Here is a 110,413-nt window from a genome sequence, read left to right on the forward strand (position 1 = left end):
GCTCCAAGTAAAGTGACAAAGTGCCTGAACTATTTCCAGTAAAGAACCAATATCAAATTAATGAAAAAGTGTTAAATTTAATATGGATAGGTGTTTTATATATGTCTCATTTGGCTAGGTCAGTTCAATTATCTTCGCATAATTGTTTGGGTTTATATTTGGAATACTTTTGTCTCAGTATCTTTCTTCCGATTATTTATCTAGTTTTAACTGTAAATGTAAATCAGTTAATTGATTTTCACTTACTTCACTTGGAGCATTTGTCATAAGACAGCTCGCACTCGCTGTTTTAGGGAATGCAATTGTATCACGAAGATTGGTGCGACCAGATAACAACATAATTAAGCGATCTAATCCGATTGCAATTCCGCCATGTGGTGGTGTGCCATATTCAAAAGCTTCTAACAAGAAACCGAATTGTGCATACGCCTCTTCCTTCGTAAATCCTAATAAGCTAAACATTTTCTCTTGAATGTCTTTTTCAAATATACGCAAGGAGCCTCCCCCAAGCTCATAGCCATTCAGCACAATATCATATGCTTGTGCTTTCACCGCTTTAGGATTCGTCTCCAGCAATTCTAAATCAGTTCTTTGGGGCATTGTAAATGGATGATGTGCTGCATAAAAACGGCCTTCTTCTTCGTCATATTCAAATAATGGCCAATCTGTAACCCAAAGGAAGTTAAACTTGCTCTGATCAATTAAATCTAGCTCTTTCGCTAATTTTAAACGTAACGCTCCTAATGCATCGGCAACAACGTTCTTTTTATCAGCAACGAATAATAATAGGTCACCAGCTTCTATTGATAAAGCTTGCTCTAATCCTTTTTGCTCTGTTTCGGAAATAAACTTAGAGATAGGTCCTTTTAATCCATCTTCTTCTACTTTTAACCAAGCAAGACCTTTTGCTCCATATACTTTTACAAACTCTGTTAATGCATCAATATCTTTACGAGAATACTTACTGCCAGCATTTTTTACATTAATTGCCTTTACTTGGCCACCTGTTTCAACTGCTGAAGCAAAAACCTTAAAGCTTGAGTCTTTTACAATTTCAGAAAGATCTACTAATTCCATTTCGAAACGAGTATCTGGTTTGTCTGATCCATATCTACTCATTGCTTCATCATATGGCATTCTTGGCATTGGTAAAGGAACGTCTATTCCTTTTACTTCTTTCATGATTTTTGCCATCATTTTTTCCATCATGCTCATGATGTCCTCTTGACTCATAAAGCTTGTTTCGATATCAAGCTGTGTAAATTCCGGTTGTCGATCTGCACGAAGGTCTTCATCGCGGAAACAACGAGCGATTTGATAGTATCTCTCTACGCCACCAACCATTAATAATTGCTTGAAAATTTGCGGTGACTGAGGTAGTGCGTAAAATTCACCTGGATGCACACGGCTTGGTACCAAATAATCCCTTGCCCCTTCAGGCGTGCTTTTCGTTAAAATTGGTGTTTCGATATCTAGGAATCCTTCACTATCAAGATAATCTCTCATCACTTTTGTTACTTGATGACGCATTTTCAATGTTTCAAACATAACAGGTCTTCTAACATCTAAATAACGATATTTTAAGCGTACATCTTCTGCAACATCTGTTTGATCAGAAATAACAAAAGGAGGAGTTTTCGCTTCATTTATGATTTTAATTTCATCTGCAATTATTTCGATTTTTCCTGTTTGAATGTTTTCATTGACTGTACCTTCTTGACGTGCAACTACTTTACCTTTTATATCAAGAACAAATTCATTTCTTACCTTATCAGCGATTTCGATTGCAGCTTTATTAATTTCTGGATTAAACACTACCTGTACTATACCAGTACGATCACGTAAATCAATAAATATTAGTCCGCCAAGGTCTCGTCTCTTTTGTACCCAACCCTTTAAAACAATACTTTCACCAATCGATTTTTCTGTTACTTCTCCACAAAAATATGTTCTTCCAAACATGAAGTATCCTCCCTATTGTCAACAATTGTATATGCCCTTTTTAATATTCCTACTGAGTCATTCATATGTTTTATTTTTAACTGTTTTCCATTGAAAACAGCCCTAAGATATGCTTAAAATGCTTCAAAATCCTTTAATGCATTTACAAGCTCCGTTAAATCTATTTCCTTTTGTTTTCCTGTTTCTAACTGCTTTAAGTTAATTTTGTTGTTTTGTAGTTCATTTTCTCCTAAAACAGCTACATATTTAGCATGGAGACGATCAGCAGCTTTAAATTGAGCTTTTACTTTCCTGTCAAGATAATCTCTTTCAGCAGAGAAGCCAGCTTGTCTAAGCTCATTTACTAATCCTACCGTATAATCCATTGCTTCTTCACCTAATGAAACTAAATAGCAATCCACTTTCTTTTCAATAGGTAATTTAATTTTTTCAGCTTCAAGGGCTGCAAGTAGTCTTTCTAAGCTCATTGCAAAGCCAATACCAGGAGCTTCTGGACCGCCTAGCTCTTGTGTTAAGCCATTGTATCTGCCGCCACCACATAACGTAGTAATCGCCCCGAATCCTTCTGCTTCACTCATTATTTCAAAAGCAGTATGGTTGTAATAGTCTAGACCTCTTACAAGGTTTGAATCTACTACAAAAGGAATATTTAAAGCTGCTAAATATTTTTGCACTTTTTCAAAATATGCCTTTGATTCTTCATTTAAATAATCTAATATCGAAGGAGCAGATTGCATTAACGGATGGGTATGATCTTTTTTGCAATCTAAGATTCTCATTGGGTTTTTTTCTAATCTTGTTTGACAATCATGACAGAATTCCTCAATGCTCGGTTTAAAGTGGGCCATTAATGCTTCACGATGAGCTTGTCTGCTTTCTTTATCACCTAAGCTGTTAACAACAACTTTTAGCTTCGATAACCCCATTGTTTGATAAACGGAAAAAGCAAGTGCTATAACTTCTGCGTCAATTGCAGGATCTTTACTTCCAATTGCCTCCACACCAAATTGAACAAATTGACGAAAGCGTCCAGCTTGTGGTCTTTCATAACGGAACATTTGTCCTAAATAAAAAAGCTTAATTGGCTGGGAAGCATATCCATGCATTTTATTCTCAACAAATGAACGAACAACCGCTGCTGTTCCTTCAGGTCTTAATGTTAGGCTTCTTTTTCCTCGATCCTCAAACGTATACATTTCCTTTGTAACAATATCTGTTGTGTCCCCAACGCTTCGTAAAAATAACTCTGTATGTTCAAATATAGGAGTACGGATTTCACTGTATTGATATCGATCACAAAGCTGTTTAATTTTTTCTTCAACATATTGCCACTTTTCTACAGTACCTGGCAAAATATCTTGGGTTCCTCTTGGAATATTAATATGCATTTTATGTATCCTCCCTGCTATTAAAAAGCGCCTATGTCTGCGCTGTATTCGTATAATTTCAAATAAAAAAATCTCGTCCCTTGCATCCATCTGAATACAAGGGACGAGATTTTTCCCGTGGTACCACCCTAATTGAAGATTTTCTTAAATCTTCCACTTTGCAGTTAACGCCTGCTCACGTTTCTACCTACTTTATGAAGCAAAATATTTTCAGAAGAAAGCCTCCCAGAGTGTTCTTTCTCTATGGCATCATGTAGAAATGCTTGCAGCCTAATGGACATTTCCTCTCTGTTCATGTGTTTCATAGATACTTTTCTCGATCAATGGCTTTACTAGATTATTTATTATTATCTCATTAATAATAAATAGGAACGATTATATTGTCAATAGGGTACAAACATGATTTTCCTACAGTTTATAATTTCCCTAATTGTTTCTTTAGTTTTTTTACTTCACCTAATGAAAGACCAAATTCAGATGCAAGTTCAACTGCATTAGAAGAATTTCCTTCTCTTTTTATGAAATCGTGAAAATCTACACCTAGTAATTTGGAATCAATTTCACTAACTGATAAACTTTTTTCGCCAAATCTCATGCATTTCACCCTTTTTTCTGTTATTTTTTTATAGTATTACCATGAGTAGCTAAAAAATATCATCAAAAATAAGTTTCTTGTCTAAATTTGATTAGAAAAAAGAAGAATATCTTAAAGGAATCTATATTCTAAATGAAGAATCCTATTTAAGTGCAAATTTATTCTAGTCATCATTAGACGATTTATGGAAGGAGTGCAGCTTGTTTGAAGAATATGAAATGGATGCTATTCCTTTTAGTCAGCATCTTCTTCATTCCTACACATCAACTTGTATCAGCAGAAAATCAATTAACCGTTCAAGCGAATACGGTGGTAAATGTTAGAGAAAATCCCGGGCTTGATCAAACCGTAATTGGAAAAATGGAGATAGGAAAAGCGTATCCCTTATTAAAAGAAGAAAAGGATTGGATAGAAATTCAATATACTTCTAGTTCTACTGGATGGGTTGCTGCTTATTTAGTAACAAAAAATGGTCAGAACACTGATAATGGAACAATAGAAACGGAACAGTCCAATTCTATTTCAACGAAAGCGACCATCACAGAAAATGGTCTCCGCTTACGAAAAGGACCTGGTACGAATTACCAAGTCATTACAACTTTAGGAAAAGGGATTGAGGTTACTGTTCTTTCCACTAGTGGAGATTGGTATCAAATCAAAACAAGTTTAGGATCTGGCTGGGTACATAATGATTATCTTCAATTTGGAAAGTCCGAAAGCCAATCAAGTACAATTGAGGAGACGGAAGATTCTAATCTGCAATCAGCGACTGTTATAGAGGATCAAGTTAATCTTCGCAGTAATCCATCTACAAACGCTGATATCATTGGCAAAATCAGTATAGACACTGTAATTACCATTATAGAAGAAGAAACGGAATGGGCAAAAATTCAATACTCTGGTAATATTGGCTGGGTACATAAAGACCTGTTAGAAAGTGGTGATATCGAAAGCAGAAAAGGACAAAAAACAGATAAAACGATTAAGCTTCTTTATGACAGAACAAATATTAGAAGTGATGCAACCGTAAATTCAAAGGTTTTACTTATTGCAGATAGCGGTGCAACCTTTCAAACCGTAGAAGTACTGGATGATTGGTATAAAATTAAGCTTTCAAACGGTGAATTCGGATATATTGCAGAATGGATTGTAGAAGACATCGCAACAGAAAGCGAAGATGCTAATGAAGGAAATTCTACTGATTTAAAAGGAAAGACCATTGTTTTAGACCCTGGTCATGGAGGAAAAGATAGCGGCACAATTGGGGTAATAGGTACATTAGAAAAGGATTTAAATCTTCGTACAGCTAAATTGCTTGCCAATAAACTAGAAGCTTCTGGCGCAAACGTAATCCTTACCAGAAAAGATGATATATTTATATCACTGCAAAGCAGGGTCGATATTAGTCATTTCTATCATGCCGATGCTTTTATCAGCCTTCATTATGATAGTATTAATGATAGCTCTGTTAATGGTGTCACTAGCTATTACTATACATCTAATCAGAAAAAACTTGCTACTAGCTTACATAAAAGTATTATTGATGCAACAAATCGAAAGGACAGAGGTGTTAGAAAAAATGAGTATGTTGTTCTAAAGCAAAATAGACAAGCAGCATCTCTATTAGAATTAGGCTATTTAAGTAATCCTGCTGAGGAACAAACTATGCTTTCTAGCAAATATCAAGAAACCATTTCTACGGCTATTTATCATGGTTTGGAGAATTATTTTAGTTATTAAGTTATGAAAAGGAAAAAACTTAACATAAGCAAAAAAGAACTTTCAAAGGAACAAATTCTTTGAAAGTTCTTTTTTATTTTCTTTTTTAGTAGTAGGATTATTTACTATCCAATATCAGTGTTACAGGTCCGTCATTGACTAGATGTACATCCATCATGGCACCAAATATGCCTGTTTCGACGGTTAGGCCGTGATTACGTAAAAGCATATTAAATTGGTCATATAGCTCTTTTGCCTGATCTGGTTTTGCTGCATTCATAAAATTGGGCCTTCTCCCTTTACGAGTATCTCCATAAAGGGTAAACTGAGAAATCGAAAGAATCGAGCCTTGTCTATCCAAAATACTTTCATTCATCTTCTCGTTTTCATCCTCAAATACGCGAAGATGGGCAATTTTATCTGCAAGATATTTCGCATCCTCTAGCACATCGCTATGTGTTATGCCAACTAGAAGAACAAAGCCTTTCTCTATAGATCCAACTACTTTTCCATCTACTTCTACCATTGCTTCTTTTGACCTTTGCAATACGACACGCATATCATTACTCCTTAGTTCATTATTCTTCGAACAGAATAGACATCTGGAATTTGTTTGATACGATCCACTACTTTATGAAGATGATTAACATTTAAAATCATTATGCTCATATTAATCGTAGCGACTTTGTTACGGTCAGATTTGCCAGATACTGCCGATATATTAGTTTTTGATTCATTTACTGCCTGTAGAACTTCGTTTAATAAACCTCTTCGATCATAGCCGCTTATTTCAATTTCGACATTATATTCTTTTCGATTATTTAAATTCGTTTCCCATTCAACTGGGATTAATCGAGCTTTTGCATCCTCTGTATCAATATTCGTACAATCCGCTCGATGGACTGAAACTCCTCGTCCTTTTGTAATGAATCCAACTATTTCATCACCAGGAACTGGGTTACAGCAGCGAGATAGACGGATTAATAAATTATCAATTCCAGTAACTCGAACACCTGAAGCGCTTTTTTTATTATTAGGGAATGACTTCAATTCCGCAACAGCATTTGTAATGGTAGATATTTGTTCTGCATCTCTCTTTTTACGCCATTTTTCTGTTAATCTATTTGCTACTTGGAGTGCAGTTATTCCATTATAGCCAACAGCTGCATACATATCATCTTCCGTCATAAAATTAAATTTCTCAATAACAATCTTTACATTTTCTGGTGTAAGAATTTCCTTAATATCAAACTCCATATTACGGATTTCTTTTTCAACTTGTTCCTTGCCTTTTTCAATATTCTCTTCGCGCCGTTGTTTTTTGAAAAATTGTCTAATTTTATTCTTTGCTTGGGAAGTCTGGGCTATTTTTAACCAATCCTGACTTGGTCCATAAGAATGTTTACTTGTATGAATTTCAATTATATCGCCTGTTTTCAACTTATAATCGAGGGTTACCATCTTTCCGTTCACTTTAGCACCAATGGTTTTATTCCCTATCTCTGAATGGATTCGGTATGCAAAGTCAATAGGTACAGAACCAGAAGGTAACTCAAATACATCTCCTTTTGGTGTAAAGACAAATACCATATCAGAAAATAAATCAATTTTCAGACTTTCCATAAACTCTTCCGCATTGACGATATCATCTTGGAATTCTAGTATTTCTCTAAACCAAGTTAATTTTTCTTCAAGAGAAGATCCTTCATTTACCGACTTTCCTTCTTTATATGCCCAATGTGCAGCAATCCCATATTCTGCAATTCGATGCATATCTTGTGTACGAATTTGTACTTCTAATGGGTCACCTTTTGGGCCGATTACAGTTGTGTGTAAGGACTGGTACATATTAGCCTTAGGCATTGCAATATAGTCTTTAAAACGACCTGGCATTGGCTTCCATCTTGTATGAATAATGCCTAAAATCGCATAGCAGTCTTTAATACTATTGACAACAATTCGAACTGCTAATAAATCATAAATTTCATTAAATTGTTTATTCTGAATAACCATTTTGCGATAAATGCTATATATATGCTTTGGTCTACCTGAAATATCAGCCAGAATATTTACTTCCTTCGTTCCTTCACGAATTTCAGTGATTACCTCATCTAAGTATTGTTCTCTTTCCGCTCTTTTTTTCTTCATCAAGTTTACAATACGATAATATTGCTGTGGATTCATATAACGTAATGCTGTATCCTCTAGTTCCCATTTAATAGTAGAAATTCCTAGACGATGTGCAAGTGGGGCAAAAATTTCCAATGTTTCATTTGAGATGCGGCGCTGTTTTTCAGCCGGTAAATGCTTCAGTGTTCTCATATTATGAAGTCTATCTGCAAGTTTAATTAAGATGACACGAATATCTTGCGCCATAGCTACGAACATTTTACGATGATTTTCTGCTTGCTGTTCTTCATGAGATTTATATTTAATTTTCCCGAGTTTCGTTACACCGTCAACGAGCATGGCCACTTCACTGTTAAATGCTTTAGTTATATCTTCTAAAGTAATTTCAGAATCTTCAACAACGTCATGGAGAAAACCTGCTGCAACTGTTGCTGGATCCATTTCTAAATCAGCCAAAATGCCTGCAACTTGGATTGGATGAATGATATATGGTTCCCCAGATTTTCTATATTGTTCACGATGAGCATCTCTTGCATATTCATAAGCCTTTTCAATAAAAGCTACGTGCTCCTCGTTTAAATATCCTCTAGTCTTATCGATGACTTGTTCGGCGGTTAATACTTGATCATTCGCCATGTAATCACCTTTCATATCACAATTATATTATTATATTTAAACATTCTTTCTATTTCACTATTTTTAAGCTAAGCACATTAAAAAGAATAAAATTTATTTTAGAATGATTATTACTATTATCGAAAAAAAAAGGAAGATTGTAAAGGGATTGGAAGTAAATTTTATACAGAAACATAGAAAAATGTCGAATGAAGGCGATTTCTATAAAAAACTAGTGAATTTTCTTCCTTTTTTCCGTTTTAAATTAATTTCTTTTTATAATATATTTGTTGCAATAAGTGCACCGTCTAAAATTCATGTTTGATTGCTTTGGTCTAGCTCAAGCCTAACTTAGCTTCTGGGAAGCCAAACCCTTATCTTAGTCCCAATAATATGTCTACATATAGTCGGCTGGTCCCTTATGCTTAAAAATATCCACAAGAAAAAACTTAGGAAACTGCCTTAGTTTATGAAAAAGAGCGCTCTTAATTAGCGCTCCCTCAAAATATTTAAGCTAAAACAATCCTTCTATGGATTAATATTCCATTAATGTTAAAACATCGTATCCATCTAAATTTTTACGTCCTTCAAGATAAGATAATTCAATTAAAAATGCAATACCAGCTACAATGCCACCTAGCTCTTCTACTAATTTAATTGTTGCTTCAATTGTTCCACCTGTTGCTAATAAATCGTCTGTAATTAGGACACGCTGACCTGGTTTAATAGCATCCTTATGGATTGTTAATACGTCTTTACCGTACTCTAATCCATATTCTACTTTAATTGTTTCTCTTGGCAATTTTCCTTCTTTTCGCACTGGTGCAAAACCCACTCCAAGGGAATATGCAACTGGACAGCCAATGATAAACCCTCTAGCCTCTGGTCCTACAACTATATCAATTTCTTTTTCTTTCGCATACGCTACAATTTGATCTGTTGCATATCTATATGCTTCGCCATTATCCATTAATGTTGTAATATCCTTGAATCTGATCCCTTCTTTTGGCCAATCTTCAACGATCGTAACAAATTGTTTTAAATCCATTCTTTTACTTCCTCCTCATTATTAACGGATTTTATTAGAATAAGATCAAACCAATTTTTTAGTTGCTCATAAGATGAATAAATTAATTCATTTTCTAGCTCAAATTGCGCTTGCTTTTGTTGAAATGAGATCGACTCTGATAAATCTCTTTTCGGTACATTCTTATTCAATGAAATAAATCCATCCTTCATTGTAACAAAATTTAGTTCAAAAAACACCTTTGACATAAAATCTACCGTTTCTTTGCTCCAACCTTTCCTTCTAGCAAGCTCGCCACCAAATTTATCAAGGTGAAACATTCCCTGTTTTGCCAAAAATGCATAGAACCATTTGAAATGGTCACGAGTTGGCATTGTACTAAAAAAATCACTTTGTTGTTTATAAAAAACGGCATAGATTCTTTCAGGTTGATTGTTAGCAAGCAATGTTTTTAACATATCCAAATTTGGAGGATAATCTGCAAGGACGATAGACTTATCCATCGAAACAAGTAAGGCAGCATCCTCTATCGTTTCAATTACCTGGTAGGAGACTCGCAGTTCCATCCCTTTTGGAACAGAATCTTGATGGAAAAAGATCCAGAGAGCATCCATAGGAACTGTTTCATATAAATGATCCATTTTCCTTAAACTTCTATAGTCAAACAACTGCCAGTGAGAAACCTCCATATCTTGTATAAAGATTTGTGGTTTTTTACGATTATTCCATTCATTTATTGAAAGCTCACCAAGAACAGATACCTTCGCACTTGGTGAAATATGATCACATAGCTCTCCAATTCCAAATCCTATTCCATCTAAATCAAATTCGTCTTGCTTTAAGATAATCTTTAAATGGTTTTGATTGGAGCCTATTTTCCTCATATTCTCTATTTCTAGGTCATGAAAAGTCATTTTCGGCTTGGGATTATCTACTCCAAACGGAGCAAGCATTTGCATATCTTCGATTGATTTGATGGAAATCTCTTTTAGAGAAAAGCTTCCATCCACCTTTGTTAGTGGAACGAGATTGTCTTTCGTTAGTTGTTCAAAGGCTAATTTATTTAAGTTACTTCTCAGCACTTCTACATCATCTATTTTTAATGACATTCCTGCTGCCATAGGATGTCCACCAAAATGAGGAAGAATATCTCTGCATGTGGATAAATTATGATACAAATCAAAGCCTTCTATACTCCTAGCAGAACCTTTAGCAATTCCCTTTTCATAATCAAAGCTTAATACAATCGTTGGACGGTAAAATTTCTCCACTAATCTGGAAGCAACGATTCCGACCACACCAGGATTCCAGCCATCTTTTCCAACAATAAGAACATTATTTTCTGTTAAAGGATAATATTGTTCAACTTGAGCGATAGCTTCCTCTGTTATTTGATTAACAATTGCTTGTCTCTCTTTATTTGTTTCTTCCATTTCTAGTGCAAGTTCTTTGGCTAAGCCGGGATCTTCTGTTAGCAATAGCTCTACAGCAGGATCTGCACTACCAAGTCTACCAATTGCATTTATTCGTGGCGCTAGCATAAACCCGATTGTTTCTTCATTAATGGAATTTTTCTCCACATTCATTTGACGATATAAAGCATTTAAGCCAATATTATCTGTTTCTTGTAAGGCTTTTATCCCTTTTTTGGCAAGGAGACGATTCTCACCAGTCAAAGAAACAAGATCGGCAATTGTTCCTATTGCAGCAAATGGCAATAAAGGAAGGGGAGCATGGCCAAGTAGTGCATGGGATAACTTGAAGGAAACACCAACCCCTGCTAAATCACGAAAAGGATACTTGCTACCCTCTATTTTCGGATGTATGATTGCAAGAGCCTCTGGCAAAATCGGACCTGGCTCATGGTGATCTGTAATGATTAGATCTATCTCTAATTCTTTTGCCACTTCTGCTTCATGAACAGCAGCAATACCTGTATCAACCGTGATAATTAATTGCACTCCAATGCTTTTTGCATAACGAAAAGCACCTTCGTTTGGTCCATAGCCTTCTGTAAATCGGTTTGGAATATAAAATTCTACATTAGCACCAAGACTCTCTAATGTTTTCATCATGACTGTTGTACTGGTTACCCCATATAGTGATAGGTAAAATTTTGATACAATCTCCACTTTTTCCCCCACTTCACACCGTACGTGAGAGTTTCCCCTCATACGGCGTTCCATCGAGAATGTTCAAAGCTATTTTAATCTACATAACTTAACAGAATTCACTTTTTCACAAAATTAGTTATATAAGTCCGTTTATATCGTTATTTCATCAAGTTCCATTTTCTTACGTAAGGTGTTCAATTTATTTAAACTTTGTTTATTAGGTATAAGTTGAATGTATCTAGAGATTGTTTCTTCATCAACAGCATGTAATAAAATGTGAATTTCCCTATCTATTAAACAGAGGTTTTTGTATTCATCAGTTCCTCCCATAGTTCTTGGGATAATATGATGACAATGTATCGAGTACGGATTAAGTTCATTTCCTGTAACTCTACATTTACCTCTTTGTCCACTAAATAAAGCAATTCTATTGTCGTTATACTCCACACTTCTGTTTCTAACTGGATTTTCCATGAGAAATCTCATTGTTGATATATTAACTGTAGTTAGATTCTTGTGTATTTCTAAGCGACCTTCTTTAGTATACGCATTTACGATGTTCCTTTTCATCATTGGACTTTTGTGCTTTATAAATCCAATAGGTAGAAAAGGGTCGGTTGAGACAAATCGCATTTGCTTGCTGATTCCGTATTCTTTTCTGATGAATTCAGATGATATGTGACCTGTCTTTTTGACCCGTCTTTTCATACGGTGGTCTTTAAGACATGCATTAACTTCATATGCTATGTTGCCCATATCTTGGGATATCATTGTTGCAATACGGAAGTATTGATGAAGCCCTATGACGGTTGAGTTGTATAATGCTACCTTTCGCTGTTGGTCATTAGTTCCACTATCATATCTAATTCCATTAATAAGTTCTTTTAGATTGTCTTTGGTTCTTTGTTTCGCTTTATCACACATTTGACTTTTGACAATCCATCTGCTTCCTTTTGGAATAAGTTTCATTTTAAAGCCAAGGAATTCTGAATAATCCTTTTTGAGATTTACTATTTTGGATTTCTCTTCGCTTATTTCTAGGTCAAGTCTATCCTTTAACCATTTCTGTGTAGCTATAAAAAGCCTCTTAGCATGGTTAGGGTTATTACAGAATACTTTGAAGTCATCCGCATATCGAACAATGTAACATTCTTTAAGCTTTGTTTTTCTCAGAGTTCTGTATTTGTATCCTTTATCAGCGTGTCCATCCTTTTTCTTATGATATTGTAATAAGTTCTTTTTGGTACGGATGTTTTCCCACTGACTTTCAATCCACATATCAAGTTCGTTAAGAACTATATTTGATAGTAACGGAGATAGGATACCACCTTGAGGTGTGCCTTTTGGATTTTCAATTATTTCCCCATTCGGTAGCTTGATTTTAGCTTTAAGCATTTTGGAAATTATGCATAGTAAATTTTTATCTCTTATTCCTAGTGTCCACATTTGTTTAAGAAGCTTCACATGAGATACATTATCGAAAAAACCTTTAATGTCTATATCAATCACATAGGACATTTTGGATTTCTGCATTAGCCTATAACTTTGTGCTATTGCGTTTTCAACTGACCTATTTGGTCTGAATCCATGACTTCTATCTGAGAATTTTGCTTCAACAATCGGTTCTAGGACTTGTAATATACATTGTTGGATTACTCTATCCCATATGGCTGGTATTCCTAGTGGTCTAGTTTCACCGTTTGGCTTTGGTATTTCAACTCTTCTTACTGCTTTAGGTTTGTAGTCTCTTAGCTTATTCCTTACATAGCCTATAAATTGTTCCTCTGTAAGTTTTGCAATGTCGGTAATCTTACGACCATCGACACCAGCCGTTTTACTCCCTATGTTTTTCTTGATGTTACGATACGCTAATTTATTGTTTTCAGATGAACTAATGATACCCATTAAATTCTTGAACATACTACCAGATTTACTTTGTTCATGTAGCATGTCAAACGTATCTTGCATTCTGTAGTATTCGGCATTTCTTAGCTTGGACTTTTTAACATTTTGTACGATTCGTGAATTTGCCACAGCCATCAACCCCTTTCTCAAGTGGTGATTCTATTAGTCATACTCGAATCTGTGTAAATGTTATGCATTTATTAGCCTTTGAATTTCCCGACTAGAGCCTATCCCTCCACCACTTGTTATCATGGTTTCAAAGGTACTATGACTCCACTCTCACGAAGATAAATCAGTTTTAGTAGGGGCAATGCCTCTTTATTTACTGAACTGCTTCAAAGGTAGGTTAATACCTCCACATTCTTCGCTTTCCACGTTCCGATTCCTCTATCCTTACATATATCCTTAGGTTTCTCCTATGGTCCTGTATGCTAGAGCTTGCCTGTAACAAGCTATGGGCTTTCATAACGCCAGATTCTTACTTACCCACACATACGATGGCACTGCCACCTGTTGCATTTCTACAACATCTACGTCTAGACCCGTACATTCAGAGATTCGTCAGTGCTTATGCAGCACATTCTAACCATAGATTTTTATGGACTCCCGGCATATAGGATACACCATCCACCTCTGGACAGCTTTCGTGTTAGTTATGACCTAACTTACGATATCTCTCTGCCGACTTTACCGAGCTTCATACCCTTCTATTTAACCTTAGAAAAGGCATGTCGGAGTATCAGAGTAGGCATTTCAAGGCGTTACCCTATCATTCTACCTATCAAGAAATCAGTTCTCCTAGGGATATTAAGCGACTCCCTAGTGCCTAACCTTTTCCGTTAGGAACGTGTCGCACCCGCGTCATAATCACCAAAGATTAAAATTGATTCCTTATTAGCGATTGCTTTTCGTATTCTTTCCACCGCTATGTCCATTCCTAATAACAAAAACGGGTCATGAAATTCATTATTATCATCATATAAAAATGCTTTTGCCTCTTGTGTTGTATGATATCCTCTTCTTAATAATAGAGAGGCAACAATTGGGGATATTTTTAATTCTTCTGCTAATACAGATGCTTTTTCTTTATTTGGGATTTCTTCTTGTATCCATCTTTTTTTAGAACGTAACATTCAATCACCTCAATCTAACTATTATACAAGTTAAAAGAAGTGGTTTCAATCTAAGATCAATGGAAAAAGCCTTACGCTATTTTTAAAAAAAATTCACCTTTTGCAAAGATTTATGAATAGGGGGTAATATTTGTTTATCCTATAAAAAGATGCCTATACAGAAAAGAATGATAGTAATAAACAAAGCATCTTCTCTGCAAGGCATCTAGTTTTTATTTTGAATCTATGGGAGCATCAAAATTTTTATTTTTACTATTGTTTTTTTCTTCCCGTTCTCTTTTTTCTTTCTCTAATTGTTTAACACGTCTTTGCAATGAATAAATACGAATCATTCCAGCTGATCCAATAATTAGACCGCCAAGAAGAACAGAAATTAAAATAACTAAAATAAGCGGCCATTGCCCTACCCCAAATAAATAATTAACAGATACTGAATCTACATTAATAACTGCGAATACTGCAACGATTAATGCAAAGATAATTCCAAACAACATATTCCATTGAATTTTCACTTTCTTCCTCCGTTTTTCATACTTTCTATCCTTATTATTTCCTAATTTCCTATTTCTCACTAAATTAAACGAAAAATGGCCTGCCTCCAATTAATTTAGGGGACAGGCATCTATTAAAATTATTACACTTGTGGCTCATCAGAAATTGGACGTTTTTCCTTATACGTAACTAAGACACCTTTTCTCTTCAATTCCTTCTTCTTCCACACATACCATAGCTGTGATGCAATAAAGATAGAAGAATATGCACCACCAATTAAACCAATTAATAAAGCTAGTGAGAAGTTTGTTATTGCATTGCTACCAAATAGTAATAGAGCAACTACACAAATGACAACTGTTAATACTGTATTTATCGAGCGAGCAAATGTCTGTCTAATACTCGTATTAATAATATCTTTTATTTCTTGCGATGTTTTAATGCGCTTCTTCTTCGCTAGATTTTCTCTTATACGGTCAAAGGTAACAATTGTATCATTAATAGAATAACCTACAATGGTCAACACAGCTGCAATAAAGGTAATATCTACTTCCAGTCGCGTAATACTAAAGATTACTAAAATAAAGAATGCATCATGAAGAAGTGCTATTACAGCAGCCAATGCCATATAAATTTCAAAGCGAATCGTTACATAAAGAATAATCCCAATAGAAGAAAAAACAATTGCATAAATAGCATTTTTAGCAAGTTCTTTTCCAACTGTTGGAGAAACACTGCTTACATTTGGATCATGACCATACTTATTTTCAAATTCTGCTTTAATTGTATTAATTTTATCTTGGCTTAAATCACCTTTAATACGAATAGCAGCTACATTTTGCTCATCACCTGAAATAATAATATCATCTGCTTTTACATTCAGCGTGTCCAATTGATCCTCAATTTCAGCAGTTGTTAATGCTTTGTCTGCCATTACTTCTATACGTGATCCACTTGCAAAATCAATTCCAAGGTTAAGCTTGAATATAAACATAATGACAAGCCCTGCAACAATTAAAATACTTGAAATAGTAAAAAATACATTTTTATATTTCACAAAATCTAGGCGATCGAATTTTGTTGGCAAGGTTAATGTATCATAATTTTCATTTATGTGTTTTACATCTTTCTTGTTTACGCCAAACCAGGTAATCTTTTTATCAAAAGCCTTACTCTTAACAAGTAAACCAAGCAATAAACGCGAGCCGTAGACTGCAGAAACAAAGCTCATTAAAATACTGACAATTAACAATGTCGCAAACCCTTTAACAGAGCTTGTCCCATAAACAAATAGAATGATAGCTGCAAGCATAGTTGTTAAATTGGCATCAACTACGGTTGAAGTTGAATTTTTATTTCCAGCCTGAACAGCAGCTCTTAGTGACTTTCCTACTCTTAATTCATCCTTAATTCTTTCATAAGTAATGATGTTTGCATCTACTGCCATACCAACCCCGAGAATAAGTGCTGCAATACCTGGAAGTGTTAGTACACCATTCATTAAGTCCAGGACGAGCAGATTTAAATAAACATAAATAGATAGTGTAATAACAGCCACTAATCCTGGTAGACGATAGTATAAAAGCATAAATAAAAATACGATTCCTACACCAATTATACCCGCTTTTACTGTATCTTTTAATGCCTGATCTCCAAACTGAGCGCCAACACTAGTGGAATATTCCTCAGTCAATTTTACTGGTAAAGCTCCTGCATTTAATAATTCCGCTAATCGAGTAGCCTCATCCACTGTAAAATTACCAGTGATAGAAACCGTATCGGAATTAATGACTTCACTTACCATTGGTGCTGATAAATATTTAGGCTCTTCCTTTGCTGCCTCTTCACTATAAGAATCTCCATCTTCAAAATCTAACCAGATTACCAATGGACTACCTAAAACAGATTCAGTTACTTCTTTAAACTTATTTGCATCTTTAAGCTTTAAAGAAACACTAGGTTTGCCATACTGATCAAATTCTTGGGCAGCTCCACCTTGCACTAGATCAGAGCCATCCAGTAATTTCTTATCTTGAATATCTCTAAATGTTAAATTTGCTTCTGTTGAAAGCATTTCTCTAGCTTCATTTTGATCTGTAATTCCTGCTAGCTGTACTCTTATTCGGTCATTGCCTTCAATTTGGATAACTGGTTCACTAACTCCTAAAACGTTAATCCTTTTATCCAAAGCTTGGGCCGTGCTTTTTAATGCCGATTCATCAATTTTCCCTTTTCCCTTTTCCAGTGGCTCTACTTTATATAGCACTTCAAAGCCACCTTGCAGGTCTAATCCTAGCTTAATCTCACCTAAAATCTTATTGGTTGTTCCTCCCATTAATCCTGCCGCCAAAACAATGATTAATAAAAAAGCAACAATTCTACTGCGTTTAACCATTATGTATTAATCCTCCTCATGTAATACAAAGCAGAAACTTCCCCACTTATGGCCATACTTTACCGTTGGTTGGCCAAACTAAATGATGTCATCTTTTTAATATGAACCTTTCAATCGGCTGTTATTCTATTTTCTAGATGTCTCACTTCTTTCAAGTAACTTAATAATAGCAAGTACTTCAAATTATTTAGAATAAACTCATTATGGAACAGTTTATCATGACTGTCAATTTGTATAAGAAAAATATACTAGTAAAATTATTCTACCTGTCACATAAATTTAACGCCTTTTTGTTCATCCCTATTCTTTCCTTTCTAAATCCTTTAAAAATAGCTCCAAAAGAAGTTAAGAGGAAGCTTTTGATTATTCCTTCGACAGAAGCTTTCTTTATTTCAATAATTCTTTTTTCTCTTCTTCTGATAAGACAGAAAGCAAATCTGTTGTTTTGAATGCCTCGATAGTAGCATAGTTCATGAAGTTTGCTACCTTAACATTAAGTATATCCTGCACTAATTCTGCGATTCTAATAGCTTCAGAGGGCTTTTTCCATTTTTTCTTTGTCAAAAACACCCACAGCTCGTCTTCCTTAATGGTGTCATAACCAAGTAAATGAAACTCTTCTATTTTACTATTTAATGCAGGCTTTACTTGTGAACGATACTGGTCATATATATGTGTTGACGACATTCCAATCCACTCCATTACAGTCATTTTATGTTTAATCTATAATCATGAGCAATCTCTGTTACCAAAGCAACAATATTTTGAAAACAACCCTTTATAAAATAGCTTCTTTGCAATCAACACGTTTACTTTTAAAAAACCTTGTCATGCTTTGTCCACATTGTTGCATATAGATAATTGTATAGTATTATTCGCTATTTGAGAAGGCAGGGAATAAAATGTCTAAGTTTTTAAAAGGAACAATGATTTTACTTATAGCTGGATTTATTACCAGAGTATTAGGATTTATAAATCGAATTGTGATTGCACGGTTTATTGGAGATGATGGGGTTGGGCTTTATATGATGGTATATCCAACAATGATTTTAGTTGTTACCATCACTCAACTTGGACTACCTGTTGCCATCTCTAAAAATGTGGCAGAAGCGGAAGCGGAGGGTAATTTACGTAAAGTAAAGAGCATATTAATTGTTTCATTAAGTACAACCCTAGGCTTAACTCTCCTATTTACACCAGCTTTATTTCTTTTGGCTCCTTATCTTTCTCAAACATTGTTTACAGATGAACGGACACTTTTGCCGCTTCTTGCGATTACGCCAATCATACCCATTATTGCTGTTTCCTCTGTATTAAGAGGATATTTTCAAGGAAGACAAAACATGAAGCCTGCAGCAACCTCGCAAGTAATTGAACAAGTCATTCGTATTGCATTGATTGCCACCTTAACAAAAGCGTTTTTACCACTTGGTGTTGAATATGCTGCAGCTGGCGCAATGTTAGCATCTGTTCTTGGTGAACTAGCTTCCTTGTTTTATTTACTAGCATCCTTTAAATGGAGAAAAACATTCCATTTACGGAAAAGGTTCTTTCAATACGTACATAATGGGAAAAGTACTTTTCAAGAGCTAATGACTATTGCATTACCGACTACAGGGAGCAGAATGGTTGGAAGCATCGCTTGGTTTATTGAACCAATTGTTGTTGCTCACAGCTTATCTATAGCAGGTCTCTCTGCTGTAAATGCAACAAAACAGTATGGGGTATTAACTGGATTTGCGCTTCCACTCTTGATGCTGCCATCCTTCTTTACTCAATCCTTATCAACTTCTCTTGTTCCTGCAATTAGTGAAGCCAAAGCAAGTAATCAATTAAAGCTAATTGAGCATTTATTACAGCAAGCACTTAAATTTACCTTTATGACGGGTGGCCTAGCCATTATTGTGCTCTATGTATTAGCAGAGCCTTTAATGACCATTATGTATGGAAGTACAAGAGGAACCTCTTTCATTCAATTAATGGCACCTTTTTTTATTCTCAATTATTATCAAGGACCTCTCCAAGCAGCTTTGCAAGCCTTGAATTTTGCCAGAGCAGCAATGATTAATAGTTTTATTGGCGCCGGTGTAAAAACAGGGTTGATTTTGCTTCTTGCAAGTAGGCCAGAATTCGGAATATACGGTGTAGCCATTGCGTTAATTGTGGGGTTTGTTTTAGTAACAATGCTCCATTTTGCAACAATCTTAAAGACAATTAGCTTTTCTATAATTGTCAAAGATTATCTGAAAATGCTACTTAGTATTTCCTTAACGGCATATTTAGGAACCTTTTTAGTCAAGACTATTTCATTTTCTTCTATCTTATTGCAATTAATTAGTATTACAAGCATCATATGTATTTTTTATGTAATATTGCTTTTCCTTTTCCGTTTAATGACCAAAAAAGATTTAGCAAAAATCCCATGGTTTGGCCGCTTTTTCTCTTAAATATTTATTTTACTAGCAATCAGCAGATGTTGAAAAACATTCCACTGATTGCTTTTGCTATCTTGTAAACGATTATCAGAATGTTTTTTAATGATCCATTAAATCAATATAAAATTCCCCATCTTGGTAGCTGCAAAATGATATGTTTTTAATATTGGTATAGCCTTTTTCTTTTAATTGCTGCCTAAGCCATAAATTTGTTTTGCCTATTTTTGTTAAATTACTTTCTTGAATGATCCCATCCATAATGAGTGGGATGGTAATAGATAGTTTATTTTTTTCTTTTTCAAATACAGATAATTTTCCTGATGTTTCCAATATCGCAAATTCTACATCTGCAATATTGCGGATGTTTTTTTCTCTCAGCTGAATTAATAAATCATCATAATTATATCGCTGACTTTTCATTGCTGTTTCATCAATTTCGCCATTTTTGATGATAAAGGTTGGTTCTCCTTCAATAAAATCGCGCATTTTTTTGCTTTTCAAGGATAAGAATGCTAGTAACACTTGAATGGATAAAAGAATAAACATTGGCAATAAAGTTGGCAATAGAGGATCCTGATAATCTTCTATTGCGACAACAGCTATTTCAGCAATCATGATGAAAACAACTAAATCTAATATACTTAATTCTCCTATTTCCCTTTTTCCCATTAAGCGAAAAATAAGAACGATAAGCACATATATCAAAATCGTTCTAAACAAAATGATCAAATATTGTTCCACATTATCTCCTCCGATCAAATATGTTCCCTATTTAATCTGCACCATACAGAAAAAATAATACGAGAAAGAACACGTTGACACATCACCAAACACTGAAAAACTGCTATCTAAATAGGGATAATCTGAAGGTGATTCTTTCATTTTGCACATCTTAATCAGAAAAATACGATTTCAACTATTTTTTTATTCTATTTTTACTTGTACTGAATATGCTTGTACTAGAATACTTTTATAGAAGATTTAAGATGGGGTGGAAAGGAGAGGTTTACAATCGAAGAGAGTAAGCATGTTGGCAGTTCTGTTTTATACGGATTAATTGCCATTTTCATTATGTTAATAACGAGTAGTTTATTCTTTTCCTTATTATTAAGATTTACATCTATTCAAGAATCATCTCTGCAATATATTATTACTGCTGTATCGTTTATTACTTTGTTTGCAGGTGGTTTTATTTCAGGTGGGAAAGGGAAAGAAAAAGGCTGGTTTCTAGGCGGTCTTACAGGGCTAATCTATTCTACCATCATTTTTTTATTTTCCTTTTTAGGATCTGATCAGCTATTTACGATGGAGCAAACAATTTATCATGTATGTTATACGCTTATTTGTATGATGGGTGGAATTTTGGGTGTAAATCTTTCAAAAAATAATTAATAACACACTTAAAAATGTATATTTACCGCAACTAAAAAAATAAAAAGTGCAATCTTATTGGTAAGACTGCACTTTTTGCTCTTATTCTTCTACTTTGTCTAAAGTTGGGCTTGCAACTGTTGCGGAAGATTCTACAACTTCACGAATTGCATTGCGATCAAAAGTTAAGCGTGAACCATCTTTTGATTTTAATACAATTGTCCCCTCATCAATTGCATCGATTGTAGCATGCATGCCGCCAATCGTGACAATCTTATCCCCTTTTTTCAAGCTACTCTGCATATCGCGTACAGATCTTTGACGCTTTTGCTGTGGACGAATTAGCAAGAAATAGAATAATACAAACATTAAAATAAACGGTAATAAACTTGCAAGTTGTGCCATTTATATTTCCCCTCCTTTCAAGTTCTTCTATTAAAAGTTTTTAGCGTTCGGTTTATTAAATCCATAACGTTCGAAAAACTCTTCTTTGAAATCTCCTAAACGGTCATTTCTGATCGCATCTCGGACATTCTCCATTAAGTTTAACAGAAAATATAGATTATGGTAAGATGTAAGCCTTATTCCGAATGTTTCGTCACATCGAATAAGATGACGAATATACGCACGACTGTAATTTTTACAAGTATAGCAATCGCATTCTGGATCTAAAGGTCCAAAATCTCTTGCATATTTAGCGTTTTTAACGACTAGTCGTCCTTCGCTTGTCATCACTGTTCCATTTCTTGCGATTCTTGTCGGCAATACACAGTCAAACATATCAATCCCACGAATAGCACCCTCAATTAAAGAATCTGGTGAACCTACTCCCATTAAATATCGTGGCTTATTATCTGGCATTAGAGGGGTTGTAAACTCAAGTACACGATTCATAACGTCTTTTGGTTCACCAACCGATAATCCACCTACTGCATACCCAGGTAAGTCTAATGAAACAAGGTCCCTTGCACTTTGCTTGCGAAGTTCCTCATATTCTCCACCTTGAATTATGCCGAATAATCCTTGATCTTCTGGACGATTATGTGCCTTTAAGCAACGCTCTGCCCATCGGGAAGTTCGTTCCACCGATTTCTTCATATATTCATATTCCGCAGGATAAGGAGGACATTCATCAAATGCCATCATAATATCTGACCCTAAAGCATTTTGTATTTCCATTGCTTTTTCAGGAGAAAGGAATAATTTGTCCCCATTTAAATGATTTCTAAAGTGCACGCCTTCTTCTTCAATTTTGCGGAAATCACTTAAACTAAAGACTTGAAACCCACCAGAATCCGTTAAGATCGCCTTATCCCAATTCATGAATTTATGAAGACCACCAGCTTCTTTCACGATTTCATGTCCTGGTCTTAGCCATAAATGGTAGGTATTACTTAAAATGATATTTGCTCCCATTGATTTTAAATCTTCTGGAGCCATCGTCTTCACGGTTGCTAACGTTCCAACCGGCATAAAAGCAGGTGTCTCAAAAGAACCGTGTGGTGTATGTACTATGCCCAATCTAGCACCTGTTTGCTTACATGTTTTTATGAATTCATAACGTATTGCTGTCAAATTATTTTCTCCTTTATATAAAGTGAAACTTCCATCGATTCATCAACTTCCTATCGTTTTTTACATAATGATATTTATTAAACAAACTTATAGAATCAACTATATATTCTAATGAATATCACTGCGAAACTCAAGTAATTCGTGAACCTATCTTCCTTTATCTAACGTATAAACATAGCATCGCCAAAACTAAAGAATCGATATCTTTCTTTTACTGCCGTTTCATAAGCATGAAGTACATTTTCTCTTCCAGCTAGTGCACTAACTAACATTATCAAAGTTGATTTAGGTAAATGAAAATTCGTAATCATTCCATCAATTCCTTTAAACTCATAGCCAGGATAAATAAAGATACTTGTCCATCCACTGCTTTCTACAAATTTTCCGTTATTTGCGGATGCAATTGTTTCAAGTGTTCGAGTAGACGTTGTCCCAACGGAAATAATCCGCCCACCTTCTGCACGTACTTTATTTAATAATGATGCCGTTTCTCCATTAATTTGATAAAATTCGGCGTGCATTTCATGCTTATCTACTTCTTCTACATTAACAGGACGGAAGGTACCAAGACCAACATGAAGAGTAATAAATGCAATATGTACTCCCTTTTCTTTCAAAGCATCCAATAAATCAGTTGTAAAATGTAGTCCAGCTGTCGGAGCAGCCGCAGAGCCTCTTTCTTTTGCATAAACTGTTTGATAACGATCTTGATCGTCTAATTTTTCTTTAATATATGGCGGCAACGGCATCTCACCAAGTTGATCTAGAATCTCATAAAAAATCCCTTCATACTGAAAATCGAGAATCCGACCTCCGTGCTCTAATTCTTTTACACACACAGCTTTTAATTTACCGTCTCCAAAGGTAATAATCGTACCTTCTTTTACCCTTTTAGCAGGCTTGACAAGTGTTTCCCATTTGTCTTCCTCTTGTTGCTTTAATAAAAGCACCTCGATATGTGCTCCAGTATCTTCTTTCTCGCCATGTAATCTTGCTGGCAATACTCTTGTATCATTTAATACTAGACAATCACCAGGATTGATATACTCATAAATATCCTTAAATTTGCGATGCTCTAATTCACCAGTATCTTTATTTACAACCATTAATCGACTACTTGTGCGATCCTCTAAAGGAGTTTGTGCGATTAATTCTTCTGGTAAATGAAAATCAAATAAATCTACTTTCATGTCTGTCACCTATTCTTTCTTTCATGCAATTAAAATCTTAACGAAATTTTCCTATAAAATAAAAAACGAGCGATAAAACAATACTAATTACAATGCAAGTTGTAATCGGAAAATAAAAAGTCGAATGTTCTTTTTTTATTAGAATGTCACCAGGAAGCTTTCCAATAGGGACAAATTGCATGATAAGCCCGATCAGAAATACAATTATGCCGATGATCATTATATATTTGGAAATTTCATTCATCATTCTCTTCCTTTATATCATTTGTTTTATTTTATAGATTGGCTGTTTTCGTAAAGTTTGTTGCGATTACCCGCAGCCGGAATACACTTCGATTGAGGCCACTGAAAAAGTGTATTACCTGGTGAATCGGTAGTTACCAAACCATTCTAACTTAGTGTAGGCTTTTGTTTTCCGAGGCTTACCGCTCGCTTTCCGTGGGGCTAAGCTTAAGCCTCTCAGCTTTCGCCTCCGGGGTCTCAGACTGTCTCGCTAATCCCACAGGAGTCTTCGTGTATTCCGGCTGCTCCATTTTACCAACTAATTCTTTTTTCCTATTGAAAAAACAACAATCCTTTAGAAAACAGCCTATAGATTAGAAAATTTATTCAGGTTTAATATTTAAATGATCATAAACAAGATGTGTAACACTTCTCCCTCTAGGAGTTCGTTGCAAGAAACCAATCTGAAGCAAATATGGTTCATAAACATCTTCAATTGTATGAGCTTCTTCTCCAATAGTTGCTGCAATCGTTTCTAATCCGACTGGTCCACCCTTAAATTTATGAATCATTCCTAGTAATAATTTATGGTCAATATGATCTAACCCTAAACGGTCAACCTGTAAAAGTTCAAGTGAATTGTCCGCCAAATCTTTAGTAATCATCCCATCTCCCTTTACTTGGGCAAAATCACGTACTCTTCGTAAAAGGCGATTGGCTATTCGGGGAGTCCCTCTCGAACGTCTTGCTATTTCCCATGCAGCAAGTTCTTCCATCCCAATTTGTAGAACATCAGCTGTTCTCACAACAATATCTTTGAGCTGTTCTATTTCATAATATTCTAGTCTAGATAAAACTCCAAACCGATCTCTTAACGGTGCAGAAACAGAACCAGCTCTTGTTGTTGCACCAACGAGAGTGAAAGGGGGCAAATCAAGCCGAACAGATCGAGCACTAGGTCCTTTCCCAATAACAATATCTAAACAATAATCTTCCATCGCTGGATATAAAACTTCTTCTATTGCACGTGGCAACCGATGAATCTCATCTATAAACAGCACATCCCCGGGCTCTAACGCAGTTAATATTGCTGCCAAATCACCAGGCCTTTCAATCGCTGGACCTGCAGTTGTTCTAATATTAACTCCCATCTCATTAGCAATAATCGTCGCAAGCGTAGTTTTCCCAAGTCCTGGTGGTCCATATAATAAAACATGGTCCAGTGCTTCTTCTCTAAATTTAGCAGCCTCAATAAACACCTTTAAATTTTCTTTTACTTTATCTTGACCAATATACTCATGTAATTGAATAGGACGCAGACTTTTTTCAAACGATAAATCCTGCGTATCTGCTTCACTTGAAATGATTCGATCATCCATACCATTCACTCCCTTCCATAAGTCCTCAAGTAAATCTACGTATTTACTACTATTCTTTATTCAATCTATTGATTTCCCCTATGGAAAAACAAGAATCTTAAAAAAGCTAACATCTTATCTTTTTAACAGAAGCTTTAATGCCAGCTTGATATATCCATCTGTTGTTAACTGCTCCTTTTTTAAATGAGGAGAAATTTTCTTCACCTCTTTTTCTGAATATCCAAGAGCTGTTAACGCTAGAATTGCCTCATCCATTGCTGAATCACTTTCTACTTTGGCTAATTGCTTATCTACTGTAAATAAATCTGGGGAGGAATCTTGCATAAAATCAGCTAATTTCCCTTTTAAGTCCAGAATCATCTGTCTTGCCGTTTTCTTTCCAACGCCTGGAAATTTCACAAGAAACGCTTCATCTTCTGCTTCTATTGCAGATATAACCTGACTTGGTTCTCCAGATGCAAGAATAGCCAATGCTCCTTTGGGCCCAATTCCAGAAACATTTAGAAGCTTTGTAAATAAGGCTTTTTCATCTTGTGAACGAAAACCATATAAACTAATATTATCTTCTCTAACATAATGGTAGGTAAATACTGTAATCTTGTTACCCGAAAAGGCTGAAAATGAAAATGGATTAGGTGTTTTAATCTGATAACCAATTTCATTATTTTCGATTACGATATATTCGGGTCCAACAAATTCTACATTTCCTTTTATATATTCATACAAATTAAATTCTCTCCCTTATAAAGAACAATTCCATTAGTTGGGGTCTCACTTCCCATTAAGTGGGGGATAAATCCTAAAGCTTATTTTATCATACTATTTTATTGAACTGCTATTATAGATGATTTTCATAATATTCTTTTTTTAAAAAAAAACAGTGATCAGAATGGCACTATTTTCTGTGCTTCTTCTGTTCACTGGGGGTGATTTTCTTAATTCGTCGTTTCGATTGTTGTTAAATTTTTAAAGGTTTCAAGTACTTTTACATATCGATCCCTTGATTTAATCGGAATTCCTTTTTGTAGGTCTTCCTGCTGCTTTGATTCCAGTTTTTTTAGATCAATTTGGAAAAAAGACTGAATAATGTTTTCCTGAGCAGGTTTTCCATTATAAATGGTTAAAATCCCCTCGTCATTAATGCCAAAATATCCATTAGCCTTTAATAGTGGAGATATATCGTCGATTTCTTGTTTAAATACAAGCTCTTTACTTGTCATATCTACCAACTGCCATTTATCGTACTTTGACCAGAAATCTTCCATCGACCATACTGTTTCTTCTACCACTTCTTCGCTCACTTCTCCATCTAAATAAATCCTTTTCAACACCACTTCCAATTTCTTAGGATTTTCATTCAAAGAATGTGTGCTTCCACTCTTTCCATAAACTTGTCCAGTTGATGAAATGATTGTTATAAAACTGACAAGAAGAACAGCTGAAAATAAAAGGAATCTGGTTTTCATTATAACCACCTCTTCACATTACTCAAAACAGCTTCGTTATTTCCAAGGAAATAGGGTACTGTCAATCTAAAGTCTAGGTTTGAAATAACCTAACTCTCTATTATTCTCACCATAAATAATTTTTTCATTCCAAATTCATAGCAATCTTATTTTAATGTTCTATTTATCTGTTCAGCTTGATGTTTTATATTTTTGATTGTTAAACGAATTCCCTCCGAAAATGGTACAAGAGAATGCCATTTCAGATCCATTTGTGCCTTCGTTGTTGATATTCTACTTTTCTCCCCTTCTTCTAACGAATGAAGTACATCTTCTTTTATAGAAGAATGAATAATGGAGACAACTTCCTTCATAGAATATATTTCCTTAGGACAAATATTATATACTTGATTCTCTCCATTATTTAAACTTGAGATAATTGCTTGAATGGCATCACTTATGTAAAGAAAGTGCTTCTTCTGTTCTCCATCATCAAATACGATAGGTGGACGATTTTCAATCACTTTTTTAATCGTTGATTCTATCATACTCTCTGTATTCATATGTTTGGAACTTGCTCCATAAATTATGGGAAAGCGTAAAATTGTAAAAGAAAGACCGTAAAGAGTGTGGTAGTTTTGTATATATTTCTCCTCAATCTTCTTAGAAAGCCCTCCAAAAAGTACAGGTTGCAAAAGCTTTTCTTCCGTTATAGCTCCTTCTATGTCCCCATAAACAGCAATCGTGGAGGGGAAGATGATTTTATGTACTTTTGCTTGCACACATGCTTCGAGCACTTCAATCGTACAAGCAATATTCTCTTCTGACTGTTCAAATGAATCCTTCATGCTGTTGGATGTTATGGCCTTGTTAGATAGATGGATAACGCAATCTACCTGGTTCTCCATCAGTATGTCGGCTAATTCCATCCCGTTTAAGAAAGTGTATACATCATTATGTACTAGAGTTGAAATTTCACTATGTTTCTGTTGCTTTCCAGCTACTATACAATAAACATTATTCTTTGAAAGTTGTTCCTTTAGAGCAGTTGCCATTTCACTCTCTTGTCCACCTGTAATTAACACTCTCACTTTGAATCCCTCCGCACTTTTTGCCTCTATGAAAAAACCGATTAATAAGTTCTTTATAACGAATAATTATTTCATTATAAAGCATAACTCTTTTCATTCGTAATATCAACAAATAAATTCATTATATAGAACAGTTTTATAAATATACACTTTTAACTTCTTAAAAAATGTCTTTTAAATCCATTATTTGTGATAAATCAAACCAATCAATTCGTTTCCAATAAAGAACATATGATAAAAAACTAACTTCGAATGGGGCGAACCTTTTCGAAGTTAGTTTTTTATTATCTGTTTTCTTTTGTCGGATTTAAGCGATTAAAGATATTTTCTATATTATTGTTAATCGTTTGCTGCGGTTGACCATTTTTTATTGAACGATTTATATCCTCAATGCTCGTAAATATTCCTCTATCTGTCACTACAGAAATATCTTTTCCATTTAAAGAATCATTTAACTTATCTTTTACTTTTGCTTTTGTCTGATCAACAATTTTCGTATCGTCTACTTCAAGTGCAACCAAAACGTTTTCTCCATAAACAATTGAATGTGCATTTTTTACATTATCCATTTTAGCAGCTGCATTTGATACCTTTTCAGCTAACTCTGTATCATATGAAACGCGATTATCTTGATTATCGTTATTTCTATTCTCCCTCGTAGTATTTTTATTGTTAACATTTTGGACACCAACACCATTTTTATTATCTTCATCCCCAAAGGTATGGTCCATCATTTCTGTAATTGGTCCGTCATTGTCTGTTGTAAAACTGTTATTATTGTTTACATCATGTTGTTCATTGGAGTAATATCCAATCGGTCTAGCATTATTGAGACGATTTTGATCTGCGGTTTGGTCATCGTTCACACCACAGCCAGCCAAGCCAAAAGTTACCGTTAAAAGAACTGGAGCAACTAACTTATTTTTATTCACAGTAATATTCTCCCCTTTATTTAAATCTAGAGCAAGACGTTGCTCTTTTTTATCTTCTGCTCTTCGGAGAGAATCATACTGTAAAGTCTAGCCATTATAGAATTGCCCGATTATATATCTACAATTTGTCTTAGCTTTTGGTAAAATTTCTTTCTTTTTTCATACTGATCTGTTGTTAAGTCAAGCACTTGTTTTAATAAAAAGTCATTTGAAAGATGTTTGTTTCTGATTATTCTATTCCATTCTCTAAGAATATCTGTTGGATACATTAAAGCGATTAAAAACCATTCCTCTTTGAATAACTGAGAATATCCACTCATCTTTTGTAATTGTTGGAGGGACCAACCTATATTCGGCAAAATCCGATTAGCAAACTGCAAATAATCGCCCACTCTTGGACCAATACTAATTAAATCAAAATCAATTAGATATAGTTTATTATTAATGTCACGCATAAAATTATGGTGGGCTACATCCCCATGCAATATAACATTTGATTTTGAATGAAGATATTCATTATGCTCTTGTATATAAAGAAAGGAAATATTAGCCCATTCGAAAATTTCCTCCACGATTTCCATTTTCAAATAATGCTCTATTATTGACTTATTACTTCGAAATTCCACTAACCGTTGTTCTAATTTTTTCATTAAAAGAAAGGAAGGCAAAATATATTTATAAATTTCTACAAGACGTTCTGTAACTGTATAATAGTGTTCTAATAATTGAAGGGCTTCCCTTCTATTGCCTTTACTACTATATGTAAAGGAATCTTTATGAGGAGAAATGTATTCAATCATACCAAACACCATCTCATCTATAATGATCGGTTCATCATCGAACACATAAAATTGGTACGTATGTGTGAAGCCCTCCTGTTTTAGCGCTCTTGTAAAAGCCTCTTGAATTTTTAATTTTTGATAGCTATTATATCCTTTTAAAATCATCCAAAATTGATTGGTTTTAACTAAGTATACCTCATTCCTAATTCTGCTTATTTCTAAAATCTTAGCAGGAATTTTTTTTTCTAATAAAGAAAGGAGACGATAATAAAAAGTATCGTCCCCTCTATGATAAAAATCATAAATCACTGCTTTCGTCCTCTTGGTATCTTGGCATTCCAAATGGAGTCCCTTGATTAACGCCATAAGGATTCATATATGGCGGCTGCCCTATAGTAGGATTATACGGAGGGGTAAATACTGGTGCATTGCCTCCAGGTCCATAAACTGGCGGGACCATTTCTTGTGCAACTGGCTGCCCAATACTTGCTTCATAAGATGGAGAATCTCCAACTGGACTATTATTTTCTACCTGATAAGGCATTGGTGTATTCCCGCCCATACCTTGAGGATAAGGAGATTGCATCATTGGTCCCATTTCTGGGCTAAATCCTTGCGCCATTGGCGCCATTCCCATTCCTGGTGCATATCCTCCTACCATCGGTCTCATTTCTGGACCGAATCCTTGTTGCATTGCTGGCATTCCCATTCCTGGTGCATATCCTCCTGCCATCGGCCCCATTTCCGGGCTAAATCCTTGTGGCATTGCTGGCATTCCCATTCCTGGTGCATATCCTCCTGCCATCGGCCCCATTTCCGGGCTAAATCCTTGTGGCATTGCTGGCATTCCCATTCCTGGTGCATATCCTCCTGCCATCGGTCCCATTTCTGGGCTAAATCCTTGTGGCATTGCTGGCATTCCCATTCCTGGTGCATATCCTCCTGCCAACGGTCCCATTTCTGGGCTAAATCCTTGTGGCATCGGCGCCATTCCCATTCCTGGTGCACCTCCTGCCATCGGTCCCATTTCTGGGCTGAATCCTTGCGGCATTGGCGCCATTCCCATTCCTGGTGCATAACCTTGCCCCATTCCCTCTAATTGAAAACCTTCGCTTGCTGGAAACGCTGATTGTTGCGGGAATGATGGAGCACCACATCCACAATCCTCCTTATAAGGAAGGTTATAGGATGGTAATACTGGCGCTGTATGCGTTGGGGTAGGGACAAAGGGTTGATGTCCTAATCCGGCTATGTCTGAAGATTCTTTTTTATGGTGCTGATGTTCCACAGGCATTTGACCGTACTGCACTAATGGCTGTTGATAATAGTCAGGGGGCACATTACTGCCGTGTACCGGCGCTTCGCCATGTGTATAAGCAGAATAAGAAGATGAAGACTCTTCCCATTTATGCTTATCTGTAAAATCTACACCTGGTAGTGGCGTAGCTTGTGAACCTAGTTGTTCTACTGGTATTCCAGCTGGAGGGCATACTCCTGGAGGAAAACCGCTTCCTGGCATCATTGGAGAAACTTCATAACAATATGGCTGATAAGGCACAATAGGCGGACACTCATCTTGTTGAACTACTGGTTTTTCGGGTTTTACTGCCTTTATTGGCTTTACTGCCTTTTCTTTAGGTACTACTGGTGCAGGCTTTGGTGGCAAAACTACCTTTTCTTTCATGTCCACATCAACATCTACGTCCACATTCGTCATATTCATGGAATAATAATTAGTTACATCAATTTCTGGAATGATTGGCGTAGGCATTTTAGGAGTGTATGGTTTTTCCTTTGGCGCTTCTTTTTTCGGCATTTCCTTTTTGGGCATTTCTTTAATAGGCATTTCTTTTTTCGGTGCTTCCTTTACAATTGGCTCCATTGCTATCGGCATTTCTTTTTTTGTTCCCATAATAGGAGCTTCTTTCTTTATATTTCCTCCTGAAGTTGGAACTTTAATTTTCATGCCGGGCATAATCATATCTGTATTACTCAATTGGGAATTTAATGCTTTTAACTCTTCGAAATTCACCCCGTATTTTTTTGCGATTTTCCAAAGAGTATCCCCTTTCTGAACAATATGGATCTTCACTATAGATTCCCTCCTATGCATATGTCCATATAGTCTATGTTCACAATGCAAAATGGTTATCATTCTATTCAAAAATCTATGCGCTTTTTTTCAAATTATGTGTTTTAGCAACATAAAGATAGGAGATCCTTTGTCCTTCTTTTCAACTATATTTTTGGTACCAAGAACCTATCAAAAATCAAATTTATTTTATTCAATTTATAGAGACTTTTGATAAAATAGAAAGGAAAGAATATATAAACAAAATCCACCAATATATAAAGAAAAATTATTTTTAATCCTTTCTTTATTAAAAAGAGACTTTTCGCAAACGTTTTTGCTATTTTCTGCAGCCTGAATATAGCTAATTAATGGCATCTTATATATTTTGTCTGTTATTGTTTTTTGAACAATGCAATTCTTAATAAAACTCTAAACTATAGCAAGAGTATACGTATAACCTTTTACTAAAAAGAAAGAATCATTAAAGGAGAGATTAGATGACAGAATCAAAGAAAATGCTTGGAGAAGAAAGAAGAGCTTACATTCTTTCCTTATTAAAAGAAAATAATCGCCCTTATACCGGTAGCGAGCTTTCCAAATTGACGAATGTTAGCCGACAAATCATCGTCGGAGACATTACCCTTCTAAAAGCGAAAAACGAACCGATATTGGCTACTAGTCAAGGCTATTTATATTTACAGGAATCAAAACCATCTCTTTATGAGAGAATTATTGCTTGTAATCATCCTCCAGAGAAAACAGAAGAAGAATTAAATATCCTTGTTGATAATGGAGTAACGGTTAAAGATGTTAAAATTGAACATCCAGTCTATGGGGATTTAACAGCTTCTATTCTCGTTTCTAATCGAAAAGAAGTTAAGCAATTTATGAAGAAGATAAAGCATACAAACGCAGCCTATCTATCAGAATTAACTTCTGGTATCCATTTACATACCATTACTGCACCTTCTATTGACACATTGATAGAGGCAGAAGAGGCTTTACGCAAGGCACATTTTTTAATCAAAGAAGAGACTTAAAGAAGTTGAAAAAAGAGGCTAAGACATAAGTATTCCAGCTTAAAATAAACCCTAATGATTATACGAAGATGCCAATGAAAGGTTCGTATAATCATTAGGGTTTTTTTATTCGTTTAAAAAGGATGTTCCATGAAGTTTGTTGCTATTCCGCAGCCTGAATATACTTCGCTTGAGACCACTGAAAAACTGCAATATAATCATAATTGTTGGTGGCCGACTTTTAAATTCGGGTATTTCATTTGTTTTCCGAGGCGACAGCTTGCTTTCCATGGAGCGAGCGCCGAGCCGCGGTCTGCTTCCGCCTGCAGGGTCTCAGACTGTCTCGCTAATCCCACAGGAGGCTCAGGCTTCCTCCCCGCGAAAAGGAAGTGTCCGTAGCGCAATGGAACGAATTGTTTTTTACACTTGAATATATTTATAACCATAAATAACTAATATGAAAAAATAGTCTTTATTTAAGAGCTAAATTAGAGATTGTTCGTCTTTACAGATTGGCTATTTAGTTTTGTCCCAGCCTCTTTTTTTAGCCCTTCTCCTTTTATACTCAAAGCTTTCAATAGATTAATTTTATTTCTCTAAATTATAAAAGGGATAACTTCCAAGTATCTTTACTTCACAACCGATTGCTTCCAGTTCTGCGATCGCTCCAGGTATTAGAACATCGTCCATTTTTCTATCTAAATCAATAAGAAAGAAATAATTTCCTAAGCCGGTTTTAGTTGGTCTCGATTCAATTTTCACCAAGTTCAATTTTCTCCAAGCAAAAGCGGATAATACTTGATGTAAGGCACCAGAACGATCAGATGGCAAAGTGACCATTAAACTCGTTTTATAACCTGCCAAATTACTTGAAGGTGCCGTATAGCTTAGAGGGTTCTTTGAAAGAATTAAAAACCTTGTATGATTGTTATTGGAATCATGAATATGATGTCTCACTATTTCAAGCCCATATTCTTCAGCTGTTAGCGAATTTCCTATTGCTGCACCATTTATATTTGAGTTCTCCTTAACAAACTGAGCTGCTGCTGCTGTTGAGGTCATATACTCACAAACAATCCCGTTAAATTCTGTATGTAAAAATTTATGACATTGAGCAATTGCATGGGAATGACTATAAACAACATCAATTTCTCTCCATTTATCTTTACGAAGGGGATGAACCATTAAATGTTGTTTAATCGGAACGGTCACTTCTCCGCAGATAGGTAAAGATACTTCATGAATTAAATAATCTAGGGTGATATTGACAGAACCTTCTAATGTATTCTCAACCGGTACTAAAGCAACATCCACTTTGTCTTCCATAACAGCATCAAAGCAATTTGGAATCGTAAGAAATGGGATTGATTCAACACCAGGAAATTGCTGATTTACCGCCATATTTGTAAATGTTGCTTTTGGGCCTAAGTAACCTACTTTCACCTATTTCTCCTCCAAAAAAATTATTTATTCTGAATTTATCTACTATAGAAGAAGAAAGACTTAAATAAGCCTTCTTCCTACAAGAACGCTAAAGCTATTCTAACCATTTTAGAAGTATTTAGCCTCCGGAGCTTAATACATCAACCTTTTCGACAAATTCAAGCATACGCAAACGCTCTAGCAACAAATCAATAGAAATCTCCATTTCTGCTGTATTTAGAGATAATGTCACATTTGCTCTTCCTTGAAGCGGAATCGTTTGATGAATCGTAAGTACATTACATCCTCCAGAAGCAACCACACTTAATAGCTTGGATAAAGTTCCCGATCGATCTTCAATATAAAAGAATAATGTTATTAACTTCTCCTTCACGATTGTGTGAAAAGGAAAAATTGTATCTCGATATTTATAAAATGCACTTCGGCTTAAATCGACTTGCTTTACAGCTTCATGTACTGATTCTGCTTTTCCTCTTTCCAATAGTTCTTTCGCATCCAAGGTTTTTCGCATCGCTTCAGAAAGTACATCTTCTCTTACTAAAAAAAATTTCTGATCCAATTTACTATGTTTCATCTGCTCACCCCTCAAGGCATAACGGAAACTTCATTATGTATGATTAATATAAATTTCAATTTTTATCCATTATTAAAAAAGCTATTTTAAATATATTCATTCGTCTTTTCTGTAGAAAAACTCCCCTCCCGTCTAATCCATTCGACGAAAGGGAAGATCTTCTATTACCACTTTTAATGTTCTTAGGCTTATTTCGATTTATTAATCGATAAATTCAAATTCATACTCCATTATTTTTACTGTATCGCCATCTTTTGCACCACGTTGACGCAATGCTTCATCAATACCCATTCCGCGCATTTGGCGAGAGAATCTACGAACAGACTCATCACGGGAGAAATCTGTCATCTTAAAGAGTTTTTCAATTCCTTCACCAGATAGGACAAAGCTTCCATCTGGATCTCTTGTAATATAGAATTGTCTCTCATCGACTTCATGCTTGTACACAACACGGTGAATCCCTGCTTCTTCTTCCACTTCTTCTAATGGGAATTCTGATGTATTCTCTAATTTATCAGCAATAGCAAAAAGGAGTTCACGTAAACCAGATCTTGTTATCGCTGAAATAGGGAATATCGGATAGTCATCTTGCAGTTTCTCTCTAAACGCTTGTAAGTTTTCTTCTGCATCTGGCATATCCATTTTATTGGCAACAATAATTTGCGGTCTTTCTAATAAACGCATATTGTATTCTTGAAGCTCGTTATTAATTGTAACATAGTCTTCATATGGATCCCTGCCTTCTGTAGCAGCCATATCAATGACATGGACAATAACTCTTGTCCGTTCAATATGACGAAGGAATTGATGGCCTAATCCAACACCAGAGTGTGCTCCTTCAATCAGTCCTGGCAAATCTGCCATTACAAAGCTTCTGTTATCTTCTGTTTCCACCATTCCTAAATTAGGCGCAATCGTTGTAAAATGATAATCTGCAATTTTCGGTTTGGCTGCAGATACCACGGAAAGTAATGTAGATTTACCTACACTAGGAAAACCGACTAAACCAACATCTGCTAATACTTTTAACTCCAGTATAATATCTCTTTCTTGACCTGGCTCGCCATTTTCCGATAATTCAGGAGCTGGGTTAGATGGGCTTGCAAAGCGGGAGTTCCCTCTTCCCCCACGACCGCCTCGTGCAATAATTGCTTGTTGCCCATGTTCTGTTAAATCAGCGATCACTTCTTTCGTATTTGCATCTGATACGATTGTACCAGGTGGAACCTTTACAATCATATCCTTAGAATTACGCCCATGCTGATTTTTAGACATTCCATGCTCGCCACGCGGTGCCTTAAAATGACGTTGATAGCGGAAATCCATTAATGTCCGTAAACCTTCTTCCACTTCAAATACTACATTTGCTCCTTTACCGCCATCTCCACCAGCAGGTCCACCTTTAGGGACAAATTTTTCTCGGCGAAAGGCCACCATTCCATTTCCGCCGTCTCCGCCCTTCACATAAATCTTAACCTGATCCACAAACATAAATTCATTTCCTCCTATTAAGAAAAACATATGCAGCTTGCATGTTTAGTATAGAACATGAGAATATCTTATGATTTATTTTACTTGTAAAGCTTTAGGATATCCTATTTTCGAACTTACAGGCATTTACAGCTACTATTTTTCTATAACTCACAATTTTTCTTTTAAGTAATTTGACCGAATCTAATTGATTTTAGTCAACGAGTTCTTCTTATTATTTACCTGTTTTCTCTCTAATCATCCAGACTTCAAATACCAGCTCTTTATCACTAATTTCTATATTTTCCACCGCCAATTGTTTGGAAAACGGTTGTTGAAGAAATGGAATTATTGACTCTGCATTTAATAGTTGGCCGTTAAAATCAACATACAACCGAAGCCCTTCCACCATGGAATGAATGGAAATGAATAAGTGATTGTCTGCAAAAGGTTTACTATGCTGATTTAATGTCTGAAAAAACAAGGTTATCCATGGAGTAAGCGTTTCGTCTTCTGTTAATTGACATTTTTCTTCTGCCAACACTTCATATTCCAACCTAAAATAATAATTTTCCCAGTTTGCTATTAATAACTTTGTAGCAAATTGCGGTATATTAAGATTAGATAACTTAGCTTCTTGTTTTGTCTCTGTAATAATCTCATTTATTATTTCTTTTACTCGCTCTGGTTTATTTAAATCCAAATTCCCTTTAATTAATTGAATTTTATTTAGCCAATCATGGCGAACATGTCTTAAAAAATCTATCGTATTCCAGTCTTTATTCATTCTTGTACTCCTAAAAAGGTTATTAAGTCTTAGAAGACTGCTTTTAGTAAGTATAACAAAAAATGAATCATCTATGAACAAAAACGATAACTCGCTAAGCCTTGACGATTAACATTCGACTGATTTTAAAGTTTTTAATCGATGGGAATAGGAAGAAGCATACAACTCCTAGATATATAAAAACTCTAAACAGTAATTATAAAGAGAGCTATTTTGAATTAATTTGATAAAGAAATGTTGAAAACGAAGTGTATTAAGGCTGTGGTAACAACAAACTATACATAAGAGCCAAACTTTATCCTTTGTTAGCATACGAAAAAGCAATTGATTCCTCTCTCTATTTTTCAACACTTAGACAAAAAGCCCCTCCTGCTTTTTGTCTAAGTGTTGAAATCCTCCACAACTTATCTCTTGTATCAACATTCATTTTAGTTCAAGAAATCAATCCCTTAACAAACAGATAGGCTGACCCTATACGAGCCAGCCTATCTAATCATTAACTTATGCTTCTTGTGCTACTGGGTATACGCTAACTTGTTTGCGATCACGACCAAGACGCTCAAACTTAACGATTCCGTCAACTTTTGCGAATAGTGTATCATCGCCACCACGACCAACGTTTACTCCTGGATAGATTTTTGTACCGCGTTGACGGTAAAGAATGCTTCCACCAGTTACTAATTGACCATCTGCACGTTTAGCTCCTAAACGTTTAGAAATGGAGTCACGTCCGTTTTTAGTAGAACCTACCCCTTTTTTAGATGCAAAAAACTGAAGATCTAATCTTAACATTTCGTTCCACCTCCTATTTAATTATAAGTGATAGTTACGTATTTTCCATAGTCTCTTTCAATTGTTTCTAATGAAACAACCATTCCTTCTAAAAGAAGTTGAATTTTTTCTCTTGTTTCTTCCGGAATATTCTCAGGAATTGTACAAGAGATAAAACCTCCATCTTTTCCTTGCTTAATAATAGGTGTAATACCAGTAAGGGAAATAACGGCATTAATGCTTCCAAATGAAACAGCCGATACTCCTGCACATACTATATCATTCCCACTATTTGCAAAAAGGGCATGACCGCTAATGGTAAACGAATGAATGAGACCATCGTTTGATTTGTCAATCGTTACTTCAATCATACAAATTCAACCTTAAGCGTTAATCTTTTCGATAACAACTTTAGTGTAAGGTTGACGATGACCTTGCTTTTTATGATAATTTTTCTTCGCTTTGTATTTGAAAACGATGATTTTCTTTTGACGGCCTTGTTTTTCAACTTTAGCTGTAACAGTAGCTCCTTCAACAACTGGGCTTCCTACTTTTACATTTTCTCCGCCAACGAAAAGAACTTTATCAAAAGTAACCGTGTCACCAGCTTCACCGTTTAATTTCTCGATGTAGATAGCTTGACCTTCTTCAACTTTGATTTGTTTTCCACCTGTTTCAATAATTGCGTACATTAAACTGCACCTCCTTAATAGACTAAGACTCGCCAATGACAGGCGTTTTGCTAAAGCAAAAGCTTCATTACCTGCTATGCGCGGTTGTAGAGCACGGGTGCTACAAACAACATTAAAATACTAACATGTTTACATGATACTGTCAATCATATTCTAATTAATCCCTGTTGAGTATTCATTTAACCATTCGGATAAAGTAGTCTGGCTTTGGAAATGGAGCTGCTTCTATCTTAATTGTAATACCTAATGCTTCTTCTAGCCGCTTTTTATGAACATTTCCTTCACCACTAAATATCTTAGTCACTTCTTCCGTTGCTTGTATCTCTACAAGAGCTATATCTTTATTTCGATATTCCCAGAGCTCTCTTTCTAGTTGAAATGCCATACTTTCAGCACTCTTTACAACGCCTGTACCTTCACAAGTCATACACTTGCTCTGTACCGTTTCAGATAAAGATTTCATGGTCTTTTTTCGCGTTAATTGTAATATCCCAAGCTCTGTAAATCCTACTACTCTTGATTGCCTATTATCCCTTTTTAATTCCTTAAGCATACTATCAATAATCTGCTTTTCTTCCGTTTTTCTCATGTCTATAAAATCAATTAAAATAATCCCAGAAATATCTCTTAGGGCAATTTGTCTTGCTACTTCTTTTGCAGCAAGCATATTTGTCTGAAAAACGGTTTGTTCTAGCTGATGCTTTCCTTCATATTTGCCTGTATTTACATCTATAATCGTCGCTGCCTCCGCCTGATCAATAATCAAATATGCACCATTGCTTAGCCAAACAACTCTTTTTAATGCTTTCTCTATTTCGGTATCAAGCTGATAATGTGTGAAAATATCCTCGTTTCCTTGATGGAAGGAAAATATTAAATGGGGAAATAATTCTTGCCAATGCTTCCTCTCTTCTAACCTATCGACTATCACTTCTCCCTCTTTCATTTGTTTAAACAGATAGAGTAGCTGTTTGTTAAACTCATTAGTCTCCTGTAAAAGCATGACTCTTTTCTGCATAGCTTTCTTTTCCAAGTCGCAATATTGCCGACGTAAAATTTCCAGTTCCTCTATTAGGTCCGCTTCCGAACAATTTGCTGCTGAAGTACGAAAAATTAGCCCTTCCTTCTCTGACTTGATGGTATCTCCAAAGCTTCTCAAATTTACTTGAGCAGCTTTGGAGTTTATTTTTTTAGATACAGCAACATATCGGCCATAAGGCATATATACTAGATTATCACCAGATATCTCAATAATGCCCGTTATTTTTGCTCCTTTGGGTCCTGCAGCATCTTTTATTACTTGAACTAGTACTCGTTCCCCTTGTTTAATATAAGAGGATACACTCTTCTTTTTTTTCTCTTCTAAAGTTCCCTCATCTCGAACAAAGGAAATCATTTTTTCTCTCGGTAAATACGCACCTTTTCCTTCTCCAATTTCAACAAATGCTGCATTCATCCCTGGAATCACCTTTGTCACTTGTCCTAAATAAATATTGCCAACAGTCGTTTTATATTGAGGCTGCTGGACATAAATTTTCTCTATCTTTCCATTTATCAGATAAGCAAATCTATTTTCTCTTGTTCTCATATTGACGATTACTTGGTTCAACATCATACATCCTCTTTTTATGGTTATCTTACTATTTTAGCTTAGATGAAATGTTTTAGTAAACTCATACATCTATTTAATGATGCTAACTTCCTTTCCGCTCAAATTTCGTTTACCTAAACACACTTATTAAAACAGAAACATCTGTAAACATTCTTTTTTATGTATACCTATAAAACAGCGATTATATCCTTTACCCTAGCAGTCACATTCTTTTCTTTAAAATAGACGTATAATAGCTCATTTTCATCCAGCATCGTATTATCCCCACTCTTTGCCTTTACAATAATCGGATGCTTACACCCTCTGTGAAATCGTTCTAAAACGTCCAACAGATGATCCTCTTCCTGAACTTCTAACGGCAGTAATTTTCGAAATTCATTTGTTTTTCCATAGTAACGTTCGAGTAAAAATCGCATAAATAAGAATCTTCTTTGTTTCCATTCATAAAAAATAGAAAAAAGTAAGAAACTTATGATAATCCAAGCATTTATATTTGTTGGCATCTTAATTAGGACTGTTATTAGAAAGATAAAAACCCCGAAAATGGAAAAATAAAGCGTCCATTTATGCGACTTAGGAAAGGAATTTTTTAAGGAAAATAAAAGAAACATTAGCTTACCGCCATCAAGCGGCCAGATGGGAAGTAAATTAAAGAAAAATATCATGATATTATATTGGGTGAATGTTTGATATAAGGAATCAGTAAGAATCTCTCCTTGCCATAAAAGAAAGCCTAGCCCTACTAGCCAAATATGCTGGATAGGTCCAGAAATAATGACAATTGCCTCCTCTAGCAATGGTCGATTTCCATGTTCATCCATTTCCGCCACTCCTCCAAATGGCAATAAAGATATTCTCTTTATTCTCCATGAAAAAAAAGCAGCAGCAAATGCATGACCTAATTCATGGATAAGGATGATCATAAACAATAAGCATAATTCATAAAAATGGGCAGTCATTACACCGATAGCAATGACAACCCATAATAGTGGATGAATATGGAGGCACTTAAAAACACCAAGGAACCTATTCAATTTCGATCACCTGTAAAGGATCGATAAAATCATCATTTTTCTTTATTGCAAAAAAGAATAAACCTAGTGCTTCATCTCCTTCATACCTTGAGGCACTTCCTACTTTTGTTCCTTTGTTAATATTTTCGTATAACTTTACATCCACTTCTTCTAAGTTTCCATACCATGATTCACTTTGGTCACTATGCTTAATGACAACTGTTTTCCCAAACCCTTCTTTCTCTCCTATAAAGGTTATTTGTCCTTCATTAAAAGATTGCACCGTTGTATCTGTTCCTGTTTCTATTGCGATTCTTTGTCCATTTTTCTCAAATTCCTCTAATACTTTACCAGATGCAGATAATGCATATTGCTGTAATTGCTCTGTATCTTGTACCTGTTCTTTTTGCTCTGGTAGAAATGCTAATGGTTTTCCAAATTTATCTTCATACCAATCTGTTACAACCATAAAGTTAAATTCCTGCGACATCACCTGTTTAAGCGAATTCTCTACTTTCGCAAGTTTTGCAGATGGATGATCTACAATGATTGCAACAGCAAGAAAAAGAACGGCTGCTCCTAGGATTTTTAACATGAATAAATCTTTCCGAAATAATGGATGTATCTTTGTTGGATAATTTTCCTCTTTACTTGTAAAAAGGTAGTCTTGGCCCTCCTCTTCATCTGACCATAACACTCGACTATCGATATTTTTTTCTATCCTCGCCCGTTCTTTTCTTCTTTTTTCAATTTTTTTTCTAACATCATCGTTTCTTGACCCCATTTACTCCTCTCCCCTACATACTTGTCCTTTTAATCCTATATTTATGTAACGATGAAACAAAGTATGCCTTTAATCAGGGTGTATGCATTACGAAAAGATAAGGAACTAATCCTCCTAATCTTAAAGTAAATAGGAAGGGTACAGAAAGCCCTGTAAAGCTGTAGAATGATTCTTCCGAACCAATATCTACGGCTTTACAGGGCTAATTTAAAAACAGAGCATATAGTCTAAGGGCTATAAGATTAAATCTTCCTTCATTATCCAATTAAAATAGATAAGAGCTTTATTCTCCGTAATCTTTGCTTACTTCTAATACGTCCTATTTTATGTACGTATGCCAGCAAAAAATCGACTAACCTAGTAGCTTTCCTATCTAGCACCAAAGAATGTCTTAATCTTTGCAAAGACACCTTTTGATTCTTCTTCCAAGTGTTGCAAGGGAACCGTTTCTCCTAAAATTCTTCTAGCAATATTGCGATAAGCAATGGCAGATTTACTATTTGGATTTAAAGCGATTGGCTCCCCATTGTTAGAAGCTCTGATGACAGCATCGTCATCTGCAACAATACCTAATAGATCAATGGACAGATGGCTTGTTACTTCATCAATATCTAGCATGTCCCCATTTTTCACCATATGATTTCTAATTCTATTAATAACAAGCATTGGTGGTTCCATTTGTTCTTCTTTTTCTAGTAATCCAATTACCCTATCTGCATCTCGTACAGAGGATACTTCAGGAGTAGTAACCACGATAGCTTTATCCGCACCAGCCACTGCATTTTGATATCCTTGTTCAATTCCTGCAGGGCAATCAATGATGACATAATCATAATCCTGCTTTAGGCGAAGAACTAACTCTCTCATTTGATTTGGTCGAACAGCTGTTTTATCACTCGTTTGTGCAGCAGGTAATAAATATAACAAATCATCAAATCTTTTATCTTTAACAAGTGCTTGATGAATTTTACATCTTTCTTCTACCACATCTACTAAATCATAAATGATTCGATTTTCTAATCCCATTACGACATCAAGATTTCGTAAGCCAATATCTGTATCTACTAAACAGACTTTTTTTCCTTGTAATGCAAGTGCTGTTCCAATGTTTGCAGAAGTGGTCGTCTTTCCAACTCCACCTTTACCTGATGTTATAACAATTGCCTCTCCCATCTTAATATCCTCCTTCCAATTTCACCAAATTTGGTCTTAAATGTGGTAATACTTGTAATCTATCTATCTTAATTACACTATTATTCACATATGCACATTCCATTTCTCTCGTATTTTCAGAAGAGGCATCCTTTACCTCTCTCTCGATAAAATGGCTAATGCGAATTTGCGTCGGTTTCATAATAGAAGCAGCGATGACCGCATCATCATTTCCATTATATCCAGCATGAGCTATTCCTTTTAACTGGCCCATGATATAGATATTGCCCCCAGCAATAACTTTCCCACCTGGATTTACATCTCCGATTAGCAATAAATCACCAGGAACTTCTAGAATTTGACCTGACCGCACAATACTGGTAATCGATTTCACTTCATTTTGTCTTAGCCAAGTTTCCGCTTCTTTCTTTGTAACTAAATTACTATTAATAGATTGAACGGATAGATTTTGTTTTTCCTGAATTAAATGAACAATTTCTTCTTTTTGTTCATCTGTTACATATCTATTTCCAAGCTCTACTGTCACTTTTATATCTCGTTTTTCATTATGCAGACTCGAGCTTTCATTTAATTTAAACTGGAGTTCTCTTAATAACTCTTCATATGAACAATTATCATTCAGATGTAGGCCCAGTCCATTCTTCGTTCCTTTAATTGTTACTAGCTGCCTTTTTTTCATATCAAGTTGTTCACCTCTGTAAGAAAAGCGTAAGCGTCTCCTTTCATCCCGTAACCACTAAAATACATAAAATACTTCTGTTTATGCTATTGTACAAACAGGATATAGTTTTAACCACATTAGGCAAATGGACGCAAATGCTCGATATCGTAATACTTATAAATCTCACTTTGCATAAAAAAGCGCAATCATCCTAATCAAATAATGTAGTGTTATCAAACCTGAATAAATATGGTGCACACATATTCAAGCTCACCTTTTCATTTGATAGATGGTTGACACTTTAGCTAGAGCATTTACTCTTTTCATAAATGCGTTTTAACATACAAAAATATTTTCCCCTTACTTCTTGCCCTTTTAACAAGCGTCTTACCCAAATCCATACATAACATTAATTGTTAAGGACTTTAGAGCTCTATTCAATGGTTTCTAATTCCTATTTAATATCATTCGACAAACGTTTTTAAAATTCCTTTTCAAGCAAAATATATTTCTCAAAAATTCATAATATGGAAGCGCCTTTTCTCAAATATGATGAAGAAACAGGAAAGATCGGTAGCATTTGTTGACGTGCAATCCTAAAAAAGGAAGACTTAAAGGGTTGTCTGCTTGTGCTAAACACCGAATAGACTAAAGATAAGCTAAACTCTTTTTTAACCTTAAAGTGGAAGACAGTTCTTCAATCAAATAAATTTCAGATCGAGACACGAAATGTCCAACCTGAAATTTATTTCACTTCTAACTATATCATTCTTTTAGCTCTGCTGCATACTTCTCGAATAAACGTTTATATGGATATGCGACAATTACGATAAAAATAAGATTCAGCCCAAGAGAGGGAAAAAGTCTTAAATGAAGGAAGTTCGCAAAATCTATTGTTGTAAGATTTATAACTTTTATCACTTGATAAACAATTATTTCTAGCGCCGAGACAGCAAGCAAGCACATCACGGAAACAACCACAATATTGCTATGAAAAATTTTCATCAATTTATTAAAAATATAGATGATAAAAGGGAAAGCAAAAAAATAGATACCTAAAATTTCTGTATAAACAATATCAAAAAGTAATCCAAAAACAAAACCATAGATCACACCAACATTTCTATTTCCATAAACAGAAAAGAATAGAATGGTAATGAGGAGAAAATACGGAACGAATATCAAATTCCCTCCAAAAAGGTCTGTCGGTAATAATTCCAGAAAAACACTCTCTAATATAAACATAAATGAGATTAAGCAACCAATTAAAACTTTTCTCATTGTTCATCCTCTTCAGGGGATAAAGCTTCCCTATCTACTACCATTACATGCTCAATATCATAGAAATCCGCAGCTGGTTTAATGAACACTTTTTTCTGCAGACCATTTTCATCAGGCTCTACTTTTTCTACTGTTCCAATTGCTAAGTCTTTCGGAAAGACTCCACCCATTCCTGATGTCGTAACAAGCTGTCCTTTTTCCACTTTTAATCCGTTCGGGACTTCTTCCCATGTCATAATCAATTGCTTCGTCTCTTTATCATAATCAGCAATAATGCCAAAAACATCTGTTTTATCTTTATTCTCTTCCTCATCTTTTGGCTGAATAAAAGCTGAGATTCGATTAGCCGGATCTTCAGAGCTCAATAGTTGCACAGTAGCAGTATTTGGAGCGACTGATTTTATTTTCCCTATTAATCCAGCAGAAGTAATAACAGCCATATTTTTCTCAACGCCATCATTTTCCCCTCGATTAATGGTAACTAGCTCCGTCCATTGCGATGGATTTCTGCGAATTACCGTTGCTTTCATTAGGGTATAATCGCTTAATGATTCTTTTTCTTCTAATGTTTCTTGCAATGCTTGGACATCTTTTTTGAGACCTTGAACCTGGTATTTAAGCTGAGCATTTTCCTCTAGCTTCGCCTTTAATTCCTTATTCTCTTCGTATGTATCCTTTAATGCTTTGACATTATCAACAAAACCCACCACAAAATGGGCAGGTCTGGAAACAAGGGTTTGAACCCAGCCGGTTGTATCTTTTACGAATTGCTCCGGCCAGGTTAATTTATTTCGGTCACTCAAAGAAAACCCTATTAATGCCACGAGAATAATGATGCTAACAAGCAAAATAATCAGGCGTTTATTCATAAAAAACTGTGGCATGCTTATACACCTCGAGTAAAATTATCGTGAATCTTTTGCTTTATTTTTAAATAAATGAATATGGTCTAAAGCTTTACCAGTTCCGATAGCAACACAATCCAATGGATCTTCTGCTATGACAACAGGCATACTCGTTTCTTCACTGATAATTTTATCAAGATTTCGAAGCAATGCTCCACCACCTGTTAAAACAATTCCGCGATCCATAATATCTGCTGCTAATTCTGGCGGTGTTTTTTCTAATGTTACTTTCACTGCATCTACAATCGCCGTGACTGTATCTTTTAATGCTTTAGCAATTTCATCTGCAGTAATTTTGATTGTTTTTGGTAGTCCTGTTAATAAATCTCTACCACGAATATCCATGTTTTCAATTTGGTCTGGATTTCCAGCACTTCCAATTTCCATTTTAATGCTTTCAGAAGTTCTTTCCCCAATCATTAAGTTATACGTTTTACGAATATAATTAACGATTGCATCATCCATTTCATCACCAGCAATTCGAATCGATTGGCTAGTAACAATACCACCAAGAGAAATAATGGCTACTTCTGTTGTACCACCACCGATATCCACTACCATGCTTCCTGTTGGCTCCCATACTGGAAGATTCGCCCCAATTGCAGCAGCAAATGGCTCTTCAATTGTATAAGCATCTCTTGCACCCGCTTGACGCGTTGCATCGATTACAGCTCTCTCTTCAACGGCTGTAATTCCTGAGGGTACACAAACCATTACATAAGGTTTGCCTGAGAAATAGCCCTTATTTTTAATCGCTTGCTTAATATAATATTTCATCATTGTTGCAGTTGTTTCATAATCAGCAATTACCCCGTCTTTCATAGGACGCAATGCAACAACATTCCCAGGCGTTCTACCGATCATATTCTTCGCATCGTTACCAACTGCTACAATACTCTTTGTATCTGTTTGTAGTGCAACTACAGAAGGCTCTCTTACTACAATTCCTTTTCCTTTTACATAAACTAGCGTGTTCGCTGTTCCTAAATCAATTCCAAGATCTCTTGTTCCAAAACCTAACATAAATGTATCTCCCTTTCTGAAACTAATGCAATATTATAAAGTAGGTAGATATTCTCCTCTTTGTAATTATCTTCTAATTGTTACATATCTATATTTTGTCATGATTAGACAGAAATAGCCAAAAAATCATAAAATATATTATAGCTTATATCTTCAAAAAAGAACAGCATCATACGTAGCCTTTTTCTTTTAAGCTGATAAATTTATTTTCCCCAATTATGATATGATCTAGCAAATCAATTCCAATAATTTTCCCGCATTCGACTAACCTTTTTGTAACTTCAATATCTTCTCTGCTTGGCGAAGGATCACCAGAGGGATGATTATGAAGACAGATAATCGATGCTGCAGATCTTCTAAATGCTTCCTTATATACTTCCCGGGGATGGACAATACTCGCATTTAAACTTCCAATAAAAACAACTTGCTTATGCATTACTTGGTTTTTAGTGTTTAAATATAAACAAACGAAATGTTCTTGCGTTAAAAATCTCATTTCATTCATCATATATTTGGCAGCATCTTCTGGAGAACGAATACAATATCTATCTGTGAATTCTAAATTGGAAACACGTCTACCTAACTCGATTGCTGCCATCAGTTGTATAGCTTTTGCTGTACCGATTCCTTTTATCGCTTTTAACTCATCAAGACTTGCATCCTTCAGTAAACGAAGTCCATCAAAATGGATTAAAAGCTTATTAGCTAATGTTAGGACAGATTCGTTTTTGGAACCTGTTTGAATCAATAAGGCGATTAATTCATGATTAGCCAAGCTCTCTGGTCCCTGTTTGATAAAACGTTCTCTCGGTCGTTCATCATCTGGAAAATCTCTTATTAACATAGAATCCATTTTTATTTGTTCCTCCCTTATCTGTCGATTTTGGGAAGAATAGAATAAGGGACCATTGATTTTAATGAGGCATACTGAAGCCTTTTGCTTTTAATTCGCGTACTGTTCGAGAAATCGGAAGACCAACTACGGTGAAATAATCTCCTTTAATTTCTTTCACTAGTATTCTGCCTACTCCTTGAATTCCATACGCACCTGCTTTATCAAATGGTTCCCCGGTGTCTAAGTAATCGTGTATTTCTTCATCTATTAATTCCCAAAATAACACGTCCGTTTTTTCATAGAATGTAGAGCATATTCCATTTGCCATAATAGCGACACCAGTATATACAGAATGCGTTTTTCCTGAAAGCTGACTCAGCATTTGAGATGCTTCTTCCCTTGTACGAGGCTTTCCTAGTATGACACCATCTAGACATACTACCGTATCGGCACCTAGTATAAATGATTCTTTGTCATTAGAATAAACTGCTTCGACTTTTTTTCTCGCTAAATACATAACAATTTCTTCTGGGGCAAGAGTAGGATCAAAGCTTTCATCTACGTTACTACTGGATATAACAATTGGTATTTGGAGTTCTTCAAGGAGCTCTTTTCGTCGAGGAGAAGAAGAGGCCAATATGAGGGTTTGCTTTAACATTATTACACCTACCTACTTTTCAAATTGAGAGATACAAATTAATCCTATCAAAGAATGACAGGATACACAATTTTGAAACGTAATTTTTTATCGAATAGTAAATGAAATGTAATATGCCGAAATTTGTAGAAATATTCCCATAATTATTTTGATATAATAAATGCTGTTTTAATTGCTATACTATTACTTTGTTCTCTACCATTGATAGTACATCTAATAAGCATTCTCCTCTTGAAAAAACAAAAAAGGAGCGCTTCGTTAATAACGTTTTTCGCTCCCTACTAATATTCTACTGAAAAAATCATAGCGCGACATATGTGGCTAAGTAATCTAACAATTGCTGTTGAACTGCCTCTATTTCTTTTTGACTACTATTTGTTGTTAAATTCATTGCAAGCTCGCCACCCTTCGCTAGGTGTGTTGCCATGGTTTGAATTTTTTCATTTGTAATAGCAGAGACATTCTTCTCATCCACTATCGCAAGCTCCTCCTCCAACTTACTTCTATCATCCTCAGAAATTGCTTTATCAAATTGAGCACTTGTTACGATTTGGAGAACAGAATAATAAATAGCTGACGACCCTTCAATAACAGCTTTCTCTTCCTTAGAGACATTATTTACTTCTTTCCCATTAAAAATCATCTCTTTTGCATAGGATCCTTCTACTTCCTTTTGCCAGATTTTCGCATCTTCTAAATTACTCGTAACCCCTAACAGAAGGAACTGTTTTTCTTCTAAAGGAATAATTTGGCTAACTGTCCCTTCTTCTGTTAATTTTTTTTGATCATTTTTTGCTCGCTCTTCATTAGAAAAAACATTCGCTTGAAGGACATATGTGCTAATATCTGCTTTTGTAGCACTTTCCGTAGCAGAAGAAGCTTGTCCATCATTATTTTGAGAAATATTGGCTGAAGCAGTTATATTCCCATTTGTCGTGCTAGTCTGATCACTACTTACCATGTTTAATAAAATAAACCCAAAGCTAGTTCCTAATATGACTGCAAAAAAGACGGCAAAGAAAATAGAAGCTACAATCTCCTTAGGCAAACTCTTTTTTTTGCCTTCTTTACTTTTAACACTCTTTGAAAAAGATGTTGGCTTGTCCTTTTTACTCAAAGGTGATTGAAAGCTAAACATGCTTTTCTCTTTATTTTTTGCTGGCATTTCCTCTGGTACAGGAAGAATCCAATCAAAGCTTTCTTCTAGCTCTGCTTCTTGTCCAGCTGCAGACTCTTCGCTAAAAACAGTATCTTCCTTTTTTTTATTATTTTGGTCCTTATGAAAAACAGAAGGTTCATTCCGTTCCATTGTTTCATCTGTATCCTTTTTTTGGAATGGACGGTCTTTTCCGTTGATTTTTATCGTTATCGTTTTGCGATTCTCCGGTTTTTCATTCACTCGTCCTACCCCCATTTTCATTTATTTTGTTTATCCTATCATATAAGCAAAAAAAAATAACAAGACTTTTGTCGTCTTGTTATAGAATGATTTCGTCAAATTATTTAATTATTCGCCATTAGTTAGCAAAAGGATTTATTTTATTGCCAGGTGACGGAACATCTAGTTTAGGCAAGCTTTCTTGTAAATCTACTAGTTCCGGCATATAGAAGACGGAAAAAGTAACATAAAATGTTACTAACTGATTTTCTTCATCTGAAACAGTCGTTTTTTCTTCTTCACCAGAGAAGTTTATATTTCTTACTAATACAATCCGCTCATTATTCTCCATTTCAGATATAAACTTTTCCAATCCAAAGTAGTCCTGTGCTTGTATTTCAAGAGTAGCAGTCATCTCTTTCATCCCAGAAGGCATTTCTATAGATGAAAGCTCCGTTTCCTCGGAATTCTCCTCTTTCGTCTCTTCCTCGGTTTCTAGGCTTGTGCTTGTATCAAATTGTTCTTGTAATATCCCGGTATTATCCGTAGAATCAACTTCTACCTCACCATCACTAAATACCATATTCTGTATCGTCGTTTCTGAAAGTAGCTCTGCTTTTTCGATATCGATTAACAGTTGATCTGTTAGCGGTTTTATCGGAACACTTTTTTGCAATTCAAATGTATTTTTTTCTCCAGATTCTTTCTTCTCTTGAATATTTGTTTCTATCACTGATAATAGCTGTTGCTCTGTCTCAATCTGATCATTTTTTTTATTATTTTCAACAATCTTAGGCTGTAAATAAAAGAAATACATTCCTGCTAAAAAACAGAATATAATCAGCATACTACTTATGGTAAACAATCTATGCCTATCAAGGTTCATGAATTAGAATCTCCTTGTTCCTTTTCTTGCTGATCCATTTGCTCCTCCTCTTTAATCGTTTCTTTATTTAGGAAGATTTGAAAAGAACCAATGTATCTTTGTACATCTTGCTCTGTAGAAAGAGCTCCTTCATCAACAGAAGTAGTAATGGTCGTTGTTGATAGTTTAGAGAGTGTAACATCAGTAATCCACGCTGAATCCATTAATCTCTTTAAATAATAGGCAGCTTCTCTAGTTGTATCAAATTGAGCCTCTAATTGAATTGTTCCATCTTCATTATAAAGAAAAGATAGAATAAACCCCCGCTCTGGTAGGTAGGAAGTTAACTCTCTTATTACTGGAACGGTTTTTAAAGGATAGTCCTCTGCCCAAATGACTGCTTTTTCTAATTCTGCTGCAGCATTTGAATTTTCATAGGTAGTAAGCAGCGTTTGAGATAATTCCACTTGTTCCTTCATTGTATTTACTTGTTTTGCCAATTCATCATTCTTTTTCTGAATGGATTGGCCAATAAACAGCATCACAATTATACTAAGCAGTGCCACCCCAGCAAAAATAAAAAGAATATAAACGGATTTTTTACTTCTTTTTTCTCTTTTTGGGAGTAAATTGATATCCACTAACATCTATTTCACCTCTTTTAAAGCTAATCCTAAAACAAGGTGAAAGCCACTTGGCAAAGATCGCTTAAATCCAGTTAATAGGCTATCTACTTCTGGCATAATAATAGGCAGCTCAAAACGAGTAGATAATTCTTCTTTCATGGTTGGTAGCATAGGGTGATCACCCGTCAAAATAATTTTCATCAATTGTTCTCTTCCTTGATGAATAGAATAACGATAAAAATCCATTAATCGGTTTACTTCTCGAAAAATATTATCATATTCAATCATAAGCTCCTCGATATCTCCTTGAAAGGAAAGCTCTGATTGCTGTGACCGATTTACTCGAATTTCCCAATCCTCGCGTATAAAGGTAAGCGGCAAAAAGTGGGCAAAAATCGGATATCCATGTTCAAAAATAGTTATATTCACATTTTCTAAATCCATATGTACAAATAACAGTCTCTCCTCTTCTGCAGCTGTATAAAGTCGTTCATATATACGGAAGGCTGCTAACGAGGAAATATCTGCAGCAACTGGATATAGCTTTGCTTCTGTTAGAGCATCCACATATTCCTGAACTAATTCTGCTTGTGCAGCAATGAATAAAACTTCCTTTTTTTCGTCTTCTTCTTTTAGAACAACCGTATCAAAGACCGGCTCTTCAAATGGGAGATGGATGGATGTGCCAATTTCTAAGTATAAATACTCTTTTAATTCATCTTCTTTTATATCTGCTGGAATGGATATTTTCCGAATAATAATTAGCGCATCAGGAACGACCATCTGAATGTCCCTTTTCTTTATTTTCCAAGTCTCCGCACATTCTTCTAAAATTAACTGCAAGCTTTCTTTATTGACCACTTTTCCATTTCTAATGACACCTTCTGCCAAAATCCTTTCCCCCCATTTGATTGGTTGAGGAGGATTAATTTGTTTCATTTCCATATATCGAATGGAATGATCATTAAAAATGAGCTGGACAGTTCTTTTGTTTCGAAACAATCCCATATGATATCTCCTTATATGTTAAGAAGTTGAAAGTAAAAATCTAGTAACTCCAATCCATAAAAATAGGCGATAAGCGTGCCTAAAACAATATATGGACCAAACGGAATTGGCTCCCTCTTCTTAAATTGCTTTAATAACATTCCAATTATACCAATTAAAGCACCAAATAAGGAAGCAAGGAAAAAAGCTAGTAAAACTAATTTCGGACCAAGGACAAAGCCAATGACTGCAAACAGTTTGATATCTCCGCCACCCATGCCGCCTTTACTAATAACGGCAAGGAATAACAATAAGAAAAAGCCAACAGCTGCCCCTGAAATAGAGAAAGCCCAAGAATTTTGGGGAATGAATATTTTTTCTATAATAAGGAGGATGGAAAATACAATCAATACCTTATCTGGAATGATCATATAAGCAAGATCGGACACCAATATAATCATAAGCAAGGAGATAAGTGTCCAGGCAACAAAAAGTTCATTTGACCATCCTAATTTAACTGGTGCCAAAATAAACAAAAGACCGGTTATCAATTCGACAATCGGGTAAATTGGGGAAATTGCAGTCTTACACTGACTGCATTTCCCCTTTTGAAAAATATAAGATAATACAGGTATTAATTCATACCAGCTTAAAGTATGTCCACATTTTGGACAGGCTGACCGCGGAGCAACAATCGACTGATTAACAGGGACTCTTAGACCGACTACGTTAAAGAAGGAGCCAAAGAGGAGTCCGTATAGGAAGATTAGGAATAGCATTATATACAACTTTTCCTTAATCAGCAGCTATTGATACTACTTTTTCCCTAGCTAATTCTGCTTCAGGGGTTTCATTTATTTTTCGCTCACTTCCAAATAATCTAGCCTTATAACTATATTTACCAGCTTCATCATTTGTTATTATTACATAAGAGAAATTCCCACCAGTAGTAGGGCTAGTAGTAGTTCCTTTTTCATAGCTTCCTCCATCAGGATCTTTCACTACATCTAAATAACCCTGTTCCTCTAAATAAGCCATGGTGATAATCTTCGAACCCGAACTCGGCAACAACCCAGTATCAGCCGATACAGCCAATTTAGCAGAATTAATCATTTGCTGTGCGTTTGCCACATGAGCATCTTTCTTTGTGTTGTCGATTATTTTCCCAACACTCGGAACAGCGATTGCTGCAATAATTCCAAGAATAACGACAACTGCTAATAGCTCAATTAACGTTAAACCTTTTTGATTTTTTATACGATTTATTATTTTTTTCATTTTTTATTGCCTCCCTAGTACTTTTTTACTATTCTAAGTAGTACTTTAGCAGATTCTCTTTTTAAAAGGAAGAATTATTTTTTTGGAATATTACATATTTTTCTTAGTAATTATCCACTTGGTTAAAAATTTCAAACATTGGTATCATCAGCGCGGAAACGATAACCCCAACAAGGCCAGCTAAAAGAACAATTAATAAAGGTTCCAAAATGGCTTTTAGCCGATCTGTACTAACTTCCACTTCTTTTTCATAAAAGTCAGCAACTTTCCCAAGCATGAGGTCTAAGGAGCCTGTCTCCTCCCCAATGGCAATCATTTGGGTAATAAGAGGGGGAAAGGCCCAGTGCTTTTTCATAGGCTCAATCAGCGACTGACCATTTTCCAATGCAGCATGGGATTTATTCACCACTTCTGCAATTACTTTATTTTCTACTACTGATTCAACAATGGTTAATGCTTGCAATATTGGAACAGAACTAGAAAATAACGAGCTTAGTGTACGTGTCATTTTTGCTAGTTCTGCCTTCTGTAGTAGCTTCCCAATAACCGGCATCCTTAATACCGCATAATCCAAATAATATTTAGACGTTTCATTATTTCGAAGCAGTATAAACACAATCGTAATTAGTATGACCACAAATGCAATTAACCACCAGTAAGATTGGACAAAAGCACTTGCATCTAGCACAAATTGGGTAATGAACGGCAATTTTCCGCCTAAACTAGCAAACATTCCAACAAAAATTGGCACAACATAAATTAACAAAAAGACGACAACAAAAATAGAAAGTAATCCAACAGCTGCCGGATAAGCAAGTGCAGAAATAATCTTTTGTTTTGTAAAATGCTGTCTTTCGTAATGGATAGCTAATCGTTCAAGTGTTTCATCCATATTACCACTCGCTTCTCCAGCTCGAACCATATTGATGAACATTGGCGAAAATACTCTCCTGTGCTTTTCTGCAGCATTAGACAGAGGATTTCCTTCCCTTAAATCCTCTTCCACTGCTTTTAAAACCTTTCGTAGTACTTTACTTGAGGTTTGCTCTGCAAGTATTCTTGTGGAATCGATAATGGAAATTCCTGCAGACAAAAGCGTTGCAAACTGTCGTAAATAAATGACCATATCCTGCAATTTCACAGGATTGCCAATGACAATATCCTTTGTAAAGAATGATTCTTTGACTTCCATTATTTCTGTAACTCGAATACCTTGTTCCCTTAGTGAAAATAATGCCTCACGCTTTGATGATGCATTAATGCTTCCCTCTCGTTTTCCTTGTATCGTTCTCCCGGTATACTTAAATCGAGCCATTAATTGACAACTCCTGTAAATATTGCGCAGCTAAATCTTGATGAATATGCCCAAATTGAACAAGCTCTTTAATGCTATTTTCTAATGTTACCATTCCTTGTGATTTGGATGTTTGCATAATATTCATGATTTGATGTATCTTCTCATTACGAATCAAATTAGCCACTGCTGAATTGTTTAGGAGAATCTCCAAAGCAACAACTCTGCCTCTTTTATTGGCTGTCGGGAAAAGGCGCTGAGACACAACCGAAACTAACACAGAAGCTAATTGAATTCTAATTTGTTGCTGTTGTTCTGGTGGAAACACATCAATTATTCGATTTATTGTTGCTGGTGCTCCAGAGGTGTGTAATGTTCCCAATACGAGATGACCCGTTTCCGCAGCAGTAATTGCAGTTTGAATCGTTTCTAAATCTCGCATTTCCCCTACTAAGATTACATCTGGATCTTGCCTTAATGCTGCACGCAGCCCATTTGCAAAATTATTTGTATCAAAGCCAACCTCTCGTTGGTCAATAATCGACATTCCATGTGAATGATAATATTCAATTGGATCTTCAAGAGTAATAATATGCTTATGGGATGTCTCATTTAAATACCGAATCATTGCTGCTAAAGTGGTCGATTTTCCGCTACCAGTAGGACCTGTTACAAGTACAAGACCTTGTTGTTTTTCCGCTATTTTACGTAGTATAGCTGGCATACCAAGCTGTTCAATCGTCGGAATGGCTGTTGGCACAATTCTCAAGGCAATGGATACTTGTCCACGCTGTTTAAAGATATTGACTCTGAAGCGAGAAAGACCCTTTATTTCATAGGAGAAATCTAATTCCCCTTTTTCTAAAAAAGTTTCCCATAACGTTTCAGGAGTAATTTCCTTTGCCATTCCTTCTGTTTCAGCTTTCACCAAGCTTTTTTCACCAATCCTTTTCAATTCTCCATTTATGCGGATAACAGGCGGTATCCCTACCGTTAAATGAACATCAGAAGCTCGATTTTCATAAGCAGTCTTCAAAATCTCATCTAATTTCTCTTTCAAGATATTCCCCTCTATTCAGGAAGAACGACTCTTAGTACTTCTTCCGTTGTTGTAATCCCTTGTTTCACTTTTAATAACCCATCATCAATTAAAAACACGGTTTTATCCTTTTCTGCTTGCTCTCTTACCTTTAGAAAAGATTCACCGTTCATGATCAATTTTCTTATCTCTTCATTCATAACTAGAACCTCATGAATCGCGATTCGGCCGCGATAACCTGTCATATTACAAGAAGAACAGCCTTTTCCGCGAACAATATGCTCGATAGACATACCTCTTCTTGCAAAAATCTCTATTTCTCTTTTGGTAGCCGCTTCTTCTCTTTTGCAATCTCGACATACTTTTCTTACTAATCGCTGTGCAACGATTCCATTTAAAGAAGATGCTACTAAGAATGGCTCTACTCCCATATCAATTAAGCGGGTAATCGTTCCTATAGAATCATTCGTATGAAGAGTACTGAGCACTAAATGACCAGTTAAGGAAGCGCGAATGGCCACTTCTACTGTATCCTTATCACGAATTTCTCCGACCATGATAATATTTGGATCCTGCCTTAAAATAGAACGCAAACCAACTGCAAAGTCCATGCCTGTATTTACATTTACTTGAATTTGATTAATCCCTTCCAATTGAAATTCTACTGGATCTTCAATGGTTAAAATATTGACTTCCTCATTATTCAACTGATTTAATGCTGCATATAAAGTGGATGATTTACCTGATTCTGTTGGACCTGTTATCAACACAATCCCATTCGGCTTCTTAAGCATTTTATTAAATAATTGGAGATTGTAGGGATGAAATCCAAGCTTTGTAATGTCATTTAAAGCACTCCCTAAGTCAAGTATCCGCATTACAATTTTTTCCCCATATACAGTCGGGATGGAGGAAATGCGCAAATCTACTGGGTGCAATTCCAGATTAAACTTAATTCTGCCGTCCTGTGGTAGACGATATTCGGTAATATCCAGATTAGCCAATATTTTTATCCGGGCAATCAAAACACTTTGCATATGCTTTGGCAAAATTCTTTCTGTGCGAAGAACTCCATCAATCCGATAACGAATCGTTACCTTTGTTTCATGGGGATCAATATGAATATCACTTGCTTTTGCATGAATAGCATTTGTTATTAGCTGATTGACTAGCCTAATAATGGGAGAATCTTGAACAACATCTAAATCAACTTCTTCCTCTTGTTCCACAGGAAAAAGCAATTCTTTAAACTCATCATCCACATCATAGTATTTATTAATGGCCCGAATAATATCATCTCTTGTTGCTATTGCCGGCTCAATTTGAAATCCAGTCGTTAGGCGAAGGTCGTCAATGGCAAAATAATCCATAGGATCCGCCATCGCAACAAAAAGTTTATCTCCCTCAATTTTTAAAGGAATAAGAATATTTCTTTTGGCTGTTTCCTTTGGTACGAGTGAAAAAAGATTTTGCTCAAAAGGATACCGATATAAACTAATATGAGGAATTCCAAGCTGAAATTCCAGCACTTCTATAAGCTGCTGTTCCGTGATTAATCCCTCTTTAAGTAACGCATCTCCAAGCTTTTGATTAGAACTTTTTCTAGCCAATGTCTCGTCTAATTGCTCTTGTGTTATCAGATTAGCCTCTATTAATAAATCCCCTAGTCGTTTACGAGTATTCTTCATTATCATCTTCCTTTACCTATTTGGTATTATGTATGAAAAACGACATTTTCCTTAATGGATGTTACTTGGCTATTTTTCAATAATTTGGTCATCCTCTATCGAATCGTTTAGATCATCATCTTCCTTTTCCTGATCGATTTCTTGATTTGGATTATTCTCTTCGTCCATTGTGGAATCTTCTATTGCATGATCATTTAAATCTTCCTCTATTGGTGCCTCTTCGCCATCTTCCTTACTATCTGTTTGCTCTATGTCCTTGTTATTTGGCAATCCTCGAACTTCTTCCCTATAAACAGGTGGATAATAGTCCGTAGCGATTGATTCTCTTTTTACCTGATCTCCGTTTTTATCCAGTACTTCTTTGATGACAACAACAGAGATACCATTTTTCCCTTCCTGTTTAACCTTTACCTGATCTCCCTCAAGCAAAGAATCAAATTGGACAATTGTTTTTGGTTCATATTCTTCCTTCTCCTCTATAACAATCTCATAACGATTCGGAAATTCCTGCCCTTTTAATTGAAGGATTAATTGATTCTCCTCTACCTTAAGAGCGATAATATAAGCATGTTCATTTGGATTAGTAAAGCGTAAATCTAGTTGACTACGAAAGCTTGCTTTCGCTTCATAACCAACATCTACATAATCAGGAAGCTCCTTGCTTATTGTACGCTCTCTTATGTCAAAATTGGTTTGAAGAACTAATTGATAAATACCTGTTGCCAGTATACTTACCGTTTCATCCTTTGCACCTTTCTGATTTACATCCTCTAATAATCCTAATAAAGAAAAAGTTGTTTTTGGTAATATAGTGATTTCTTTAATAGATGGAATAACGGATTCCAATTCTTCTATTTGATCAGGCACTGTCATTTCGACGGTATTTAACAAATCTTTTCCGGAAACATAGGAAGCAAAGTATTCTTCTACAGCTAATTTCTTATCTACTTGAAGAATGGATGCGGCTTCTAATAATGCTGATTTGAAAAGATCAATATCGATATCTTCCATGGAAAACGAATTATACTGTTCCAATTCCGTTTGTAAAACTTCTTCCCTTACATTTACAACAAAATCATTTGCACTGTTTTCCGTTATATTCTTTAGTGTTTGTTCTACATCAAAGGCAAATATATCATTACTTATCTGAACCGTTTTTTCTTTATATTGAAACTCATATTTAGCATTGGCTTTCCAACCAATAAGATGATTTTCAAGCATATTTTTTGCCTCTAATTCTGTTAATCCTCCAATGCTTATCCCAGCTACACTTGTATTAATGGGGTAAAGCTCTTCTTTATCTGCCTTCTGAAAGGCGTAAACACCTAAACTGGTGCCTCCAAAAAGGAAAAATGTTGCTATAAAAAGCCTAATAAATAAAGTGAAAGTTTTTTTATCCATTCTGTATTCTACCTTTCTAAAAAAACGGCTTTAGAGACTCCTTTTGTTTGCACTTAAATTTTCAGATCAGTTTTTAATCCTTATCTTTTGGTAAATTACTGTTGTCTAAAATTCTAATTTTTTCTAACCTCTCTAAATATCGTCTGTTTGGCTTTTCTTCTATTTCCTCTAGTTGTTCTTCCTCTTTATCATTATCTTTATTAGCATTTAATTCTTCTAAAAAAGCTTCAATCGAGTTTTCCCTGACCATTACATTATCATTTTTCCAATAATCCTCTTTTGGATGAGCCTCGGTAGTATTTAATGTAGCATAGACCCAATCCTTTTCCTCTTCTTGCTTTTTTACATTCTCTGTTTCCTCTGAAGAAACCATTACACTAGAGTTGTTGTCCACTTTAATGGGCGGAAATTCTACTTCCTTAATAGGTTTTCGTTCGGCTTGTTCTACTTCTTCCACTATTGTGTTAGATGTTATTTTTCCCTCTTTTTTTAATGCAGGCTTCCCTTTATCCATAATTAACAGTTCTTCTTCTAATTCTATATTCTGCTTATTCATGTCTTTTGCCGTATACGTTGTAATGTATTCACTATGTATTTCTTCTTTAAAGAAAAAACGAGCGCTTTTTTGCATTAATAAAGGTAGCATCAAAACTAAAAGCAACAGACTACCTAAACTAATCATATAATTCTCATATAAATATTGCACAGCCAAGCCGATATTTGATAGCACAAAAGCAACCACAACCACTACAAATCTTCCCTTGATTGTCATACTAGAAGGAAAAACAACAAAAATTATTGTAATAATTAGTAAACAAACGATAGAGATTAATAATACTTGCATTTTAATCACCACTATTCTAAATAGTAAGAACAAACTAGAGCTTATCTATTTTCCAATGCATTTAGTCCTACAATTTTTCGTTTTTTCTTATCCTATGTATTGTATAATAGAATCAATTATTTTAAAAGAATAGGTCAAAAGTTTCACATAATATTTTTCTTATACTTTCTATTTTAAATTTCCATCTAGGAGTGGAGGCAAAAGCATGCCATTTAAGCGTTTCATACAAAATGATAAAGGCATTTCATTAATAGAAATTTTAGTTTCGATTGTTTTATTAAGTATTCTCATTACGTCCTTTCTCACTTTTTTTCCTCAAGTATCTTCCTTTAATCAGAAGACAGATGAGAAGTTAACAAGTGTTACACTAGCAAAGAGTTGGTTAGTCCAAGCTCAAAATAGTGAAAGTACTTTACATAAACAATTGATTAATCTAACAGATAATCCATCTGCATCCATAAATACAAGCGATTTAGATTTATTAACAAATATAAATCGCAATTCAGATGTTATAGAATTAATCTTTAAAGAAAATAACTATTTTATTCATCTTTATCTATTTTACCGGGAGGAAACATTAAAGGGAGCAAATACGCTTTATAAAATACGGATTGACGTTTTTGATGAACAAGATAAATTAAACAGCAATATATACGGATATATTACGAAAAAATAAAGGGAGAAAAAAGATGTCGATTCAAAACGAAAGAGGACTTACTTTAATTGAATTGCTAATTTCTATTGCACTCGGTTCGATTGTGCTAGTCCTTATCTATCAGTTCTTTTTTCAAGGAATTCACTTCTCGAAAGTAGTCAATGATAAAACCTTATTACAGCAAGAAGCGAACTATATGGTTTCAAGTATGACAAAAATACATCAGACTTCTGATTCGTATTCTATTACATTTGATCAAAATCCAAATGCTTCGTATATTACGGTGGATGGGAAGCAAAAGATTACCTTTCAGAATAAAAAATTTCGATATGAGCTGATGAGTAGAAATGGAACAAATAATACCTATATTCCTAATTCATTTACTGTTAATCCTCTCAAAGAGGATGTCATCCTAACGATTAAAATTACGAGCAAAGATAAGGAAAACCAAACCTATCAAACAACCGCAACATTATCACGATTAAAATAGAAAGGAGGGAATTTGTCATTGCGTTATTTTAACGAAAAAGGAAATACACTTATATTGATTCTTGTCCTTATATCCGTCTTTAGTATTCTTTATATCTCTATTGTTGGTGTATCGATTACTAATTCTAAACAGATTACGATAACAGAAGATAATGCACAAGCTGTTTCCATTGCCGAGATGGGAATCACCTATTATAAAACAGCCTTATACAATAAAAGTAGCGAAGTAAAAGCAAATAGTGCTTTTAAGGATAGTATCAATCAATCGATTTCAAAACAAATAAGTGACACATTCGGAAAAATTACAGCTAATAATAAGGAAGCTACAGAAGCAGAAATCAATAAATCCGCTTATTTTAATAAATTAACTGCAATTGCTTCCAATCAATATATGGAGAAAATAAAAACGGAACTAGAAACAATAAATCGCACCTTTTTTCAAAACGTAGCTGTTTCTGTTGATAGTTCGGCGGGGAGCTCTTTTATTATTTCAAATATAAAGCAAACTAGTAATCAGGATGGGATTACCTATACATTTGATAGTAAAGGAATCGATGGAGATAAAGAAATCACATTATCATCGGTCTTTACCATTCCAATAAAACTTGATCCCATTGTATTGGAAGCAGAAGCTAGTACAGAAACAGGAGATGGTACTAATGAGGGCAGCACTGACACATCAGATGACCAAGCCACTGTAAAGACAGGTTTGACTGGGAACGATATTCCAGACCCTGGAGTATTGACAGCTTGCGTGAGTCCTATTCCAAATAACTATCAATTCAATAACAACTGTCAATATAATGAAGATACAACGATTACAAAAAATACAGATATAATAAGTACAATTTTAAAAACAAGTGGGTCATTAACTATTTCTTCTAACGTTAATCAGTTTTCTAATTCCACCATTTATACAACTAATAATTTGAATGTTACTGGAAATTTAAATGGGATTTCTTCAATTAAAATTCATGTAGGTGGAGAGGCGAAATTTAACAATTTAAACAGTTCCTTAAATAATTCAATTATTGAAGTAGCAAAGGATGGAACTTTCGAAAACATTAGTACAATTGACTCCTCTATTTATGTTGGTGGGAAAGCTACGTTTAGAAATGGAAATAGCTTCACAAAAACCAAATTAGAAGTAAAAGGTGATTTTGAAAGCAAAAATTGGAATAATACATCTGATAGCATTATTTCAATTGGCGGCACGGCAGAGATCGATAATATAAATAGTTCCTTTAGTAATACAGTTCTTTCAATAAAAGGAAAAGCAACTATCAATCATATTAATAACCCTGGAGATAATAGTATAATTAGTATTTTAGGGAATGCTACCATTTCGGTTATAAATAACCCCTCAAAAACAGCTATTTATATTGGTGGTGATGGAACAATTAACGATATAAATATGGGTAATGATTCAAAAATATGCGTAAGAGGCACTATAAGTATCCCTAGAAACTTTAATCTAAATGGAAATGGCAAAGTGTATGCTTCGGCAATATCTTCAGATACAAATAACAACAATAGAAGTAAAATTGATACAAATCCCAATAATTTTGCAACGAATTGTAATAGTGGATTTAGCGATGGGGATGAAAATGATGGAGGAAGCAATACACCAGAAACTGTTTATATACCAGCGATCACTAATGATTTACGAGTAGAGAATAGTGAAATTAATGTCGATTATAATTATTAATTTCAAAGTATCTTCCCGATTATAATAACTGTAAATGTAAAGAAAACAGGAAGAGTGGATGGGTTTCATCCATACTCCCTGTTTCTTTTTTATTCCAGTCATTTCACATAACTGCCAACACGGTTACGCCCTGCTCTTTTTGCTCCCACATATAATGCTCTATCTGCATGTCGAATCAATGCCAACGACTCATCAGCATCTTCTGGAGCATATGCTAACCCTAATGAAGCTGTGATATTTACATTTTTTATTTTTTGACAATCGTCTATATTTTGTTGAATAACAAAGGGTCTAGATGCAATCATCTTGCGGATAAACTCAGCTAGATCAAGCGCTTCTTTTTTTGCAATATTGGTCAGAAGAATCACAAACTCTTCTCCTCCGTATCTAGCAACAATTCCGTGGTCACCAATAAGCTTTTGAATTCTTTTAGCAAAAGCTTTTAAAATTTCATTTCCTGCCTGATGACCATATTGATCATTTATCGATTTAAAATGATCAATATCTAGCATAATCAGCGCAAGATTGTCCAATTTCTCCTCATTAAGCTCCTTGAACTGGTCACTTAATAGCTTTTCGAAATAGCGGTAATTATACAGCTTGGTTAAAGCACATTTCTCACTATTTTCCTTTGTTTGCTCAAAGTACTTTGCATTTTCTAGCGCAATGGCAAATTGGGTACATAAAAGATCCAATACCATTAATTTTATATTGGCAAATGCCTTCTTTTTTTTACTTCCCAATAATAATACACCAATCACATTTTTATTTTTAATGAGCGGCATGCATAATACACTTTGAATTCCTTCAGGCATATAGCCCTTATTTACATTCTGCCAATCTTGCTTAGAATGAAATACACTTGATTTTTGGGAGGCTAACACTCGACCACATATGCCTTCGTTTTCATGCATCACTTCAGAAAAAATTGGTAGCTTTTCCTGTTGCTCCACACGCGAAATCATTTCTAATTGATTATTAGCATTTACTTGATGAATAAACACAAAATCAACTTTAAATAACTCATATAGCTTTTCAATAAAAAACTCAACGGTTTCATTCACATACAAGTTTTGAGAAAGTTGATGTCCAATTTCTGCTGTTTTTCTTAAATAGTCATTGGCAGTTTGACTTGAATGATACAGCTTTAAAATGAGCGATAGGCTTATAAAAGGCACACCTATTAGAAGTAATGCAGCAAGCCCAACATATTGATACATAATATATAACGCAATACCTACTGGATAGGTAATAATCGTTGTAAATATTTCCCATATTAAATCCTTTTTAATGAAACGATCTTTTCTTTTATAGATAAAACGGTCTATCAAAAAGATTCCCAACGTATTAAGCAACAAATAGGAAACAAGATACAAACTTATCAAAACAAATAAATGGAAATTGAAAGCTAAATCGAATCCGTGTTTTCCTCCAAAACTATAGTAGATAATGCCACTAAAAAAAGAGACAAGAAAAAACATGATTGAATTCATAGGCAAACGAAAAAGTGTCTTTTTATCCAACTTCGCTTGATATAATACTGCTATTAACGCAATTTGAACGAGGATAATTTCAAAAAATAATCCGAATATTAGAAAAACAGACAATGTCGCCCACTGTAAGAAAAATACCGGCGTACCATTTATGATCATTGGCATACTCGCCACAACTGTCATAAATATTAGAAATGCAAGAATCTCCCATTCATTCCCCCGAATTTGCGGAGGATAGATATTATGAGAGAACCATAGACCAAAAGGGAGAAGGAATATCCAAACTGCCCATATTATTTTTTTATAGCTTGGTTTTACCATTCTCTTCCCCCTTCTTTTGAACCAATATATTCGTATTGCAAGTATAATAGGTATTCATTTTGTTATAATATATCGTTAAATAGAGAATATTTTACCATATTCTTAAAATTCCCACATTTCAAACCTGATAAATATATACTACCCTTTTCTTTCCTAATAATCTAGATATTTTTTTTGATATAGTTATTTTTTGAAATTTTTCCAAAATGTCTTAACTTCTGAAATAAAATACAAGGACCCAGTTATAAGGAGCATCTCATCCTTTTCAATGTTTTCCATATGTTCAAGAATTGCTTTTTTCCAGTCAGTGTTTTGGTACCTGAATGGATGGTTACTTTCTTTATATAATGTGCGACAATCGGCAGCTCTTGGAAAGTCAAATGTTACAAAGGTAATCGTTGAAGCAACTTGATCAAGTTTAGTTATCATTTTATCTGTTTTTTTATCAGAGAGTGCTGCAAAAATAATTTTTTTCTTCTTCCCTTTATAGCGATTTACTAATACATCCACTAATGCCTCGATTCCTTCTTCATTATGTGCACCATCTAATACAACTAGGGGTTCTTCTGAAATAATCTCAAATCTCCCTGGCCATTGAGACAGCATTAAGCCCTTTCTAACACTTTCATCATTAATTGAAACAAATTGGTCACGTAAAAGCTCGGCACCTATTACTGCCAATGATGCATTTTCTATTTGATGCTTCCCAAACATTGTTATTTGCAAATCCTCCCATTTAAAAAATGGAGACATTAAGTTAAAAGATTCCGTTGTAGACTTCGAATGATAGCCAGCTATCGTAAAATCTTTATCCAATAAGTAAATTGGTGCTTCCATCTTGTTAGCCTGTTTTACAATGACAGCTTGCGCCTCTTTTTGTTTAACAGCCGCAATAATAGGGGTTCCCTTTTTTATAATTCCAGCTTTCTCAAATGCAATTTGATCATAAGTGTCCCCTAATATTGCTGTATGGTCTAAGCCGATACTTGTAATGATAGAAAGTAGTGGGGAGATGATATTGGTTGAATCAAATCGACCTCCTAATCCCACCTCATATATAACGATATCCATTTTATGCATATAAGCAAAATAGTAGAAAGACATTGCAGTAATGATTTCAAATTCGGTTGGACCGCCAATTTCCATTTTGTCCATTTCTTCCACAATCGGATGCAATTTATTAGCTAATGTGAGAATTTCTTCGTCGCTAATTGGTTTTCCATTCACACTGATTCTCTCATTGAATTGTTCTATGTAAGGAGATGTAAAGGTTCCAACTGTTAATCCTGCTTGTTGAAGAATATTTCTTAAATAAGTAACGGTAGACCCTTTTCCATTTGTTCCACCTATATGAACTGTTTTTATCTGTTTTTCTGGATGATTTAGCTTTTCCATCATCATTTCCATTCTAGTTAACCCAGGCTTTATTCCAAAACGCAAACGAGAATGAATCCAATTTAATGCTTCTTCATAACTATGAAACATTGCTACACCCTCTTTTATGAATAATGATTGTTATGGTACATCTATACTTACCTTTATCTAGTATCATCTTAAAAAGTAACTGCTTCATCCATAGAAGAAGGGTGCCTCAAAGGTTTGGATAGTGGAGACACCCTTCTTTCAACTATGAAATTAACCTTTTAATTCATTTATACGTGCTTCTACTGCTGCACGCTTTTCTAAATAGTCTTTCTCTTTTGCTCTTTCTTCGTTAATCACCTTTTCTGGCGCTTTTTTCACGAAGCCTTCATTGCTTAATTTCTTTTGAACACGTTCTACTTCTTTATTCCATTTCTCTAGCTCTTTATTTAATCGAGCTATTTCTTCTTCCATATTAATTAAACCTTCTAAAGGAAGAATGATTTCAACACCTGTTACTACAGCTGTCATCGCTTTATCCGGAACAGCAATATCTGTATCGATACTTAATGTTTCTGGATTACAGAAACGCTCAATAAAAGATTTATTTTCAAGGAGCGTAGCTTCTACCTCTTCATCTTTAGCTTTTAATAAAATACTGATTTTCTTGCTCATTGGTGTATTAACTTCCGCACGGCTATTACGAACAGAACGGATAATCTCCACAAGCAATTTCATATCATTAGCAGCCTTCTCATCTGTAAACGCAGGATTTACCTCTGGCCATTTCGCAATAGTAATCGATTCGCCATCATGCGGAAGGTTTTGCCAGATTTCTTCTGTGATGAATGGCATAAATGGATGTAATAAGCGCATTGTATTATCAAGAACATACGCTAAAATCGAGCGAGTTGTCAATTTAGCCGCTTCATCTTCACCATATAATGGAAGCTTCGCCATCTCAATATACCAGTCACAGAAATCATCCCAGATAAAGTTATAAAGAACTCTTCCTACTTCTCCAAACTCATAGCGATCAGATAGACGTGTTACTGTTTCAATTGTTTCATTTAATCTCGTTAAGATCCACTTATCTGCCACTGATTTTTCGCCTGATAAATCAATTTCATCATTAGCTAAACCATCCATATTCATTAATGCAAAGCGGGAAGCATTCCAAATTTTATTTGCAAAGTTCCAAGTTGATTCAACCTTTTCAATGCTGAAGCGCAAATCTTGACCTGGTGAGCTTCCTGTTGATAAGAAATAGCGTAAGGAGTCTGCACCGTACTTAGCAATAACATCCATTGGATCTACACCATTTCCTAAAGATTTACTCATCTTGCGTCCTTGCTCATCACGAACAAGTCCATGGATCAGTACATCTTTAAATGGTCTCTCTCCAGTAAATTCTATCCCTTGGAAAATCATACGAGATACCCAGAAGGAAATAATGTCATATCCAGTTACTAATGCAGCAGTAGGATAATAACGCTTATAGTCCTCTGCCTCTGTATTTGGCCAATTTAATGTAGAGAATGGCCATAACGCTGAACTGAACCATGTATCTAATACATCTGTATCCTGCGTCCAATTTTCAATATCTGCCGGCGCTTCATGGTTTACATAGATTTCTCCTGTTTCTTTATGATACCAAGCAGGAATACGATGCCCCCACCAAAGCTGACGAGAAATACACCAATCGCGAATATTTTCCATCCAGCGCATATAAGTGTTTTCAAAACGATTTGGCACAAAGTTTACTTTTTCTTCTTCTTTACCTTGTAATGCAATTGCTTCATCAGCCAATGGCTGCATTTTAACAAACCATTGAGTAGATAGATATGGCTCTACTACAGCACCGCTTCGCTCTGAGTGTCCAACTGAATGCATATGCTCTTCAATTTTGAATAGTACGCCCATTTCCTGTAAATCTTTTACGATTTGTTTACGACATTCGAAACGATCCATTCCCTCATATTTTCCTGCACGCTCATTCATTGTGCCGTCTTCATGCATTACAAGAATTCTTTCTAGATTATGACGATTACCAACTTCGAAATCATTTGGGTCATGGGCAGGAGTCATTTTAACAGCACCTGAACCGAAATCCATTTCCACATAATCATCTGCAACAATCGGAATCTCTCTACCTACTATTGGCAAAATTACTTTCTTGCCAATTAGATGTTGGTATCTTTCATCTTTCGGATGGACAGCAACACCTGAATCGCCTAGCATCGTTTCTGGGCGAGTTGTTGCTACTTCAATATAACCAGTTCCATCTGCTAAAGGATATTTCATATGATAGAATGCACCTTGTACATCCTTGTAAATTACTTCAATATCAGAAAGAGCTGTTTTGGTAGCTGGGTCCCAGTTAATAATATATTCGCCGCGGTAGATAAGCCCTTTCTTGTATAAAGAAACAAACACCTCGCGAACTGCTTTTGAAAGACCTTCATCAAGCGTAAATCTTTCTCTAGAATAATCTAAGCCTAATCCTAATTTAGACCATTGTGCACGAATATGGCTTGCATATTCCTCTTTCCATTTCCATGTTTCTTCTACAAATTTTTCACGGCCAAGATCATATCTGCTAATCTTTTGGGCACGAAGCTTTTCTTCTACCTTTGCTTGTGTTGCAATACCTGCATGGTCCATACCAGGTAACCATAATACATCATAGCCTTGCATTCTTTTCATTCTTGTTAAAATATCTTGTAATGTTGTATCCCATGCATGCCCTAAATGCAATTTACCTGTTACATTTGGAGGCGGGATTACGATTGTATAAGGATTTTTCCCTTCATCTGGCTTTGCCTCAAAAAACTTGCCTTCTAACCACCAATCATAGCGACCCTTTTCAATACTTGCTGGATCATACTTTGTCGGCATGGAGATTTCTTTCATTTCCATCCTAATTTCCTCCTAATCTTGTTCCTTTGTCCTTTTTAAAGCAAATAAAAAAACTCCACTCGTCTGAAAAGGACGAATGGAGTTTGTTCGCGGTACCACCTTTTTTCCAACACAAAAAGTGCTGGCTCTTTCAAAGATGATATCGGATACTGTCCGTCTTTTACTAATAAGCACACCGTTCGCAAAAGAAGCTCGAGGGCTACCTTCCAATGGGTTGAATAGAAATCTCGCAGCAGATGATTTCCTCTCTTTGAAACAACGTACATTGTACTACTCCCCGTCATTGCCTTAATAATTTATTTATATATGCTATACTACCGAAAAAAACTAATTCTCGTCAATAAGGATTGCCGATTTTTTTTCATTTTATTCCTATCTATTTTTTGTTTATCTTTAATATATGTGCCTGGGAAAAGATCGTTACAAATTTAGGAACAAGCAGAGAACCCAAGATTTTAATCCTGAGTCTCTGCTTGTTCCGCTTGTTCTGCCGCTTCTTGCTGTGCTTTCTTTTGTCTTTCTATTTCATCTACTCGCATCACAACATATTCTGTATTTTTTAAAAGCCAATATTGTTTAAGTAGTTTTTGTGCATATTTGCGTTCATTGATCGCTTTCTTATCTGCCTTCATATATTTCTCACAAATACGAAGAACTGGTCCTGGATGAGCCAAATAACTTAAAAACAACAGCATTTCATCATATTTTAAAGGATTATGATTGAAATACGTATAAAGCCACTCAATACAGTCTTCATTTTGCTTAGGTGCTGTCCTCAAGGAACGGGACAGAAACGGAAGCAGGTCATGGCTTGCCGATCCATATCTAGCATTTTCAAAATTAGTAAAATAGCCATACCCTCTATCATCATAAAGAAAATGTTCTGGTGATATTTTCCCGTGGATAATGGCGACTCTTGCCTTTTCATCCTCTTTCGTTTCCTCATACCATTCTTTCAATTTAGTCTCTGAATAAATCAAAGCCTGCCGAATGTCATGATAATACATACAAAACATTAACTCAAACGGTGACATATATTCTTTATTTTCACATTGCTCAATAAAACCAGCTAGAAACTCTTGTTCTTTCTCCATTTCTAATTGTGTATTCTCAAAATGCTCTTGTCGATCTTCCTTTTCAATTTTTACTTCTTTAGAACTTAAAATATGGAGCCTTGCTAGCTCTCGAAACATTTGTTGATGTTTCTTGAAATATGTTTCTCTTTCTTCATTTGGCAGCCAAGGCATTAAATAATACAATTGATTGTCATAAAGAATCGCATATCTTCCATCCACCGCTGGATATATTGGCACAATTCGATTATACCCTTTTTGATAAAGCATTCTTATATGACGTGTAAAATCAGCCCCATTATGAGGATCAATTCGTTTTAACGCAAAAGTACCTTTATTGCTATATATTTTGGCAACTTTGCCAAACTCTTCAACAAAATTCGGTTCTACTGCGTATGATTTTAAGATAGGTGAATATTTGTTTAATATATTTTTTTCATTCATATCCGCCCACACTTTCTTATCAAGTGAAACTCCCATCCTTTTCTTATTTTCTATAGATGGTTAGCTATATAATTCGGGCATTTGCCAAAGTGTCAAGATAGAATGCTACCAAGCTCTTAAAATAATCTATTTGCTCTTTAACCCTTTAATCGATTTTCCCCCTCAAAAAACGATTGAAAAAAGCAAAAAGAAAACAGTCAAGCAGGAAAATCTCCTGCCTGCTCCAGTTTATTGTTCTTATTTCTCTACGAAATTTCCTGGTATATATAAAACTTGCCCTTCATAAACATCTTGATTTGCTTCCATTCTATTTTCTTTCAATAATGTATGGATATTGACATTATAACGATTACTTAACTTTTCTAATGTATCGCCTTGCTGAACAATACAAACTTTCACTTTTGTATGCTTCTCTTCTTCTTTTCTAGCAAAAAATTCTGTAAAGGTTAGAGATTTTGTTTTACTAAATAGCCCTTTTTTCTTTTTTGGTTCTTCATGAGGAGAAGATGATGATTCTTCTAATTTCTCTTCTTCCAGTAAAAGTTCTTCCTGCTTCGATTCAGATGAAGATTCTTGTTGTGGCTTTTTAAATACATCTTCTGCAGAATAGACATTTTCCTCACTTCTGAATAAAGAAACCTTCATCTCAGGTTCTGAAGAGGTAATCTCTTCTTCTCTAGTTTCCTCAGAAAAATAAGGTACTTTAGCATTTTCATTCGTACCCCAATCATCCTCTTCTTCCGGTGACTTTCTAACCTCAAGTTCGAATGGGGAATACAAATCATCGTCTTCTACCTTCTCTTCACGCTGTTCTTCTAAAAGTGGACTGACATTTTGAAATGGACTAACAGCTATTTCAATAGGTTCTTCTATTGAATCATTTCCATTGTCATCCTCATCCGCTGAACCTCGCCAAGCTAATTCTAGTTCTTCTTCTACATTCTCTTCATCAACACTCTCTTCTTCTTCAGAAGCAAGACCTGAAATAGTTAAATCTGCTGTCAAATTCAAACAGCTTCTTTCCGGGAAGACATAATCAAAAGTATCAATCTCAATTTCAACATCTTCAAGACTTGTGACTCTCGAAAGGGGCATGGTAATATCCACCGGAAAATGGTGTAAAAATTCACACACTCCTTCCTCTCTTTCCATTATTGAATGAATTAATTTAGGAGCCTTAAAAGCCTCCTCTTCTTCTTGTTCCCCTTCATTAAAGCGCTTGTATTCACCACTTAACTCTAAAGAGCCTTGAATGATAATATACTGATCGTTCTCTTGGATTGTTATATTGGGATCAAGTGAAATGGAAAGCAGATCCTCTACTTCCTGTCCTTTTTGAAACCAGACGGACTCTTCCAACGAAAACCGCAAAATAGACGAATTTTCTTGAGACAAAGCGACTCCTCCTCTCATTCCTTTCACGTATATATCACTATTGTCTTTAAAAACTTATGATTGTCTGTAACACTTTATGAATATTTCTTTCATTTGTTTGTCTTAACAATAGAGGAAAATAGACTATTTCCACTTGATTAATCTTATTTTTCAGAATTCATACACCAAATTGTTAAAACTAATTGCTTTTTCTAGCCCTTTTTTTAGTAAAGGTTTTATATAATAAAAGCAGATTTTACAAGTTATCAAAATTATTTAAATTGGAAATTTAGACCAATTTAGATTTTTTATCTAAAAAGGAGGATCTATTATGGCTTTTCCCGTGCTAATGTATCACGAAATAAGAAAAGAAGAAGATTTTCATGCAACCGAACAGCATCCAATCGATGTAAAGCAAAATTATAAAGATTTCTTGCCTTCTCCACTTTTCATAACACTTGAAAAATTTGAACAGCAAATGGAGTATTTATTTATCAATGGTTTTCACCCTTTAACTCTAAATGAAGTAAAAGCATATTACGAAGGAGGTTCTTTACCGGAGAAATCTGTATTACTTACTTTTGATGATTGCTTTCAATCCATAAAGGAATATGCGTATCCAATTCTAAAAAAATACCAAATTCATGCAACAGCTTTTGTTGTAACAGGGTGGCTGCATGATAGTAAAAGACAATTTGAAAAAGAAAAATCTGTCTGCTTATCCATAAACGATTTAAAGGAAATGACTGATGTTTTTGAATATGCCAACCACACTGATTGTATGCATGTCCGAACAAGTGAAACAGAAAGTTTATTAATGACATCTAGTAAAGAAGACTTTGCTAAAGACTTAGATGAATGTAATAACCATTCACTAATCGAGCATAAAAATGTATTCGCCTATCCATTTGGACTATTTAACGAATCCAATGTTTTAACTTTAAGAGAAAAAGCGTTTAAACTCGCCTTCACTTGTGAAAATGGTCACAATGATAGAAAAAATGATCCACTTTTATTAAAAAGAAATGCTATTCCCTATTTAATGGACTTAGAGACATTCAAAAAAATCATTACAAATTAGGAGAAAAAAGATGAAAAAAATAATGACGCTATCCTTATTAATCGTATTTGTTTTACTTTCTGCTGCTTGTGGAAAGACTGCTACAACCGAAACAGATAAAAACGAAAACAGCAACACAGAAAAAACATCTGGAGAAGAGCTAACCATCGGAATATTGCCGGCAGAATCGGCGATACCTATTATTTTAGCAGAGGAAAATGGATACTTTGACGAAGAAGGAATAGACGTATCCATAAAATCCTTTTCTTCGCCAACAGATCGAAATGTTGCAATTCAAGCGAATGAACTAGATGGTACAATCGCTGATGTGATGACAGCGGCAGCATTTATGGAAAATGGAATTAATATGAAGATTACTTCCGATATAAGTGAAGATTTTAAAATCCTCTCCTCTCCTAATTCAGGAATTACAGAGATGAAAGATTTAAATGGGAAAAATGTTTCGTTAGTGCCGAACTTTATCTTGGAATATATTATGGATGATTTCGCAGCTAAAGAAGACTTCACCTATAATATCGTGGAAATCCCTTCTTTTTCTGGTCGTGCAGAAGCGCTGATGGCAGACAAAGTAGATGGAGTTGTATTTACAGAACCACAGGCTAGTATGCTAGTTAGCCAGGGAGCTCACCTTTTAGGTAGCTCAACAGATGCAGGAATTAAAGGAGGGACGATTCTTTTTTCAGATGAAATGATTTCAACCAAATCAGCGGACATCAAAGCTTTTTATAAAGCGTATAATCAAGCAATTGACTATATGAATAATACGAAGGCGGAAGAATATGGAGATATATTAACTAAATATCAATTCCCAGATGCAATGAGCAACTATTTATCAACAAAAGATAGCTTTCCTTATGCAAGTATAGTTTCAAAAGATACCTTTGATTCGATTGTTCAGTGGACGAAAGATAAAGGGCAAATTACGAAAAACTATTCTTATGAAGATTTAACAGACTTCACATTGTTACCGAATTAAACAAAAAAGAGGCTGGGACAAAACTAAATAACTAATCTTTAAAGACGAGCAATCTTTAATTTAGCTTTTATATAAAGCTACTTTCTCATGATGGTTATCTATGTTTTTAAATATAGCTAAGTATAAAAACTAAGTCGTTCCATTACGCTACAGACGCACGATGCGCCGGGGAGGACGCTCCATTTCACTTCGTTTTTAAACCTTTATCTAAAAAAAACGAACGTTTATGCAATTTAATTACATAAACGTTCATTTTTGTTTTCGGTTGAAATGCTTATGTCCAAGCCTCTTTATTTATGATTCCAAGGGGTAACTTTTAACTCCAATTTATCTAATATGATAAATAACAATAAACCGATACATCCTAAGGTGACGATCCCTGCAAACATTTCTTCATAATTCATTTTCGTCCATGCACTGATTATATAATAGCCAATTCCATAAGTTGTTGCATAGTTTTCTGCAAAAAATAATGTTGCTAAACTAATGCCAATACTAATTCTTATCCCTGTAAATATGGAGGGAAGTATGCTCGGGAAAATTAAGTAGATTAATTGCTGGTAAATTGGTGACCGAAAGCCGTGCATCACTTTATAATAACTTGCTGGAATTTGTAATACACCATCTCTAACCGATAAAATGATTTGAAAAACAATAATCCAAATAATTAGGGTAATTTTAGATTGGTTTCCCAGCCCATACAAAATCATAAATACAGGTAAAAATGCTACTTTGGGTATTGGATATATATAATATAGAAAAGGTGATAGAAAGGTATTAATCTTCTTATTTTTGCCTAAAATAATCCCCAATGGAATTCCTATTAACAAAGAAATAAAAAGAGCAATGGTAATTCTCAGTAAGCTCGCTCCTGCATGCAGAAGCAACATCCATTTTTCGTTCCATATATAAGTAACTGTTAAAATGGGTGATGGGATGGTATGTGACTGTACTAAAAAATAGACAATATACCAAAATAGAGTGACACTTATAAAGCCTACGATTAGTTGATTTCTAAAGACTTTCCGAATGATTTTCTTCATTATTATACCGCCGCTAATTTTCTTCGAACTTCAATACAAGCTTTATAAAAAGACAAATTTTCTTTCGCTTTTTCTACCCCGAATAGCGGATTATAAATAGTCTCGATGTCTCCATTATCTTTTAGCAATAGAATATACTCACCAAGAAGTACTGCTTCTTCTATATTATGAGTTACAAAAAGTAATGTCGTTTGTCTTTTTTTAATCTGCACATATATTAGCTGTTGAATTTGTTCTTTTGTCAGTTCATCTAATGTAGAAGTCGGCTCATCCATTAACAACAACTCAGGCTCATTAATTAATGTTCTTGCTAATGCTACCCTTTGCTTTTGTCCACCACTTAACTCTGCCGGATATTTATGCTCCATTCCACTTAATCCAACTTCTCTTATTAGTGCTGTTACTCTTTCTTTGATTTCCTGTTTCGTTTTCCGTTTATCTAATTTCAACGGCATCGAAACTGCATCGCGAACTTTTAGCCAAGGAAAAAGACCTAAGTCCTGAAACATAAAACCAATATCCTTGCTAGGTTGCTGAATTCGGTTTCCTTCGATTAACACTTCTCCTTCAGTTGGGATCAGGAAACCTGCTAAAAGGTGGAGAAGTGTACTTTTTCCAACGCCTGACTTACCGATTAATGCATATGATTTACTCTTTTCTAGAGTTAAATTTAGCTTTTTTAAGATTGTATTATTTTCATAAGTAAAACTAACGTGCTGCATCTTTACAAATGAATCCATGAAACATCCCTTCTTATCGCTTATTACTAGTTGCATCATATCATATTAGTCACCTTCATACAGTGGCAAAAAATCGACAGTTCTAGATAATTCGGAGTAAATAAGAAAATGTCTTTTGCTTAATTAATTTCTACATAAAAAAAAATGAAAGAAACTGGGCACTTAAGTATTCCAACCAAATATAAACCCAAACAATTTTACGGAGATGTTAAAAACATTCGTATAATTGTTTGGGTTTTTAAATTTTTTAAAATAGACGGTTTTTGCTTATCACCCGCAACCTAAATACATTTCGCTTTCCATAGGATGGGGCAATCGGCAAGCCTCCCCGACGCATCGTGGGTCTGTAGCGCAATAGAACGACTTAGTTTTTACACGTCCATTTTGTCCTAGACTCTTTTTTTAAAAACAATAATCTTCTAAAACAAACTCGTTTTTAAGCTTTCAATGTAGAAAAGGCATGTTTAGCTGCATGAATGGTTTGCTCAATATCATCATCCGTTAATGCAGTTGACAAGAACATCCCTTCAAATTGAGACGGTGGTAGAAAGATGCCTTGTTCTAACATGCTATTATAAAAGCTAGCAAAGTAATCAAGATTGGATGTTTTAGCACTTTCATAATCTTTTACATCTTCATTGGTAAAAAAGAACCCAATCATAGATCCCGCGCGATTTACTGTAAACGGAATTTCATATTTCGCAGCAGCTTCTTTTAAGCCTTCTTCCAAACGATCTGCTTTTCGGATAAATTCTGTATACGTTTCTTTCGTTAATTGAGATAATGTTTCAAACCCTGCTGTCATAGCAAGTGGGTTACCCGATAAGGTGCCTGCTTGATAAATAGGACCGCTTGGGGCAATTTGATTCATAATTTCTGCTTTTCCGCCATATGCACCAACTGGTAATCCTCCGCCAATTACTTTACCTAAACAAGTAATGTCAGGTTTAATGCCAAAATAACCTTGTGCACAACCATAATCCACGCGGAAACCTGTCATTACTTCATCAAAAATAAGTAAAGCGCCATATTCTGTTGTAACATCACGCAAGCCTTGTAAAAAGCCTGGTTTCGGTGGAACAACACCCATATTTCCTGCAACTGGCTCAGCAATAATGCCTGCAATATCTTCTCCATATGTAGAGAATGCATATTTAACACTTTCTAAATCATTATAAGCAACGGTAATGGTATTCGCAGCAATGCTTTCTGGAACTCCAGGGCTATCTGGTAAACCTAGTGTTGCTACACCTGAACCTGCTTTAATAAGCAAGGAATCCCCATGTCCGTGATAACATCCTTCAAATTTAAGAATTTTATTTCTGCCGGTATAGCCTCTAGCTAAACGAATAGCACTCATTGTAGCTTCTGTACCAGAAGACACCATGCGAACGATTTCGATGCTAGGAACACGTTCTTTCACAAGAGCAGCAAGTTTGTTTTCAATTAAAGTTGGCGCCCCAAAGCTAGTACCTTTTTCAGCAACCTTCTTAATTCCCTCTACTACTTGATCGTCAGCATGCCCTAAAATAAGAGGTCCCCATGATAATACATAATCAATGTATTCATTGCCATCAATATCATAAATTTTAGAGCCTTTCCCAGAATCCATGAATACTGGATTTCTTTTAACCGATTTAAAAGCACGAACGGGGCTATTTACACCACCTGGCATTAATTCTACTGCTTCTTTATATGCCGCTTCTGATTTTTGATAGGAACGCATTATGACTTCCTCCCTTATTGTTCTTTTAGCATACGTGCTACATCTTTAGCAAAATAAGTAATAATTAAATCTGCCCCAGCACGTTTCATGCTAATCATCGTTTCCATAATTATTCTTTCTTCGTCAATCCAGCCATTTTGTGCTGCCGCTTTAACCATGCTATATTCACCACTAACATTATAGGTAACAATTGGCAAATCCCATTCATTTTTCATGTCTCGAACAATATCAAGATATGGAAGACCTGGCTTTACAATAAGAAAATCTGCGCCTTCTGCAACATCACTTTCCGCTTCTCTAAATGCTTCAAGACGATTAGCAGGATCCATCTGATATGCTTTACGATCTCCAAATTGAGGTGTACTATCAGCTGCTTCTCGGAACGGCCCATAAAATGCTGATGCGTATTTGACACCATAACTCATAATAGGAATATCCAAAAATCCGGCTTCATCCAACCCTTTTCGAATTGCTGCTACAAAACCATCCATCATATTAGAAGGTGCAATAATATCTGCTCCAGCAGCAGCTTGGCTAATTGCTGCTTTCACAAGCAATTCTAGAGACTCATCATTTAATACTCTTCCTGCTTCAATTACGCCACAATGTCCATGGCTCGTATATTCACATAAGCAAGTGTCAGCAATAACAATCATTTCAGGATAGTTCGCTTTGATGTACTTAATTCCTTCTTGAACAATACCATGATCATGAAAGGCTTGTGTTCCACATTCATCTTTTTCCTTTGGAATTCCGAATAATAACACAGATTTGATTCCAAGCGCCTGTACTTCATCCATTTCTTCTTTTAAACGGTCAATCGAAAACTGATAAATGCCAGGCATTGAAGAAATCTCACTCTTCACATTTTCTTCTTCTGTTATAAATATCGGATAAATTAAATCATCGATATGTACATATGTCTCTCTAACTAATGCTCTCATATTAGCAGATTGTCTTAATCTGCGATGACGTTTGAATTCAACCATTTTTTCTTGCCTCCAACTTAATTTGTTAAATACTGCACTAAATGTTCTAGAACGCTATCTGTTGTATAAGGATCCGCTGTTATTGTTACAGGTAAACCATAGGATTCCAATGTTTCTGTCGTAATCGGTCCAATGCTAATAACAATACAACTTTCCAAATTATTCATTAACTGATATTTTTTTATCACTTGCATAAAATGTTGTGCGGTGGAAGAACTGGTAAAAAGCAATATCTCTAAATCATTCTTCTTTACCTCTTCCACAAGCAGTTCTTCACTCTCTTTCGGAAAATACGTTTCATACAATATGGCTTCATCCACTTGCAAACCGTCTTTCCTTAATGCTTCTGCTAGAAATTCTCTCGATTTATTTCCTTTTACTACTAAGATCCGCTGATTCTTTTCGGTAATGGTAACGAACTCTTTTGCAAACTGTTCTGCAACAAATTGTGACGGAATGAAATCAGCTTGATATCCATGTTCAGAAACAGCTGCTGTCGTCTTTTCACCAATGACAGCAATTTTAGAGACAACTGTTAATTCTACTCTGTTTATCTCTTTAAAAAATGCCTCTACACCGTTACGACTTGTAAAAACAAGCCAATCATATACTTGGCATTTTAATGAAACAATCACTTCTTCAGGAAGAGGTTTTTCTCGAAAAGCGATAAGTGGCACTTCAACTGGAATTCCACCTAAATCGTTAATCCGCTTTGATAATACACTTGCTTGTTTTTTAGAGCGGGGAACGAGAATTTTTTTTCCTAGAAGGGATTTAGCCATCTATTATATTCTCCTCTTTTAATCGATCAATTAATGCTTTTGCACCTTTTTCTGTTAAAATGGCAGCTGCTTGTTCCCCTACCTCTACAGGGTTTTTCCCTGTAACTTCTTCCTTATAAATTTGTTTCCCATCAGGTGAAATGACTAATGCTGTTAATGCCACTTCATCATCCTTAACTTGTGCAAAGCCAGCTATTGGCACTTGGCATCCGCCTTCCATGCGCTGCAAAAATGCTCTTTCCGCGTAAACAGTGCGAGTCGTCTCCTGGTTTGACAACTTGCTTAAAAGCTCTAGCACTTCTTTATCATCTTCGCGACATTCAATAGCAAGTGCACCTTGCCCCACTGCAGGCAAACATACTTCCGGCTCTAAAAACTCCGTTACTACATCGCTTGTCCATCCCATTCTTGCTAATCCAGCAGCGGCTAATATGATTGCATCATATTCTTCTGTGTCTAGCTTGCTAAGACGAGTATCGATATTTCCGCGAATCCATTTGATTTCAAGGTCAGGTCTAACAGCAAGTAATTGTGCACCTCTACGCAAACTGCTTGTCCCAATGATTGCACCTTCTCTTAGCTCCTTTAGAGGAATATGGTTCTTACTTATTAAAGCATCACGATAATCCTCACGCTCTGGAATACACCCAATTGTTAGCCCTTTTGGAAGGATTGCAGGCATATCTTTCATACTGTGTACAGCAATATCAATTCCCTTATCAAGCATACTTTGCTCTATTTCTTTAACAAATAGCCCTTTTCCCCCAACTTTAGATAAAGTGACATCAAGAACAACATCTCCCTTTGTCACAACTTCTTTTACTTCAAAGTCAAAAGAAGAATCTAATTTTTTCAGCTGATTAATTACCCAATTCGTTTGAGTAATGGCTAGCTTACTTTTCCTTGATCCAACAATTATTTTGCGCATTAACAGTACCTCCAACATTGATTCCTTTATGTACTTTCCATTTAATAATGAAAAGTTGAAAAATTGCCTACTAAAAAGAAGTTAATAAGCATAATAAAAAAACTGGCAATATTTAAGAGGGCAACATTTTTCCCCCTTAACTTTTTTGAAACACGTAAATACAAAAAACTGCTATAGACTAATAGCACAATGAACGAGCTGATAATTTTCGGATCATACCAAAGAAAGTCTGGTCTTTGGATAATAGCCCATTGAACACCAAGAATTAAGCCAATTAATAACAATGGTACACCAAAGACGCTTAATAGGTAAGATATATGTTCTAATTTGGCCAAATCTGCAATCCTCATTACTCGTTTTCCCCATTTTTTCTGTTTTAGTAAATCATATTGAATACAATAGAGGACAGAAAAAATAAATGAAATTGTAAACATCCCATACGCTAAAATAGCCGCTGTTACATGTATGAACAGCAACTCCGATACAACCTGCTCTGCATGTGTAAGAGCAGAATCACGTGCAGGAGCAAATGTATGTATTGCCATAATAACAAATCCAAGGACATTCGTAAAAAACACGATAAAATCAATTTTCAACCATTTATTAATTACTAAAGAAAAGGTTACCAATACCCATGAATAAAAGTAAAGCCCTTCCATGATAGTTAAGATTGGGAATCTATTCATCTCCACTATATAAATACTTAAAAAAGACGATTGCAAAATCCAGACAAATAAAAGTAACCAGAAAGCTACTCGATTTGCTCTCTGGTTATTATGCAGAAAATCAAAAAAATACAATAGCACAGATAAAGCATAAAGAATAATCATGAATTCATGAAGTCTAGTCATAAAAATATCCTGCATCGACATTCCCCTTCAAACATAAAAGATCCTACTAATACCCCAAGTCTTCTATAACTTAATATAGGCTTATTTCTTAATCCTCCACTATATTTTAACCGATGAAAAGAAAAGTGAAACGACCATCCGCAGAGATTTTTTTACAGGATAGCAATTTAAAAAGCAAACTTTCCGTTTAATAGAGTAAAAAGCATTCATTCGTTATATTTATCACACTTGAATGGACGGCTGAGTGATTGGAGAAAATGCTTCTTTCTCGTCTTCCTTTACGACATTATTCGATTCTTTTTGTGTATCGGCTTCTAAATTGAAGATTTTCATAAATAGCTGCATCGATTGGTCAGCATCTGGAAGTGCCGCAAGTTCCTTCGCTTGAAGAATCGGATCCTTTAACATTTGATTCACAATACTTTTCGTATGCTTATTTAAAATCTTTCTCTCTCTTTCACTTAAATGAGGGAGCTTTCTTTCTAGGCTTTTCATTGTTTCACTTTGAATAGCTAGGGCCTTTTCCCGAAGTGCAGAAATGACTGGCACGACGCCTAATAAATGAAGCCATTGATTAAATTCAATAATTTCCGCTTCTATCATAATCAATATCTTTTCTGCTTCTTTTTGGCGTTCTTGGAGGTTTGCTTCTACAATTCCTTCTAAATCGTCAATATCATAAAGAAATACACTTTCTAATTCAGTTATTTCAGGATCTAAGTCACGTGGGACCGCAATATCCACCATAAACAACGGATTACCTTTGCGGATTTTTTCAACTGCATTCATCAATGCCTTTGTGATAACGAATGTGTTAGACCCAGTTGAACTAATGACAATATCTGCATCAATTAATGCACATTGCAGCTCATTCATCGGTTTTGCTTGCCCTTCAAAACGATCTGCAAGTGTTTCCGCTTTTTCAAATGTGCGATTTATCACAGTTACATTTTTAGCACCGTTGCTATACAAATTCTGAATAGCAAGCTCGCCCATCTTTCCTGCACCTAAAATGAGAACATTCTTATTTTGCAAGGTACCAAATATTTTTTTTGCCAATTCTACTGCTGCATAGCTTACAGACACAGCGTTTGCACCAATCTCTGTCTCTGTGTGTGCTTTCTTTGCAAAAGTAATAGCCTGTTTAAATAACTGGTTAAACACTGAACCAGTAGATTTAATGGATTGTGCTGTCAAGAAGCTTGTGCGAATTTGACCAAGAATCTGTGTTTCTCCGACAACCATTGAATTTAAACCACAAATAACTTGGAATAAATGATTTAAAGCTCCATCTTGTTCATACACAAATAAATAAGGAACAAACTCATCTTGTTCCAACTGAAACCATTCTGCTAAAAATTGCTTTATATAATACCGACCAGTGTGAAGCTGATCAACTACTGCATATATTTCCGTGCGATTACATGTTGAAATAATAATATTTTCTAGTATACTTTTTTTATTTTGTAATTGATTCATAGCTTCCCCTATTTGCTCTGAATCAAATGTTAAACGTTCACGAATTTCTACTGGGGCCGTTTTATAATTTAGTCCGACAGCTACTATATGCATTTTACCTAATGACACCCCCAAAAAGTTGTTCTTACCTTGTTAATCATAAAGAACATTTTAAAAACCATTTATATAAATAAATTAGATTATAATAATTATTAACACGTAGTTATTATAACAAAATCATTTCAAAAATGGGAAACATTTTGCCCTATAAATGTGAACAAATTGTGAATTCGTATGGTAAGATATAGTATTAATAACAGTAAAAGAATTATACTTACGTTATTTACTAGTAATAGTTTATACTTCTTTTATAAAATTATCGTTGTAATCTTAGTTTTTTTGTTAAATATAGTACTTTACTCATTGTACAGTAACAAAAATCTTCTATGTATTCAAGCTGAGTTTTTTGGAAGTGGAGGAAATAATGAAAACACAAAAATGGTTCTCCGGTATCGTATTAATTGGTTTTGGATTTTATTTTATCTTAAAAGAATTTAATATTACCATTCTACCCAATCTATATACATGGCCAACCCTATTAATTATTATTGGGATTGCCTTTCTTTTTCAAGGCTATAGTGGGAAGGATTATGCTGTCATTTTACCAGGTGTGATTTTAACTGGCTTTGGCTTACACTTTCACTTAGTGAATAAGCTTGCAATCTGGCCAGATCACACAGGTACATTTATTTTAATTATTGCTCTTGGCTTTATTCTTCAAAATCAGAAAATGGGGCAGGGAATGTTAAATGGTCTTCTATTTCTCTTGTTAGCTGTTCTTTTGCTTTTTTATCAAGAAATTCTCGGCTCGTTAACATTCTTAAAGATTAGTCCACATACTTTAAATAACTTGATACCCATTCTATTCATCATCGTTGGGGGATATTATTTAGTATCGAAAAAGAGGAAATAAAAGTGTTATACATAATACAAAATGGCTACGGTCATGATTGTAGCCAGGAAAGTTAAATCTATACATCTATACTAAAATAAAAAATCGACTCACTTTTCAACTAGTTATGCTAGCTGATGTGAGTCGATTTTTTATTTATTTGCTAAATGTTCTAGCAGAGACCAAACTTTATCTTTTCCTTCTCCCGTTTCGGATGAGAATAGGATTAAGTAATCATCTGCACTAAGCCCTAATGTTTCTTTTGTTACTTTTAAATGTTTTTGCCATTGTGATTTTGATATTTTATCTGCTTTTGTAGCAATTACGACACATGGTATTCCATAATGCTTCAAGAAGTCATACATTAAAATATCATCAGCAGTTGGCGGATGGCGAAGATCTGTAATTAAAACAACTGCTTTTAACTGCTCTCTTGAGGTAAAATACGTTTCAAGCATTTTTCCCCAAGCTTCTCTTTCTTTCTTAGAAACTTTTGCATAACCATAACCAGGTACATCAACAAAGTGCAGGATTTCATTGATTAAATAAAAATTCAATGTTTGTGTTTTTCCCGGTTTGGACGAAATGCGAGCTAACGCTTTTCGTCCAAGCATACGATTAATAAAGGATGATTTCCCCACATTCGATCTTCCAGCTAAAGCAAACTCTGGTAGATTTCCTTCTGGATATTGATTGGGTTTTACGGCACTAATTACTATTTCTGCTTGATTAACTTTCAAAGATTTACACTTCCGTTCAACGCGTGTTTTAATACTTCATCTACATGTGAAACTAAAATAAAGTCTAGTTCTTCTCTTACACTCTCAGGAACATCGTCGATATCCTTAGCATTATCTTTTGGTATGATAATGGTCTTTAAACCGGCACGGTGAGCACCAAGGGATTTTTCCTTTAATCCTCCAATTGGCAGAACTCGTCCTCTGAGCGTTACCTCTCCTGTCATCCCTACTTCTTTCTTGATAGGTTTGCCAGAAAGAGCAGAAACAAGAGCAGTTACCATTGTAATCCCTGCAGATGGTCCATCCTTTGGTACTGCACCTTCTGGGACATGGATATGAATATCATATTTCTCATGGAAATTCGCATCAATTCCTAGCTCTTCTGATTTAGAACGAATATAGCTAAATGCAGCTTGAGCAGATTCCTTCATTACATCACCTAATTTTCCGGTCAAAACTAATTTACCTTTTCCCGGAGCCAAAGATACTTCAATTTGCAAAGTATCTCCCCCAACTGTCGTATAAGCAAGGCCAGTTGCAACACCAACTTGATCTACTTCTTCTGCCTGACCATAATGGAAAATAGGCTTTCCAAGGAAATCTTCAATATTTTTAGCAGTTATCACTACTTTTTTCTTTTCACCTGTAACAATCATTCTTGCCGTTTTGCGGCAAATGGTTGCAAGTTGTCTTTCTAAAGTACGGACTCCTGCCTCTTTTGTATATAAACGGACAATTTTTTGGATGCCATCTTCTCTAATTTGAAGCTGAGATTTAGATAATCCATGGTCTTTAATTTGTTTAGGCAATAGATGATCTTTCGCGATATGAATTTTCTCGATTTCTGTATATCCAGCAATTGAGATAATTTCCATTCTATCACGCAATGGCCCAGGTATGGTAGCTAAATTATTGGCTGTAGCAATAAACATAACCTTCGATAAATCATATGTTTCTTCAATATAATGATCGCTAAAATTATGGTTTTGCTCAGGATCAAGTACCTCAAGCATAGCAGAGGAAGGATCTCCACGGAAATCATTGGACATTTTATCGATTTCATCTAATAAAAATACTGGATTAATCGTCTCTGCTTTTTTCATTCCTTGAATGATTCTTCCTGGCATTGCTCCAACATAAGTTCGTCTATGTCCTCTTATTTCCGATTCATCACGCACTCCACCTAAAGAGATGCGAACAAAATTACGGTTTAAAGAGCGTGCTATAGAACGCGCAAGACTCGTTTTCCCGACTCCAGGAGGTCCAGCTAGACAAAGAATAGGGCCCTTTAAAGAGTTTGTAAGCTTTTGTACGGCTAAATACTCTAATACCCTTTCTTTTACCTTTTCAAGTCCATGATGGTCGTCATTCAAGATTTTTTCCGCTTTAATTAGATTCAAATCATCTTCTGTTGCATTCGTCCACGGTAACGCTAATAGCCAATCGATATAATTGCGGATGACAGAGCTTTCTGCAGAGGTGGAAGGAATTTTTTCATACCGATCTAATTCCTTTAAAGCAGTTGCTTTTACATGATCGGGCATTCCTGATTCCTCAATTTTTTCAAGCAGTGTGCTTACTTCACCACTTTTTCCATCTTTATCGCCTAGCTCTTTTTGAATAGCCTTCATTTGTTCCCGTAAATAGTATTCCTTTTGTGTTCTTTCCATGGATTTCTTTACACGTTGACCGATTTTCTTCTCTAAATTTAAAACTTCTTTTTCGTTTTGAATGATATCAATCACATAATTCATTCTTTGCTTATTGTTTAGCATTTCTAAAATCTCTTGTTTTTCTTTTAATTTAATGGGTAAATGAGAAGCAATAATATCAGCCATTCTACCTGGCTCTTCCATATCAGAAACTGTTGCATATGTTTCATGGGATATTTTTTTAGAAATTTTTATGTATTGCTCAAAATACTGCAGCATTGTTCTCATTAATGCTTCATCTTCTACATCTTTTGAAGTTTCTTCTTCGTAAAGGTGCAGACTTGCTGCAAAATATCCATCTTCCTCCATTAATTCTTCCAGCTCTGCTCTTTGTACCCCTTCAACAAGGACTCTTATTGTTCCATTTGGTAACTTTAACATTTGTTTTACTTTTGTTAATGTTCCAATTTTATATAAATCCTCTTCTTCGGGTTCGTCTATATCCATATCTTTTTGCATTGTTAGAAAAATTAAATGGTCTTCTACCATTGCTTTTTCGAGAGCTTGAACAGATTTATCACGACCTACATCTAAATGAAGTACCATCGTTGGATAAACCAGTAATCCCCGAAGCGGCAGGAGGGGGACTATTGTTTTTTTATTTTCCTCCATGACGTTGCACCTCCAGCTTAAAAAATCCCTTACTTTTAGCGCCTAATCGCACTATTTCTATCGATATAGGCATCCCTTGCATTCTAATGCTTTGTACAATTCTATCTCATTTATGAAAATGTGTCTATTAACTAGAGTTATTAGACAGTCCGAAAAAATAGAACTAATTTTTCGATTCCCCTTTTCTACTCTTCTTAATCTGTATTTTGTTTACTTAGATAGAATTTCACGAGGAGAAATAACTTTTAAAAGACATTATCCAAATAATGCATAGATCCATTTAAAATAAGCCTTCTCTAATAAAGTGGCTTATTTAGGTGGTTTCCATTCAAAAAAGAAAAATATCAACACCTATTCTCCTCTTTTTCATTATATAATAATCTTTTCATTTATTAAAATATAGGTTATATCTACAGGTTTTCTTTTATTATCTTCCCCCCATACATACGGCTTCACAAAAAACTGCCGACCAACTCTCTCTTAACTGAATTAGCCGACAGTGAAAATGCTTTTACTGAAAGCATTTTTTATGTAATATAAGGAATTAAATACTTTCTTTCTTTGTCCATGCAATTGTAGACGCTGGAATTGCTTCTTCCTTCCATTCTTCCTTAAGTAATGCATGCTCGATAACTTCATTAAGTGATTGAACCGGAACAATGGTAATGTCCTTTATTTCCTCCAATATAGCCTGCATATTCTCTTGTGGAATAATAACTTTTTGAACGCCTGCAGCTTTAGCTGCTTTCACTTTCGCTACTACTCCTCCAATCGGTTTTACTTTTCCATGAATACTAATTTCCCCTGTCATTGCTACTTTTCGATCTACCGGTTGCTTGTAAATAGCAGAATAAATACCAGTTGCCATAGAAATACCTGCTGACGGTCCATCAATCGGTATACCACCTGGAAAATTGACATGGATGTCAAATTGGTCTGCTGGAACGTCCATTGATCGTAAAACCGTAATAACATTTTCTATTGAACCCTTTGCCATGCTTTTTCTTCGAATCGATTTACCTTGTCCTCCAATACTCTCTTCTTCCACAATACCGGTAATATTGATGCTTCCCTTCCCATCTTTTGCCGGAATAACAGTTACCTCAATCTCTAATAAAGCTCCAATATTGGATCCATAAACCGCAAGCCCGTTAACTGCTCCAATAGTAGAATGTTTATTAATTTTTCTTTCCATTCTAGGAGAAAGCTGACTTGAATTAATAACCCATTCTACCTCATCATCCTTAATAAAGCTCCGCTCCTCACCTATCGCAAGGCCAGCGGAAATCTGTACCATATTAACTGCTTCTCTTCCGTTTCTTGCATACTCTGAAAGGGTATCGAGAGCTTTCTCACTTATGGACATATTCACTTTATCTGCAGCTTTTTTGCCAATTTTTATAACTTCTTCTTTTGTTAATTCTCTAAAGAATACTTCCATACATCTTGAACGAATTGCTGGAGGAATTTCGTTTGGTGTTCGAGTTGTTGCTCCAATTAATCGAAAATCTGCAGGCAATCCATTTTTAAATATATCATGTATATGGGAAGGAATTTGTGTATTCTCTTCATTGTAATAAGCACTTTCTAAATAAACTTTTCGGTCTTCTAACACTTTTAAAAGCTTATTCATTTGTGTTGGATGTAGTTCTCCAATCTCATCAATAAATAAAACTCCACCATGAGCGTTAGTAACTGCTCCTTGCTTCGGCTGTGGGATACCAGCTTGTCCCATCGCTCCAGCCCCTTGATAAATCGGATCATGAACTGATCCAATCAACGGATCTGCAATACCCCTCTCATCAAATCTAGCTGTTGTAGCATCTAATTCCACAAACACAGAGTTTGGCTTAAAGGGTGACTTCTGGTTCTTCTTTGCTTCTTCTAATACCAGTCTTGCTGCCGCTGTTTTACCAACCCCTGGAGGTCCATAAATAATAACATGCTGTGGATTTGGACCACAGAGTGCTGCTCTTAATGATTTAATGCCATCTTCCTGTCCTACAATATCAGCAAAGCTTGTTGGACGTACTTTTTCAGAAAGCGGCTCTGTTAAGGATATGGCACGCATCTTTCTTAGCTGATCCATTTCTTTTTTTGATTCACGGTCAATCGAAACCTTTTGTGTTCTCTGACTCTTTAATAAGTTCCAGAAATAAAGTCCGATGATAATCCCGAAGAATAATTGTACAAATAAAGCGATCTCCGCCCAATTCATAAATAATACCTCCTATAATCATGTTGTTTTAGAACCTCACATATGTATGTCCCTTAAAAAATCTACAGATAGGGGCAAATCTTTCATTCACTCTTTTGAGTAGGTTCTTCGGTAAGCATGCGTGTATGTTCCTTTACTCTTTACATAAGAAGTGAGATAGCATGTCAATTCCGACATTTTTACCAATTAAGGATTATTGATTTACTATCTTAATGAATTATACAAAGATTGATGAAATGCTCATTTCCAATAAGCGTAGACACCAATGAAAGACCACATACCTAATAGTGCCTTGTCTTTAAAAAATAGTATCTCCTTCCCTTTGTTGGAATAAACAAGTTTTCATGGAAAAAATATGTGGAGTATGTAGAAATTTAAAGTGGAACTTCCAACAGTGGTGGTTTTCCTTCTTAGTAGTTGACACAAGAGTACCTTATGGACAAGTATATTCACTATCTTCCTTGCGTTCTCATTAGCAAAGAGTGAAAGTCTACTGTCCAGTGCGATAAAAAAGGGGTTCTCTCCTATTGTTGTTGATGGGGAATAAAATCACATAAAAAAAAAGAGAATCAATGGTGGTTTACACCAAATGATTCTCTTTTATAACTGTTGTTATGCAGATGTTTTTGTTTCTTTCTCCACTACTGTTCCATCTTCTAAAACAAGTTTTGGAGATGCATTTTCCGTTACTGTTTCTTTTGTAATAATACATTTGACAATGTCGTCTCTTGAAGGTAAGTCAAACATTATATCTAACAAAATACCTTCAATAATAGATCTTAATCCACGTGCCCCTGTTTTTCTTTCAATTGCCTTCTTAGCAATTTCCTTTAGAGCTTCTGGTTCAAATTCTAATTCGACATCATCTAATTCCAGCATTTTCTTAAATTGCTTTACTAAAGCATTTTTTGGTTTCGTTAAAATCTCAATTAATGCCTCTTCGTCTAATTGTCCAAGACTTGCAATAACTGGAAGACGGCCAATGAATTCTGGAATTAACCCGAAGCGTAATAAATCTTCTGGTAATACTTTCGCAAGTAAATCTTTATCTTCCACTTCTGCCTTTTTACCATCTGAACCAAAACCAATTACTTTCTGACCTAAACGTCTTTTAATAATCGGTTCGATACCATCAAATGCACCACCACAAATAAATAGGATATTCGTTGTGTCAATTTGAATGAATTCTTGATGAGGGTGCTTTCTGCCACCTTGAGGCGGAACACTAGCTACAGTACCTTCTAGAATTTTTAATAATGCTTGTTGAACACCTTCACCAGAGACGTCTCTTGTAATGGAAGGATTTTCTGATTTTCGTGCAACTTTATCAATTTCATCAATATAAATAATACCTTTTTCTGCTTTTTCTACATCATAATCTGCAGATTGGATTAATTTCAAGAGAATATTTTCTACATCTTCCCCAACATATCCAGCTTCTGTTAGACTTGTTGCATCTGCAATAGCAAATGGTACATTTAATATTCTTGCTAATGTTTGTGCAAGAAGTGTTTTACCACTACCAGTTGGCCCAATTAACGCAATATTACTTTTTGATAATTCCACATCATCAATTTTACTATTTGAATTAATGCGCTTGTAATGATTATACACTGCAACAGAAAGAGCCTTTTTCGCTTGATCCTGTCCAATGACATATTCATTAAGGATATCGCGAATTTCTGCTGGTTTCGGTACATCTTTAAATTCTACTTCTTCTTCTGTACCTAATTCTTCTTCCACGATTTCTGTACATAGCTCTATACATTCATCACAAATGTATACACCTGGACCAGCAACTAATTTACGAACTTGATCCTGTGTCTTTCCGCAGAATGAACACTTTAACTGGCCTTTTTCGTCATTAAATTTAAACATGCCTTCACCCCTTAATACTTCTTTTTGTATATTTTTACCGTTACGGAATATTATTGGTTTGAAACAAAACTTACTTTTTTCAACAGTTATGTATTGAATTGTATCACATGATGGTAATGTACAGGAAATAATTCAGCTTGGGTAATCAGCCCTAATCATCCAATAACGGTAAAATGTATGTACTTTCTTAAGCATAACCAGATTTCGCTTCTTTAAATCTGGAAATATTATCTCTTGATTTGTCTGTATATTCCTGTACGGTAGAGTAACTTATATTATAGTTACCCATATTATATGTTATTTAACACTAATATAAAACTAAGGCACGAAATAGTCGCGCCTTAGTTTTTTTTCTTACTTCTATTATGCAACAGTTTTGCTGTTTTCTACAAGGAAATCGATTGCTTTTCTCATTTTAATGTCCATTTGTAAGTTTTCTACACCGCCAAGTGCTTGTTTAATAGCATCTACTGGCATATTGTACATTTGAGACATATTTTCAAGTTCAGCATTTACTTCTTCTTCTGTTACTTCAATATTTTCTGCTGCAACAATTGCTTCAAGAGTTAAGTTAGAACGAACACGTTTTCCAGCGTCTTCTTGCATTTGCTCTTTTAAAGCAGCTTCATCTTGTCCAGAGAATTGGAAGTATAATTCAAGGTTCATACCTTGCATTTGAAGACGTTGTTCGAATTCATTCATCATGCGATCAATTTCTGTATCGATCATTGCAGAAGGGATATCCATTGTTGCATTCTCAGAAGCTTTTTCTACAACCGTATCACGTACTGTATGTTCCGCTTGATGTTTCTTATCATTTTCTAGACGAGTTTTAATTTTTTCTTTTAATTCAGCTAATGTTTCAGCTTCTTCATCTACGTCTTTTGCAAATTCATCATCTAATTCAGGAAGTTCTTTTCCTTTGATCTCATGAATAGTTACTTTAAATGTAGCAGGCTTTCCAGCTAAATCTTCAGCATGGTATTCTTCTGGGAATGTAACTTCTACTTCTGTCGTTTCGCCAGTAGCAACTCCTACTAATTTTTCTTCAAATCCAGGAATAAATTGACCTGAACCAAGTTCTAATGAGAAGTTCTCAGCAGTTCCGCCTTCGAATGCAACTCCATCTTGGAATCCTTCGAAGTCCATAACAACTGTATCGCCTAATTCAGCAGTACCTTCTTCTTTTACTACTAACTCAGCTTGTTTTTCTTGCAATGCTTTAATTTCAGCTTCAACTTCTTCATCTGTAACAGTTGTTTCAACAGCAGGTACTTCTAACCCTTTGTACTCACCTAATGTTACTTCAGGCTTCACTGTAACAGTTGCTTTGAAAATTAATGCTTTTCCTTTTTCGATTTGTTCAACATCGATTTCTGGACGATCCACTGGCTCAATTCCAGTTTCTTCAATTGCATTTGCATAAGCTTCTGGTAAAAGAATATCAATTGCATCTTGGTATAAAGATTCAACACCAAAACGTTGTTCGAACATTCCACGTGGAATTCTACCTTTACGGAATCCAGGAATATTTACTTGCTTAACTACTTTTTTAAATGCTAAATCTAAACCTTCGTTTAATTTTTCTGCATCTAATTCAATTGTAAGAACGCCACGGTTCCCTTCTAAAACTTCCCATTTAGCTGACATACTATAATTTCCCTCCAACAATCTATTCTACTTTTTCATTACTTCTACTTAATGTATAGATAAACTTCTTTATTACTGTTTGAAAGCTATTTCAAACGAAAAAGCTCACACCTAATAATGGCAGAAAGTTATCTAGTAAGAAATAAACATATTCGCATTTTCTAAATGCAACCATTACATTATATCATAGGTTCTAGTTGTTTCAACATCCTTGCCTAAATATTAGGATAAGAAATTTCCTCTAGTTGATAAATGAAGGCTTTAGCTTGTTCAAAATTATCCTCATTTACTTCATATATTGAGAGAATCTCTTGTGTATCCTCTTGGCCAAAATACTCATTTACGACAGCATGATAGGATGCTGCCCATGTTTCAGGACTATAATCTTCAAGTACCAATGGATAAAGCAAAAAAAATTGTCGATCCATTAGCATTTTAATATTTTCGAATAAAACGGGATCATTACTTTCAACATAATCAATCAGAAATGTCATTATCTTTTTATATTGATCTTGCTCTTTAATATCCTTTAAATTGGTTGGCTTTACGGTTATGGTTCGAGTAAATTTATGAATCACTACTTCTTTGTCATAATCCTGCTCTCGCAAAATATTAATTAACATCGTTTTTAAAAACGGGTTTTTTTCGTCCTCCTGAAGAAACTGTTTTACTTGTTCAATAGAAGCTCGGATGTTTTGACTAGACATTTTAGCAATAAGAAGCATTTGTTCCTGTGGATCTTCTAATTCCATTAATCTCTCCGTTTCACCCGTAGTTTCTTCCATTAAATTATCCTTTTCTGCTAGTGGAGAAGACTCTGCCATTTTTCTACTAAAAGTAAGCATTTTTGAAAAGTGCTCGATTTTATTGGCAGGAATTTGATGATCTTCTAACAATACTTCAATCGTTGAAACAATTTCTTCATATTCATGTAGCTGCACAAGGATCATGATATATAAATCCAACACATGTATATAGTCACCCTGTCCCTCTTTCAGCATTTCTTTTGCTAAGTATTTTGCCGGTTCCAATAAACCTAGCTCGTAATAAGACAGAATTAACCCAATGTTAATTTCACTATGAAAAGGATTTCTCTCTTTTGCTTCCTCTAGATAAGCAATTGCTTCTTTATATTGCTTATCTGAAATGGCATCTAAGCCCTTTTGTAATAAACGTTTATCTAAATCGGGAAAAAAAATAACATTATCTTTTTTTTCCTGCTCCCGTTTCTTCATCCTTTTAACCGCCTATACATTCTTTTTGTTGCTAGTGTAGCTTTTTTTCTATTTAGATGCAACCTGAACTTTTCATTAACTCTTGATAATAATGAACATGTTAAATTTGATTTCATAATGAAGTAATAGTAATCATTTTAACTATAAAATAGGCTCAAAAGAAAAAAACCTTTAGAAAGGCAGGAAAGCACCTGTTTTCTAAAGGTTATCTAAGCGAAGTCAACTGCTAATTTTGTGTAACAGACTTTTCATAATCTGCTATTTTATCACTGTACTGGATTGTAATTTCAATTTCATCCCAGCCGTTAGTCAACATTTTTTTCCAATATGGATGGATAGTAAATGTTGCAGTAAAGCCCTGATCATCTTCTACTTTTTCCTCTTCTAAATTAATATGAAGAAAATAAGGTTGATTTTGGGCTTCCTTTAAAAGATACTCCACTTCTGCTGTAGGTAATTGAATAGGAAGCATTCCATTTTTCAAACAATTTTGATAAAAAATATCTGCAAAGGATGGAGCAATAACGACAGAAAACCCAAAATCCTGAAGAGCCCATGGTGCATGCTCTCTGGATGATCCACAACCAAAGTTTTTATTAGCGATTAATATAGAAGCTCCTTGATTTTCAGGATAGTTCAACTCAAATTCTGGATTTGGTTCTCCATTTTTCAAATAGCGCCAATCAAAAAAAGCAAATTTTCCAAATCCCGTCTTTTCGATGCGCTTTAAAAATTGCTTTGGAATAATCTGATCTGTATCTACATTTACTCGATCCATTGCTACTGCCTTTTCATAAAGCTTCTTAAAACCACTCACAATTGCTTCCTCCTTTACGTTGTAGCTTGTAATTCTACATTCATTTTTCGGATATCAACAAATCGTCCATATAATGCTGCAGCAGCAGCCATCGATGGACTAACTAAATGAGTTCTGGCACCGGCTCCTTGCCGTCCTTCGAAATTTCTATTTGAGGTCGAAGCACAATGTTCCCCACTTGGAACCACATCATTATTCATACTTAAACACATACTGCAACCTGCGTCTCTCCATTCAAAACCAGCTTCTACAAATAGCTTATCCAGTCCTTCTTCCTCTGCCTGTTTCTTTACTTTTTGAGAACCTGGGACAACTAGTGCCCTCACTCCTGGATATACCTTTTGGCCTTTAATAACACTCGCTGCTTGTCTTAAATCTTCTATTCTGGAATTTGTACAGGAACCTATAAACACATGCTGAATTGCAATATCGGTAATGGCCATTCCTTCTTTTAACCCCATATACGAAAGCGCACTATGTAGGGCACGACGATCTGTTTCGTCTTGATAATTTTCTGTTGCTGGAATTTTTCCATCTACTTTTGCAGTCATAGATGGGTTTGTACCCCAACTAACCATTGGCGCAATATCATGACCATCAATCGTAATAACTTTATCGTAGGTAGCATCTTCGTCTGAAACTAAGCTACGCCATTCTTGTACTGCTTTATCCCAGTTTTCTGGTGCGTGTTTTCTTCCTTTTAAATAGGAGAAGGTCGTTTCATCTGGACATATTAACCCTGCACGGGCTCCGCCTTCAATGGACATATTACAAATAGTCAATCTTTCTTCCATTGAAAGATTACGAATTACATCCCCTGTATATTCAATAACATGGCCAGTACCAAAGTTAACTCCATATTTAGAAAGTATATAAAGAATAACATCTTTCGCATTGACACCATAAGCAAGCTTACCGTTGACCTCTATTTTTAATGTTTTTGGTCTAGTTTGCCATAAAGTTTGTGTAGCAAGGACATGCTCTACTTCACTTGTGCCTATTCCAAAAGCAAGGGCTCCAAAAGCTCCATGGGTCGATGTATGACTATCTCCACAAACGATTGTTTTTCCTGGCTGTGTCAATCCAAGCTCTGGGCCTATTACGTGGACAATCCCTTGTTCAGGACTATCTAGCCCTGCTAAAGGAATATTAAATTCTAAGCAGTTTTTTTCGAGAGTAGTCATCTGGTTTAACGCGATTTCATCATCTATTTTATAACGGTTAAGTGTTGGAACATTATGGTCCATCGTTGCAAATGTACGATCTGGTCTTCTTACTTTCCGATTTTTCATTCTTAATCCAGAAAATGCTTGTGGAGAAGTAACTTCATGAACAAGATGCAGATCAATATACAATAAATCTGGCTTCCCTTCTTCTCTATGCACTATATGTTTTTCCCAAATTTTATCGATAATGGATTTCCCCATTACTTTGCCCTCCAATCCATTTCTTTTATTTCCTTTTTGTAGATTAAAGGGCTGTCAAATTATTCTTTTGACAAGCCCATAAACATGTTTCTTTCTATTATTAGTCCCCTATATCCCAATTACTGCCGCTCTATCTTCTCTTTTTTATATAGCATGTGTCGATGCTACTAACTCGAAAATTTCTTTGTTAACAGCTTCTACCATTTCATTTGTAGAAACAATTTTACAATTTGGTGAAAGAATATCCCTTGTTCTATATCCTTTATTCAAGACATTATTTACAGCCTCTTCTATTACTGTTGCTTCTTTATCTAGCTGAAATGATAATCGTAGCATCATGCTTGTCGATAATATCGTCGCTAATGGATTGGCAATATTTTCTCCTGCAATATCTGGTGCAGAGCCATGGATCGGTTCATATAAATATGGCCCCTCTTCTGATAAACTGCTTGAAGCAAGCATCCCTAATGAACCTGTTAAGACAGATGCTTCATCACTCAAAATATCGCCGAACATATTTTCCGTAACGATGACATCAAATTGCTTTGGATTTCTAATAAGCTGCATTGCTGCATTATCTACAAGCATATGCTCAAGCAAAACATCCGGATATTTCTCTGCTACTTGATTTGCAATCTCTCTCCATACTCTACTAGTCTCCAAAACATTTGCCTTATCAACAGAAGTAATCTTTTTTGATCTTGTTTTTGCGACTTCAAATGCTTTCTCGATGACACGCTCTATCTCTTCATTTTTATATTGCAGTGTATCTACAGCACCTGGCTTCCCACCTATTTCTCTACGTTCGCTTGGTGTCCCAAAATAGATGCCTCCTGTTAACTCACGCACAACAATCAAGTCCACACCTTCAATAATATCTTTCTTTAGAGGGGACGAGTCAGCTAAACTTTCGTAACAGGTTGTCGGCCTCAGGTTCGCAAACAAGTTCAATGCTTTTCTGATTTTTAATAGTCCTTGCTCCGGACGTTTTTCAACAGGAAGAGAATCCCATTTCGGACCACCAACTGCCCCTAATAAAATGGCATCACTATTTTTGCATATCGTAATTGTTTCATTAGGTAATGGAGTCCCTGTTTTATCTGTCGCACATCCACCTATATCTGCATAAGTTAATTCGAACTGATGGCCATATAAAGTTTCAATTGTTTGCAAAATTCTGACTGCCCCAGCAACTATTTCAGGTCCAATTCCATCACCTGGCAATACAGCGATTCTTTTGTTCATCTTCATTCGCTCCCCTATATCAAAGGCTTGGTTTTCAGACCTTAAAGCCTACACTTTTTCCAAAAATTGTTCTTTTGCAAGAATAGCTCTATTAATAGCATTTATATATGCTTTAGCGGATGCTATTAAAACATCTTGATCCAATCCTCTACCTGTACTTTCTTTTTGGTCATATTGCACTCTTACAAATACTTGAGCTAAGGCATCTCTACCTGCACCTAATGATTGTATTCGATAATCATTTAGCGTTACTTGACCAGAAATAGACATTTCAAGTGTGTTATACAGCGCTTCTACACTTCCTGATCCTGTGCCATGTTGAATGATTAATTCATTTTTCGGCCCAGAAAGCTTAACGACCGCATCTGCTTCATTATCATTTTTATGTTGAACCTTAACCTCAACTAATTCATAATACTTCTCTTCCTTAGCAAGCTTGTTCTCTAACACAATAGCAATAATGTCTTCATCAGAGATTTCTTTTTTATGGTCTGCCAAATCCTTAAAGGCAATAAAGAGATTCTTTACATCCTCTTCCTTTACCTGAAGCTCTAGTTCTTGCAGCTTTGTTTTAAATGCATGGCTGCCTGAATGCTTTCCTAACACCATATTGTTATTGTTCACATAGCCAACAAGTTCTGGAGAAATAATTTCATAGGTAGTTTTCTCCTTAAGAACCCCATCCTGATGAATACCAGATTCATGCGCATATGCATTGCGACCAACAATTGCTTTATTCCCTGGTACTACCATTCCTGTTAATTCACTAACTAAGCTACTTGATCTACTAATCTCTTTCAGATTAATTCTTGTTCTTTCCTGATAATGATCATTTCTGATATGAAGCGCTACCACAATTTCTTCCATCGAAGCATTGCCTGCTCTTTCACCTATGCCATTAATAGTGCATTCTACTTGTGTTGCTCCATTTTCAATGGCTGCCAGTGAGTTAGCTGTGGCCATCCCTAAATCATCGTGACAATGGGTTGATAAAGAAACTTTATCAATGGATGGAACATTATTTTTTAAATATTGAAAAACTTCTCCGTATTCATTTGGCGTAATATACCCTACAGTGTCTGGTATATTTATTATTTGTGCTCCAGCTTGAATTACTTCTTCGATTATTTCTGCTAGAAATGGAAGTTCCGTGCGACAAGCATCCTCTGCACTCCATTGTATGACAGGAAATCTTTTAGCAGCATATGCAACAGCTGAAACCGCTCGCTCCACAACTTGTTCTTTCGATAGTTTCAACTTATATTGTCTATGAATGGGGCTTGTTGCTAGAAAAACATGGATTCTTGGTTCTGCCCCATCTTTTAAAGCTTCCCAAGCAGTATCTATATCCGATGTTACTGCCCTTGCTAGACCAGTAACAGAACTATTTTTTATCGTTCGCGCAATTTGTTGAACAGATTGAAAATCACCTTTAGAGGCAGCAGGAAAGCCTGCCTCTATGATATCTACATTCAACTTTTCTAACTGTTCAGCAATTACCAACTTCTCTGCCAAATTTAAATTAACACCTGGCGATTGCTCCCCATCTCTTAATGTTGTATCAAATATCTTAATTTTTGCCACTACCCACCACTTCTTTCTTCCTAGAGCTTTTAACAAATGGCATCATTGCACGCAATTCTTTTCCGACCTTTTCAATTAAATGCTCACTTTCTCTGTCATTAATCGCATTAAATACTGGTCTATTTGCTTGATTTTCTAAAATCCAGCCTTTAGCAAATTTCCCTTCTTGAATATCTGTAAGTACAGCTTTCATTTCTTTCTTCACATCTTCTGTTACAATACGTGGCCCTGTTACAAAGTCACCCCATTGTGCTGTATCAGAAATGGAATATCTCATTCCAGCCATTCCATCTTCATACATTAGGTCAACAATTAATTTCAACTCATGCAAACACTCAAAGTATGCTAATTCTGGTTGATATCCTGCCTCTACCAATGTTTCAAAGCCTGCTTTTACTAGTGCTGTCAACCCTCCACAAAGAACCGCTTGTTCACCAAATAGATCCGTTTCTGTTTCTTCTTTAAAAGTCGTTTCTAATGCACCGGCACGTAATGCTCCAATTGCTTTTGCATATGCAAGAGCAAGTTCTCTCGCTTCACCAGTAACATCTTGATAGATTGCAAATAATGCTGGAACTCCTGCTTCTTGTTCAAATGTTCTTCTAACAAGATGACCTGGGCCTTTTGGAGCAACCAATAATACATCACTCTCACTTGGAGGAACAATTTGACTAAAATGAATGTTAAATCCATGCGCAAACATTAAAGCTTGATTTGTTAAATTTGGTTTAATTTCTTCATTGTATACTTTTGTTTGCAACTCATCTGGAAGTAAAATCATGACAATATCAGCCTTAGCTGTTGCTTCTCCAACCGGGAATACGTCAAATCCATCTTCCACTGCTTTATTCCATGAATTTCCTTTTCTTAATCCGATAATAACATTTACTCCACTATCCTTCATATTTAAAGCATGTGCATGCCCTTGTGATCCATATCCAATTACCGCTACTGTTTTCCCCTCAAAGTATCCTAAATTTGCGTCTCCATTATAATACATTTTTGCCATTTTTCTTCTCCCTTTCGTCTGTAAAATTTAGATTTATTTAATATTAGATTTAAACGATAGAATAGTTACTTTTATGAGTTGCTGTCTTTTGAGATCCACGTGGGAATGCAGTTGTGCCAGTTCTGGCCAATTCTTTAATTCCATACGGTCTAAGCAGTTCAATAAAAGCTTCAATTTTGGTTGATTCTCCTGTAATTTGGATAACGAGACTTTCTTTACTTACATCGATTACAGAAGCCCTAAATGGTTCGATTACTGAGTATAATTCATGCCTTGTCTGCGGTGTAGCAAGTACTTTTATTAAAGCTAGCTCTCTTGCAACAATTGCTTGGTCAGTGATGTCAACCACTTTCAATATATCAATCTGCTTATTTAACTGTTTTGTTATTTGTTCAATAATTCCATCACTTTCTACATGTACAACACATGTAATTCGAGAAACACCTTCATGCTCTGTATGCCCTACAGATATACTTTCAATGTTATAGTTTCTTTTCGAAAAAAGATTTGTGATTCGATTTAATACACCTGACTTATTCAAGACAGTCAAACTAATTATTTTTTTCATGGCTTCATCCCTACCATTTCATGTAATCCTTTTCCTGGTGCTATCATTGGATATACATTCTCGTTTGGATCAATACGGAAATCTAATAATACAGGTTCTCTTACCGCTAACACTTCGTCCAGAATGCTTGCAGCTTCTTTAGCAGATGATATTTGGTATCCTTTTATTCCATATGCTTCTGCTAAAGCGACAAAGGAAGGCTGGAAAGACTCCTTACTATGGGAAAAACGAGACTCATAGAAAAATTCTTGCCACTGTCTTACCATTCCTAACGCCTGATTATTAAAAATAATAATCTTAATTGGTAAATTTAATTCCCTAATTAATGCAAGCTCCTGGCTACACATTTGAAAGCCTCCATCGCCGCTAATTGCTAGAACCGTCGCTTTTGGATCGGCCAATTGTGCACCAATACTTGATGGTAGCCCGAACCCCATTGTTCCTAATCCCCCAGAAGTTACCCAACGGTTGGACTCTTTAAATTGATAGTACTGTGCAGCCCACATTTGATGCTGTCCAACGTCCGTTGTTACAATTGCTTCTCCTTTTGTCTTTTCAAAAAGCAGCTCCAATACTTGCTGTGGTTTAAGAAGATTAGACTCCTTATAGTAGTAAGGATATTCATTTTTCCAATTTTCAATCTTTTCTAACCAATCTCTATGCTCTGAATGTAGACCTTTCTGCTTAATTAACATGCTCAAAGCTTCTTTCGCATCTGCTACAATCGGGATTTTCGTTGGAATTATCTTGCCAATCTCTGCTGGGTCGATATCAATATGTGCTTTAACAGCATTCGGTGCGAAATGTGCTAAGTTTCCAGTTAAACGATCATCAAATCTTGCCCCAACATTAATTAATAAGTCTGATTCATATAATGCCATATTGGCAGCGTAACAACCGTGCATCCCTCCCATACCAACAAATAACTTGTTATCAGCTGGAAAGCCTCCTAATCCAAGAAGTGTATGGACGACTGGTATTTGTTGTTGTTCTGCATATTCAAGTAATTCAGCACTAGCTTTTGCAAAATTGACACCTGCACCTGCTAAGATTACTGGTTTTTTTGCTGCACTTACAGCTTCTGTTAATTTTCGAATCTGCAAATAATTCGGTTGTGTTGTTGGTTGATAGCCAGGAAGGTCTACTTCCTTTTCATCAGGAACACTTGAAATGGTAGCCGCAATATCTTTCGGAAAATCAATTAACACAGGACCTGGTCTTCCACTTGTTGCAATGTAGAACGCTTCTTTTATGATTCTCGGTATATCTTCAAGATTTCGAACCTGACAATTATATTTTGTTATTGGGGTCGTAATCCCTAAAATGTCGGCTTCTTGAAAGGCATCTGTTCCAATTACACTTGTTGCAACCTGACCTGTAAATACAACCAGCGGAAGAGAATCCATCATTGCATCAGCAAGTCCTGTTACAATATTAGTTGCTCCAGGACCAGATGTCGCAATTACAACTCCTGGTTTTCCAGAGATTCTCGCATACCCTTCAGCTGCATGGATTCCTCCTTGCTCGTGTCTTGGCAGAACATGAAAGATTTTAGAGTCATAAATCTTATCATATATTGGTAAGACAGCTCCACCTGGATATCCGAAAATAAATTCAACATTTTCCTTTTCCAAAGCCTGTAATAAGAGATCAGCACCAGTTAACGGTTTCACTTGGGCCTTTGTCTTTTCAAAGGCAGTCTCCTGTAACATTTGTATAACCTCCCTAAATTACTTTCCTATTACTTAATTAATTAGTATCAATAGAAGGGCTCTTTCCATGAAAAAAGCCTTCCCACCTCCAATGATTACTAATGTTTTTTAGTAATCAAAGGGGTGAAAAGGCATTCCTTTCCACGGTACCACCCTTATTCATACACTTTCGAAAAGCGTATGCACTTAATTGAACGGTTCGTTCTCTTTTGGTAACGAGTGGAAACACTCGGTTAGCTCTACTAGGATTACCTTTCAAGCTAACACTCTGAGGTGAGTTCATTTCCTATTGGTTCACCGGTTCACACCAACCACCGGCTCTCTTTGGAATCCAAAATAGAAAACTACTTATCCTCATCATCGAATTAATCTATTAATCATGTCAAACAAATTCAGTTAGTCATGGTGTCTATTTGCTATGCTAAATTAGCATGTAACATTTTGTGTTTTTCATTTGTTGAGGTTATCTTACGCTGAATTTAAACAAGAGTCAACAGTATTTTTGAGAATTATTTGATTATTTAAACAACGAAACCGCATTTAGAAAGCGTTTACAATATTGTTGTATAAAGAATGCATGTACTTTTTTAATGAATTAAAAAATTTAAAAAATTCTTTTTTCGCTGAAAATATTCTAAAAAAATCCTTAATATGGTTCATTATAATAAAATAATTCTTTACTTAAAACTAATATGTAATAAAATCTTACATTGTTTTTTCATTTTGTTTCATATAATTTAATTTCAGACAAAAAAATGCAACCGCAAAAAAAAGAAAGCGATTGCATTAATTAGGTAATCAAACTAAGATACCGCACATATATCATGAATCCATGATAAACGAATTTGATACGTATTTTCTTTATCATCTTTTAAATCAATGGTTTGATCTATTAGATTTAGCTTCTGAACTTGTCCCTTACATGTTTCTAAAAAACCATTCTTATAATAATTAATAACAATTAGCCTACTTCTTCCTAATTCTTTGAGAATCATGGTGCACGTCTCCTTCTATATAATGTTAGTCATGTTCATCTATTCACATTGTTTCATCTCTTGATTATTTTACTTAAGCCTATTATACACGATAACAGTAAGCGTTTTCAAGTGTTACTAGTGATTTTCTGAACATTATTTTTCTTACTTCCATTATTCGCTATTTTATTCCTAATTATACCTTTGTAGGTGAAATAATGTGTAACTTCCATTAGTTAGGTATTAGTTAAATCATCCAAACCTTCGTAACCCGTGCGATTGTCCTTGAATGAGGATGAGTCTTAATGAAAATTAAAGAGCAGAATATTAAAATAGAAATCTCTCTATACTTACATTGCTTGTGATAAAAGATAACCAATAAAATATTAAATAGAGGATTTAACAGGAGATATTTCTCTATCATTATTCTAATATAAGGTACAACTATTTCTTTATTTTTTATGGGAAAAAAGTTTGCTAATTCACAAAAATAGGAATTTTTGTTGAGACAGAAAATCCACTGTTTATTCCCTCTGACTAGTGGGAATATAAAAAATATGCAAGAACTATTTGTTTAAAGGAGGAATAGGTATATGACAAAAAGTGTTGTAGGTATATATGATTCTCCTGAAGAAACAGTAAATGCTATAGACGAACTTCTCTCTAAAGGATATTCACCCAATCATATTTCCGTTATTACAAGAAACGAACAAACGGCATTAATTGAACAAGAAACAGAAGTAGATACTGCTACTGGAATAGAAGAAGTAGAGCCAACATCCTTTTTAGATCGATTAAAGACATTCTTTTCTGACACCGATCTTGAGCCATATGAAAAGGAATTACAAGCAGGAAAATATATTGTTCTCTTAGATAATGAGGGAGAATTAGAACAAGAGAATCTAAATAAACTAAACTTCGATAATAATGAAGTAGAAGTCATGCCATCTCAAACAATGCATACCACAGTTGAACGAAAGAAAGTGGAATAAGAAAAAGATGGTGAGATAAACCTATTTCCACTTTGAAAAAACTAAGCAGTCTGAATCCATGTAGACTCCAGTTCGATTCATGGGAAAGCATATTTGAAAGTAAATAAACGATTGGTTTGGAGAGGTGAGCGTCGGAGGCTGTTAAAAAAGTTCAAAATCTTGCCAGACGACTCAAGAGCAAGCCCCATAATACGACGTATTTTCAGGATGTGAGTAATATTACGAAAACACCTTTTTTCCATAACTAATAATAACTCCAAACGATCAAACTATGATTGTTTGGAGTTTTCTTTGGTCGTATTACTTCTCTGTCACCCCCTTTTTGTAACGACAGAGGAATACTTTTTAACTACTTCTAGAAATGCAGATATATAATACATTACATTAATCCATATAAAGTGATACCACCAAAAATAATAATGATTAATCCTGATAATCGATTAATAATCGTTAAAGATTGGCCACTAATTCGATTTCTAAATAATCCTACACTACTACTTAATATTACCCACCATAATGTAGAACCACAGAACACCCCCATCACTAAAATAACAGAAGAAATGATAGTATTTTCTGAGTTTGAAATACCTAAACCTGCAAAAATGGCAATAAATGACAGGATGGTCATTGGATTTGTTAAAGTCAAAAATAAAACTGATACGAACGCATTTATCCTATTTTTCTTTTGAGTATCTGTCTGTGTAAAACTAGCCTTAGAAGTCAACGTTTTTATTCCCAAATAACAAAGAAAAAATCCACCTATTAATTGAATCCAAAATTGATGACCAATTAATAAATTAGTAATGACAGTTAAACCAAATCCCGCAATTAATCCATAAATTCCATCCGCAGCAGCTGCTCCTAATCCCGAAACTAACCCCACTATTCTTCCATGTGCTAAAGTTCTTCGGATACATAAAACGCCAATTGGTCCAACTGGTGCTGCAATTGATAAACCAATTAGTAATCCCTTTATATAAAATTCAATAAGCATCTTACTCTCCTTCCTCTATTAAAAATTTATGTTTTTGTAACGGCATTCGAAAAGTTTCTTTTGTTGTATCCATGACAATCGTTGTCTTTGTTCTGATGATACCTTTTAAACCTTTTATCTCATGACTAATCACACGATCTAAATCCTTTGTATTTCTACTTCTAATTTTAAGTAAATAGTCATCTTCTCCTGCAATATGATGACATTCTTGAACTTCTTCTAATTTATTTACTAATTCTAAAAAAGGACCTCTATTTTTCGGATGCTCCAATGATACTGCAACAAATGCAGTTAATTCGCTCCCTACTTTTTCAGAGTCTAATAAGACACTAAAATTCTTAATTACACCTTGCTGAATTAATCGGTTAACACGTTCAGCAGTTGCTGGCGCCGACAACCCAACTTCCTTTGCCAAATCCGCCCATTTAATTCTTGAATTAGCCATTAAACATTCAATTATTTTCAAATCATAAGAATTCATCAATATACACCTTCTTTTTATAAGTTTTTTTATATTTTACTTACATTACGAAAGTTAGTCAATTAAATTTAAGTAGTCGTTCGCCTAAATCGTACTCCATTTGCTAAATTTCACTTGTAAAATAGGCTTAATCAATTACCTAAAGCAAAGAAAAACTCCCAATACGTTAAAAACCCTCCGCAAAATAGTATCTACATTTAAGATACACTAATGGGCTTGAATAGAGGAGGTAACAGAGAATTAGTTGGTTTATCAATGGAAGATAGTAAATTTCCCGTTAACTTTGGATTTACTTACTTCAAACACATATATCCTTTTGTAAAATTTGTGAATAAGAAGCACCTTTATCTTTTTATTTGTTTCCTTTTCTTCCAAAAAAAAAAGATGCTTCAAACCCTTAAAAATAAGGATTTGAAGCATCTTCATATGGTTCAAACTTTCTCTTTCCGAACCCTTGACGTCCCAGGAGAGATTCGAACTCCCGACCGTACGCTTAGAAGGCGTATGCTCTATCCGGCTGAGCTACTGGGACACTATCGCTATTTTCTTCCCTATAGTATAACGGTCACTTTTCGAACTTAGACCGATTGACTTTCTTCCATTATAATTACTCATGGTCTATCATTCAAGCATCTAATGTAATAATAATTAAGGTATCGGTATCTTTAGAATTCTGGGATGTGGATGTGAGGCTACCTACCTCATCCCCCTTACAACGAACCCCGTAATTTGTGGAAAATACTCCCCCCATATCATCAACGTATAGAAAAAGACCCCTCTTGGAGTCTCTTTAACTTGCTGTTTGACTTCATTATTTCTATTAATCGATGTTCAGTTCATTAATCCGACATTCCTTCATCCCACTATTTTCCTTTTTTCTTCCCATGAAGATACTAAGAAAGAAGCCATCGCTCCTGCTAAATTAACTGCCAAATGTGCGTGTCTAGCCGATGGTGTAGGAACTCTTTGACCTTTTCCGTGTGCATCACTTAATTTGTTTCTTATAGAACCCAACCCTTTGACTACAGATACGCACCCACTAAGTATTTCTTTGAAAATTTGCTCGGTATGTTCACTAGGTGCTAAATTTAACACTTTTTGTACTCCTTTATATAGTTGAGGTAATTCCGATTTATCATCATATTCGATATTAGCGTCATCCATTATATGCTTACAGGTGGCTTCAAGTAGAGTTCTAGCTATAGTGATAGCACCCTCTGGGTCATTTGTACGTCTATCTAACGCTTTTTGCCATGCTTGTTGAACATACTCTAAATCTAACTTATCTTCCTTAGAGAACGAAACAACTTCATCAATAGGGAACTCAGATTCCGTCATGTCCTCTAATATCATTAACACCTTTTCAAATTCAATACGCAAATAGTCCCTTCTTCCTTGGTAAGTAGTTGACTTTTCCTTAATATAGTTCCAGAAATCGTTTAAAGAACGACATGTTCTTAAAAAATGTGGCAAATACGCTTTTGTATATCCATTATTTAATAATTTTTGTCTTAGTTCCGTATACTCGCTGTTATTTTCCTGTCCCCCTGTAGCTTTGGATACTAATAATCTCTTTAAAGACTCAACGTCATAAAACAATTCTTCAAACATATTATTCCCCCAATATTACTCAACTCATTATGTTAGATACAACTGCCCCTACAATTGCCCCTACAATCAGCATAACAACAGCGTAAAGCCAGTGGTCCTTAATGGCTTCATAAACACCTTGAGGAGATAATCCATAAGGTTCATGCCATTTAGCATTTGTTTTTAAATTTCCTGATGCTACCTTATCTAAAATGGAATGAAAAACATCAACTTTCTTTAGAGTTGACATGTGCAGTTTTACATATTCTTTATTAGCAAATGCTGCAGCTTCGGATTGCCCATCCAAAAAATCCCTATTTGAGATTTTATTTTTTTCAATTAGTTTTTCTAACCTTGGATGACCGATATAACCTACACCATAAATATCAATAAGTAATCTAGCCAAATCATACTTTTTATCATCGTCTATTGTTTCGGGTCTTCCGCCTAAAACCCTATATCTATTTTCAATAGCTTCAAATCCAAAATTAAAATCCCTCATATTCCAGTGAATCCAAGTATAGGATTTATGCTTCTTAACAAACTGAAAAAACTCTTTTAACATTTCTCTTTCAATTTCATCATAGTTTTGTTCAATGTCCTCGAATGCTATTTTTTTCATTTCAGCTATCTTATGAATAGCAAACGATTTTGTTTGTGCTGTATTATAATACCTTACTGCTATTGAAGTGACCCTCGGTGTATAACCGCTTGGAACATTATAAAAGCTTTCACAAGAATAATGTATTAATAACAGATGTGAAGCGTTGGCAACAAGTTCATTAATTGTATCAATAGCCTTTTTTCTTTTTTTGATTTTATGATTAAGATTCAAGTTATCGCCACCCTATAATTCATAGTGAATCTGCCTTAGCAATCTACTATTATATCACAAATATTTACAAAAATTTGAACTTTAATACTTTATCGGAAGTAAAACAATACGTGACGTGTGAATGCAGTAGCCTCCCCCATCTCCCACTCATGAATCCCATGAGAATGTGGAAAATACCGCCCCCATAACTTATGCAAAAGAAAAGAGACTCCTTGGTTCGGGAGTCTCCTATAAATGCTTTGCTTCTAGTTCATTCTTTCTGTTAATCAGTGTTCGCTTCTTTATGCCAGTCATTGCTTCAACTTCTTTGTATGTATGAGTCTTAAGCAATTCTAAAGCATGTAGAACTTGTTGCTTGGAGTGTTTTCTTGGTCTACCTTCTTTGAAATCATCACGTTGCTTTGCCAATACTTTACCCTCTTGAGTTCGTTCCACAATTAAGTTACGTTCCATTTCAGCCACAGCTAGAAGAGTGGTCAAGAAGAATCTTCCCATTGTTGTATTCTCCAGTAGTCCAACATTTAAGACATGAACTTTAATGCCTCTGTTGAATAGATTCTCGATTACTTCAATGCCTTCTTTTGTGTTTCGGGCAAGACGGTCTAATTTCGTTACCACCAAAGTATCACCTTCTTGTAATACCTCAAGCACCTTGTTGAACTCTGGTCTATCTGTTTTAGTACCTGTGAACTTCTCCTTATATATAACCTCGCAAACTTCTGCTTGTAATGCTTGAATTTGAACCTCTAAATCTTGTGCTAGTGTTGATACCCTTGCATATCCATATTTCATGTTATATCCTCACTATTCATCATTCATTTATTGCACTAAGTTAATGCACCTTATGAAGCCTATTATAGCAATGTCGATAAAACGGTGCAATAACTTTCAAGTATTTGCACCGAAATGGATTATTAACAATACGTAGAACTCTAAACAAAGGTCTTATTAATTGAACACGTTATACCAAGGAGTGCAGCGAGTTTTATTGATTTGCGTTTCATAATCCATTTCGTTGTTCGTCTCGAACAACATTAACTTATTACTATCTGATTTATCAATTTACTGTACTAAAATATATCCATTATTCGAGTCGTGTCGGAAATTTATCGAATACTTGCTTGTGGATGTGCGTGGTTTCTGTATCCACCTGCACACACCATCCTCACGGCAGGCTTACAGAATGCCCTCAGATTCAATCTGCGAGCATAATTTAATCCAAAGGGGAAAGAGAAGGGATGCGAGACTCTTAAACTGCCACACTGAGCCATTCTGAGCGTCTGAGGACGTGTATATGAACCTCTGACATCCTCTACCACCAATACAAAAAGCGTTCCTGCTTATCACAGAAACGCAGCTTGCTTGTTGATAAGAAAAAGGCAAGTTAATATTTTTGAAATAGAGCAGTCAAAAAGTCGGGTACACCAAAAATATCATTCGGCTGTTGGACTTCCACCATTTTTCTTATTTCAATTTCTTTCATATCCCTAAAGATAGACCTTAATTTTTCCTCAGTATATCCTAATCCGCCTTTTAGACTTCGTAGTCTATATACTTCCCAATCCGATATTTCTGCACCGCCTAACTCCCCACCTTGAAAAAAACAAGTGATTGCAAAGTAGCCATTTGGTTTTAATGCTTTCTTCACTAAGTTTATGTAACTCATTCTTCGGTGAGGAGCAATATGGTGAAAGCACCCCGAATCATAAACGATGTCGTAGGTTGCTTCTTCAATGTCTAATTCAAAGATATTTTTATTGATGAAGTTTACGTTTACATTCTTTTCAATTGCCCTTTCCTTTGCCCATTTAAGCGACTCTTGAGATAAATCTACAGCATTAACACAGAATCCTTTTTCAGCAAAATATATTGCGTTTCGACCTGCCCCACAACCTAATTCAAGGACTTTCCCATGCTTAAATAGTCCATTTTCAAAGTAACTAACTAAATTCTCATCGGGGGAATTTGTAAAAAAAGGAACATCCTTTTCACGGTCAGAATAAAAGTTATTCCAAAACTGAGTTGGCTCTCTCAGTAAGGAATCTAACATTTCTAATAAATCATCAAAGTCATAAATAGTTTCTTTCAAAAGTTACCCCTACTTTACAATTTATTGTGTTCTATATAATTTTACAAAATTTCACACAAAACTTTGTTAAGGTAATATTAAAAAAATGTTATTTTGTATATAAAATAAATCCCTATTATTATTGTTCACATCTCTTCTAAGCATCATAAACTCACTGAGATTTCATTTTTAATATCATTTAATACTAACCTACCATCTCGTATTAAAACGGCTAAATAAGTCTGTATTTATGTTAGAGAAGGAATGGAAATTATAATCTTTTCATTAATTATTACAAAAGTTACAATAACATTACAATCCTGTTGAACCAGCTGGATAGTGAACAAATGTCTTCTTCCATATTAACCCTCTTTTAGTTAATGAAATCACAGTTTTATTAATCGTTGTGTAGCTATCTGTTAAACCCAACACCTTGTTCAATCATCCGCACCAATACGAAAAAGAAGAGCCTCAATTAAGAGACTCCTTCTGGACTAACCTAAAATAGTGAGACAATATAAAACACCTCCAAAATGGCAATACTTGAGATAAGTATTGTGACATTATTCGGAGGTGTTTTTGCGTGGGCAAAAAAACTGTATATACAAAAGAGATTAAATGGGCGGTAGTAAGAGA

Annotated in this window: 97 protein-coding genes, 1 tRNA gene and 4 other annotated features; of the genes, 11 read left to right on the forward strand and 87 right to left on the reverse strand. The window is 35.2% G+C overall.

Annotation, left to right across the window (positions count from 1 at the left end; genetic code table 11):
- Positions 1-192: 192 nt before the first annotated feature.
- The 3 genes from aspS to QQZ16_RS22390 all read right to left on the reverse strand — a co-directional run bounded on the left by aspS (position 193) and on the right by QQZ16_RS22390 (position 3,945).
- Positions 193-1,962 carry an aspartate--tRNA ligase gene (aspS, locus tag QQZ16_RS22380; protein WP_031540605.1) on the reverse strand — a complete coding sequence of 590 codons (1,770 nt, stop codon included), beginning with the start codon at positions 1,960-1,962 and terminating at the stop codon, positions 193-195.
- Positions 1,963-2,075: 113 nt separating this feature from the next.
- Positions 2,076-3,350 carry a histidine--tRNA ligase gene (hisS, locus tag QQZ16_RS22385; RefSeq protein ID WP_031540606.1) on the reverse strand — a complete coding sequence of 425 codons (1,275 nt, stop codon included), beginning with the start codon at positions 3,348-3,350 and terminating at the stop codon, positions 2,076-2,078.
- A gap of 96 nt (positions 3,351-3,446) precedes the next feature.
- Positions 3,447-3,683, reverse strand: a binding site (T-box leader).
- Positions 3,684-3,765: 82 nt separating this feature from the next.
- Positions 3,766-3,945: a hypothetical protein gene (locus tag QQZ16_RS22390; RefSeq protein ID WP_031540607.1), complete on the reverse strand. Its 180-nt coding sequence runs from the start codon at positions 3,943-3,945 to the stop codon at positions 3,766-3,768.
- A gap of 213 nt (positions 3,946-4,158) precedes the next feature.
- On the opposite strand from QQZ16_RS22390, the gene QQZ16_RS22395 reads away from it, so the two are divergent.
- Positions 4,159-5,685: an N-acetylmuramoyl-L-alanine amidase gene (locus QQZ16_RS22395; RefSeq protein ID WP_284561829.1), complete on the forward strand. Its 1,527-nt coding sequence runs from the start codon at positions 4,159-4,161 to the stop codon at positions 5,683-5,685.
- Between the two features lie 97 nt (positions 5,686-5,782).
- Here the strand turns inward: QQZ16_RS22395 and dtd are convergent, their stop codons facing one another.
- From dtd to QQZ16_RS22440, 9 genes are all read right to left on the reverse strand, one after another.
- The gene (gene dtd / locus QQZ16_RS22400) at positions 5,783-6,223 is read right to left on the reverse strand and encodes a D-aminoacyl-tRNA deacylase (RefSeq protein WP_031540609.1); all 441 of its coding nucleotides are present in this window, start codon (positions 6,221-6,223) and stop codon (positions 5,783-5,785) included.
- A gap of 11 nt (positions 6,224-6,234) precedes the next feature.
- Positions 6,235-8,430, reverse strand: a complete 2,196-nt coding sequence (locus tag QQZ16_RS22405; RefSeq protein WP_284561830.1) for a RelA/SpoT family protein — start codon at positions 8,428-8,430, stop codon at positions 6,235-6,237.
- 514 nt (positions 8,431-8,944) lie between these two features.
- Positions 8,945-9,457, reverse strand: coding sequence for an adenine phosphoribosyltransferase (locus tag QQZ16_RS22410; protein ID WP_031540612.1), 513 nt, complete (start codon positions 9,455-9,457; stop codon positions 8,945-8,947).
- The gene (gene recJ / locus QQZ16_RS22415) at positions 9,448-11,568 is read right to left on the reverse strand and encodes a single-stranded-DNA-specific exonuclease RecJ (protein WP_235247727.1); all 2,121 of its coding nucleotides are present in this window, start codon (positions 11,566-11,568) and stop codon (positions 9,448-9,450) included. Before recJ ends, QQZ16_RS22410 begins: the two co-directional genes overlap by 10 nt.
- A gap of 132 nt (positions 11,569-11,700) precedes the next feature.
- Positions 11,701-13,584 (reverse strand): group II intron reverse transcriptase/maturase, encoded by a 1,884-nt coding sequence (gene ltrA / locus QQZ16_RS22420; RefSeq protein ID WP_446715484.1) that lies wholly within the window; start codon positions 13,582-13,584, stop codon positions 11,701-11,703.
- A 710-nt stretch (positions 13,585-14,294) separates the two neighbouring features.
- Positions 14,295-14,588 carry a hypothetical protein gene (locus tag QQZ16_RS22425; RefSeq protein WP_235247730.1) on the reverse strand — a complete coding sequence of 98 codons (294 nt, stop codon included), beginning with the start codon at positions 14,586-14,588 and terminating at the stop codon, positions 14,295-14,297.
- A 212-nt stretch (positions 14,589-14,800) separates the two neighbouring features.
- The gene (locus tag QQZ16_RS22430; RefSeq protein ID WP_031540617.1) at positions 14,801-15,100 is read right to left on the reverse strand and encodes a LapA family protein; all 300 of its coding nucleotides are present in this window, start codon (positions 15,098-15,100) and stop codon (positions 14,801-14,803) included.
- 122 nt (positions 15,101-15,222) lie between these two features.
- The gene (gene secDF / locus QQZ16_RS22435; RefSeq protein ID WP_031540618.1) at positions 15,223-17,475 is read right to left on the reverse strand and encodes a protein translocase subunit SecDF; all 2,253 of its coding nucleotides are present in this window, start codon (positions 17,473-17,475) and stop codon (positions 15,223-15,225) included.
- A gap of 387 nt (positions 17,476-17,862) precedes the next feature.
- Entirely contained in the window at positions 17,863-18,162 is a 300-nt protein-coding gene (locus tag QQZ16_RS22440; RefSeq protein WP_031540619.1) for a post-transcriptional regulator, read from the reverse strand.
- Positions 18,163-18,377: 215 nt separating this feature from the next.
- Here QQZ16_RS22440 and spoVB point away from each other — a divergent pair, with 215 nt between their 5' ends.
- Entirely contained in the window at positions 18,378-19,922 is a 1,545-nt protein-coding gene (gene spoVB / locus QQZ16_RS22445; RefSeq protein WP_031540620.1) for a stage V sporulation protein B, read from the forward strand.
- An 87-nt stretch (positions 19,923-20,009) separates the two neighbouring features.
- Here spoVB and QQZ16_RS22450 read toward each other — a convergent pair whose 3' ends face one another.
- Positions 20,010-20,651, reverse strand: coding sequence for a DUF421 domain-containing protein (locus QQZ16_RS22450; RefSeq protein WP_031540621.1), 642 nt, complete (start codon positions 20,649-20,651; stop codon positions 20,010-20,012).
- A gap of 270 nt (positions 20,652-20,921) precedes the next feature.
- Between QQZ16_RS22450 and QQZ16_RS22455 the strand changes: the two genes are divergently transcribed.
- Complete coding sequence (locus QQZ16_RS22455) at positions 20,922-21,302, forward strand: TIGR04086 family membrane protein (RefSeq protein WP_031540622.1); 381 nt, start codon at positions 20,922-20,924, stop codon at positions 21,300-21,302.
- 81 nt (positions 21,303-21,383) lie between these two features.
- Here QQZ16_RS22455 and yajC read toward each other — a convergent pair whose 3' ends face one another.
- The 11 genes from yajC to safA all read right to left on the reverse strand — a co-directional run bounded on the left by yajC (position 21,384) and on the right by safA (position 31,989).
- Complete coding sequence (yajC, locus tag QQZ16_RS22460; RefSeq protein WP_031540623.1) at positions 21,384-21,686, reverse strand: preprotein translocase subunit YajC; 303 nt, start codon at positions 21,684-21,686, stop codon at positions 21,384-21,386.
- Between the two features lie 30 nt (positions 21,687-21,716).
- Positions 21,717-22,856: a tRNA guanosine(34) transglycosylase Tgt gene (gene tgt, locus QQZ16_RS22465; RefSeq protein WP_031540624.1), complete on the reverse strand. Its 1,140-nt coding sequence runs from the start codon at positions 22,854-22,856 to the stop codon at positions 21,717-21,719.
- Positions 22,857-23,017: 161 nt separating this feature from the next.
- Entirely contained in the window at positions 23,018-24,046 is a 1,029-nt protein-coding gene (queA, locus tag QQZ16_RS22470) for a tRNA preQ1(34) S-adenosylmethionine ribosyltransferase-isomerase QueA (RefSeq protein WP_284561802.1), read from the reverse strand.
- A gap of 37 nt (positions 24,047-24,083) precedes the next feature.
- Positions 24,084-24,290, reverse strand: a complete 207-nt coding sequence (locus QQZ16_RS22475) for a DUF2905 domain-containing protein (RefSeq protein WP_031540626.1) — start codon at positions 24,288-24,290, stop codon at positions 24,084-24,086.
- A 361-nt stretch (positions 24,291-24,651) separates the two neighbouring features.
- Entirely contained in the window at positions 24,652-25,647 is a 996-nt protein-coding gene (gene ruvB, locus QQZ16_RS22480) for a Holliday junction branch migration DNA helicase RuvB (RefSeq protein WP_031540627.1), read from the reverse strand.
- Positions 25,648-25,761: 114 nt separating this feature from the next.
- On the reverse strand, positions 25,762-26,373 hold the full coding sequence (gene ruvA, locus QQZ16_RS22485; protein ID WP_031540628.1) for a Holliday junction branch migration protein RuvA: 612 nt from the start codon (positions 26,371-26,373) through the stop codon (positions 25,762-25,764).
- Between the two features lie 209 nt (positions 26,374-26,582).
- A complete protein-coding gene (locus QQZ16_RS22490; RefSeq protein WP_031540629.1) occupies positions 26,583-27,113 on the reverse strand; it encodes a BofC C-terminal domain-containing protein in 531 nt (176 codons plus the stop codon).
- Between the two features lie 146 nt (positions 27,114-27,259).
- Positions 27,260-28,183: an NAD-dependent epimerase/dehydratase family protein gene (locus QQZ16_RS22495; RefSeq protein WP_284561803.1), complete on the reverse strand. Its 924-nt coding sequence runs from the start codon at positions 28,181-28,183 to the stop codon at positions 27,260-27,262.
- Positions 28,184-28,467: 284 nt separating this feature from the next.
- Entirely contained in the window at positions 28,468-29,115 is a 648-nt protein-coding gene (locus QQZ16_RS22500) for a YhcN/YlaJ family sporulation lipoprotein (protein WP_284561804.1), read from the reverse strand.
- A gap of 110 nt (positions 29,116-29,225) precedes the next feature.
- A complete protein-coding gene (locus tag QQZ16_RS22505; RefSeq protein ID WP_284561805.1) occupies positions 29,226-30,206 on the reverse strand; it encodes a phosphotransferase in 981 nt (326 codons plus the stop codon).
- A complete protein-coding gene (gene safA, locus QQZ16_RS23360) occupies positions 30,196-31,989 on the reverse strand; it encodes a SafA/ExsA family spore coat assembly protein (RefSeq protein ID WP_446715485.1) in 1,794 nt (597 codons plus the stop codon). Before safA ends, QQZ16_RS22505 begins: the two co-directional genes overlap by 11 nt.
- 479 nt (positions 31,990-32,468) lie before the next feature.
- On the opposite strand from safA, the gene QQZ16_RS22515 reads away from it, so the two are divergent.
- Positions 32,469-33,011 carry a transcription repressor NadR gene (locus QQZ16_RS22515; RefSeq protein ID WP_031540635.1) on the forward strand — a complete coding sequence of 181 codons (543 nt, stop codon included), beginning with the start codon at positions 32,469-32,471 and terminating at the stop codon, positions 33,009-33,011.
- Between the two features lie 567 nt (positions 33,012-33,578).
- Here QQZ16_RS22515 and pheA read toward each other — a convergent pair.
- From pheA to QQZ16_RS22655, 28 genes are all read right to left on the reverse strand, one after another.
- Positions 33,579-34,433, reverse strand: a complete 855-nt coding sequence (gene pheA, locus QQZ16_RS22520) for a prephenate dehydratase (RefSeq protein ID WP_031540636.1) — start codon at positions 34,431-34,433, stop codon at positions 33,579-33,581.
- 118 nt (positions 34,434-34,551) lie between these two features.
- Positions 34,552-35,007, reverse strand: a complete 456-nt coding sequence (locus tag QQZ16_RS22525) for an ACT domain-containing protein (RefSeq protein ID WP_284561806.1) — start codon at positions 35,005-35,007, stop codon at positions 34,552-34,554.
- A gap of 201 nt (positions 35,008-35,208) precedes the next feature.
- Complete coding sequence (gene obgE, locus QQZ16_RS22530; protein ID WP_284561807.1) at positions 35,209-36,498, reverse strand: GTPase ObgE; 1,290 nt, start codon at positions 36,496-36,498, stop codon at positions 35,209-35,211.
- Between the two features lie 214 nt (positions 36,499-36,712).
- A complete protein-coding gene (locus tag QQZ16_RS22535) occupies positions 36,713-37,264 on the reverse strand; it encodes a Spo0B C-terminal domain-containing protein (RefSeq protein ID WP_031540639.1) in 552 nt (183 codons plus the stop codon).
- 501 nt (positions 37,265-37,765) lie between these two features.
- Complete coding sequence (gene rpmA, locus QQZ16_RS22540; protein WP_016201696.1) at positions 37,766-38,056, reverse strand: 50S ribosomal protein L27; 291 nt, start codon at positions 38,054-38,056, stop codon at positions 37,766-37,768.
- A gap of 17 nt (positions 38,057-38,073) precedes the next feature.
- On the reverse strand, positions 38,074-38,406 hold the full coding sequence (locus QQZ16_RS22545) for a ribosomal-processing cysteine protease Prp (protein ID WP_031540640.1): 333 nt from the start codon (positions 38,404-38,406) through the stop codon (positions 38,074-38,076).
- A 12-nt stretch (positions 38,407-38,418) separates the two neighbouring features.
- Positions 38,419-38,727 carry a 50S ribosomal protein L21 gene (gene rplU, locus QQZ16_RS22550; protein ID WP_016201698.1) on the reverse strand — a complete coding sequence of 103 codons (309 nt, stop codon included), beginning with the start codon at positions 38,725-38,727 and terminating at the stop codon, positions 38,419-38,421.
- A 15-nt stretch (positions 38,728-38,742) separates the two neighbouring features.
- Positions 38,743-38,823, reverse strand: a sequence feature (ribosomal protein L21 leader region).
- 79 nt (positions 38,824-38,902) lie between these two features.
- Positions 38,903-40,339 carry an Rne/Rng family ribonuclease gene (locus QQZ16_RS22555; protein WP_284561808.1) on the reverse strand — a complete coding sequence of 479 codons (1,437 nt, stop codon included), beginning with the start codon at positions 40,337-40,339 and terminating at the stop codon, positions 38,903-38,905.
- 167 nt (positions 40,340-40,506) lie between these two features.
- Positions 40,507-41,373, reverse strand: a complete 867-nt coding sequence (locus QQZ16_RS22560) for a M50 family metallopeptidase (RefSeq protein WP_031537103.1) — start codon at positions 41,371-41,373, stop codon at positions 40,507-40,509.
- Positions 41,366-42,136: a M23 family metallopeptidase gene (locus tag QQZ16_RS22565; RefSeq protein ID WP_284561809.1), complete on the reverse strand. Its 771-nt coding sequence runs from the start codon at positions 42,134-42,136 to the stop codon at positions 41,366-41,368. Before QQZ16_RS22565 ends, QQZ16_RS22560 begins: the two co-directional genes overlap by 8 nt.
- A 369-nt stretch (positions 42,137-42,505) precedes the next feature.
- Positions 42,506-43,309: a septum site-determining protein MinD gene (gene minD, locus QQZ16_RS22570; RefSeq protein WP_031537101.1), complete on the reverse strand. Its 804-nt coding sequence runs from the start codon at positions 43,307-43,309 to the stop codon at positions 42,506-42,508.
- A gap of 1 nt (position 43,310) precedes the next feature.
- Positions 43,311-43,988, reverse strand: coding sequence for a septum site-determining protein MinC (gene minC / locus QQZ16_RS22575; RefSeq protein WP_031537100.1), 678 nt, complete (start codon positions 43,986-43,988; stop codon positions 43,311-43,313).
- A gap of 747 nt (positions 43,989-44,735) precedes the next feature.
- A complete protein-coding gene (mreD, locus tag QQZ16_RS22580; RefSeq protein WP_031537099.1) occupies positions 44,736-45,251 on the reverse strand; it encodes a rod shape-determining protein MreD in 516 nt (171 codons plus the stop codon).
- Positions 45,248-46,135 carry a rod shape-determining protein MreC gene (gene mreC, locus QQZ16_RS22585; protein WP_031537098.1) on the reverse strand — a complete coding sequence of 296 codons (888 nt, stop codon included), beginning with the start codon at positions 46,133-46,135 and terminating at the stop codon, positions 45,248-45,250. Before mreC ends, mreD begins: the two co-directional genes overlap by 4 nt.
- A gap of 21 nt (positions 46,136-46,156) precedes the next feature.
- Positions 46,157-47,179 carry a rod shape-determining protein gene (locus QQZ16_RS22590; RefSeq protein ID WP_031537097.1) on the reverse strand — a complete coding sequence of 341 codons (1,023 nt, stop codon included), beginning with the start codon at positions 47,177-47,179 and terminating at the stop codon, positions 46,157-46,159.
- Between the two features lie 169 nt (positions 47,180-47,348).
- Positions 47,349-48,023: a RadC family protein gene (gene radC, locus QQZ16_RS22595; RefSeq protein ID WP_031537096.1), complete on the reverse strand. Its 675-nt coding sequence runs from the start codon at positions 48,021-48,023 to the stop codon at positions 47,349-47,351.
- Positions 48,024-48,093: 70 nt separating this feature from the next.
- Positions 48,094-48,672: a Maf family protein gene (locus QQZ16_RS22600; protein ID WP_031537095.1), complete on the reverse strand. Its 579-nt coding sequence runs from the start codon at positions 48,670-48,672 to the stop codon at positions 48,094-48,096.
- A gap of 301 nt (positions 48,673-48,973) precedes the next feature.
- Positions 48,974-50,071, reverse strand: a complete 1,098-nt coding sequence (locus QQZ16_RS22605; protein ID WP_284561810.1) for a hypothetical protein — start codon at positions 50,069-50,071, stop codon at positions 48,974-48,976.
- A 118-nt stretch (positions 50,072-50,189) separates the two neighbouring features.
- Positions 50,190-50,936, reverse strand: coding sequence for a hypothetical protein (locus QQZ16_RS22610; RefSeq protein ID WP_284561811.1), 747 nt, complete (start codon positions 50,934-50,936; stop codon positions 50,190-50,192).
- Entirely contained in the window at positions 50,933-51,562 is a 630-nt protein-coding gene (locus QQZ16_RS22615; RefSeq protein WP_284561812.1) for a hypothetical protein, read from the reverse strand. The genes QQZ16_RS22610 and QQZ16_RS22615 overlap by 4 nt, the downstream gene beginning before the upstream one ends.
- On the reverse strand, positions 51,563-52,549 hold the full coding sequence (gene pilM / locus QQZ16_RS22620; protein WP_284561813.1) for a type IV pilus biogenesis protein PilM: 987 nt from the start codon (positions 52,547-52,549) through the stop codon (positions 51,563-51,565). It abuts the gene before it with no gap.
- A gap of 11 nt (positions 52,550-52,560) precedes the next feature.
- The gene (locus QQZ16_RS22625; RefSeq protein WP_235247739.1) at positions 52,561-53,307 is read right to left on the reverse strand and encodes a prepilin peptidase; all 747 of its coding nucleotides are present in this window, start codon (positions 53,305-53,307) and stop codon (positions 52,561-52,563) included.
- A gap of 16 nt (positions 53,308-53,323) precedes the next feature.
- A complete protein-coding gene (locus QQZ16_RS22630) occupies positions 53,324-53,806 on the reverse strand; it encodes a competence type IV pilus major pilin ComGC (RefSeq protein ID WP_284561814.1) in 483 nt (160 codons plus the stop codon).
- Positions 53,807-53,909: 103 nt separating this feature from the next.
- Positions 53,910-55,121, reverse strand: a complete 1,212-nt coding sequence (locus QQZ16_RS22635; RefSeq protein WP_284561815.1) for a type II secretion system F family protein — start codon at positions 55,119-55,121, stop codon at positions 53,910-53,912.
- Positions 55,108-56,160 carry a type IV pilus twitching motility protein PilT gene (locus QQZ16_RS22640; RefSeq protein WP_284561816.1) on the reverse strand — a complete coding sequence of 351 codons (1,053 nt, stop codon included), beginning with the start codon at positions 56,158-56,160 and terminating at the stop codon, positions 55,108-55,110. The genes QQZ16_RS22635 and QQZ16_RS22640 overlap by 14 nt, the downstream gene beginning before the upstream one ends.
- An 11-nt stretch (positions 56,161-56,171) precedes the next feature.
- The gene (locus QQZ16_RS22645) at positions 56,172-57,827 is read right to left on the reverse strand and encodes a GspE/PulE family protein (RefSeq protein WP_284561817.1); all 1,656 of its coding nucleotides are present in this window, start codon (positions 57,825-57,827) and stop codon (positions 56,172-56,174) included.
- A gap of 69 nt (positions 57,828-57,896) precedes the next feature.
- Positions 57,897-59,228, reverse strand: a complete 1,332-nt coding sequence (locus QQZ16_RS22650) for a VanW family protein (protein ID WP_284561818.1) — start codon at positions 59,226-59,228, stop codon at positions 57,897-57,899.
- Between the two features lie 73 nt (positions 59,229-59,301).
- Complete coding sequence (locus QQZ16_RS22655) at positions 59,302-60,072, reverse strand: hypothetical protein (protein ID WP_284561819.1); 771 nt, start codon at positions 60,070-60,072, stop codon at positions 59,302-59,304.
- Between the two features lie 205 nt (positions 60,073-60,277).
- Here QQZ16_RS22655 and QQZ16_RS22660 point away from each other — a divergent pair, with 205 nt between their 5' ends.
- Genes QQZ16_RS22660 through QQZ16_RS22670 form a run of 3 tightly spaced genes read left to right on the forward strand, consistent with a single transcriptional unit; the run spans position 60,278 to position 62,924 of the window.
- A complete protein-coding gene (locus QQZ16_RS22660; protein ID WP_251627434.1) occupies positions 60,278-60,748 on the forward strand; it encodes a type IV pilus modification PilV family protein in 471 nt (156 codons plus the stop codon).
- A 13-nt stretch (positions 60,749-60,761) separates the two neighbouring features.
- Entirely contained in the window at positions 60,762-61,217 is a 456-nt protein-coding gene (locus tag QQZ16_RS22665) for a PilW family protein (protein WP_251627432.1), read from the forward strand.
- A gap of 18 nt (positions 61,218-61,235) precedes the next feature.
- A complete protein-coding gene (locus QQZ16_RS22670; RefSeq protein WP_284561820.1) occupies positions 61,236-62,924 on the forward strand; it encodes a hypothetical protein in 1,689 nt (562 codons plus the stop codon).
- Positions 62,925-63,022: 98 nt separating this feature from the next.
- Here the strand turns inward: QQZ16_RS22670 and QQZ16_RS22675 are convergent, their stop codons facing one another.
- The 5 genes from QQZ16_RS22675 to spoVID all read right to left on the reverse strand — a co-directional run bounded on the left by QQZ16_RS22675 (position 63,023) and on the right by spoVID (position 71,931).
- The gene (locus QQZ16_RS22675; RefSeq protein WP_284561821.1) at positions 63,023-64,738 is read right to left on the reverse strand and encodes a sensor domain-containing diguanylate cyclase; all 1,716 of its coding nucleotides are present in this window, start codon (positions 64,736-64,738) and stop codon (positions 63,023-63,025) included.
- A 183-nt stretch (positions 64,739-64,921) separates the two neighbouring features.
- Positions 64,922-66,223, reverse strand: coding sequence for a bifunctional folylpolyglutamate synthase/dihydrofolate synthase (locus tag QQZ16_RS22680; RefSeq protein ID WP_284561822.1), 1,302 nt, complete (start codon positions 66,221-66,223; stop codon positions 64,922-64,924).
- Positions 66,224-66,373: 150 nt separating this feature from the next.
- The gene (locus QQZ16_RS22685; protein WP_284561823.1) at positions 66,374-69,019 is read right to left on the reverse strand and encodes a valine--tRNA ligase; all 2,646 of its coding nucleotides are present in this window, start codon (positions 69,017-69,019) and stop codon (positions 66,374-66,376) included.
- Between the two features lie 65 nt (positions 69,020-69,084).
- Positions 69,085-69,312, reverse strand: a binding site (T-box leader).
- A 162-nt stretch (positions 69,313-69,474) separates the two neighbouring features.
- Positions 69,475-70,536 (reverse strand): spore coat protein YsxE, encoded by a 1,062-nt coding sequence (gene ysxE, locus QQZ16_RS22690; RefSeq protein ID WP_235247764.1) that lies wholly within the window; start codon positions 70,534-70,536, stop codon positions 69,475-69,477.
- A 237-nt stretch (positions 70,537-70,773) separates the two neighbouring features.
- Positions 70,774-71,931 (reverse strand): stage VI sporulation protein D, encoded by a 1,158-nt coding sequence (spoVID, locus tag QQZ16_RS22695; protein ID WP_284561824.1) that lies wholly within the window; start codon positions 71,929-71,931, stop codon positions 70,774-70,776.
- 310 nt (positions 71,932-72,241) lie between these two features.
- On the opposite strand from spoVID, the gene QQZ16_RS22700 reads away from it, so the two are divergent.
- Positions 72,242-72,991 carry a polysaccharide deacetylase family protein gene (locus tag QQZ16_RS22700; protein WP_284561825.1) on the forward strand — a complete coding sequence of 250 codons (750 nt, stop codon included), beginning with the start codon at positions 72,242-72,244 and terminating at the stop codon, positions 72,989-72,991.
- Between the two features lie 10 nt (positions 72,992-73,001).
- Entirely contained in the window at positions 73,002-73,967 is a 966-nt protein-coding gene (locus QQZ16_RS22705; protein ID WP_031537068.1) for an ABC transporter substrate-binding protein, read from the forward strand.
- A gap of 290 nt (positions 73,968-74,257) precedes the next feature.
- Here QQZ16_RS22705 and QQZ16_RS22710 read toward each other — a convergent pair whose 3' ends face one another.
- From QQZ16_RS22710 to hemA, 8 genes are all read right to left on the reverse strand, one after another.
- Positions 74,258-75,010 (reverse strand): ABC transporter permease, encoded by a 753-nt coding sequence (locus QQZ16_RS22710; RefSeq protein WP_048717100.1) that lies wholly within the window; start codon positions 75,008-75,010, stop codon positions 74,258-74,260.
- Positions 75,011-75,012: 2 nt separating this feature from the next.
- Positions 75,013-75,750 (reverse strand): ABC transporter ATP-binding protein, encoded by a 738-nt coding sequence (locus QQZ16_RS22715; protein ID WP_235247781.1) that lies wholly within the window; start codon positions 75,748-75,750, stop codon positions 75,013-75,015.
- A 436-nt stretch (positions 75,751-76,186) separates the two neighbouring features.
- Complete coding sequence (gene hemL, locus QQZ16_RS22720) at positions 76,187-77,476, reverse strand: glutamate-1-semialdehyde 2,1-aminomutase (RefSeq protein ID WP_031537063.1); 1,290 nt, start codon at positions 77,474-77,476, stop codon at positions 76,187-76,189.
- Positions 77,477-77,490: 14 nt separating this feature from the next.
- Positions 77,491-78,465, reverse strand: a complete 975-nt coding sequence (gene hemB, locus QQZ16_RS22725) for a porphobilinogen synthase (RefSeq protein WP_031537062.1) — start codon at positions 78,463-78,465, stop codon at positions 77,491-77,493.
- Positions 78,466-78,482: 17 nt separating this feature from the next.
- The gene (locus QQZ16_RS22730; RefSeq protein WP_284561826.1) at positions 78,483-79,247 is read right to left on the reverse strand and encodes a uroporphyrinogen-III synthase; all 765 of its coding nucleotides are present in this window, start codon (positions 79,245-79,247) and stop codon (positions 78,483-78,485) included.
- Positions 79,240-80,175 carry a hydroxymethylbilane synthase gene (gene hemC, locus QQZ16_RS22735; protein WP_284561827.1) on the reverse strand — a complete coding sequence of 312 codons (936 nt, stop codon included), beginning with the start codon at positions 80,173-80,175 and terminating at the stop codon, positions 79,240-79,242. The genes QQZ16_RS22730 and hemC overlap by 8 nt, the downstream gene beginning before the upstream one ends.
- Before the next feature lie 41 nt (positions 80,176-80,216).
- Positions 80,217-81,041, reverse strand: coding sequence for a cytochrome C assembly family protein (locus tag QQZ16_RS22740; protein WP_031537056.1), 825 nt, complete (start codon positions 81,039-81,041; stop codon positions 80,217-80,219).
- Positions 81,042-81,248: 207 nt separating this feature from the next.
- Complete coding sequence (gene hemA / locus QQZ16_RS22745) at positions 81,249-82,598, reverse strand: glutamyl-tRNA reductase (protein WP_284561828.1); 1,350 nt, start codon at positions 82,596-82,598, stop codon at positions 81,249-81,251.
- Between the two features lie 370 nt (positions 82,599-82,968).
- On the opposite strand from hemA, the gene QQZ16_RS22750 reads away from it, so the two are divergent.
- Positions 82,969-83,457, forward strand: coding sequence for a LiaI-LiaF-like domain-containing protein (locus tag QQZ16_RS22750; protein WP_031537053.1), 489 nt, complete (start codon positions 82,969-82,971; stop codon positions 83,455-83,457).
- Positions 83,458-83,588: 131 nt separating this feature from the next.
- On the opposite strand, the gene yihA is transcribed toward QQZ16_RS22750, so the two are convergent.
- From yihA to QQZ16_RS22820, 14 genes are all read right to left on the reverse strand, one after another.
- Positions 83,589-84,176, reverse strand: coding sequence for a ribosome biogenesis GTP-binding protein YihA/YsxC (yihA, locus tag QQZ16_RS22755; RefSeq protein ID WP_031537052.1), 588 nt, complete (start codon positions 84,174-84,176; stop codon positions 83,589-83,591).
- Positions 84,173-86,500 carry an endopeptidase La gene (lon, locus tag QQZ16_RS22760; RefSeq protein ID WP_031537051.1) on the reverse strand — a complete coding sequence of 776 codons (2,328 nt, stop codon included), beginning with the start codon at positions 86,498-86,500 and terminating at the stop codon, positions 84,173-84,175. The genes yihA and lon overlap by 4 nt, the downstream gene beginning before the upstream one ends.
- Positions 86,501-87,044: 544 nt before the next feature.
- The gene (gene lonB / locus QQZ16_RS22765) at positions 87,045-88,718 is read right to left on the reverse strand and encodes an ATP-dependent protease LonB (RefSeq protein ID WP_031537050.1); all 1,674 of its coding nucleotides are present in this window, start codon (positions 88,716-88,718) and stop codon (positions 87,045-87,047) included.
- A 612-nt stretch (positions 88,719-89,330) separates the two neighbouring features.
- Positions 89,331-90,596: an ATP-dependent protease ATP-binding subunit ClpX gene (gene clpX, locus QQZ16_RS22770; protein WP_031537048.1), complete on the reverse strand. Its 1,266-nt coding sequence runs from the start codon at positions 90,594-90,596 to the stop codon at positions 89,331-89,333.
- Between the two features lie 363 nt (positions 90,597-90,959).
- A complete protein-coding gene (gene tig, locus QQZ16_RS22775; protein WP_031537047.1) occupies positions 90,960-92,246 on the reverse strand; it encodes a trigger factor in 1,287 nt (428 codons plus the stop codon).
- Positions 92,247-92,461: 215 nt separating this feature from the next.
- Positions 92,462-93,481 (reverse strand): tetratricopeptide repeat protein, encoded by a 1,020-nt coding sequence (locus tag QQZ16_RS22780; RefSeq protein WP_031537046.1) that lies wholly within the window; start codon positions 93,479-93,481, stop codon positions 92,462-92,464.
- A 226-nt stretch (positions 93,482-93,707) separates the two neighbouring features.
- A complete protein-coding gene (gene leuD / locus QQZ16_RS22785) occupies positions 93,708-94,259 on the reverse strand; it encodes a 3-isopropylmalate dehydratase small subunit (protein WP_048717718.1) in 552 nt (183 codons plus the stop codon).
- Between the two features lie 53 nt (positions 94,260-94,312).
- A complete protein-coding gene (leuC, locus tag QQZ16_RS22790; protein ID WP_031534711.1) occupies positions 94,313-95,725 on the reverse strand; it encodes a 3-isopropylmalate dehydratase large subunit in 1,413 nt (470 codons plus the stop codon).
- Between the two features lie 144 nt (positions 95,726-95,869).
- The gene (leuB, locus tag QQZ16_RS22795) at positions 95,870-96,970 is read right to left on the reverse strand and encodes a 3-isopropylmalate dehydrogenase (protein ID WP_031534712.1); all 1,101 of its coding nucleotides are present in this window, start codon (positions 96,968-96,970) and stop codon (positions 95,870-95,872) included.
- A gap of 48 nt (positions 96,971-97,018) precedes the next feature.
- Positions 97,019-98,554, reverse strand: coding sequence for a 2-isopropylmalate synthase (locus tag QQZ16_RS22800; RefSeq protein ID WP_031534714.1), 1,536 nt, complete (start codon positions 98,552-98,554; stop codon positions 97,019-97,021).
- The gene (gene ilvC / locus QQZ16_RS22805) at positions 98,541-99,563 is read right to left on the reverse strand and encodes a ketol-acid reductoisomerase (protein ID WP_031534716.1); all 1,023 of its coding nucleotides are present in this window, start codon (positions 99,561-99,563) and stop codon (positions 98,541-98,543) included. Before ilvC ends, QQZ16_RS22800 begins: the two co-directional genes overlap by 14 nt.
- Before the next feature lie 49 nt (positions 99,564-99,612).
- Positions 99,613-100,131 (reverse strand): acetolactate synthase small subunit, encoded by a 519-nt coding sequence (gene ilvN / locus QQZ16_RS22810; protein WP_031534718.1) that lies wholly within the window; start codon positions 100,129-100,131, stop codon positions 99,613-99,615.
- Positions 100,128-101,843, reverse strand: a complete 1,716-nt coding sequence (ilvB, locus tag QQZ16_RS22815) for an acetolactate synthase large subunit (protein ID WP_031534720.1) — start codon at positions 101,841-101,843, stop codon at positions 100,128-100,130. Before ilvB ends, ilvN begins: the two co-directional genes overlap by 4 nt.
- Before the next feature lie 116 nt (positions 101,844-101,959).
- Positions 101,960-102,213 (reverse strand) — a binding site (T-box leader).
- Positions 102,214-102,646: 433 nt separating this feature from the next.
- Positions 102,647-102,838 carry a YolD-like family protein gene (locus QQZ16_RS22820; protein WP_031534722.1) on the reverse strand — a complete coding sequence of 64 codons (192 nt, stop codon included), beginning with the start codon at positions 102,836-102,838 and terminating at the stop codon, positions 102,647-102,649.
- 572 nt (positions 102,839-103,410) lie between these two features.
- Between QQZ16_RS22820 and QQZ16_RS22825 the strand changes: the two genes are divergently transcribed.
- The gene (locus QQZ16_RS22825) at positions 103,411-103,809 is read left to right on the forward strand and encodes a general stress protein (RefSeq protein WP_031534724.1); all 399 of its coding nucleotides are present in this window, start codon (positions 103,411-103,413) and stop codon (positions 103,807-103,809) included.
- Positions 103,810-104,188: 379 nt separating this feature from the next.
- Here the strand turns inward: QQZ16_RS22825 and QQZ16_RS22830 are convergent, their stop codons facing one another.
- From QQZ16_RS22830 to QQZ16_RS22865, 8 genes are all read right to left on the reverse strand, one after another.
- Entirely contained in the window at positions 104,189-104,803 is a 615-nt protein-coding gene (locus QQZ16_RS22830) for a LysE family translocator (RefSeq protein WP_235247795.1), read from the reverse strand.
- A gap of 1 nt (position 104,804) precedes the next feature.
- The gene (locus QQZ16_RS22835) at positions 104,805-105,284 is read right to left on the reverse strand and encodes an Lrp/AsnC family transcriptional regulator (RefSeq protein ID WP_235247797.1); all 480 of its coding nucleotides are present in this window, start codon (positions 105,282-105,284) and stop codon (positions 104,805-104,807) included.
- Positions 105,285-105,742: 458 nt separating this feature from the next.
- Positions 105,743-105,816: transfer RNA gene (locus QQZ16_RS22840), tRNA-Arg, on the reverse strand.
- Positions 105,817-106,139: 323 nt separating this feature from the next.
- On the reverse strand, positions 106,140-106,895 hold the full coding sequence (locus tag QQZ16_RS22845) for an abortive infection family protein (protein ID WP_235247805.1): 756 nt from the start codon (positions 106,893-106,895) through the stop codon (positions 106,140-106,142).
- Positions 106,896-106,914: 19 nt separating this feature from the next.
- Positions 106,915-107,709, reverse strand: a complete 795-nt coding sequence (locus QQZ16_RS22850) for a hypothetical protein (RefSeq protein ID WP_235247813.1) — start codon at positions 107,707-107,709, stop codon at positions 106,915-106,917.
- 228 nt (positions 107,710-107,937) lie between these two features.
- Entirely contained in the window at positions 107,938-108,501 is a 564-nt protein-coding gene (locus QQZ16_RS22855; RefSeq protein WP_172918743.1) for a recombinase family protein, read from the reverse strand.
- 592 nt (positions 108,502-109,093) lie between these two features.
- Positions 109,094-109,798, reverse strand: a complete 705-nt coding sequence (locus tag QQZ16_RS22860) for a class I SAM-dependent methyltransferase (RefSeq protein ID WP_235247815.1) — start codon at positions 109,796-109,798, stop codon at positions 109,094-109,096.
- A 291-nt stretch (positions 109,799-110,089) separates the two neighbouring features.
- Positions 110,090-110,218 (reverse strand): hypothetical protein, encoded by a 129-nt coding sequence (locus QQZ16_RS22865; protein WP_268817786.1) that lies wholly within the window; start codon positions 110,216-110,218, stop codon positions 110,090-110,092.
- Between the last annotated feature and the right edge of the window lie 195 nt (positions 110,219-110,413).

The organism is Bacillus sp. T2.9-1, assembly GCF_950097965.1.
Classification (GTDB): Bacteria; Bacillota; Bacilli; order Bacillales; family Cytobacillaceae; genus Niallia; species Niallia hominis.

Coding starts and splice junctions, on each gene's coding strand:
- QQZ16_RS22855 (WP_172918743.1), bottom strand. CDS start 108,501: ATGAAATATGGATATGCAAGGGTATCAACACTAGCACAAGATTTAGAG.
- QQZ16_RS22600 (WP_031537095.1), bottom strand. CDS start 48,672: ATGTTAAAGCAAACCCTCATATTGGCCTCTTCTTCTCCTCGACGAAAA.
- QQZ16_RS22395 (WP_284561829.1), top strand. CDS start 4,159: ATGAAATGGATGCTATTCCTTTTAGTCAGCATCTTCTTCATTCCTACA.
- QQZ16_RS22555 (WP_284561808.1), bottom strand. CDS start 40,339: ATGTTGAACCAAGTAATCGTCAATATGAGAACAAGAGAAAATAGATTT.
- aspS (WP_031540605.1), bottom strand. CDS start 1,962: ATGTTTGGAAGAACATATTTTTGTGGAGAAGTAACAGAAAAATCGATT.
- ysxE (WP_235247764.1), bottom strand. CDS start 70,536: ATGAATGAAAAAAATATATTAAACAAATATTCACCTATCTTAAAATCA.
- mreC (WP_031537098.1), bottom strand. CDS start 46,135: ATGCCACAGTTTTTTATGAATAAACGCCTGATTATTTTGCTTGTTAGC.
- QQZ16_RS22650 (WP_284561818.1), bottom strand. CDS start 59,228: ATGGATAAAAAAACTTTCACTTTATTTATTAGGCTTTTTATAGCAACA.
- hemC (WP_284561827.1), bottom strand. CDS start 80,175: ATGCGCAAAATAATTGTTGGATCAAGGAAAAGTAAGCTAGCCATTACT.
- QQZ16_RS22685 (WP_284561823.1), bottom strand. CDS start 69,019: ATGGAAATGAAAGAAATCTCCATGCCGACAAAGTATGATCCAGCAAGT.
- hisS (WP_031540606.1), bottom strand. CDS start 3,350: ATGCATATTAATATTCCAAGAGGAACCCAAGATATTTTGCCAGGTACT.
- QQZ16_RS22615 (WP_284561812.1), bottom strand. CDS start 51,562: ATGTTAGTGGATATCAATTTACTCCCAAAAAGAGAAAAAAGAAGTAAA.
- QQZ16_RS22630 (WP_284561814.1), bottom strand. CDS start 53,806: ATGAAAAAAATAATAAATCGTATAAAAAATCAAAAAGGTTTAACGTTA.
- lonB (WP_031537050.1), bottom strand. CDS start 88,718: ATGAATTGGGCGGAGATCGCTTTATTTGTACAATTATTCTTCGGGATT.
- QQZ16_RS22565 (WP_284561809.1), bottom strand. CDS start 42,136: ATGGGGTCAAGAAACGATGATGTTAGAAAAAAAATTGAAAAAAGAAGA.
- tig (WP_031537047.1), bottom strand. CDS start 92,246: ATGTCAGCTAAATGGGAAGTTTTAGAAGGGAACCGTGGCGTTCTTACA.
- ilvB (WP_031534720.1), bottom strand. CDS start 101,843: ATGTTACAGGAGACTGCCTTTGAAAAGACAAAGGCCCAAGTGAAACCG.
- QQZ16_RS22740 (WP_031537056.1), bottom strand. CDS start 81,041: ATGCAGGATATTTTTATGACTAGACTTCATGAATTCATGATTATTCTT.
- lon (WP_031537051.1), bottom strand. CDS start 86,500: ATGGAGGAAAATAAAAAAACAATAGTCCCCCTCCTGCCGCTTCGGGGA.
- QQZ16_RS22535 (WP_031540639.1), bottom strand. CDS start 37,264: ATGAATAAAGACTGGAATACGATAGATTTTTTAAGACATGTTCGCCAT.
- QQZ16_RS22780 (WP_031537046.1), bottom strand. CDS start 93,481: ATGAAGAAACGGGAGCAGGAAAAAAAAGATAATGTTATTTTTTTTCCC.
- rplU (WP_016201698.1), bottom strand. CDS start 38,727: ATGTACGCAATTATTGAAACAGGTGGAAAACAAATCAAAGTTGAAGAA.
- queA (WP_284561802.1), bottom strand. CDS start 24,046: ATGAAAGTAGATTTATTTGATTTTCATTTACCAGAAGAATTAATCGCA.
- QQZ16_RS22715 (WP_235247781.1), bottom strand. CDS start 75,750: ATGGATTCATTTGTAAAGATGCAGCACGTTAGTTTTACTTATGAAAAT.
- obgE (WP_284561807.1), bottom strand. CDS start 36,498: ATGTTTGTGGATCAGGTTAAGATTTATGTGAAGGGCGGAGACGGCGGA.
- QQZ16_RS22635 (WP_284561815.1), bottom strand. CDS start 55,121: ATGGCTCGATTTAAGTATACCGGGAGAACGATACAAGGAAAACGAGAG.
- QQZ16_RS22390 (WP_031540607.1), bottom strand. CDS start 3,945: ATGAGATTTGGCGAAAAAAGTTTATCAGTTAGTGAAATTGATTCCAAA.
- QQZ16_RS22710 (WP_048717100.1), bottom strand. CDS start 75,010: ATGAAGAAAATCATTCGGAAAGTCTTTAGAAATCAACTAATCGTAGGC.
- QQZ16_RS22660 (WP_251627434.1), top strand. CDS start 60,278: ATGCCATTTAAGCGTTTCATACAAAATGATAAAGGCATTTCATTAATA.
- QQZ16_RS22440 (WP_031540619.1), bottom strand. CDS start 18,162: ATGTCGTCAACACATATATATGACCAGTATCGTTCACAAGTAAAGCCT.
- QQZ16_RS22490 (WP_031540629.1), bottom strand. CDS start 27,113: ATGAAAACCAGATTCCTTTTATTTTCAGCTGTTCTTCTTGTCAGTTTT.
- QQZ16_RS22675 (WP_284561821.1), bottom strand. CDS start 64,738: ATGGTAAAACCAAGCTATAAAAAAATAATATGGGCAGTTTGGATATTC.
- QQZ16_RS22680 (WP_284561822.1), bottom strand. CDS start 66,223: ATGTTTCATAGTTATGAAGAAGCATTAAATTGGATTCATTCTCGTTTG.
- spoVB (WP_031540620.1), top strand. CDS start 18,378: ATGTCTAAGTTTTTAAAAGGAACAATGATTTTACTTATAGCTGGATTT.
- QQZ16_RS22700 (WP_284561825.1), top strand. CDS start 72,242: ATGGCTTTTCCCGTGCTAATGTATCACGAAATAAGAAAAGAAGAAGAT.
- QQZ16_RS22835 (WP_235247797.1), bottom strand. CDS start 105,284: ATGAATTCTTATGATTTGAAAATAATTGAATGTTTAATGGCTAATTCA.
- hemA (WP_284561828.1), bottom strand. CDS start 82,598: ATGCATATAGTAGCTGTCGGACTAAATTATAAAACGGCCCCAGTAGAA.
- QQZ16_RS22625 (WP_235247739.1), bottom strand. CDS start 53,307: ATGCTATTCCTAATCTTCCTATACGGACTCCTCTTTGGCTCCTTCTTT.
- pilM (WP_284561813.1), bottom strand. CDS start 52,549: ATGGGATTGTTTCGAAACAAAAGAACTGTCCAGCTCATTTTTAATGAT.
- ilvN (WP_031534718.1), bottom strand. CDS start 100,131: ATGAAAAAAATAATTAGTTTGACTGTCTTGAATAAGTCAGGTGTATTA.
- QQZ16_RS22590 (WP_031537097.1), bottom strand. CDS start 47,179: ATGTTAGGTTTTGGAACAAGAGATCTTGGAATTGATTTAGGAACAGCG.
- leuD (WP_048717718.1), bottom strand. CDS start 94,259: ATGGATCGAGTAAATGTAGATACAGATCAGATTATTCCAAAGCAATTT.
- radC (WP_031537096.1), bottom strand. CDS start 48,023: ATGTTAATAAGAGATTTTCCAGATGATGAACGACCGAGAGAACGTTTT.
- rpmA (WP_016201696.1), bottom strand. CDS start 38,056: ATGTTAAGATTAGATCTTCAGTTTTTTGCATCTAAAAAAGGGGTAGGT.
- ruvB (WP_031540627.1), bottom strand. CDS start 25,647: ATGGATGATCGAATCATTTCAAGTGAAGCAGATACGCAGGATTTATCG.
- mreD (WP_031537099.1), bottom strand. CDS start 45,251: ATGAGAAAAGTTTTAATTGGTTGCTTAATCTCATTTATGTTTATATTA.
- minD (WP_031537101.1), bottom strand. CDS start 43,309: ATGGGAGAGGCAATTGTTATAACATCAGGTAAAGGTGGAGTTGGAAAG.
- QQZ16_RS22475 (WP_031540626.1), bottom strand. CDS start 24,290: ATGAATGAAATTTCCAAATATATAATGATCATCGGCATAATTGTATTT.
- QQZ16_RS22820 (WP_031534722.1), bottom strand. CDS start 102,838: ATGATTCTCAAAGAATTAGGAAGAAGTAGGCTAATTGTTATTAATTAT.
- QQZ16_RS22730 (WP_284561826.1), bottom strand. CDS start 79,247: ATGGCTAAATCCCTTCTAGGAAAAAAAATTCTCGTTCCCCGCTCTAAA.
- ilvC (WP_031534716.1), bottom strand. CDS start 99,563: ATGGCAAAAATGTATTATAATGGAGACGCAAATTTAGGATACTTTGAG.
- minC (WP_031537100.1), bottom strand. CDS start 43,988: ATGAAAAAAAGGCAGCTAGTAACAATTAAAGGAACGAAGAATGGACTG.
- QQZ16_RS22545 (WP_031540640.1), bottom strand. CDS start 38,406: ATGATTGAAGTAACGATTGACAAATCAAACGATGGTCTCATTCATTCG.
- hemL (WP_031537063.1), bottom strand. CDS start 77,476: ATGCGTTCCTATCAAAAATCAGAAGCGGCATATAAAGAAGCAGTAGAA.
- clpX (WP_031537048.1), bottom strand. CDS start 90,596: ATGTTTAAATTTAATGACGAAAAAGGCCAGTTAAAGTGTTCATTCTGC.
- QQZ16_RS22410 (WP_031540612.1), bottom strand. CDS start 9,457: ATGGATTTAAAACAATTTGTTACGATCGTTGAAGATTGGCCAAAAGAA.
- QQZ16_RS22825 (WP_031534724.1), top strand. CDS start 103,411: ATGACAAAAAGTGTTGTAGGTATATATGATTCTCCTGAAGAAACAGTA.
- hemB (WP_031537062.1), bottom strand. CDS start 78,465: ATGGTTGAATTCAAACGTCATCGCAGATTAAGACAATCTGCTAATATG.
- QQZ16_RS22515 (WP_031540635.1), top strand. CDS start 32,469: ATGACAGAATCAAAGAAAATGCTTGGAGAAGAAAGAAGAGCTTACATT.
- QQZ16_RS22425 (WP_235247730.1), bottom strand. CDS start 14,588: ATGTTACGTTCTAAAAAAAGATGGATACAAGAAGAAATCCCAAATAAA.
- QQZ16_RS22830 (WP_235247795.1), bottom strand. CDS start 104,803: ATGCTTATTGAATTTTATATAAAGGGATTACTAATTGGTTTATCAATT.
- QQZ16_RS22610 (WP_284561811.1), bottom strand. CDS start 50,936: ATGAACCTTGATAGGCATAGATTGTTTACCATAAGTAGTATGCTGATT.
- leuB (WP_031534712.1), bottom strand. CDS start 96,970: ATGAACAAAAGAATCGCTGTATTGCCAGGTGATGGAATTGGACCTGAA.
- QQZ16_RS22655 (WP_284561819.1), bottom strand. CDS start 60,072: ATGCAAGTATTATTAATCTCTATCGTTTGTTTACTAATTATTACAATA.
- yajC (WP_031540623.1), bottom strand. CDS start 21,686: ATGGCACAACTTGCAAGTTTATTACCGTTTATTTTAATGTTTGTATTA.
- QQZ16_RS22750 (WP_031537053.1), top strand. CDS start 82,969: ATGAAAACACAAAAATGGTTCTCCGGTATCGTATTAATTGGTTTTGGA.
- QQZ16_RS22705 (WP_031537068.1), top strand. CDS start 73,002: ATGAAAAAAATAATGACGCTATCCTTATTAATCGTATTTGTTTTACTT.
- QQZ16_RS22845 (WP_235247805.1), bottom strand. CDS start 106,895: ATGTTTGAAGAATTGTTTTATGACGTTGAGTCTTTAAAGAGATTATTA.
- QQZ16_RS22525 (WP_284561806.1), bottom strand. CDS start 35,007: ATGAAACATAGTAAATTGGATCAGAAATTTTTTTTAGTAAGAGAAGAT.
- QQZ16_RS22405 (WP_284561830.1), bottom strand. CDS start 8,430: ATGGCGAATGATCAAGTATTAACCGCCGAACAAGTCATCGATAAGACT.
- leuC (WP_031534711.1), bottom strand. CDS start 95,725: ATGGGGAAATCCATTATCGATAAAATTTGGGAAAAACATATAGTGCAT.
- QQZ16_RS22665 (WP_251627432.1), top strand. CDS start 60,762: ATGTCGATTCAAAACGAAAGAGGACTTACTTTAATTGAATTGCTAATT.
- secDF (WP_031540618.1), bottom strand. CDS start 17,475: ATGGTTAAACGCAGTAGAATTGTTGCTTTTTTATTAATCATTGTTTTG.
- dtd (WP_031540609.1), bottom strand. CDS start 6,223: ATGCGTGTCGTATTGCAAAGGTCAAAAGAAGCAATGGTAGAAGTAGAT.
- QQZ16_RS22645 (WP_284561817.1), bottom strand. CDS start 57,827: ATGAAGAATACTCGTAAACGACTAGGGGATTTATTAATAGAGGCTAAT.